This window comes from Nocardioides sp. URHA0032 (genome assembly GCF_000620645.1).
Lineage (GTDB): Bacteria > Actinomycetota > Actinomycetes > Propionibacteriales > Nocardioidaceae > Nocardioides.
Genome location: NZ_JIAV01000018.1, coordinates 170469 through 283215 on the forward strand (window position 1 = coordinate 170469; position 112747 = coordinate 283215).

Genomic DNA, 112747 nt, shown 5'->3' on the forward strand with positions numbered 1-112747 from the left:
GTTCAACAACTTCATGGTCTCGATGGATCTCACCGGAGCCCAGATCAAGGCGATCCTCAACCAGCAGTGGAACGGCGCCAACGAGTCGACCCGCAAGATCCTGCAGGTCTCCGGCCTGACCTACACCTGGGACGCCTCGGACGCCGCCCTGCCCGACACCGACGCCCTGGTGCCGGGAACGGTCATGGTGGACGCCGACGCCGACCCGGCCATCGCCATGGTGCCGCTGGAGGACGGGACGACGTACCGCGTCGTCTCCAACAACTTCGTCTCCGACGGCGGCGACGGCTTCACCGTGTTCCGGGACGGGACCAACAAGTACTTCGGCGGGCTCGACATCGACTCGCTGCGGATGTACCTGGAGGCCCACGACCCGGTGACCACCCCGGTGACCGACCGGATCACCCGCCAGGACTGAAGCCGGACCCACTCACATCGACCCGCTCGGCGCGTGCCGGGCGGGTCGATGTCGTGAGCGCTGCGCCCCGGGGCGGCCCGGTCCCCCACGGTCGGGTCAGCCGCTGCGGAGCGCCGCCCGCTGCTTCCACACGTCGCGGTAGAACTCCCACCCCGACCACATCGTCAACGCCACGGCCACCGCGAGGCAGACCTGCGCGGCGTAGAAGAGCACCTCGCCGGGGACCTCCATCCAGCCCGGCAGGTCCGGGTCGCGCAGCGGCAGGCACAGGAACCCGAGCGCGATCGCCTGGAACGTGGTCTTGATCTTGCCCAGGTCGGCCGCCGCGATCACGACCCTGCTCAGCACCGACAGCCGGAGCAGCGTCACGCTCCACTCGCGGACCAGGACCACGATCGTGACCCACCACCAGACGTCGCCGACGATCGAGAGGCCGATGAAGGCCATCCCGGTGATCGCCTTGTCCGCGATCGGGTCCGCGATCTTGCCGAAGTTCGTGACCAGGTCGTGCTTGCGGGCCAGGTCGCCGTCGACCTTGTCGGTGATCATCGCGACCACGAAGATCGCCCAGGCCACGCAGCGCCAGGTGATGTCGTCGCCGCCGTCGACGAGCAGTGCCCAGGCGAAGAACGGGACCAGGACGATCCGGAGCGTCGTGAGGACGTTCGGGACGTTCCAGTTGCTGGGCTGGGTCTTCGCGACGTCGGCCATCACAGTTCCCGAGCGTAGAGGTCGACGCCTTCGGAGCCCACGACCTGCGCGCGCACGAGGTCGCCGACGCGGGCGTCGCTGTCCACGAGGTACGTCGAGCCGTCGACCTCGGGACCCTGGTGGGCGGCGCGTCCCTCGACGCTCCCGTCGGCGACCAGCTCGACCAGCACCTCGACGGCCTCGCCGACCCGGTCGGCGGCGCGCTGGGAGGTGAGCTCCTCGACCAGCGCGCCCACGTGCTCGGCTCGGGCCCGCACCTCGTCCTCGTCGAGCTTGCCGTCGTACGTCGCGGCCTCGGTGCCGTCCTCGTCGGAGTAGCCGAACACGCCGGTGACGTCCATCCTGGCCGCGACCAGGAACTCGCAGAGCGTCTCGAGGTCGTCCTCCGTCTCGCCGGGGAAGCCGACGATCACGTTGCAGCGCACGCCTGCCTCGGGCGCCAGCGAGCGCACCTGCTCCAGCAGGCCGAGGAAGCTCTCCGGGTCGCCGAAGCGACGCATCCGGCGCAGCACGCTCGCGCTCGCGTGCTGGAAGGACAGGTCGAAGTACGGCGTGACGCCGGGCGTGGTCGCGATCGCCTCGACCAGCCCCGGCCGGGTCTCGGCGGGCTGGAGGTACGACACCCGGACCCGGTCCACGCCGTCGACCGCGGCGAGCTCGGGCAGCAGCGTCTCGAGGAGGCGGAGGTCGCCGAGATCCTTGCCGTACGACGTCGAGTTCTCGCTCACGAGGAACAGCTCGCGGGCGCCCTGCTCGCCGAGCCAGCGCGCCTCCTGGAGCACGTCGCTGGGGCGCCGGCTGACGAACGAGCCGCGGAAGGCCGGGATCGCGCAGAAGGAGCAGCGCCGGTCACAGCCGCTGGCGAGCTTGAGCGCCGCGGTCGGGCCGGGGTCCAGGCGCCGGCGTACCGACGCCGGACCGGAGGCGTGCCCGGGCACCGGCGTGGTGGACAGCGCCCGCTCGACGGGCGTGATCGGCAGCAGCAGCCGGCGGTCCTGCGGGGTGTGGGCCTGGTGGGTCTCCCCCGCGACGATCGACCGGAGCCGGTCTGCGATGTCGGGGTAGTCGTCGAAGCCGAGGACAGCGTCCGCCTCGGGCAGCGAGTCGGCGAGCTCCTTGCCGTACCGCTCGGCCATGCAGCCGACGGCGACGACGGCCTGCGTGCGGCCGGTGGCCTTGAGGTCGGCCGCCTCGAGCAGGGTGTCGACCGAGTCCTTCTTGGCGGACTCGACGAAGCCGCAGGTGTTGACCACGACGGTGTCCGCGTCGGCCGGGTCCTCGACGAGCAGGAACCCGCCCGCCTCGAGCCGGCCGGCCAGCTCCTCGGAGTCGACCTCGTTGCGGGCGCACCCGAGGGTCACCATCGCCACCGAGAGCAGGTCGCGCGTGTCAGTCGTCATGATCGACCGAGTATCTCAACCCGGTCCGCGCTGGGCCTATTCGGCGGCGGCGAAGGTGTTCTGCGCGGGCTGCCCGTCCGCCCCGAGCGGACCCCGGTCCTGGCCGTCCACCGTCACCTGCAGCGCGCCGTCCGAGGACTGCACCCGCACCGGCGGGGCGGCCTTGACCGTGCGGCTGTCGCCGAACGCCAGGTCGCCGTTGAAGACGACGTCGCCGGCGCCGTCGCGGACCACGACGTGCGCGCCGCCCGCGGAGGCGTCGAGCAGGACGGGTACGGCGGGGCCGAGCTTGGTCGAGCTGGACGGGGACCCGTTCAGCACCGGCTTGGAGTGCAGCTCGACCGGGCTGTCCATGATCAGCCGGGCGATCGACCAGGCGAGCACGATCGCCATCACGGCGGCGACGAGGACCGACCAGTTCGGGCCGCCGCGGGTGCTGCGGATCGGGCCGCCCTGGCTGGTGGCGAGCTCCGCCTCGAACACGCGGCGCGCGTCGATGGGCGCGTCGGCGTACCGCTCGTCGTAGGACGTCAGGAGGGGCGCGGCGTCGATGCCGAGCACCCGGGCCAGCGTGCGCAGGTGCCCGCGGGCGTAGAAGTCGCCACCGCACGGCGCGAAGTCGTCGACCTCGATGGACTCGATCACGTGCGGGCGGATCCGGGTGCGGTCGGCCAGCTGGTCGACGCTCAGCGCGAGCCGCGTACGGGCCGCGGCGATCTCGGGGCCGACGACCGGGTCGGGCGCCGGGGCCGGGTCGTCGACGACCAGCGCGTCGAACCGGTGCTGCAGCTCACCGACCTCCGGGAGGTCGAGCTGGGTCGCGTCGGCGTCGTCCAGCGGGTCGATCCGGAGCGCCGCGGCGCCCTCGAAGCGGACCTCGGCACGTACGCCGGTCACCGCGTCCCGCAGCGGGAGCGGGGTCGCGCTCGCCACCATCGGCGGCAGGGACACGGTCGGCTCGGGCTCGACGCCGCCGTCGATGAGGTCGTCAGCGGGCCGGTGCAGCGGCAGGCGGTCGGCGAGGAAGCCGATGCCTCGGGCGATCGCCGGCCGCGGGTCGTGGAGCACCGGCGGGTGCGGGTCGTCCTCGACGTCCTCGACGTATTCGACGTCCTCGACCGGAGCGTCGACCTCGTCGACCTCGTCGACCTCGTCGACCTCGTCGACCTCGTCGACCTCGTCGGGGACGATCTCGACCACCTGCCCGGGATCCGCGGCGAGCAGCTCGAGCGCCCCGGTCAGGTCACCGTGGGCGCCGACCACGCGCGTCGACAGCGACAGCGTCACCGACTGCTCGCCGGCGTCCGCGTCGCGCGGGACCAGCACCAGCCGGCCGTCGTGGAACAGCCTGTGCCGCGGTTCGTGCTCGACGTACTCGATCTCGTCCCACGGCAGGCCGCGCCAGGTGCGGCCGCGGCGGAACCGGACGCCGTGCTGGTCCACGACCAGCAGCGGCACGCGGGCGTCCAGGAGGGACTGCAGGTGGACGACCGCGATCGCGCCGGTGACGAGCACCAGCGCCCAGTCCAGCCAGCCGGCGCCACTGACCACGCGGGTCAGGTAGGCGATCGACATGGCGGCCGCGACCGCGCCGACGGCGCCGGTGACGCGGGCATCGGTGCGGACCTCGACGGGTCCTTCGACAACGGGCTCGGTGACGGGCTCTGCCATCAGGTTGCTCACATCTCCCCCTGGAGGGTCGCGATCACGGCATCGATCTCGTCGGGCTTGACCAGCACGTCGCGCGCCTTGGACCCCTCGCTGGGTCCGACCACGCCACGGCTCTCGAGGATGTCCATCAGCCGGCCCGCCTTCGCGAAGCCGACGCGGAGCTTGCGCTGCAGCATCGAGGTGGACCCGAACTGGGTGGAGACGACCAGCTCGATCGCCTGGATCACCAGGTCCATGTCGTCGCCGATGTCGTCGTCGAGCTCGCGCTTGCTGGCTGCGGGGGCGGTGACGTCCTCGCGGTAGGTGGGCTGCAGCTGGGTCTTGCAGTGCTGGACGACCTGGTGGATCTCGGCCTCGGTGACCCAGGAGCCCTGGATCCGTGCGGCCTTCGAGGCACCCATCGGCAGGAACAGGCCGTCACCCTGGCCGACCAGCTTCTCCGCGCCCGGCTGGTCGAGGATGACCCGGCTGTCGGCGAGGCTGGAGGTGGCGAACGCCAGTCGCGACGGCACGTTCGCCTTGATCAGGCCGGTCACGACGTCGACGGACGGACGCTGGGTCGCGAGCACCAGGTGGATGCCGGCGGCGCGCGCCAGCTGGGTGATCCGGACGATCGCGTCCTCGACGTCGCGCGGGGCGACCATCATCAGGTCCGCGAGCTCGTCGACGATCACCAGCAGGTACGGGTACGGCGTGAGCTCGCGCTCGCTGCCCGGCGGCACCGTCACCTTGCCGGCCCGGACCGCCTTGTTGAAGTCGTCGATGTGGCGGAAGCCGAAGTTCGCAAGGTCGTCGTACCGCAGGTCCATCTCGCGGACGACCCACGCCAGCGCCTCGGCGGCCTTCTTGGGGTTCGTGATGATCGGCGTGATCAGGTGCGGGACGCCCTCGTAGGCGTTCAGCTCGACCCGCTTCGGGTCGACCATGATCATCCGCACCTCGTCCGGGGTGGAGCGCATCAGGATCGAGGTGATCATCGAGTTGATGAACGACGACTTGCCCGAGCCGGTGGCGCCGGCGACCAGGAGGTGCGGCATCTTCGCGAGGTTCGCGACGACGAACCCGCCCTCCACGTCCTTGCCGAGCCCGGCGACCATCGGGTGGTGGTCGCTGCGCGCGGTGGTCGAGCGGAGCACGTCGCCGAGGGAGACGATCTCCTTGTCCAGGTTGGGGATCTCGACGCCGACCGCGGACTTCCCCGGGATCGGGCTCAGGATCCGCACGTCGGCCGAGGCGACGGCGTACGCGATGTTCTTCTGGATGTTCGTGATCTTCTCGACCTTCACGCCCGGACCGAGCTCGACCTCGTAGCGGGTCACGGTCGGGCCGCGCGTGTAGCCGGTGACCTGGGCGTCGATCGCGAACTCCTCGATCACCTGGGTCAGCCGGTCCACCACCGCGTCGCTGGCCTTGGAGCGTGCCTTGTGCGGCGAGCCCGGCTTCAGCACGTCGTTGGCGGGCAGCGAGTAGGCGACGTCGCCGGACAGCGCGAGCTGCTCGACGCGCGGCGGCAGCGGCGTGTGAAATGGTGCAGGGAGCTCGGTGTTGTCGCCATCTGTGGTTACGACCGTAGGTACGTCACCGTCCGTCGGCGCGAAGATGTCCAGCCCCTCGTCGGTGGTCTCGAGGTTCTTCTTCCGCTTGCGGAGCTCGCGGTCGGTGAGGACCGGGCTGTCGTACGCCGGGTCGCCGAGGTCCGGGTCGATCTCGTCGACCTCGGCGGGCTTGCGCCGGCGGGAGCGGGTCGCCGGGATCGCCTGGGTGGCGTCCGGGTCCTCGGCGTGGGCAGGCTCGCGGCCGAGCAGCCGGTCGCGGGTCTCCGCGAGCCTGGTCGGGACCTGGTAGAGCGGCGTCGCGGTGATGATGAGGACGCCGAAGAAGGCCAGCATCGCGAGCAGCGGCACGACGACGAGCTCCGAGCGGAGCAGGTCGAGCAGCAGGCTGGACACGACATACCCGATCGCGCCGCCGGCGCTGCGCAGGTCGGAGGTGTCACCCATCTCGGGCTGGGGGTTGCCCCCGGCGATCTGGACGATCCCGAGCAGGCCGAAGGCGAACGCCGACCAGCCGACCACCTGGCGCCCGACCGGTCCGTTGTGCTCGGGGTCGCGCATGGTGCGCCAGCCGACGTAGAGCAGCGCGAGCGGGACGAGGAAGCCGACCTTGCCGACCGAGCCCTCGACGACCGTGCGCGCGGCATCCATGATCGAGCCGGGCAGCTGCCACCAGACCGCGGCGGCGACGACGACCGCGCCGGCGAACAGGAACAGGCCCACGCCGTCGCGCCGGTGCTCGGGCTCGAGGTCGCGGGCGGTGTGCCCGATGCTCCGGGCGATCGCGCCGATGCCGTGCGCGACGGCCAGCCAGACGGCGGCGACCCCTCGGAAGACCACGGTGAACACCCGGGCGACCGGTCCCGGACCGCTGCGGACGGCACGCGGTGCCGGGCGGCGGGCCGCGGGCTTCAGGGCAGCCGGCTTCCGCTTCGGGGCAGGCTTGCGCTTCGGGCTGGTACTCCGGGTTCGGGTGCTCGAGCCGCTCCGCGAGGAGGACGTGCTCTTGCTCCGCGACCCCGGCGGGGAAGACGTACGGGTCGCCATGGTTGACACCCTACGCAGGGGTCACTCCAGTCACATGGATCACAGGAGTGCGTGTCGGGGTCCACCGTGTCTCGATACGCACCCACCCGCCTTTCGCAGGCTCAGGCGGGGGTGCTACTCGACCCCTTCGGCCGACGCCGAGACCTCGTTCCTCGGCTCACCAGTGTCTCGATACGCACCCACCCGCCTTCGCAGGCTCAGGCGGGGGTGCTACTCGACCCCTTCGGCCGACGCCGAGACCTCGTTCCTCGGTCTCGGCTGGCCTCAGGCCTCGATGACGACGGGGATGATCATCGGCCGGCGCCGGTGGGTGTTGCTGACCCACCGTCCGACGACGCGGCGCACGGTCTGCTGGAGCTGGTAGGAGTCGGTGTTGCCCTCGCGGATCTGGGCGTCCAGCGCATCGATGATCGGCTGCTTGACGTCGTCGAAGGTCGCGTCGTCCTCGGCGAAGCCGCGGGCGTGGATCTCGGGGCCGGCGGAGACCTTCCCGCTGACCGAGTCGACCACGACGATCACCGAGATGAAGCCCTCCTCGCCGAGGATCCGGCGGTCCTTGAGGTCGGACTCGGTGATGTCGCCGACCGACGAGCCGTCCACGAAGACGTACCCGCAGTCGACCTTGCCCGCGACCGAGGCGACGCCGTCGACCAGGTCGACGACCACGCCGTCCTCGGCGATGACGACGTTCTCGATGCCGGTCGCCCGGGCCAGCGCGGCGTTGGCCAGCATGTGCCGGATCTCGCCGTGCACGGGCAGCACGTTGCGCGGCCTGACGATGTTGTAGCAGTAGAGGAGCTCGCCGGCACTGGCGTGGCCGGACACATGGACGAGCGCGTTGCCCTTGTGCACGACCCGGGCGCCCCAGCGGGCCAGGCCGTTGATGACCCGGTAGACGGCGTTCTCGTTGCCGGGGATCAGGCTGGACGCGAGCAGGACGGTGTCGCCCTCCTCGATGTGCACGAAGTTGTGGTTGCGCTGGGCGATCCGGCTCAGCGCGCTCATCGGCTCGCCCTGCGAGCCGGTGGAGATCAGCACCTGGCGCTCCGGGGGCAGGTCGGCGAGGTCCTTGGCGTCGACGAGCACGTCCGGCGGGACGTGCAGGTAGCCGAGGTCGCGGGCGATCGCCATGTTGCGGACCATCGAGCGGCCGACGTACGCGATCTTGCGGTCGTGGGCGACGGCTGCGTCGATGACCTGCTGGACACGATGGACGTGCGAGGCGAAGCAGGCGACGATGACCCGCTGCGCCGAGTCGCGGAAGACCTGGTCGATGACGGGGGTGATCGACTTCTCGGCCGGCGTGAAGCCGGGGGTCTCGGCGTTCGTGGAGTCGGTGAGGAAGAGGTCGACACCCTCCTCCCCCAGCCGGGCGAACGAGCGCAGGTCGGTGATCCGGCCGTCCAGCGGGAGCTGGTCCATCTTGAAGTCGCCGGTGTGCAGCACCATGCCGGCGCCGGTCCGGATCGCGACCGCGAGCGCGTCGGGGATCGAGTGGTTGACCGCGACGAACTCGAGGTCGAAGGGGCCGATCGTGAGCCGGTCGCCCTCGCGGACCTTGTGGTGCACGGTCTCGCGGAGCCGGTGCTCGCGGAGCTTGGAGTCCAGCAGCGCCAGGGTCAGCTCCGAGCCGACGAGCGGGATGTCCCGCCGTTCGCGCAGCAGGTACGGCGTCGCGCCGATGTGGTCCTCGTGCCCGTGGGTGAGGACCAGCGCCTCGACCGCGTCGAGCCGGTCCCGGATCGAGGACCAGTCCGGGAGGATCAGGTCGACGCCCGGCTGGTGGTCCTCGGGGAAGAGCACGCCGCAGTCGACGATCAGCAGGCGGCCGTCGTACTCGAAGACGGTCATGTTGCGGCCGACCTCGCCGAGGCCGCCCATGGGGATGACCCGCAGGCCCCCCATCGGCAGTGCGGCCGGTTCGGAGAGCTCGGGATGCGGGTGACTCAATGTGTGTCCTTTAGAGGAGGCCGGAGGCTTCGAGCCCCACGCGGAGCGCGGCGACCTCGTCGTCGTCGAGCGCCACCAGGGGGCCGCGCACGTTGCGGTTGTCGAGGACGCCGAGCAGCTGGAGGCTTGCCTTGGCGGTGGTCGCTCCGTAGTTGGGGACGCCCATGATGGCGTCGATCGCGGGGAGCAGCCGCGTGAAGATCTGGAGGGCCTCGGCGTGGTCGCCGGCCCAGAACGCCTCGGCCATCGCCTTCGTCTCGTTGCCGGCGGCGTGGCCGACGACCGAGACGAAGCCGACCGCGCCGTGCGCGAGCCAGCCGAGGTTGCTCGCGTCGTCGCCGGAGTAGACGGCGTACCCGAGCTCGGTGAGCCTGACCCCGCGCACGAAGTCGTTGACGGCGTCCTTGACCGCGACGACGTTCTGCATCCGGACCGCCTGCTCGTAGGTCTCGAGGGCGATCTGGGTGCCGGTGCGGCCGGGGACGTCGTAGAGCATCACGGGCAGGTCGGTGGCCTCGGCGACCGAGCGGAAGTGGTGGAGCACACCGGCCTGGCCGGGCTTGTTGTAGTACGGCGTCACCAGCAGCACGCCGTCCGCACCGACCTTGGCGGCCTGCTCGGCCAGCTCGATCGAGTGCGCCGTGGAGTTGGTGCCGACGCCCGCGACGACGCTCGCGCGGGCGCCGACGGCGTCCTTGACCGCGGCGAGGATCGCGCCGTCCTCCTCGGTGGTGGTCGTGGGCGACTCGCCCGTCGTGCCCGACACCACGACGCCGTCGTGACCGTGGTCGACGAGGTGGGCGGCGATCCGGGCGGTGCCCTCGAGGTCGACCGAGCCGTCGCCGTGGAACGCGGTGGCCATCGCCGTCAGGACGTGGCCGAACGGTGCAACGGGCGCGGACGTCATGTGCTCAAGGCTATCGTCCCGGCCACCGCTCACACGTGCGGCATGACGTCGCGTGCCACGAGTCGCAGGTGGTCGAGGTCGGAGAGGTCCAGGAACTGCAGGTAGATCCGCTGCGCGCCGAGGTCGGCGTACCGGCGGATCGTGTCGGCCGCCTCTTCGGGCGTACCGGCGACGCCGTTCTCCCGCAGCTCGTCCTTGTCGCGGCCGATCGCAGCGGCGCGGCGCTCGACCTCGGCCTCGTCGGCGCCGACGCAGACGACCAGCGCGTTGGACCAGGTCAGCCCGTCCGGGTCGCGGTCGTGCCGCTCGCAGGCCTCGCGGACCCGTGCGAACTGGGTGCGCGTGTCGTCCTCGCCCGCGAACGGGACGTTGAACTCGTCGGCGTACCGAGCCGCCAGGTCCGGCGTACGCCGCGCGCCGTGGCCGCCGATCAGGACAGGCACCTTCGCCTGCGCCGGCTTGGGCAGCGCCGGGTTGTCGGTCACCCGGTAGTGCGTGCCCTCGTGGGCGAACCGCTCCCCCGGCGGCGTCGCCCACAGCCCGGTGATGATCGCCAGCTGCTCCTCGAACCGGTCGAACCGCTCGCCGGTGCCGGGGAACGGGATGCCGTACGCCTCGTGCTCCTGCGCGAACCAGCCGGCGCCGATCCCGAGCTCGACCCGCCCGCCGCTCATCTGGTCGACGGTCGCCACGCTGATCGCCAGCGGTCCGGGCAGCCGGAAGGTCGCGCTCGTCATCAGCGTCCCGAGCCGGATCGTGCTGGTCTCGCGGGCGATCCCGGCCAGCGTGATCCACGCGTCGCTCGGCCCGGGAAGCCCCTCGGTGCCCATCCCGAGGTAGTGGTCGGAGCGGAAGAACGCCCCGAACCCGAGCGCCTCCGCCTCCTTGGCCACCGCCACCAGGTCGTCGTACGTCGCCCCCTGCTGAGGCTCGGTGAACACGCGCAGCTCCATGCCGTCACCCTGTCAGGCCGCGCAAGCTCGCAGGTGGCGCGTCACATCCGCTCGCGCCGCAGCCAGGTGACCCGCTCGTACCCCTCGCGCGGCTCCCGCTCGACGACCTCCCAGGCGGCAGGGTCGATCTCGGGGTAGAAGGCGTCTCCGGGCGGCGAGACCGGCACCTCGCTGATGATCTGCTCGCTCGCGAACGGCATCGCCTCGGCGTACACCTGCGCCCCGCCGGCGACGACCACCTCGCCGGGCAGGAGCGCAGCCCGGGACAGGGCGTCGAAGAACGAGTGGGTGACCAGGACGCCGTCGGCGGACCAGGTCGGCGAGCGGGTGAGCACGATCGTGGTCCGGCCCGGTAGCGGCCGGCCGATGGACTCGTAGGTCGTCCGGCCTATCACCAGCGTGTGGCCCGTCGTCAGCCGCTTGAACTCGGCCTGTTCGCCGGGGATCTTCCACGGGATGTCGGGCCCGTTGCCGATCACCCGGTTGCGGGCCACGGCCGCCACCATCACGATGCGCTTGCTCATACGGCGATGGGCGCCTTGATCCCGGGATGCGGGTCGTAGCCCTCCACGCTGATGTGCTCGAGGTCGAACGCGTCCAGCTCGGAGACCGCCGGGTCCAGCACGAGCCGCGGGAGCGGGCGCGGCGAGCGGGTCAGCTGGAGCCGGGCCTGCTCGAGGTGGTTGAGGTAGAGGTGCGCGTCGCCGAGCGTGTGCACGAAGTCGCCGACCTCGAGACCGGTCACCTGGGCGACCATGTGGGTGAGCAGGGCGTACGACGCGATGTTGAACGGGACGCCGAGGAACACGTCGGCCGAGCGCTGGTAGAGCTGGCAGGAGAGCCGGCCGTCGGCCACGTAGAACTGGAACATCGTGTGGCAGGGCGCGAGCGCCATGTCGGGGATGTCGGCGACGTTCCACGCCGAGACGATGTGGCGTCGCGAGTCCGGGTTGTCCCGGATCTGCGACACCACGGCCGCGATCTGGTCGACGTGGCCGCCGTCCGGTGTGGGCCAGGACCGCCACTGGTAGCCGTAGACCGGCCCGAGGTCGCCGTTCTCGTCGGCCCACTCGTCCCAGATCGTGATGCCGCGGTCCTGGAGCCACTTCACGTTGGTGTCGCCCCGCAGGAACCACAGCAGCTCGCCGAACACCGAGCGGGTGTGGATCTTCTTCGTGGTGACCAGCGGGAAGCCGGCACGGAGGTCGAAGCGCATCTGGTGGCCGAAGACCGAGCGGGTGCCGGTGCCGGTGCGGTCGCCCTTCTCGACACCATCGTCGAGGACCCGCTGGAGGAGATCGAGGTACTGCTGCACGGTCCCGACCCTAGTCGAGCGACACGGTTCCGGTGATCGTCGTTCGCGTGTCGCCACCGACCCAGACCTGGCCGTCGACGGTGTCCACGTGCACCCGGCCGGCCCGGCCGAGCGCGGTGCCCTGGGAGGCGACGTACGACGACGGCAGCCGGGTGCCGGCGAGCCACTGCCCGACGCCCGCGTTGAGCGAGCCGGTCACCGGGTCCTCCGGCATCCCGTAGCCGGGGCAGAACGCGCGCAGCTCGGCGGCGAGCGGGCCGTCGGCGTACGGCCCGACGACGCCGATCTTCAGGTCGCCGAACGCCGTCCAGTCCGGCTCGACGGCGAGCACCGCGGCGGCGTCCTCCAGCAGGACGCCCACCCAGCCCGGACCGTTGTCGATCCAGGCCGTCTCGAGGATCGCCGACTCCGGCAGCCGCAGCGCCCGGCAGATCCCCGCCAGGTCGGAGGCGTCCACCGGACCGGAGCGCATCAGCGGCGGCGCGGCGAACGACAGCCGATCGGCGCGCCGGATCCGCACCAGCCCGGCACCGCACTCCTGGACGACGGAGTCCGGGGAGCCGTCGCCCGCGGGCACCCCGCCGGCCTCGAGCCACGCGTGCGCGCTCCCGAGCGTCGGGTGGCCGGCGAACGGCAGCTCGCCTCCGGGCGTCCAGATCCGCAGCCGGTAGTCGGCGGCCGGGTCCGTTGGCGGTAGCAGGAACGTCGTCTCCGACAGGTTCGTCCACCGGGCGAACGCCGCCATCTGGTCGTCGGTGACGCCGTCGGCGTCGTGCACGACCGCGACCGGGTTGCCGCGCAGCGGCTGGGCGGAGAACACGTCGACCTGGCTGAATCGCATGCGATCCAAAATAGGGGCCAGGCTAGGGAGCGAACATCGCCCGGTCCGCGGCGGAGCGCACCGGCACCACGTCGCTGCAGGTGCTCCTCTCCAGCGCGCAGGTCCGGAGCACGAAGAGCCGCGACCGGGCGCCGTCCAGGTCGACGCCCTCGAGGTCGCTCACGTTCGCGACCAGGTAGTTGATCTCGTGGTTGTTGCCGAACGCCGCGTCCACCACCCGCTCGTCGGGTGCCACCCCCGACGGCAGCAGGTCGCCGGTGCGGGCGTCGTAGACCAGGGGTGTGAACGGCGATCCGGGCACCCACGGCCCCGGGATGCGACTGAGCACGAAGGTCCCACCGGGCGACACGGCCGCCCCCTCGCCGCGCCGGGTGAACGTGACGTCGTAGAACGGCTGCACCACCGTGATGGCCCGGTGCCGCTGGTAGACCCGCGTCGAGGAGCCGACGTCGAGGAGCCCCGGCTCGTCGAGCCGGACCGGCCTGCCGTGCGCCGGCCGCCACTCGAACGCGCCGGCGTCGCCGGTGGCGTAGACCCGGTCCTGGTCGATCGCGACCAGCCGGGTCCCGGGAGCGACCACGAGGCTGTCGACCTCCTCGTGGTTCCCGACGGACCAGACCACGATCCGGCTGGCGGGGTCGCCGGGCTCCACCCAGGCGGCCCAGCCGTTCTCGGCGGAGCCGAGCACCCGCGACCCCGGCGCCGACCGGCCGACCAGGGCGACCTCGCCGGCCGGCTGCACGACACCGACCGCGCCGTCGGTGTCGATGAAGGCCGCGCTCTCGCCGACCCCGGCCACCGACGTCAGGCCCGGGAGGTGCACCGCGACCCGGCGCAGGTGCAGGCGCCCGTCGTACCAGGAGATGTCGACCGGGTTCGGGGACGCCACCACGCGCGTCGTCTCCGGCTCGGCCGGCTTCTCGGGCCGCGTCGTCAGCCAGGTCGTGCCGCCGGCGACGACCAGAATGGCCGCGGCGGCCCCAGCGACGATGCGCCACCGCCTGCGCCGCTGCTCGCGGGCCCGGGCCACGACACCGTCGTACGGCGCGGTCGGCACCTCGATCGAGCCGGCCGCCGTGCGGAACGCCTCCTCGGCCCGCAGCGCGGGCGGCTCGATGCGCGCCAGGCCCTGCGCGACGCGGCTGCCCACGGTCGCGACCGGGACGTCCAGGGTGTCGGCCACCTGTACCTCGTCGAGGCCGCCCACGAAGCGCAGCACGACGGCCTCGCGCTCCTCCGGCGCAAGCCGGGTGAGCTGCTGCTCGAGCTCTTGTCGCAGCAGCTCCGCCTCGGACGGGTCGTCGAGCGGCGCGCCCGGACGCGACGGCGGCGCGTGCGGACGCGCCTCGAGGACGGTGCCGAACACCTCCGCGTCGACGTCGTCGACCTCGCGCATCCGCCCCCAGGCGCTGCGGCAGCGCGCGAGCCCGGTGAGCGCGATGTCCTCGGCCTCGACCGGGGACCAGCCGATCAGGACCAGCGAGCGGACGAGGAACGGCCAGCGCGCCGCCAGGTAGGCAGCGAAGTCGGCGTCGTTCCCGGCCATCTGGTCATCCCGCTAGGCATGCAGTGACATGGGGCCGTACACCTGCCGGTCGTGCTCGAACAGCGTGACCGCGTCGACCCCCTCGGCCGCGAGGTCCGACCAGATCTCGCCGACCCAGGACTCGGCGTCGGCCTGCGAGGCGAACCGCTGGCCGGCGAGGTCGCCGGTCAGCGTGACCTCGCCACCCGCGCTGTCCTCGAGCCGCCACCACCACGGCCGGTCGGCTGCCGGTGGCTGGCGGAACGTCGGCGGGTGCTCGGGAAGGTTCATGTCAGGTCTCCCGGACGGACGGGTCGAGGAACGGCGGCTTGGTGAGCTGGAAGATCTCTCGACGCCCGCGCACGTCGACGCCGACCTCGGCGTCCGGGTTCACGAACGACGGCAGCAGCGCCAGCCCGATGCCCTTGCGCAGGGTCGGCGAGAACGTGCCGGAGGTGACCTCGCCGAGCAGCACGTCCGGGGTGAGGCTCACCGTCATGTGCGGGCGCGGGATGCCGCGACCGGTCGCGACCAGGCCGCGCAGCACCCGCTTCGGGCCCTCGGCCCGCTCGGCGGTCAGCACGTCCCGGCCCCAGAAGGCGTCCTTCTGCCAGCCGACCGCCCAACCCAGCCGCGCCTCGTTCGGGGTGACGTGGAGGGAGATGTCCTGGCCGTGCAGTGGGTAGCCCATCTCGGTCCGCAGCGTGTCCCGGGCGCCGAGGCCGCACGCGAGGACGCCGTACTGCTCCCCCGCCGCCATCACCGCGTCCCAGAGCGCCCCGGCAACGGCGTTCGGTGCGACCAGCTCGTAGCCGCGCTCGCCCGTGTAGCCGGTGCGGCAGACCACGACGGTCTCGCCCTCGTACGGCGCCTCCGCGAACGACATGTAGTCGTGCCCGACCGGGAGCCCCACCGCCGCGAGGACCTCGTCGGACTTCGTCCCCTGGACCGCGAGCACCGCGAAGTCGCGGTGCCGGTCGGTGACGGTGACGCCCTCGGGCGCCTCCGCGGCGAGCCGCCGGACGACCTCGGCGGTGTTGGCGGCGTTCGGGATGAGGAAGACCCGGTCGTCGGCGTAGAGGTAGGCGATGAGGTCGTCGACCACGCCGCCGGTGGCGTCGTCGCAGCACAGCGTGTACTGCGCCCGGCCCGGACCGATCCGGCCGAGGTCGTTGGTGAGCGTGCGGTTCACGAACTCGGCGGCGCCCGGCCCCTCGACGACGGCCTTGCCGAGGTGGCTGACGTCGAAGACCCCGACCGACTCCCGGACGGCCGTGTGCTCCTTGACGACGCCGGCGGGGTACTCCAGCGGCATCGACCAGCCACCGAACTCCGCGAACTTCGCGCCGAGGGCCTCGTGCCGGTCGTTCAAGGGGGAGAGCAGGAGGTCCGCCATGGCGGCGAACCTACCGCAGGGCCGTGCTCGCCCCGGCGTCTATCCTGCCCCGGTGACGTCGTACACCCTGCGCAGCGCCAGCCCCGCCAAGACCCGATGCGACGCCGTCGTCGTGGGGGTGGTCCAGGGCGCGAAGGGCCCGGAGCTGGACGGCGCGGCCGGCGACGTCGCCTCGGCGTACGGCCGCAAGCTCCGCCCGCTCATGTCCGGCCTCGGTGTGACCGGCAAGTCCGGCGAGGTCGTGAAGGTGCCGACCGCCGGGGCCATCCCCTCCCCCCTGCTCGTGCTCGTCGGCCTGGGGCGCAACCAGGACGCGACCGCGGTACGCCGGGCCGCGGGCGTCGCCGCCCGCGCGGTCACCAATGCGGCGTCGGTCGCCGTGGCGCTGCCGGCGGACTCCGCGGAGCTCGTGCGCGCGGTCACCGAGGGATGGGAGCTCGGCGGGTACGCGTTCACGGCGTACAAGAAGGACGAGAAGAAGGACGGCCCCGGGGAGGTGGTGGTGCTCAGCGCCGCCGCGCGCCGCAAGGAGGTCATCACTGCGTTCGAGGAGAGCCGGGTCGTGACCCGCGCGGTCGCCGCGACCCGCGACTGGGTGAACACCCCGCCGGGCGACCTGACGCCGCCGAAGTTCGCCGACGCCGTCGTGGCGGCGACCAAGGAGGTCACGAGGGGCCGGGGTGCCCCGAAGATCGGCATCCGGGTGCTGGACGAGGAGGAGCTGGCGGAGCTCGGCTGCGGCGGCATCCTCGGCGTCGGCATGGGCTCGTCGGCGGCGCCGCGGCTGGTCGAGCTGACCTACGCCCCGAAGGGCGCCCGGCACCACCTCGCGCTCGTCGGCAAGGGCATCACCTTCGACTCAGGCGGCCTCACGATCAAGCCCGCGGCGAGCATGAACGACATGAAGTCGGACATGGCGGGTGCCGCGGCGATCGTCCAGGCGACGTACGCGATCGCGACCCTCGGGCTGCCGGTGCGGATCTCCGCGTTCGCGCCGATGGCGGAGAACATGGTCTCCGGCTCGTCCATGCGGCCCGGTGACGTGCTGACGATGTACGGCGGCACCACGGTCGAGGTGCTCAACACCGACGCCGAGGGCCGGCTGATCCTGGCCGACGCGCTCATGCGCGCGACCGAGCAGCAGCCCGACGTGATCCTGGACGTGGCCACGCTCACTGGCCACATGGTGGTGGCCCTCGGTGACCGGATCTCCGGCGTGATGGGGTCCGACGACGTCGTCGCGGACGTCCTCGTCGCCGCGGCGACCGCCGGCGAGGAGATGTGGCCGATGCCGATCCCCGAGGCGATGTCGGAGCGGATCACCAGCAGCAAGGTCGCCGACCTGTCGCAGCACGACTGGATCCGGTGGGGCGGTGGCCTGTTCGCGGCCGCGTTCCTGCGCGAGTTCACGGCCGGGCTGCCGTGGGCGCACCTCGACATCGCCGGGCCGTCGTTCAACTCCGGCAGCGCGTGGGGGCACCAGACCCCGGGCGGCACCGGCGTCGCCGTGGCGACGCTGGTCGACTTCGCGCGGGCGCTCGCTACTCGCCCATGAGCTTCTTGCGGCGGTTGTAGTCGCGCATCCGCTGGGGGATGCCGACGACGGCGGCGTCGTACGACGGGATCTGGTTGCGGTTGCAGAAGTCGTGCGCCCACTTCACCGAGGGCACCCGGCGCCGGGTCCACTCCCCGTCGTGCGCGACGAGCAGCAGCGTCACGTCGCTGACCGCCGTGCGCGGCTCGACGAAGCCCTCGACGCCGCGGCGCTCCGCGGTCCAGGCCTGCAGGTGGTCGAGGTCCATGCCGTCGGCGGCGCGCACCCGCGTCGAGCCGGTGCGTTGAGCGTCGCGTGCCGGCCGGCTCATCTTCGTCGAGCCGCGGCGGAAGCGGTTCATCCATGACATGCGCCCAAGTGTGCCCTGACGGGCTACCGGAGCGTAGGAACCTCGGTGTGGACACGTTGCACGGAAGTGCAAGGATGGCCCCGTGGCCGATCCCGACTTCGACGTTCTCATCCTCGGCGCCGGCTCCGGTGGCTACGCGTGTGCCCTCCGGGCCGCGCAGCTGGGCCTCTCGGTGGGCCTGGTCGAGAAGGGCAACCTCGGGGGCACCTGCCTCCACGTCGGCTGCATCCCGACCAAGGCGCTGCTGCACGCCGCCGAGGTCGCCGACCAGGCCCGCGAGTCCGAGCAGTTCGGCGTGCGGGCGACCCTCGAGGGCATCGACATGCCGGGCGTGAACGCCTACAAGGACGGCGTCGTCTCCCGGCTCTACAAGGGCCTCGCGGGCCTGATCAAGAGCCGCGGCATCACCGTCATCGAGGGCACCGGCCGGCTCACCGGCCCGCGCGAGGTCACCGTCGACGGGACGGCGTACACCGGCAGGAACGTCGTGCTCGCCTCTGGCTCCTACGCCCGCACCCTGCCCGGCCTGGACGTCGACGGGGAGCGGGTGATCACCTCCGAGCACGCGCTGCGGCTCGAGAACGTGCCGGCCTCCGTGGTCGTGCTCGGTGGCGGCGTGATCGGCTGCGAGTTCGCGAGCGTGTGGCGCTCCTTCGGCGCCGAGGTCACCATCGTCGAGGCGCTCCCCCGGCTGGTCGCCGCCGAGGACGAGGCGTCCTCGAAGGCCCTGGAGCGGGCGTTCCGCAAGCGCGGCATCGCGTTCCGCACCGGCACGCCGTTCCAGAGCGTCAAGCACACCGACACCGGCGTCGCGGTCACCGTCGAGGGCGGCGACGTGATCGAGGCCGACCTGCTGCTGGTCGCGGTCGGCCGCGGGCCGGTCACCGAGGGCCTCGGGTACGACGAGCAGGGCGTCTCGATGGACCGCGGCTTCGTGCTGGCCGACGACCGCTGCCGCACGAACCTCGAGGGCGTGTACGCCGTGGGCGACATCGTCCCGGGACTGCAGCTCGCGCACCGCGGGTTCCAGCAGGGGGTCTTCGTCGCCGAGGACATCGCCGGGCTCGACCCGCGGCCGGTCGACGAGGCAGGCATCCCGCGGGTGACGTACTCCCACCCGGAGGTCGCGTCCGTCGGCCTCGACGAGGCGAAGGCCGCGTCGACGTACGGCGCGGACGGCATCGAGACCTTCACCTTCGACCTCGGCGGCAACGGCAAGAGCCAGATCCTCAAGACGCAGGGCTTCGTGAAGCTGGTGCGCCGCAAGGACGGGCCGGTCATCGGCGTGCACCTGGTCGGCGACCGGGTCGGCGAGCTCATCGGCGAGGCGCAGCTCATCTACAACTGGGAGGGGTACCCCGAGGACGTGGCCCCCCTGGTCCACGCGCACCCCACGCAGAACGAGGCGCTCGGCGAGGCGCACCTGGCCCTCGCCGGCAAGCCGTTCCACGCACACTCCTGACAGACGAGAACCGAAGCGAAGGAAGTCCATGGCCACCGAAGTCAACCTGCCGGCACTCGGCGAGTCCGTCACCGAAGGCACCGTCACCCGCTGGCTCAAGCAGGTCGGTGACTCGGTGGCGGTGGACGAGCCGTTGCTCGAGGTCTCGACCGACAAGGTCGACACCGAGATCCCCTCGCCGATCGCCGGCACGCTGCTGGAGATCAAGGCGAACGAGGACGACACGGTCGAGGTCGGCGCCGTCCTCGCGGTGATCGGCGACGAGGGTGAGTCGTCCGGCTCGTCGGACTCGTCCGGGCAGGAGTCCCAGCCGGAGCCCGAGCCGGAGCCCGAGCCGGAGCCGGAGCGGGAGAAGGCCCAGGAGCCCGAGGCCGCCGAGGAGCCCGCCCCCGCGGGCGAGGAGGCCGAGAAGCCCGCCGCGCAGGCCAAGCCGTCCGGCGGCGGCGGTACGACGGTGTCGCTGCCCGCGCTGGGTGAGTCGGTCACCGAGGGCACCGTGACGCGCTGGCTGAAGCAGGTCGGCGACGGCGTGGCGGTCGACGAGCCGCTGCTCGAGGTCTCCACCGACAAGGTCGACACCGAGATCCCCTCACCGGTCGCCGGCACGCTGCTGGAGATCAAGGTCCAGGAGGACGAGACCGTCGAGGTCGGCGCCGAGCTGGCCGTGATCGGTGACGCGGACGCCGCTCCCGCGAAGCAGGAGGAGAAGGCCGAGGAGAGGCAGCCGGAGCCCGAGCCGGAGCCCGAGCCGGAGCCCGAGCCGGAGCCCGAGCCGGAGCCCGAGCCGGAGCCCGAGCCCGCGCCCCAGGAGACGAAGCAGCCCGAGCCCGCGCGGGCGGCCGAGCCCGAGCCCGCCCCGGCGGCCGGAACGGCCGAGGCGTCCGGTGACGGCCCCGGCTACGTGACGCCGCTGGTCCGCAAGATGGCCGCGCAGCACAACGTGGACCTGGCCTCGATCGCCGGCACCGGCGTCGGCGGCCGGATCCGGAAGCAGGACGTCCTGGACGCCGCCGCCAAGGCCCAGCAGCCGGCCGCAGCCGCCCCGGCTCCGGCCGCGGCCGCCGCCTCGGCGCCCGCGCCGGCGACGACCCCGTCCCCGCTGCGCGGCCAGACCGAGAAGCTGTCGCGACTGCGCAAGATCATCGCGTCCCGGATGGTCGAGTCGCTGCAGCACTCGGCCCAGCTGACCCAGGTCATGGAGGTCGACGTCACGAACGTCGCCCGGTTGCGCGAGGCCGCCAAGGAGGACTTCCTGGCGCGCGAGGGCGTGAAGCTGACGTACCTGCCGTTCTTCGCGAAGGCCGCGATCGACGCGCTCAAGGTGCACCCCGCCCTCAACGCGACGATCGACACCGAGGCGGGCGAGGTCACCTACTTCGACCGCGAGCACCTGGCCATCGCGGTCGACACCGAGAAGGGCTTGCTCACCCCGGTGATCAAGGACGCCGGCGACCTGTCGGTGGCCGGGCTGGCGAAGAAGATCGCCGACGTGGCGGGCCGCACCCGGTCCAACAAGATCGGCCCGGACGAGCTGTCCGGCGGCACGTTCACGATCACGAACCTCGGCAGCTTCGGAGCCCTGTTCGACACCCCGATCATCAACAAGCCGCAGGTCGCGATCCTCGGCCCCGGCGCGGTCGTCAAGCGCCCGGTGGTCATCGACGACCCGAACCTCGGCGAGACGATCGCGGTGCGGCACATGGTCTACCTGTCGCTCACCTACGACCACCAGCTGGTCGACGGCGCCGACGCGGGCCGGTTCCTCCGGGACGTCAAGCAGCGGCTCGAGGCCGGCCAGTTCGAGATCTGACGCCTCGGTGTCACCATGAGACCGGGACTTGCGGCCACATGACAGGCTGACCGCATGCCGAAGTCCGTCGTGATCGCCGGGGCATCGGGGTTCCTCGGCACCCACCTCGCCGAGGGGCTCACCGGCCGCGGCCACTCCGTGGTGGCGCTGGTGCGGCGGCCCGCGTCGGGACCCGGCGAGTCGACCTGGGACCCGTACGCCGGTGAGCTCGACCGCGACGTCATCGAGGCCGCCGACGTGGTGGTCAACCTGGCCGGCGCCCCGACCGTCGGCAACCCGCACTCCAGGACCTGGGCCCGCGAGCTCCGGGAGAGCCGGATCACGACCACGACCGTGCTCGCGGAAGCGGTGGCGGCGAGCGCCGGCAAGCCGGCGTTCCTGGCCGGCAACGCGGTCGCCTGGTACGGCGACCACGGCGACGAGGTCGTCACCGAGGAGTCCGACAGCCGCGGGGACGGCTTCCTCACCCGGGTCACCCGCGAGTGGCAGGACGTCGCGGCCCCGGCCGCCGAGGCCGGCGCCCGGGTCTGCTTCCTCCGCACCGCGCCGGTCATCGACCGGGAGAGCGCACCGCTGAAACAGCTGCGGATCCTGACCAGGCTCGGCCTCGGCGCCCGGCTCGGCAGTGGCCGGCAGCACATGGCGATGATCAGCCTGCGCGACTGGGTCGGCGGCGTCACGCACCTCGTCGAGCACGACGACGTCAGCGGACCGGTCAACCTCTGCAGCCCGGAGACGCCGACGAACCGGGAGTTCACCGACGCGCTCGCGCGGGCGCTCGGCCGTCGGGCGCGGGTGGGAGTCCCGACCTTCGCGATCGAGCGGGGGGCCGGCCGGCTGGCACCCGAGGCGCTGGGGTCGCTGAACCTGCGGCCGGCGGTCCTCGAGGCTGCGGGCTACCGGTTCCGGGACCGCACCGTCCACGAGGTCATCCGGACCGGGCTGGGCTGAGGACCGAGCAGACCCGCCACTCCCCCTCGAGCTGCCGGAGCGTCACGACGTGCCGGGTCGGGAGGTCCCGGGGCAGCGTCAGCAGACCGGGTACGGCGATCCCGCCGGCCACCCGGTCGGTCACCTCGAGCACCAGCGCGGCCGGCGTACGCGCCCGGACGTGCACGCGGAGCAGCTGCATCCGCAGCCCGCTCACCCGCATCCCCCGCGCCGACCAGGCCCGCAGCATCGTCGCGTCGCGGCGGCCGGCGACCGACCCCGGCGCGTACAGCGACCGCAGGCCGGCCACGTCGCCCCTCGCCCAGGCGGCCGCCCGCCGCTCGTCCCACGCGTGCAGGACGTCGGCGGGCGCCGGCCCGAGAGCGAGCACGGTCGGCAGCAGCAGGGCGGGGAGCACGGGGACCACCTACCCGTTCCGCGGGTCGTGCCCGGGTTCCTCCACAGGGAGTGCCACACTCGACCCGTGCTGAGCCGTCGCACGCTCCTGCTCGGGGGCACCACTGCCGGGGCCGTCCTCGTGGCCGGTGCCGCCGCCGGCGTCGAGCAGGGCGTCCTGCCGGGGAGACCGTGGCTGCAGTCCACCCTGCACCTCAACGGCGCCGCCGGGACGATCCCGGACGTCGAGCCGGGGCAGGTCGAGCACGGCACGTTCGTCTCCAGCGCTCGCCTCGGGGCCGAGACCGGCTGGGTCCTGATCCATCCCCCGGGCCACCACGAGCACGTCCCGCTGGTGGTCGCGCTGCACGGCCTCGGCGAGGACTCCGGCTCGCTGACCGGGCCGTCCTTCGGACTGCCCCAGTACCTCGCCGCGGCCGTGGCGGACGGCGTCCCGCCGTTCGCGATCGCGGCGGCGGACGGCGGCGCGTCGTACTGGCACCTGCGTCCCGACGGGGAGGACGCGTCCGCGATGGTCACCGACGAGCTGCTGCCGCTGCTGCGGCGCGGGCACGGCGTGCGCACCGACCGGATCGGCCTGATCGGCTGGTCGATGGGCGGGTACGGCGCCCTGCGCCTGGCCGGCGACCTCGGCAAGCAGCGCGTCGCCGCGGTCGTCGCGGCCAGTCCCGCGATCTGGAGCGACGCGGGCAGCGCGTCGAAGTCCGGCTTCGTCGATGCCGAGGAGTACGACAAGTACTCGGTATTGGGCCACCAGGAGGACCTGGACGGCATCCCGGTGCGCATCGACGTCGGCACCGGTGACCCGTTCTACCGCGACGTCCAGGACTACGTGCACGCCTTCCCCGACGACGCCGACGTGACGAGCAGCTTCCAGCCCGGCGCCCACGACCCGGCGTACTGGCGGCGGATGCTGCCCGCCGAGCTGGCCTTCCTCGGGTCGGCAGTAGGCTCGAGGGCGTGAAGTTCGAGGACGTCGGGACCGTCGACTACCTCGCCGCCTGGGAGCTCCAGCGCGAGGTCCACGCCCGGGTCGCCGACGGCGCGCAGGACGACACCGTGCTGCTGCTCGAGCACCCGCCGGTGTTCACCGCCGGCAAGCGCACCGAGCCGCACGAACGCCCGCTCGACCCCGGGGGTGCGCCGATCATCGACGTCGACCGCGGCGGCAAGATCACCTTCCACGGCCCCGGCCAGCTGGTCGGCTACCCCATCGTCACGCTCCCCGACCACGTCAAGGTCGTCGACTACGTCCGCCGGGTCGAGGAGGCGCTGATCCGGGTCTGCGCCGACCTGGGCGTGGTGACCGCCCGGGTGCCCGGCCGCAGCGGCGTCTGGCTCCGGGCGGACGAGCGCGGCCCGGAGCGCAAGGTCGCCGCCCTCGGCATCCGGGTCAGCCGCGGCGTGACCATGCACGGCTTCGCGCTCAACTGCGACGTCGACCTGGGCTGGTACGACCGGTTCGTGCCGTGCGGCATCGCCGACGCCGGCGTCACCTCGCTGAGCCGCGAGCTGGGGCGCGACGTGACGGTCGCCGCGGTCACGCCGTACGTCGAACGGCACCTGCGCGAGTACCTCTCCTGGGCGCCGTACGACGCGACCCCGGACTACGAGGCGCGGCCCGACCCCGCGCGCCAGCCCCGGATCGAGCTGATCACGCCGTAGCCTCTCGCCGGTGACTGACCTCGTCATCGAGACCTCCGGACTGCGCAAGGAGTTCGCCGGCCGCCGCGGCCGCCGCGTCGCGGTCGACCGGCTCGACCTGGCCGTGCCGGCCGGGGGCGTGCACGGCTTCCTCGGGCCCAACGGGTCCGGCAAGACCACCACGATCCGGATGCTGCTCGGGCTGGCCCGGGCCACGGCGGGCGAGATGCGGCTGTTCGGCCAGCCGGTGCCGTCCGGGCTCCCTCGCGTCATCGGCCGGATCGGCGCCGTCGTCGAGAGCCCCAAGTTCTCCCCGAACCTCACCGGCCGCCAGAACCTCCTCCTCCTGGCCCGGTCGATCGGCGCCCCTGCGACGATGGTGGACACGGCGGTCGAGACGGTCGGGCTCACCGGCCGCGAGCGGGACCGCTACAAGGCCTACTCGCTCGGCATGAAGCAGCGGCTGGCGATCGCGGCGACCCTGCTCAAGCAGCCGGACCTGCTCATCCTCGACGAGCCCACGAACGGCCTCGACCCGGCCGGCATCCGCGAGATCCGCGAGACGATCCGCGGGCTGGGCGAGTCCGGCGTCACCGTCCTGCTCAGCTCGCACATCCTCGCCGAGGTGCAGCAGGTGTGCACCTCGGCCACGATCATCGGCCAGGGTCGGCTGCTCGCGTCGGGCCGGGTCGACGAGCTCGTCGGCGCGAGCACGGCGTACCGGGTCGGCGCGCCCGATCCCGGGGCGGCCGTCCTGGCGCTGCGGGACGCGGGCTTCACGGTGTCCGACGACCTCGTCGTCGAGACCGACCGGCCCGCCGAGCTCACGCGGACCCTCGGGGCCGCCGGGATCTGGCTGACCGAGCTCACGCCGGTACGCCGCGACCTGGAGTCGGTGTTCCTGGAGCTCACCGCCGGCACCGAGCTGGGGGCCGGACAGTGACCCGGCTGGTCGGCGTGGAGCTGACCCGGCTGCGCTGGCGGCGCGCGGTGCTCGTGCTGCTCCTGCTCGCCGTGGTGATCCCCGCGCTCATCGCCGCCGCCCGGGTCTGGTCCACCCGTCCGGTGTCCGAGGGCGAGATCGCCTCCGTCGTGCACGGCAACGCCGGCCAGATCTCCATGTGCGCGGAGCACCCGCGCCGCTTCGGGCTGCCCCCGAGCGCCGACGAGCAGGCGTGCACCGACCAGATCGTCGAGTGGAACACGGGCCGCGAGAAGCTGAGCCTGGCCCGCGAGCGCACCGGCGGCTCCGGCATGGGCGTGGTCGCCGTCCTCACCACCCTGGTGTTGCTGGCCGCGACGACGTTCGTCGGTCACGACTGGAACAGCGGCTCGATGAGCAACCAGCTGCTCTTCGAGCCACGCCGGACCCGGATCTGGACGGCCAAGGCGATCGCGGTGACCCTGGTCGCGCTCGTCGCCTCGGCGCTGGTGAGCACGGCGTACTGGCTGACGATCTGGGCCACGGTGAAGGCGCGCGACCTGCCCGTCGTCGACGGAGCGCTCCGGGACTCGATGGCCTACGGCTGGCGGGGCGCGGCGTACGCGACCGCCGCGGCGCTCGGCGGCTACGCGTTGACGATGCTGTTCCGGAGCACGGTGGCGACCATCGGCGTCCTGTTCGGGGTCGCGGTCGCCGGCGGGATCGTGATCGCCACCCTCGGGATCGGCGAGCAGTGGCAGCCCCAGAAGAACGTCTCCGCGATCGTGAAGAACGGGACGACGTACTGGGTGGAGGTGCCCCAGTCCTGCTACCAGAGCCGGCCCGGGCAGGACACGGCCGCCGACGGGTGCGACCCCACCCGGCACCTCTCGCTGGCCCGGGGCGCCGGCTACTACGGGACGGCGCTGGTGCTCACCATCGGCGCGTCGGTGGTGTCGTTCCGGCGGCGCGACGTGCCGTAGGGGCCGTTCGGGCCGCCGCGTACAGTTGGTCCACGTGACGCAAGCTCCCTCATCCGAAGGACGCAAGCTGCTTCGACTCGAAGTGCGCAACGCGGAGACCCCGATCGAGCGCAAGCCGGAGTGGATCAAGACCCGGGCCAGGATGGGCCCCGAGTACCAGCACCTGCAGAGCCTGGTGAAGTCCGAAGGGCTGCACACGGTCTGCCAGGAGGCGGGCTGCCCCAACATCTTCGAGTGCTGGGAGGACCGCGAGGCGACGTTCCTCATCGGTGGCGACCAGTGCACGCGGCGCTGCGACTTCTGCCAGATCGACACCGGCAGGCCGCAGCCCCTCGACCGCGACGAGCCCCGTCGGGTCGCGGAGTCGGTGCAGACGATGGGCCTGAAGTACGCCACGATCACCGGCGTCGCCCGCGACGACCTCGAGGACGGCGGGGCGTGGCTGTACGCCGAGACCGTGCGGGTCATCCACGAGCTCAACCCCGGCACCGGCGTCGAGAACCTGATCCCCGACTTCAACGGCAAGTCCGACCTGCTCCGCGAGGTCTTCGAGTCGCGCCCCGAGGTGCTCGCGCACAACGTCGAGACCGTGCCGCGGATCTTCAAGCGGATCCGCCCGGCGTTCCGCTACGAGCGCTCCCTCGACGTGATCACCCAGGCCCGCGACTTCGGGCTGGTCACCAAGTCCAACCTGATCCTCGGCATGGGCGAGACCCGCGAGGAGGTCTCGCAGGCGCTGCGCGACCTGCACGCCGCGGGCTGCGAGCTGATCACGATCACCCAGTACCTCCGCCCCTCGGTGCGGCACCACCCGGTCGAGCGCTGGGTGAAGCCCGAGGAGTTCGTCGAGCTCAAGGACGAGGCCGACCAGATCGGCTTCTCCGGCGTGATGTCCGGGCCGCTCGTGCGTTCGTCGTACCGCGCCGGTCGGCTGTACCGTCAGGCCATGGACGCCCGCGCGGGCGTCGCCACCGCCTGACCGCCCATTCCTGACCCAGAACGAGGCACCACACACGATGGCCAAGGACCCGAAGCCCGTCGACCCGGAGAAGATGAGCCGGCGCGCCCAGTTCGTCGAGACCTACCGGATGGCCCGGCGCTCCGACCCGCGCCTCGGCGTGTGGCTGATCGGCTCGTTCCTGGTCGGCGCCGTGGTCGGCTTCGCGGTGTTCTGGTTCCTGCCCGGCGAGGGCGTGCTCGGCACCATCCTCTCGATCGTCTGTGCGCTGCTCCTCGGCTCGCTGCTGGCGATGATCGTGTTCGGCCGGCGCGCCCAGCGCGCGGCGTACGCCCAGATGGAGGGCCAGCCCGGCGCCGCCGCGGCCGCGCTCCGGACCCTGCGCCGGGGCTGGAAGTCCGAGCCGGTGATCGCGTTCAACAAGCAGCAGGACGTCGTGCACCGGGTGGTGGGCCCTCCGGGCATCGTCCTGGTCGGCGAGGGCAACCCGCACCGGCTGCGCGGCCTGATGACCGCCGAGCGCCGCAAGCACGAGCGGGTCGCCACCGACACCCCGATCCACGAGGTCGTGTGCGGGAACGGCGAGGGCGAGGTGCCGCTGCCGAAGCTGGTGAAGCACCTCCAGAAGCTCGGGCGTCGGGTCAAGCCGGCCGAGATGACCGACATCCTCAACCGGCTCAAGGCGCTGGACGCCAACCGGTCGAACATCCCGCTGCCGAAGGGCCCGGTGCCGACCAGCATGAAGGGCATGCGCCAGAACATGCGGGGCCGGTAGGTCTCGATACGCTCGCTGGCGCTCGCTACTCGACCCGCGAGTGGTCTCGGTATCGAGACCCGGTCAGGCGTTGCCCGACCCGCTGGTCAGGCCCTGCATCATCGAGCCGAGGTCGGGCATCTTGATGACCTGGTCGGCCGGCGGGGCCTGGATGTCGACGGCCTTGCCCCAGTCGGAGACGGTCATCTCCATGGAGGCGTCGCTGCCGCCCATCGGCAGGTTGTCCATGCTCATCTTCGTGAACCGGTTCTGGTCGTCGAGCCACAGGTCGTAGGTCACGGAGTCCGGCAGCTGGGACTGCGCGGCCTCGGGGAGGTCCGCGCCCATCGACGCCATCATCTTCTTCATGTCGATGGTGAGCGCGTAGTGGTCGAGGCCGTCCTCGGCGCCGACGTACGTGACCTTCGAGATGCCGCCCTTCATCAGCTCGAGCGCCTTGCCCGGGTCCATCTGGTCCATCATCTTGTCCATGCCCATCGCGGCCAGCGGGCCGTTCGGGTCGGACGGGTCGATCTTCCAGAACTTGCCCTGCGTGAGCTGGCCGATCGACAGGTACATCACGCCGTCGACCATCCGGATGTCCATGTCGCCGGCCGCGGCCGCGGCCGCGGGCAGCGTCATCGTCATCGCCATGCTCGGCGGGGTCGAGGTGTAGTCCACGTCGCCCTCGGCGGTGATCTTCCCGGCTGCGCCGGCGGAGATGTCCATCGTCATGTGGGCGGTGGTGCTGGCCTTGACCCCGTCCTCGACGGTCTGCACGAACTCCGCAGGGTCGACGGTGTCGCCCTCGGAGAGGCTGCTCGCCAGCGCCGCCCCGGTCGAGGAGTCCGAGGCGGACGGGTCGGTGGCGGTCGTCTTGTCGTCGCTGTTGCAGGCCGCGAGCCCTCCGAGGGCGAGAACGGCGATCGTCGCGGCTGCCGTACGGCGTACGGCTCGAGTTCCTGTGGTCCGGCGCATGTCACTCAGGGTAGACGGCCACCCCCAGCACCGGACGTGGCCCGTTCGGGCTATCCGGCTGCCCTCATGACCTGGAGGGTGACCGTCGCGGAGCCGGCCGCGATGTCGTGCAGGCCCCGGCGGTCCGGGCGGAACACCAGCGGCGGGATGACGAGCGCCACCAGGATCTCGCGAGCCAGCGAGCGCAACGGGTCCAGCCGCCCGCCGGTCTCGACGTTGATCACGCGCAGCCGGGTGGCGAGCTTGCCGAACGAGCCGCCCGCGGTGCAGGTCAGCGCCGCCGACTCGAGCACGAAGACGATGAGCACGTAGACGCTGCCGGGGCCGCCGGTCCTGGAGTAGTCCGACCAGCCCATGAACAGCACGACCACGAACGTGCTGGCGATCCAGTCGACGATCAGCGCCAGCGCCCGGCGGCCCCAGGACGCGGTCTCGTAGGGCAGTGTCTGAGGGCTCGGCACGCCGGCCAGCGTAGGACGCTCCCCCGCGGGTCCGGTCACCGACCACCTGTTACATGCCGGAAACAAACCGGATACGGTCGAGAAACTGCCCGTGCATACGGTGCGGACACCGGTTGGTGCAGTGCCGCACCGGCCGCTGGTTCGCAGAGGCTTTTTTCACGGCTGGACCCCCGCGTCCAGCCAAGGAGGACGAATGTTCCAGAACAGCGACGAGCTGCTCAAGTTCATCAAGGACGAGGGCGTCGAGATGGTCGACGTGCGCTTCGTCGACCTGCCCGGGATCGAGCAGCACTTCACCGTCCCGGTCTCGTCGTTCGGCCAGGACGTCTTCGACAACGGCCTCGCGTTCGACGGCTCCTCGATCCGGGGCTTCCAGGCGATCAACGAGTCCGACATGGCGCTGTTCCCGGACCCGTCCACGGCGTACGTCGACCCGTTCCGTACCGCCAAGACGCTGAACCTGAGCTTCTTCATCCACGACCCGATCACCGGCGAGGCGTACTCGCGCGACCCGCGCAACATCGCGCGCAAGGCGCTGGCGTACCTGAACACCACCGGCATCGCGGACACGGCCTTCTTCGCTCCCGAGGCGGAGTTCTACATCTTCGACAACGTCCGCTACTCCACCACCGCCAACGAGGGCTACTACCACATCGACTCCGTCGAGGGCTGGTGGAACTCCGGCAAGGAGGGCGACAACCGGGGCTACAAGACCCGCTTCAAGGGCGGCTACTTCCCGGTCTCGCCGTACGACCACTACGGCGACCTGCGCGACGAGATGGTCAAGAACCTCGAGGCCTGCGGCCTGCTGGTCGAGCGGGCCCACCACGAGGTCGGCACCGCCGGCCAGGCCGAGATCAACTACCGCTTCGACACGCTGCTCAAGGCCGCCGACGACGTGATGAAGTTCAAGTACCTCATCAAGAACACCGCCTGGGAGGCCGGCAAGACGGTCACCTTCATGCCGAAGCCGATCTTCGGCGACAACGGCTCGGGCATGCACGTCCACCAGTCGCTCTGGAAGGACGGCGACCCGCTATTCTACGACGAGACCGGGTACGGCGGCCTCTCGGACGTCGCGCGCTGGTACATCGGCGGCATCCTCAAGCACGCGCCGTCGCTGCTGGCGTTCACCAACCCGACCGTGAACTCCTACCACCGCCTGGTGCCGGGCTTCGAGGCACCGATCTCGCTGGTGTACTCCTCGCGGAACCGCTCCGCGTCGGTGCGCATCCCGATCACCGGCTCGAACCCGAAGGCCAAGCGCATCGAGACCCGGTTCCCCGACCCGTCGGCGAACCCCTACCTCGCGTTCTCCGCGCTGATGCTCGCCGGTGTCGACGGCATCAAGAACAAGATCGAGCCGGCCGCCCCGATCGACAAGGACATCTACGAGCTCCCGCCGGACGAGATGGCCGAGATCGACCAGGTCCCGACCTCGCTCGGCGCGGTCCTCGACGCCCTCGAGGCCGACCACGAGTTCCTGACCGTCGGCAACGTGTTCACGCCCGACCTGATCGAGACGTGGATCGACTACAAGCGCACCCACGAGATCGCACCCGTCCAGCTGCGTCCGCACCCGCACGAGTTCGAGCTCTACTACGACATCTGACCCCGGCGGCTCAACTGCCGCTGACCTGCATGGACGCGCGGCCCCGCTGAGGACTCCCCCAGGTCTCCCCAGCGGGGCCGGACCGTCACCGGCCAAGGACTCGGGGCGCGGCTGGGAGGAGGAGCCGCATCGTGGCGCCGCGGTCGGCGGCGATGAGGTCGAGGTGGCCGCCGTTGCGCTCCGCGAGGCCGCGAGCGATGGCAAGGCCGAGTCCGCTTCCGCCGTTGCGGGTGCGTGACGTCTCGGCGCGGTAGAACCGGTCGAAGATGCGGTCCCGGGAGTCGGCCGGCACGCCGGGTCCGTCATCGGCGACCAGCAACCACGCCCAGCGGGTGCACGTGGGCTCCTCGGGAGTTCCGGCTGCCGGACGAGGAGCTCGAGGAGGAGGAGCGGGGTCCGCGCCGTCCTCGTGGTCGTCCTCGCAAGCGTCGACGGCGATCACGACTGTGGACCTTGCGTGCGCCACGGCGTTGTCCAGCAGGTTGCGGACCGCCCGGCGGACGTCATCGGCGTTCGCGTACGCCGGCGCGGCCGACACCGCGGAGGTGTCGACCTCTACCCGTCCGTTGACCCGGGCGCGCGCGGCCTCCTCAAGAACGAGGCTGTCGAGATCGATCATGGCGGGCGCCGGGGGTCCGTTGGCTTCCATCGACGCGATCACCAGCAGGTCGCCGACGAGGTGCTCCATGTCCGTCGTGGCGCCGAGCACATCGGCACGGAGCCGACCTGCGTCGATCTCGTTCGGTCTCGCCAGCGCCACCTCGAGTGCGACCCGCTGGGCGGCCAGTGGGCTCTGGAGGTCGTGGGAGACGTCCGCCACGAAGTCCCGCTGCCGCTGGGCCGCGGCGTCGAGCCGTTCCAGCATCGCATTCATCGTCGCGGCCAGTCGTCCGACCTCGTCGTCGACACCATCGCCAGCGACCCGTGTGTGCAGGTACTCCTCGGAGATCCGATCGACCTCGGCCCGGATCCGGTCCAGCCGTCCGATGACCCGGCCCAGCAGCAGCCAGATGACGACACCGAGGAGAACGACGACCACAGGGATCCCCAGCCAGAGCGACCGCCTCAGCGCTGCGGACGCCTCGGAGACCGTCTCCAGGCTGTCTCCGACATAGACGGTGACGGTGCCCTCCGGGCTGGGGCCGGAGGCGTACCAGAAGCGGTACGTCTCGGTCTCGCTGTCGTCGGGCGCCCGGAACGTGGCGGTCTGGAGAGACGCACCCGGCCGGAGATCGGCTACGGCCGGTCGCCCTTTGATGTTCGGCGACGCTGCCAGCACATGACCGTCGGCGTCGACCACCTGGGCGACGCCGTTGCCGTCGACGTTCCGGAGCGCCGTAGGCAGGTCCCCCGTCGACGCGAGGGTCAGCAGGTCGTCGACTCGCGATCGGGACAGCTGGTCGGAGGCATCGGTCAGCCGGCCCTCCAACGTCGCGACCAACAACGCAGACCCGAGCGCCAGGAGTGCCGCGAAGGCGAGGGCGCCGAACAAGGTGGCTCGTGCTCGCAGGCTCAGCCGACGCCTCATGCGCTGAGCTCCCCTGGCTCGGCCCGCTCCGGCTTCGCCGGCCCTTGAGGTGCCCGGTCGTCAGTGACCCGGTAGCCGACCAGCCGGACCGTCTGGAGCGAGGTCCGCCCGAACGGTTCGTCGATGCGCTGGCGCAGCTGGCGCACGTACACCTCGACGATGTTCGGGTGCCCGTCGTAGGCGAAGTCCCACACGTGCTCCAGGATCGTCGCCTTCGACTGGACCTGGTCCGGGTGCCGCATCAAGAACTCCAGCAGGGAGAACTGTCGCGGGGTGAGGTCGATGCCGGCCGTACCGCGCCAGACACGGTGGATCGCTGGATCCAGTCGCAGATCGCCGACCTCGAGCACGGTCGGCCGTTCGCGGCTGCCGCGTCGTACCAGCGCCCGCAGCCGCGCGGTGAGCACCATGAACGAGAACGGCTTCGACAAGAAGTCGTCGGCCCCCGCGTCGAGGGCCTTTGCTTCCTGCTCGGGCCCGCTCCTCGCGGTCAGCATCAGGATCGGCGTCCAGTCTCCGGAGTCGCGACGCCGCGCGCACAAGATGTCGCCCGGGACACCGGGCAGCATCAGGTCGACGACCATGGCGTCGTAGGCGTTCTCGGCGGCGAACCACTCGCCATCGGTGCCGGTCGAAGCGACATCGACCGCATACCCTTCGCCCTCCAGACCACGACGCAGCGCCGCCGCGAGCTGCTTGTCGTCCTCGACCACCAAGATCCGCACGCGATCACGATCGCACCCTGCACCTGAACGCGCGCTGACGAGCCGCTGACCGAGCCGGGACCGAGCCGGGTCCACGCCACCGGTTCCCACTCGCCGCGCACGGGCGATTCAGGGTGGCTTCAGCAGCTACGTCGCAGGCTGGAGCCAGGCCGGTGAAGACCCGGGAGGAGTCGGGAAAGGACAGTCATGCGCAAGCGGGTGGTCATCGCCGCCGCAGGAGCTGGGGCGGCACTGGCCGTCACCGCCGGAGGCGTCGCCGTCGCGACGAGCGGGGACGACGGATCCTCCAGCCACCAGTACACCCAGGAGCAGGCGGACGCTGCGACGAGAGCCGCGCTCGAGGCGACCGGCGGAGGGACCGCGAACAGCGTCGAGACCGACAACGAGAACGGCGCGACCTACGAGGTCGAGGTCACCGAGCCCGACGGCACCACCGTCGACGTGCGTCTCGACGAGGAATACAAGGTCGTGGTCATCGAGGGTGACGGCCAACCCCCCGGCAGCTGACTCAACGGCGTGGACGGCGGGCCGCAGAGGACGTTCTACGTCCCTGCTCCTCCCGCGCCGAACCGCCGCGCTCGGCCTCCGGTCGTCCCCGCAGGTCATTCGAGGCAGGCCGCGAACCAGGTTACGAGGCAAGGAGCAGACCCATGAGGACCAGAGTCGCAATCTCGGCGGCAGCCGTGCTGGCCGCCGCAGCGGCGGGAACCGTGGCGACGGTCGCCACCTCCGCCGACGCATCCCACGGCACCCTCGCCGGGTCCACCGCCCGAGCGATGGAGCCGGCGAACTTCCGGCACCCGGCACCGAACAGCTACTTCCCGCTCCGTCCGGGCACGGTGTTCCGCTACCGCGGCCGTGACGGCAGGCAGCACCTCACCGAGAGGGTCGGGGTCACTCACCGTACGAGGATCATCCAGGGCGTTCGCACTCGGGTGCTTTCTGACGTGCTCCGACGCTCCGATGGCAGCGTCGCGGAGAAGACCTCGGACTGGTACGCCGCGGACGACCGTGGCAACGTCTGGTACTTCGGCGAGCGGACCGCGACCTACGACCGGCACGGAGACGTGCAGAGCCGTGAGGGCTCCTGGCAGGCCGGCGTCGCGGGCGCGGTGGCTGGGACGATCATGCCCCGCAGCCCCCGGCCCACCGACGCGTACCGCCAGGAGTTCGAGCGCGGGTCCGCCGAGGACCAAGCCTGGATCGTGCAGCGCGGCTTCGCAGCCGAGGTCGCCTATGGCACCGTGCACCACGTTGTCCGATCCCTGGAATGGAGCCGGCTCGAACCGGGCGTCGTCTCGGTCAAGCTCTACGGCCCCCACCTCGGCGTCATCCGGGAGTCCGACATGGCCGGCGGCGAGGAGAGGTTCCAACTCGTCTCGGTCCGCCGTCCCTGACGCCGGGCCGACCTCGCGGGCGCTGCTGTCATTGCCTTCCTGCAGCCGGGGCCGAAGGGCTACGGATCTGACGCCTCCCGACCTTCACGAGCACGGATGACGGCCCGGGCGAGGTCGACCGCGTCGACCCCGGCGCGTTGGGCAGCGTCTCGGAGGTGGGCTTCCGCGGCATCGATGCCGAGGCCGAGCTCAGCGGCGAGGATGCCGGTTGCAACATCGATCAGGATGTGTTCGCGGAGTCGGCCAGGGCTTGCTTGCGCTTCGCGACGCGTGGCGAAGGAGAGATCCGCATTGGTGACAGCGCCGGCGGCCCACGCGCCGAACACGTCCGCCAGCTGTTCGTGGTGACCCACGAACGCGCGCCGCGATGCGGCGTAGAGGTTGACCGTGCCCACTGCCCGACTGGCCGTGATGATCGGCAGGGTCAGGGTGCTGCGCACCGTGTGCGCCGCGGTCGCTTGGGCAAAGAGCTGCCACCGCTCCTCGCTGAGGAGGTCATCGTCCCTGAACTCCCGAACCTGGGTGTTCAGGGCGCCGTCCACACATGGCCCGTCAGCGGCGTACTGGATGGCATCGAGAACCGCTATCTCCTTGGAGGTGGCCACCAGGGTGAAGGTGACGTCCTCGTCAAGGCGAGCGATGCTCACTCCCACCAGGTCGGGGACGATGTCCTGCGCCTGGTTCGCCAACCCGCGCAGCCGGGCCAGCAGGGCGCCGTCATCTGCTGACGGGTCGAGCTCGTTCACTGCCTCGACCGTCTCCGGTGTCGGCTCCAGGGGCGTCATCGCTGCCCACTCTCCACGACGCGGAGGTTCGCCAGGCTCTCGTCGGCTGCACCTTCGATCATGATGTTCCGTTCACGGCGGCGATCGACGTCCACGAGTCCTCCAAGGTCGGTCCGGTATGGCGGGCATCGGCCCGCCGGTACCCTCCGGCGCGCCGAGCAACCCGTACGTCGTCCTCCGCCCGACGGCAGCTCACCGGTGCCCAGCGGGATGCTCAGCCGAGGCGCGGTGTCCGGGGCGGTGGCGTGCGGCGGGTGCGCGTGGCTTCGAAGGCGCTCGCGAGCCGAAGGAGCAGGTCGTCGCTGTAACTCCGTCCGGCGAAGGTCAGGCCCACTGGCATGCCGATGTCGCTCATGGTGCCCATGGGGACGGTGACAGTGGGGATCCCGAGGTGTCGGATGACCAGGTTGCCGTTCGCGACCCACACACCGTTGCGCCACCCGAGGTCGGCCGCGTACGGGTCGCGGTCCATGTCCGCAGGTCCCACGTCGGCGACCGCTGGGAAGACGATGGCGTCCAGGCCGTGGGTCGCCATCCAGTCCTCGAGGTCGATCCGGCGGGTCTCCTCGAGTCCCCGCAAGCCGTCCTCCATGGTCGGGATCCGGGACCACGGGGTGATGCCGCGCTCGGCGATGTCCACGCTGTCGGCCAGATCGGCGCCCAGGTCGTCGCCCTCCCGCCCGGGAAGCGTGCCCGGCTCGTCCGGTTGGATGAGCGACGGGTCGACGTCCACCAGGCGGTGCAGCCGTGGGTCGCCTTTGGACCGCAGGAAGTCGTCGAGGGCCCATGCCGTGAGCTCGGTGTCCTCGTGCTCGCGGTAGGCGGACGGGACCAGACCGCGCGTGTCGATCATCGCACCGCCCGGACGATCGCTTTCGTAGTTGGCAACCACGGGGAAGTCGACGTCAGCGACGACGGCACCGGCCGCCTCGAGGTCGCGGCGTGCCTCGCGCCACAGGTCGATGATGCTGTCGCGGGTGCGGATGGGCTTGCCCGTCGGTCCTCCCAAGGAAGGTCCGGTGCCGGTCCCGGCGTCCAGGTCGGCGTTGACGTACATGCGCGGCACCCCGAGCCGGAAACCGGTGAGGGAGTCGGGCCCCTCTTGCAGGGAGAGGTAGGAGGCAGGCCTGACGTCCCGGGGGGCCGGAAGCGGGATCCAGTTCTGAAGACGCCACAGATCGCCACTGGGGTCAGGGTCGTCCGCGACGAGGACATCGAGAACCTCTAGGAGGTCCGCCATCGTCCGCGCGTAGGGAACCGCGACATCCATCGAAGGTGTCAGCGGCCAGATGCCGCGCACCGAGATGAGGCCACGCGACGGGGTGTAGGCGCACAAGGCGTTGTTGGAGGCCGGACCTCGCCCGCTCGACCACGTCTCCTCGGCCATCGCGAAGGTCGCGAAGCTCGAGGTGAGCGCCACGGCCGATCCGTGCGAGGAACCGGAGGCGTACGGCGCGGCCAGGAAGTCGGGGTTGTACGGACTCTCCGAACGGCCGTACAGCCCGCGTTGCATGCCTCCGTTGGCCATCGGGGGCATGTTGGTCTTGCCCAGGCAGATCGCTCCCGCGCCCCGCAGTCGGCTGATGGTGAACGCGTCGTGCTGTGCGACCACGTCCGCGAACGCGGGACTGCCCGCCGCGGCGGTCATCCCAGCCACCAGGTAGCTGTCCTTGGCGACGTACGGGATCCCGTCCAAGGGTCCCAGGACGGCTCCGGCCTTGCGGCGAGCGTCGGACGCTGCTGCCTGGGCAAGCGCATCAGGAGCGCGCACGACGACGGAGTTGAGTGCGGTGGCCGTACCCGCGCCGTCGTAGCGGTCGATGCGGGCCAGGTAGCTTCCGACCACCTCGACGGCCGTCGCGGCTCCGGACTCGAGCGCCGCACGGACCTCCGCGATCGAGGCTTCGACAACGTCGATCATGACCCTCCTTGGTCGCCGACTCCGGCATGGGGCCCCCTCGAGCCCGGGGAACGGAAAAGCACACTAACCGGGCCGTCCCTGTGAGGCAGCCTGGCGGGAGCAGGGCGACGGGGAGCATCATCGCGAGACCGGACTCGTCGACGCTGAGCATCGCCCCAGCATCGCCCCTCTGGGTGTGGATCCCGCGCCCAGTTTGGGGTACTGCACGGGCAACGTCGAGCAGGGGCGTTGCACCGAAGAAGGGTGATCGCGTGCGACACAAGAACCAGATTCCTCTCGCCGGACTGGACGACCACTGCGCCGTCCACCAGTTCATCCGGGTGTTCGGCCGACGTCCGACGCCCGAGGAGCTGGCCCGCTGTCGTCAGGCCCGTGCCGGGTCCTGGCCATCAGTGCCGGACCGTTCCACCGCAGACCCGATGCCCGGGATGACGGGCCCGGTACGGCGCGGCGTCGCCCGATTCCTCAACCGCATCTGATTCGACCTGACCGAGATCCGGAGGCTCTGAACGAGATGACCCAGCATCCCGTTCCTGCGATCCTCGCCGTCAGGCGGCGTTCGTCGGGTGTTCGGTCCATCCGACGACGTGTGCCACGGCGACGGCGGAGAGCTGCGAGCTCACCTCCAGCTTGGCGAGCACTCCCTTGACCTGCGTGCGCACGGTCGCGACCGCGACGCGGTGTGCCGTGGCGATCTCGGGCACGGCATGACCGGCCATCAGCTCGCGCAGCACGGCACCTTCCTGCGCGGACAGCCGCTCGATCCGACCAGCGGCTGCCCGGACCTCCGCGTTCCGGCGGCGCCCCAGGGCGATCAGCCGGTCCCGCTCGGCACGGTCGAGCACCGGCTCGCCCCGACCAAGTCTCCGGACAGCGGAGATCACTGACGCGAGCGAACCGCTCATGGGTGCCACTGCCCGCGCGCCTGCAGCCAGGTACTGGCCCCACCGCACCTCGTCGTCGACATCGACGAGTACGACGACAGCGACACCTCCTCGAGACACCTCCCCGATCAATGCTCCGACTCGGCGGGCCACTCCGAGGTTCGCGTTGACGAGCGCGACGTCGGGCCGCACCTCCAGCAGCCGCGACCGGACCAGGTCATCCTGGTCGGTACCGGCAGGGATCGGCACCCGGTGGTAGGCGAAACCGCGCGTTTCGAGCACGGCACGGAGGCAGTCGCTGAACAGGTCGTGCCTGTCGACGAGCGCGACCCGGGTAGGTCCTGAGCGCACCATCGTTTCCCCACCGAAACTGAGATCACGCCACCCCGAGAAGACAAGGCCTCCACATCCCCGAGGCCCGCGTGCCGCTGGTTGGACCGAACCCCGCTGCTGGAGCCGGCTGGTCGAGCAACACCGCTCCCGAGCAGACCACCCGCCCGGCCCGGCGTCTACTACCCAATGGTCCTAGTACCCCCGCCGGACCAGCGCGAGGGCGGGCCGGTCAGGACACGGCGGCGCGCACCCGGTCGACCATCTCCTTCTCGCCCTTGCTGACCTGCTCGGCGTGGAACCCCAGGAAGCCACCCTCCTTGGCGGCGTTCGCGGCAGCCTGCGCCGCGGAGACCAGCCAGTCCGCGAAGGCCGCGATCTCTTCCGGGGTGGCCGTCGCGGCCACGATGGCGTGCACGGCCGCCAGCTCGACGAGCACCTGGTCTCCGGTGGGTGCCGTGCCCTCCGAGGTCGGCCGGTAGCCCTTGAGCGGGTTCCTCTTCTGCTGGATCTCGGCCTGGACGTCGAGCGCCAGCTGGGTGACCAGCTCCTCCCGGCTCGAGGGGTTCGTGGCCGCCCTGAGCGTCGCCATCGACTCCTTCGCCGCCTCGATCGGGCCCCCTGGATCGGCCAGCGAGATCGCCAGTCCGGCCACGAACGGCGACCGCACGAGCCGGCTCCAGTCGTCCTCCGAGAAGTCACTTCGTGTGGTCACCACAGTTCCTTTCGCTCGGACGAGCCGGCTGATCGCGGCGCGGAGCACCAGTCTCCGTGGTCAGGCGAGGCACTGTCACGACCTGGGGACGACAACGTTCGCCATCGAGCTCGGTACGACGCCGCCCGAGGCTGGCCAGTGGCGGATGCGACCGGAGCGCGGTTCGGCCCACCGTGGGGTGGAGGGTGAGCCCGGGGACACCGGACCACCGACCACACCAGGAGAACGAGTCCCATGCCCCACGACGAACCCCCCCACACCACGACGGATGCCGGCATCGCGGCGGGGAGCGACGAGCACTCCCTGACGGTCGGTGCCGACGGACCGATCCTGCTGCACGACCACTACGCCATCGAGCAGATGGCGCAGTGGAACCGGGAGCGGACCCCCGAGCGACAGCCCCACGCCAAGGGAAGTGGCGCCTTCGGCCGGTTCGAGGTCACCGGCGACGTCAGCGCCTACACCAGGGCAGCCGTCTTCCAGCCGGCGACGAGGACGGACCTGGTGGCGAGGTTCTCCACCGTGGCCGGGGAGCGCGGCAGCCCGGACACCTGGCGCGATCCGCGGGGCTTCGCGGTGAAGTTCTACAGCAGCGAGGGCAACTACGACATGGTCGGCAACAACACGCCCGTGTTCTTCATCCGGGACCCCCTCAAGTTCCAGCACTTCATCCGGTCGCAGAAGCGCCGTGCCGACAGCAACCTGCGCGACCACGACATGCAATGGGACTTCTGGACACTCTCGCCGGAGTCCGCGCACCAGGTGACCTACCTGATGGGAGACCGCGGCATCCCGCGCACCTGGCGGCACATGAACGGGTACAGCTCCCACACCTACCTGTGGATCAGCGCCTCCGGCGAGAAGACCTGGGTGAAGTACCACTTCATCTCCGACCAGGGGGTCGAGTGCCTCACCCAGGACGAGGCCGACGCCCTGGCTTCCGCCGACAGCGACTACCACACGCGAGACCTGTTCGAGGCGATCGCTCGGGGCGAGCATCCTTCGTGGACCCTCAAGGTGCAGCTGATGGCCTTCGAGGAAGCGGCCGGCTACCGGTTCAACTCCTTCGACGTCACGAAGGTGTGGCCGCACGCCGACTACCCGCTCGTCGAGGTCGGCCGGATGACGCTCGACCGCAACCCCACGGACCACCACGCCGAGATCGAGCAGCTCGCCGTCGAGCCCAGCAACATGGTGCCGGGCATCGGCCCCAGCCCCGACAAGATGCTGCTCGGCCGGATGTTCTCCTACCCCGACGCCCACCGCGCCCGCATCGGGACGAACTACAACCAGCTGCCGGTGAACGCGCCGCGTTCCCCGGTGCACAGCTACAGCAAGGACGGCGCCATGCGGTACCGGAAGGTGTCGGACCCGGTCTACGCGCCGAACTCCAAGGGCGGCCCGCGGGCGGACACCGTGCGCTTCGGGGAGCCGGACGGGTGGCACACCGCGGGCGACCTGGTACGCCAGGCGGCCACGCTGCATGCGGACGACGACGACTGGGGCCAGGCGGGCGCCCTGGTGCGTGACGTGATGGACGCCGCAGAGCGCGACCGGCTGGTGTCCAACATCGTCGGTCACCTGCTGGCCGGTGTCACCGCCCCAGTCCTCGAACGGGCGTTCGCCTACTGGCGGTGCGTGGATGCCGACGTCGGGCAGCAAGTCGAGGCCGGGGTCCGTCACGCGAACGAGAGCGCTTGACCGCGGAGAGGGTCCGACGGGAGAGGAGTTGACGTGCTGGCTCGGCGTGGTTCGCGGAAACCCATGGCTGTCGTGCTGGTCCACGGCGCATTCGTGGACGGATCAGGGTGGCGTCCGGTCCACGACCTGCTCACCCAGGACGGCTACCAGGTCGCGGTCGTGCAGAATCCGACGGTCTCCCTACGGGACGACGTCGCCGCGACGCGGCTGGTCATCGATGCGCAGGACGGGCCGGTCGTGCTCGTCGGCCACTCCTACGGCGGCGCCGTCATCACCGAGGCCGGAACCCATCCGAAGGTCGGAGCCCTCGTCTACGTGGCAGCATTCGCACCGGATGCCGATGAGTCGGTCAACACCCTCATCGACACGTTCCCGTCCGGTGCGCCCCAGATGCCGGGACTGCCACCTCGGGGCGGCTTCATCCATCAGGACCCGAAGAAGTTCCATGAGTCGTTCGGCGCAGACCTCCCCGACGACCTCGCGGCCTTCATGTCCGATGCGGAGGTGCCGTGGGGGACGGACGCCGCAACCGGCACGGTCACGGATCCCGCCTGGCGCACCAGGCCCAGCTGGTACCTGGTCGCCACCCAGGACCGCGAGCTCCCGCCGGCCACCCAGCGCACCATGGCCCGCCGAGCCCGATCGACCGTGGTGGAGCTGCCGGCGACCCACGCCGTCTACATCACCCGACCGGCGCCCGTGGCCGACCTGATCGAACGGGCCGCAAGAGGCGACGGCCCACGGCAGGCGGGGGTGCGACCTGTCCGTCGACCCGCTAGCGTGAAACCGGAGGCGGACGACATGGTGGACGAGGAACCGCGTGCTGAGCTTGCACGTCTCGAGGCACAGATCGCAGAGCTGAGGCAGACCGCCCGCGAGCTGCGGGATGGTCTCAACGACGCCGGACCGACCGACATCGAGGATCGCTCGCAGGTCATCTACGAGGCCGAGCAGCAGGAAGCGATCGTCGGTGAGCTCGAAAGGCGTCGCGACGAACTGCGCGCACAGCTGGGGTGAACTGCTCGACAAGGTGACCGACCGACCGAGGGGCCGAGGCCGGCGTCCTGCCTGCACCAGCGCTGCCACTCGTTACTGGACCGTCTCGACCAGCTGCCGCAACCCGTGGGCGCACCGAGCACGACGGCGCTCCTGACCGCCTGGTGAGACCCGGATCTGCTCGCCGTTGCCCGCGCCTCGACCCGGACCGCCCCGGACGAGGCCGACAGACCCTGGCTCCTGCCACGTCACGACTTGCGTGGTCGCCGCGGTCAACAATGCAGGAATCTCGAGGAGGACCGCCATGCATGTCGTCGACGGCAGTATCGCGTTGCTCGGCCCCCGCATCGCACGCCGGCACCGCGACCACGGAGTCAGGGTCCTCTCCGGCTCCCGACGGACCGGTGTCGATCCCACAGCGAGCAAGCCCCTGCCCAGATGCTCGCCGGAGCCGAGAACCGCCTGGAAGGAGGCGCGCCATGTGGGACACGCCCGAACCTGAACCTGAACCTGGACACGAACACGTCCGACTCTCGCACGATCGGTTGTGTGGAAAGTGTCGACATCCGATGCACACCTATCTCCCCTGCAGCAACGACTGCGCCTGCGTTCCCCCGCCGGCGCCGGGATGGTCGGCCCTGGCAGCCTGAGCGATCCACCCTGGCCCCTCGAGGGGTCGTGCAGGGAGTGTGGTGGCGGGTGATACTGGTGCGAGCCGTCGAGGAAGAGGGAACGCGATGGACCGACGAGCGTCCGGACCGGCATCCGAGCAGCTGCGGTACGAGTGGCCGGCGCTGCCGGTTCGCTCGTGGGAGTCGACTCGCGACACCCTGCACCTCTGGACGCAGATGGTCGGCAAGACCCGCCTTGCCCTGACGCCCCTGCTGAACCACTGGTGGAACGTCCCCCTGTACGTGAACTCCGTCGGCCTGACCACGTCGTTGATGCCGGTGGGCTCCCACGACAGCCTGGAGGTCACCTTCGACTTCGTCGCTCACCAGCTGGTGCTGCGTACGGTCTCCGGCGGGGTACGTGCGCTGCCGTTGGCGCCGCGTACGGTGGCCGACTTCTACGGTGACTACCTGCAGTGCCTGGTGGATCTCGACGTGGGCGTGGAACTGAATCCCATGCCGACCGAGATCCCGGCCGCGGTCCCGTTCCCTGCGGACACGGCGCACCACAGCTATGATTCGTCGGCGGTGAACGCCTTCTGGCGATCGCTGACGTCCGCACATCGCGTCCTGACCCAGTTCCGTGCCGAGTTCGCCGGCAAGGCCAGCCCGGTGCACTTCTTCTGGGGGGCGTTCGACCTCGCGGTCACCCGATTCTCAGGGCGGCCCGCTCCCCCTCACCCGGGCGGTGTTCCCCACTGCCCGGACTGGGTCATGCGGGAGGCCTACCGGTCAGAGGTGTCGTCCTGCGGCTACTGGCCGGGGGGAGCGGAGGAGGGCGTGTTCTACGCCTACGCCTATCCCGAACCAGATGGCTATCGCGATCAGCGGCCGCGGCATGAAGCGAGCTACTACGACCAGGAGCTGCGCGAGTTCGTGCTGCCGTACGAGGTGGTGCGCCAGGCGGACGATCCCGACGGCATCCTGCTCGAGTTCCTCCGGGACACGCACGCCTTCGCCTCGGCCCAGTGGCCGCCGGCGGCGGACATCTCCTGAGCCGCTCGCAGCCGCCTCCGTGACCTGACGCACCGGGACTTCGTTGACCTGCCGTGCCCGCCCCCAGACTCCGCGCCGTAGCCGCTCTTCTCGCCACGTTCTCCCTCGTGCTCCTCGGCCTGGCCGTCGTGGACGGACCGCCGGCGGTCGCGTCGGGCGGCGGGTTCAGCGCGCACGGCAGCGCGCGGCAGGTGTACGCCGTCGGCCTCGAGGGCGGCACGACGGCCACGCTGATCGACTCCCACGGCGACACCGTCAAGCAGCAGGAGGCGGACTCGCTGGGCGGGGTGCTGTTCCGCGACGTCAAGCCCGGGACCGGCTACCGGGTGAAGGCCGGTGGCCACACGTCCGGGCCCGTGACGGTGCACGGCACCAGCCCGCACCAGTGGAACAAGAGCATCTACAGCCAGACGATCCCCGACGACGGGTACGGCTACCTGACGACGCGGGACGGCACGAAGCTCGCCTACTCGGTGCACCCGCCCACCGACCCGGCCGGGATCGGCGGTGCGCCGCTGCCGGTGCCGACCGGGACCGACTACGCGCCGCCGTACCCGACGCTGATCGAGTACTCCGGCTACGGCTACGCCAACCCCGACGGCCCCACCAACGGCATCGCGGCGGTCGCGAACGTGATGGGCTTCGCGGTCGTCGACATCCAGATGCGCGGGACCGGCTGCTCGGGCGGCGCCTTCGACTTCTTCGAGCCGCTGCAGTCGATCGACGGCTACGACATCGTCGAGACCATCGCCCGCCAGTCCTGGGTCAAGGGCGGCAAGGTCGGGATGATGGGCATCTCGTACGGCGGCATCAGCCAGCTGTTCACCGCGCAGACCCGGCCTCCGCACCTGGCGGCGATCTCGCCGCTCTCGGTCATCGACGCGACCGCCACCACGCTGTACCCCGGCGGCAACCTCAACACCGGCTTCGCGGTGGCCTGGGCCAAGGAGCGGCAGCAGGAGGCCCAACCGGCCGGCACCGGTGCGCAGGGCACGCAGCCGTACGCCGAGCAGCGGGTCGCCGACGGCGACACGGTGTGCCAGGACAACCAGGTCCTCCACGGCGAGGCGGCGTCGCTGATGTCCAAGATCCACGCGAACAGCCACTACCGGCCGAAGGTGGCGGACCCGCTCGACCCGGTGTCGTTCGTGCACGAGATCGATGTGCCGACGTTCATGGCGTGCCAGTTCGAGGACGAGCAGACCGGCGGCCACTGCCCGTCTCTGGTGCGCCACTTCACGGGCACGAAGAAGAAGTGGTTCACCTTCACCAACGGCGCGCACATCGACTCGCTCGACCCCGAGACGCTGAACCGCTGGTACGACTTCCTCTCGCTCTACGTGGCCGACCAGGCTCCGGCGATGAACGCCGCCGTCGTGCGCGCGGCCGCCCCGGTGATCTACCAGGAGGCGATGGGCATCCCGGCGAGCGACCCGATCACGCTGCCGACCGACCCCATCCAGCTCCAGCCGACGTACGACGGTGCGCTGGCGGCGTTCGAGCAGCTCCAGCCGGTGCGGGTGCTGTTCGACAACGGCGCGGGGACCGGGCCGCTCGGGACCAACCAGCCCGGCGACCCCTACCCGGGCTACGAGCACTCCTTCGACTCCCTGCCCGTGCCCGGCACGAAGGCCGAGTCGTGGTACCTCGGCGGCGCCGGTGCGCTGGCCGACAACGCGCCCGGGAAGCAGCACGTCGACCGTTACCGCTCGGACCCGAGCCTGCTGCCCGGCACCGACTTCGCCGGCGGCACCGGCACCGGCGCGCTGTGGGGCAACGCCTCCCAGTGGAGCTGGGACTGGAAGCAGCGGAGGGCGGGGACCGCCGTCTCGTACGTCTCGGCGCCACTGGAGAAGGACGTCACCACGGTGGGCGCGGGCGCGGTGCAGCTGTGGGTGAAGTCGTCGGCGCGTGACCTCGACTTCCAGGCGACGGTCAGTGAGGTCCGGGACGGCCACGAGACGTTCGTCCAGAGCGGCTGGCTGCGCGGCAGCGAGCGGAAGCTCGCGACCTCGGCCGACAACATCATGAAGCAGCAGCCCAGCCTCCTGGAGCCGATCCCGACCCTCCGGGCCGCCGACGTCAGCCCGATGCCGAGCGGCCGGTACACGAAGGTGGTGATCCCGCTCTACTTCCAGGGCCACGCCTACCGCGCCGGCTCGCAGATCCGGGTCACGATCTCGGCGCCGGGTGGCGAGCAGCCGATCTGGGCGTTCGCCGACGCGCGGCCGGCGGGCAAGGCGGCCGTCGTGGACGTGGCCTCGTCGCCGCAGCACCCCTCCCGACTGGTCCTCCCGGTGATCCCCGGGCTCAGCGTCGACGCTGCCGCTCCCCCGTGCCCGAGCCTGCGCAACGAGCCCTGCCGGGACGCCCCGTAGTCAGCCCACCGGTCACGCAGCCTCGCCCATCAGGTCCCGCAGCTGGTCGAGGTAGCGGGTCAGCAGGCGTGACACGTGGTACTGGGTGATGCCCAGCTCGTCCGCGATCTGCTGCTGGGTCCGGTCCTCCACGAACCGCAGGTGCAGCACCCGCTGGGCCCGCTCCGGCAGCGCGCGCAGGTGCGGCCACAGCAGCAGGCGGGCCTCGGCCCGCTCCCAGGTCCGGTCCTCCTCGTCGGCGAGAGTTACGCCGATCGGGACGTCCTCGCCGAGCCGCGGGAGGTCCAGGCTGCGCGGCCGGAACAGTGACGCCACGACGACGCCCGACACCACGTGGTCCGAGAGGCCCTCGGTCCGGAGGTGCCGGTCCTGCACCCGCCGCGACGGCCGGATCGTCCAGGCCGAGTCACGGAAGAAGTGCTTGACCGCTCCGGTCATGCACGGGATCGCGTATGCGAGGAACTCGCCGCGCGCCGGGTCGAACTCCCGCGCCGCACGGACCAGTGCCAGGCACGCGACCTGGGTGAGGTCCGGACCGAGCTGCGAGCGCCCGACGTACCTCCTGGCGACCGAACGGGCAACGTCGATGTTGGCCAGCACGAGCGACTCGATCGCAGCCTCGCGCCGGTCCCCCGCCGCGTCGGCGAGCCGGGCGACCAGCTGAGCGTTCTGACGACGCAGCGCCTCCCCCGTCATCGCCTCTCGCCTTCCTCGACGGCGACGACGGCGTCGTGCAGGCTCCGCAGCCGGGTCTCGTACGGCGTCCGCTCGGGCTCGTCGGCGTCGGCGGGGTCGGCACTCGACGCGACGTGCCGGAGCTCGGCGTCGATCTCTGCCTCCAGGCGGCTGAGCTCGCTCATGGTCGTCCCTTTCGTCACGGGCCGGGCGGGCTCCCGGTCACCCGTGATGACCGCGTCACCGACCGGTTCGTGACCACGAGAGGACCACCATGAGCCCGCTGGAGCACGTCCGTACGGACGTCCTGGACGTCGCCTACCTCGAGACCGGACCGCCGGACGGGCCGGCGGCCGTCCTGCTGCACGGGTACCGCGTCATCGTCCCGTACCTCCGCGGCCACTGGCCGACCCGTTTCCTCGACGGCGGCACGACCGCGCCACGCTGGACCGGACGGCCGAGTCGTTCGACAACCCCGATCACGTCGACTGGTGCTGCACTCGTACCGGCACCGGCTCGGACAGGCTCGGGGAGCACCGGAGTACACCGTCCTGGAGCGGATCCTGGCGAGCCGGCCGCGGGGCACAACCTGCCCCAGGAGGCTCCCGATGCCTTCGTCGCCGCAGTCCTCGACGTCACCCGTCTCGCGGCCTAGACACTCTCGGCCAGGGCCGCACCGATGTCCTTCCGGGATCGCACTCCCAGCTTGGTGAACACCTTCCGCAGGTGCCACTCGACCGTGTGTGCGCTGATGAAGAGCTGGGCGCCGATCTCGGGGTTCGTGAGGCCGGCGGCGGCGAGCCGGGCGATCTGGGACTCCTGCGCCGTGAGCTCGGCGCTGGTCTGCGGCGTCGGACGTTCGGTGGCCACGCCGGCCGCGGCGAGCTCGCGCCGGGCACGCTCGGCGTACGCCCGCGCGCCGATCCGGCTGAGCTGTCGATGCGCGGCGACCAGCTGGTCGCGGGCCTCGGCGCGACGGCCGGCGGCACGCAGCCACTCGCCGTACGCGAGCCGCGCTCGCGCTGCCATCAACCGGCCCTCGGTGCGCTCGAGCCGCTCGACGGCCTCGCGGTGGAGCGCATCCGCGTCGGGACCGGAGGCCTGCAACGCCGCGACGTACGCCCCCGTCCCGAGCGCCCAGTCGCCGCCGCACACGGCTGTCAGGTGCGCCAACCGCCGGGCCGCTTCCGCGGCCTCCGGCTCATCGAGCCGCCCGATCCGGGCGGCCGCCTCGACCAGCTCGATCATCGAGGAGATCGCCAGCCCCATCTCCTGGGGATGAGCCGAACCGCGAACGGCCGCGGCGTACGCCTCCTCGTGGCGGCCCAGTCCGTTGTCGAGCACCGCCGCCGCCCACTCGGTCGCCGTCAGGACCTTCCCCTCGGTTCGCAGCATCGGGTCCTCGACGACGACGGCGATGGCGGCGCGAGTCCGGTCCTCGTCGCCCAGCCACGCCTCGAGCACCAGCGCGCCGTAGTGGCCGAAGAACGCACTGCCGGTCACCTCGCCGATGATCTCGGACTCCTCGACGAGGGTGCGGGCGGCCACGAGGTCGCCGGCGTGCACCCGGCTGGAGAGCTCGAGGAGCAGCGCCGACGGGAGCAGTGAGAGCGCCCCGACCTCGCGCGCGAGCTCGACCATCGCCGCCGGCAGCTCCGCCCAGGCCCGATCCTCGAAGACGTTGTGGGCCATCCGGCAGGCCAGCGGCAGCCAGGCGAGGTCGACGGCGGAGATGCCGCCGGTGCAGTAGGCGGTGAGCGCCTTCCGGATCAGGGGTACGCCGGCGGCGTACCCGTCGGCGTACAGGCGGGCCACGCCCTCGAGCAGCTGGTCGGACCGCGTCGGGTGCCGCGGCGGCCTCATCGCCAGCACGGCCGCGGCCACCTCGTCGATGCTCTCGCCGCCAGGCAGCTGGCCGGCGGTGTACCCCGCGTAGAAGGCGTCGCGGTACGTCTCTCTCGCCTGGCCGGGAGCGAGCCTCTCGAACTGCTGCGCAGCCTCCAGCAGCAGGGGAAGTCCGGCGCTCGGGCTGCGGGAGGCGGACAGTACCTGCCCTCGCACCAGCGTGGCCTCGGCCGCCTCCCGGTCGTCCAGCGGGCGGAAGCGGATCTCGTCGAGCAGCTCCAGTGCCTCGTCGAACTCGCCCGCACGGCCCTTGGCGCGTGCTGCGGCCAGGGCGCGCGACCCCCGCCGCACCGGGTCCGGCGTGAGCTGAGCGGCCCGGTCCAGGAAGGCGGCCGCCGCGCGCTCGCCACCGCGCGCGCGGGCCCGCGCCGCCGCCCGCTCCAGCCCTGCGGCGACCGCTTCGTCGGGCTGCGTCGTGGCGCTGGCCAGGTGCCAGGCCAGCCGGTCCGGCTCCCGGTCCGGGTCGGTGACCTCGGCGAGCGCTCGGTGGACCTCGCGCCGGTCCTCGGGCGCCGCGGAGCGGTAGACCGCCGCCCGCACCAGCGGGTGCCGGAACCGCACCATCGTGCGGACAGTGAGCAGGCCGGACTCCTCGGCCTCGGCGACGGCGGCGTCCACGTCGAGGTCGAGCCGGCGCGAGGCGTCCCTCAGGAGAGCGATGTCCCCCACGGGCTCGGCCGCGGCCACCAGCAGCAGGCGCTGGGTGGCTGGCGTCAGGGCACGCACGCGCGACCGGAAGGTCCTCTCGAGCTGGCTGGTCAGCGTCGTCCGCTCCGGGTCGTCCGGACGGCTGCCGAGCTCGGCGCTGGTCAGGGCGCCGGGCAGCTCGATCAGCGCGAGCGGGTTCCCCCGGGCCTCGGCGAGGATCCGGTCGCGCACCCGGCGATCGAAGCGACTGGGGGCCACGGTCGACAGGAGCGCCCGCGCGGCGCGGTCGTCCAGGCCCCGCACCTCGAGCCGCGGGAGACCGTCGAGCGGGTGCCCGCGCACGGGGTCGCGCATGGCGAACACCAGCAGCACCCGCTCGGCGTGCAGCCGCCGCGCGACGAAGGCGAGCGTCTGCGCCGACACCTGGTCGAGCCACTGGGCATCGTCGACCAGGCAGACGAGCGGCTGCTCCTCGGCGACGCCGGCCAGCACGGTGAGCACCGCGAGCCCGACCAGGAACCGGTCGGGCGGGGTGCCGGCACTGAGGCCGAACGCCGTCTCCAGTGCCATCCGCTGCGGTCCCGGCAGTCGGTCGAACCGGTCCAGGAACGGCGCGCACAGCTGGTGCAGGCCGCCGAAGGCCAGCTCGACCTCGGCCTCGACGCCCGAAGCCCGCGCCACCCGGCAACCATCGGCGGTGTCGCGCACGTGGTCGAGAAGCGCGGACTTGCCGATCCCGGCATCACCGTGCAGGACGACGGCCGCGCTCGCACCGCCCTTGACGCCCGTCACGAGGTCGTCGAGGGCTGCGCACTCTCGTCGCCGGCCGAGCAGTGCCCCCGGCCCTCCGCTAGCTCGCTCCATGGCTCCCGGGACGAGCCTAGCCAACCTAGGCGGCGCGCGAGCGATCAGTCCGTTGGCGTGGACGCACGGTCCGCGAGCAGGTCGCCGGCTCCACGTCCCGGGTCAGGACCTGTTCGAGTGCCTCGAGGTGACCGCTCCGGGACGCGGTGAGGAACGCCGTCACCAGGTGCTGGTGCAGATCCGGGTCCACCGGTCGGTCGCGGTCACCGTCGATGCGGGTCTGCGCACGACGCACCAGCTGCCGGGCGTTGGGGATGCTGGTGCGGAGCAGGCGCGCCACGTCGCCGTACGCGTAGTCGAAGCCTTTGCGGAGCAGGTACGCCGCGAGCTCGCCGGACGTCAACCGCGACATGAGCAGGGCAAGGGTCTCCTCGACCTCCGCGGTCTGCTCGGCGCGGCGCGTCGGGTCGAACGCGGGGTCCACCAGGTCGGCCAGCGGCGCCTCGGCCGGGGTCTCGTGTCGATGCCGTGCGGACTGGATGACGTTGATCGCGAGGCGCGTGGTCGCCGTGGTGAGGAACGCCGCGGGGTTCTTGACCGTCGACCGGTCGGTGCGCTGCCAGCGGAGCCAGGCCTCCTGGACCACGTCCTCGGCGCTCGAGACGTCACCGGTGACCCGGTAGGCGACGCGGAACAGACGGGTACGGTGCGCGAGGAAGACCTCGACGGCGATGTCCAGCTCCGTCCCCGTGCGGGTCGTCGTCTCCAGGCCTGGCGCGGACATCGCGGGCTCCTCTGCGGTGGGTGGTGGGGATGCCTCCACCCTCGTTCCGCAGGGACCACGCTCGCGCCCCGGAAGTCCGTGGTCGGGTCCGTGGGCAACCCCGGTGGATGCCCTCCCACGGAGCGCCGCGGACCGTCCCACGGGCCTCCGCCGACTATGGAGTGCGGGGGGTCACGCCCCCGGGGCCGGGGTCACCAGGGCGGCCCCGAGATCGCGCCGGGAGCTGATCCCGAGTTTCGTGTACACCTTGCGCAGGTGCCACTCGACCGTGTGCGGGCTGAGGAACAGCTCCGCGCCGATCCTCGGGTTGGTCATGCCGTCCGCGGCCAGGGTGGCGATCTGTGCCTCCTGGGGCGTCAGGGCGGTGACCGGCTCCGCGTCGCGCACCCGGACGTGCTCGCCGGTGGCGAGCAGCTCCCGGCGCGCGCGCTCCGCGAAGGCCGTGGCCCGCATCCCGCCGAACATGTCGTGGGCGGTACGCAGGTGCTCGCGAGCCGCGGCCCGCTGCCGGTGGCGGCGCAACCACTCGCCGTACAGGAGGTGCGTGCGCGCGACCTCGACCTCGACGCGGTCGCGGGCGAACTCGCGGACCGCGGTGCGGTAGAGCTCGTCTGCCTCGTCCCCGTCGGCCACGAGCGCCCGGCACCGGGCCGCGGCGCCGCCGGCCCACCCGGAGCCGGCCGGACCGGTCAGGGCGAGCAGCCGTTTGACCGACTCCCGGGCCTGCGCGAGCTCGCCGCAGCGTACGGCGGCCTCGACGTGCTCCACGAGGGAGAGCCCGGTGAAGTTGTAGCCATCGTGGTCGACACCCTGGCGGGCGGCGACCACGGCATCGTCGTACCGCCCGAGACCGTTGTAGATGACGGCCTGGACGAAGCCGGTGACCCCGAGGAGCGAGACCTCGCCGTGCTCCGTCGCGGCGGTGCGCGCATCCTCGAGGATGCCGGCAGCGGCGTCCAGCTCTCCGCGCCAGGCAGCGAGGACCAGGGCTGCATAGGTGTGGGGAGCGTTGCCGGTGGCCTCGGTGATGGCGTTCGCCTCGTCGATGAGCCGGCCGGCGACCGCGAAGTCGCCGTGATGGATGTCGACCCCGCCCGAGTAGATGAGCGCCGGTGGCAGCATGCCGAGCGCGCCGATGTCGCGGGCGACCCGGACCGCCCGGCGGGCCAGCCGGTCCCAGGCCGGCAGGTCCCAGGCGTGGTGGATGTAGGACTCGAGGGCGACGGGCACGAGCAGGAGCCAGCGCATGGCGGCGTCCCGGGTGGCGAGCTCCTCCTCCGCGAAGGGGTCGAGTGCCCGACGCAGCGCGGGGACGCCCGTCTCCGGGCCCTCTGCGAGAAGCGTCGCCACGCCGTCGAGCAACAGGTCGGCGGCGTGCGAGGCGGATGGGGGTGCGCCCGACGCCCGTGCGGCGACAGCGGCCGCGCGCGCGCCGGAGGGACCGTGCACGACGCCGGCGAAGACGTTGGCGCTGATCGCCTCCAGGTAGGTCTCCCGCGCCAGGGGCGATCCGGCGGCCGTGAACTGCGCGGCGGCCTCGAGCAGGAGGGGCGCGGCCTCGTCGCTGCGGCTGCGGGCGAACAGGATGCGTGCGCGCAGGCGGGCGAGGCGGGCGCGGTCCAGCGGGCTCAGCGGGTTCAGGTCGGCAAGCGAGGCGAGCTCGGTCGCGCGGTCCGGTGCCGCGGCTGAGAAGTGTGCCTCAGCCGCCGCGAGTGCCCGCCGGCCGCGCCGCCGCGGGTCCGGCGTCAGGTCCGCGGCTCGCTCCAGCAGCACCGCCTCGGCGGCCATCCCACCGCGCTGCCGGGCCCGGTCCGCGGCCTCCTCGAGGAGCGCCGCCACCTCCTCGTCCGGACCGTCGCTCGCCTGCGCCGCGTGCCACGCGCGCCGGTCCGGCTCGAGCACGGGGTCGGTCGCCTCCGCCAGCGCGCGGTGCACGGCTCGCCGTTCCTCGGCGTCGGCCTCGCGGTACACGGCCGACCGGGCGAGCGGGTGCCGGAACCGCACGGACTCGCCGAACTCGATGAGGCCGGCCGCCTTCGCCGGTGCGGCGTCGGGCGTCACCTCGAGCAGCTCGGCGGCACGCAGCAGCAGCCGGGCGTCGCCCACCGGCTCCGCGGCCGCGATCAGCAGCAGCGCGCGCGTCTGCGACGGCAGCGCGGCCAGCCGCCGCATGAAGTCCTGCTCGACGCGGTTGGACACCGAGCCGGCGTCCGCCGAGTCCAGCCCGTACGCCAGCTCGGCGACGCTCCGACCACGGGACAGCTCCAGCAGCGCAAGCGGGTTGCCGCGGGTCTCGGCGACCACGCGCTCGCGCACACCGTCCTCGAGCCGGCCGTCGACGGACGCCTCGAGGAGCTGTCCGGCGGCGAGCGGGTCGAGCCCACCCAGCCTCACCTCCGGCAGTCCCTGCAGCGCCGCCTCGCCCTCCGGTTCGCGGACCGCGAACACCATCGCGACGGCTTCGGCGAGGAGCCGCCGGGCCACGAACTCGAGCGTCTGCAGCGAGACCTGATCGAGCCACTGGGCGTCGTCCACCACGACGAGGACCGGCCGGGTCTCCGAGGCCCGGGTGAGCAGCGTCAGCATGGCCAGACCGACGAGGAACCGGTCCGGCGGGTCACCGACCGCCATCCCGAAGGCCACCTGGAGGGCGTCGCGCTGAGGGTCCGGAAGCGCGCCGAGGTCAGCCAGGAACGGGGCACACAGCTGGTGGAGGCTCGCGTAGGCGAGCTCCATGTCCGCCTCGATGCCCTGGGCACGCGTGACCGTGGTGCCGGAGGCCTGCGCCGCGACGTACTCGAGCAGCACCGACTTCCCGATACCCGCCTCGCCCCTGACCACGCAGACACCGGAGGCACCCGACCGGAGGCCGGCCAGCAGGTCGTCGAGCACAGCACGCTCCGGACCCCGGCCGACGAGGCTGGGCAGCGGTGTCGCACTCACCTGGGCTCCTCGGGACGGTTCCGGGCAAACGCTACCCGGGCTCGTCACATCCGGCGCGCCTGCTCGGTCAAGCCGGACGAGGACACGTCTGCGTCGAGGAGGCCCCATGCATCGTGAGCACCAGCTCGCGACGTCCGTGCTCGTGATCGGCACCGGTGGTGCCGGGCTGCGAGCGGCGATCGAGCTCGCCGAGGCCGGCGTCGCCGTCCTGGCCGTGGGCAAGCGCGCCCCCGACGACCCGCACACGGTGCTGGCCGCCGGCGGCATCAACGCGGCCCTCGCCACCACCGACGCCGCGGACACGTGGGAGCAGCACGCCGCGGACACGCTGCAGGAGAGCGCCCTGCTGGCCGACCCGCGCACGGTCCAGGTCGTCGCCAGGAACGCCGCCCGGGCGATCCACGACCTCGAGCGCTACGGCATGCGCTTCGACCGGCAGCCGGACGGGCGGATCCAGCAGCGCTGGTTCGGCCCGCACACGCATCGGCGGACCGCGTTCGCCGGGGACCACACCGGCCTGGAGGTGCTGCGGGTGCTCCGCGAGCGCATCGCGAGCCTCGAGGTCCCGGTGATCTCCACGCTCTACGTGACCCGACTGCTGGTCGACGAGGGGTCGGTGTTCGGCGCCTACGGGTTCGACCTGGTCGACGGTTCCCGCTACCTGGTCCACGCCGACGCGGTCATCCTGGCCACGGGTGGCCACACGCGCATCTGGCGGCGGACGTCGTCGCGCCGGGACGAGAACACCGGCGACTCCCTGCGTCTCGTCGTCGAGGCCGGGGGCCGAGTTCGAGCTGCCGAGCTGGTGCAGTTCCACCCGTCCGGGCTGCTCGAGCCCGAGCACGCCGCCGGCACGCTGGTCAGCGAGTCCGCGCGCGGCGAGGGAGGCGTGCTGTTGAACAACCTCGGCGAGCGATTCATGGCGCGCTACGACCCCGAGCGGATGGAGCTCTCGACGCGGGATCGGGTCGCGCGAGCGTCGTACACCGAGATCCGGGAGGGCCGCGGCTCGCGGGCCGGCGGCGTCTGGCTGGACCTCTCCCACCTGCCGCGGGAGACGATCCTGACCAGGCTGCCCGCTGTCTACCGCACCCTCCTCGACGTGCAGATGCTCGACGTCACCCGCGACCCCGTCGAGGTCGCGCCGACGGCGCACTACTCGATGGGCGGCGCCTGGGTGCGCCCGGACGACCACAGCACCGACGTCCCCGGGTTGTTCGTGATCGGCGAGGCAGCGAGCGGCCTGCACGGCGCCAACCGGCTCGGCGGGAACTCCCTGGCCGAGCTGCTCGTCTACGGCAGGCTGACCGGCCGTGCCGCGGCCGACTACTCCGCCGGCCTGAGCTCGCAGCACCGCTCGCTCGGTGCCGTCCAGGACGCGGAGGCGGAGGTCGACCGGTCGCTCGCCGCCGAGGGCGGGCAGAACGTCCGCGCCCTGCAACGTGCGATCCGCGACCTGATGACCGAGCACGCGGGTGTCGTCCGCGACGAGACCGGACTGCTCGAGGGACTAGCGGGGGTGGCCGAGATCGAGGAAAGGATGGCCGACGTCGCGGTGCACACCGACATCAGCGGCTACCAGGACCTCGCCCACGCCTTCGACCTGCGCTCGGCGGCACTGGCCGCACGGGCCACGCTGGAGTGCGCCCTGGAACGCCGCGAGACCCGAGGAGCTCACCAGCGCTCGGACTTCCCCCGGGAGGACCCGCAGCTGCAGGTGAACCTCGTCTGGTCGCCGAGCACCGGAGTCCGACGTGAGCCGGTCGCCTCGATCCCGACGCACCTCGCCGAGCTGATGCACCCGGTCCCGACCGAGGGCCGGCTGCTCGAGTAGGGAACCCACGCGAGGACGTCCCGCGCATGTGACTGTCACGGCGCGGCATCCGGTCCGGTCGGGGGTTCAGACGAGGAGGTGACCCGTGACCGAGGTACTGATGACCTGCACGCGCTGCGACGACGAGATCGCCGTCGCCATGGACGTCGCGATCCTCCGCATGGACGTCGAGCCACGTGCCCACGCCGAGCTGCTGTTCTGCTGCCCGACGTGCGGCGCGCCGAGCGTGCGCCAGGTGGTCGGCGAGCTGCTCACCCTCCTGCTCTTCGTGGGCGTGGAGCCGCTCTGCCTGAGCGAGCCGACGCTGCCGCGCGAGGACCGCGCGCCCGCGCACCGGCAGTTGACTCCGGACGACCTGCTCGCGTGGCACGAGCAGCTCGACGGCGTCAGCTTCGTCACTCCCTGGGAGTGACGAGCGGTGTCACGGGCGGCGAGGGTGCCCCGTCGATCCCGCTGCGGTCGCTGTCGGGCGGGCCCGGCTCGGCGCTGTCGGTGAGCGATCCGACCACGATCTTCGGCTTCGTGCCGGCGACGCTGCCGCCCACCGCGACCAGCGACGTCTACCTGAAGAAGACGACGTTCCTGACGTCGTTCGCCACCGGCCTCAGCAAGCACACCGCGGCCGCCCTCAGGGCCACGCAGCGACCGGTGACGCTCGGCGCGCTGAACGAGCCGTCCGGCATCCCGGCGTGGGACACCATCCCGAGCTGGTACCTGATCGGCACCCAGGACAAGGTCATCCCGGCCAGTGCGCAGCGCGCGATGGCCGTGAAGGCGGGCTCGACGACCGAGCGGTTCAAGGCCGGCCACCTCGGTCTCATCACGGACCCCGGTGCCGTCGTCCGCGTGATCACCGATGCGGCGCTCGCCACTCGCTGACCCGTCACAAGTCCGACGGCTGCGCTGTCGGATTGACGTACGTCCCATCTGAAAGGACAACCATGAGCAACCACCACCTCGAGACCGAGGCGCAGGCCCTGACGGACGCCACCGCGCAGCCGCCGTACTTCTACGAGATGACCCCCGAGCAGGCGCGCAAGGTGCTCGACGACGTGCAGGCGGCCCCGATCGCCATGCCCGACGTCGACGAGAAGTGGATCACCGTCCCGGCCGCGGTCGGCGACGTGCGGGTCCGGATCGTCAAGCCGCTCGGCACGACCGAGGCGCTGCCGGTGGTGCTCTACATCCACGGCGGCGGCTGGGTCCTCGGCAACGCCGGCACCCACGACCGGTTGGTCCGCGACCTCGCGACCGGTGCCGACGCGGCCGTCGTGTTCGTCGAGTACGACCGGTCCCCCGAGGCCCGGTACCCCGTCGCCATCGAGCAGGCCTACGCCACCGCGCAATGGGTGGTCGCGAACGGTGCGGCCGAGGGCCTCGACGCCTCCCGCCTCGCCGTCGCCGGCGACTCCGTCGGCGGGAACATGGCGGCCGCCGTGGCCATCATGGCCAAGCAGCGCGGTGACGTGACGTTCTGCCACCAGTCGATGTACTACCCCGTCACCGACGCCGCGCAGGACACCGACAGCTACCTCGAGTTCGCCGAAGGGCCGTTCCTCCTGGCCAAGTCGATGGCCTGGTTCTGGGACGCCTACCTCCCCGACGAGGAGAGGCGCAACGAGATCACTGCGTCCCCGCTGCGGGCCACGACCGCGGAGCTGTCCGGCCTGCCCGAGGCGTTTCTCATCGTGGACGAGAACGACGTGCTCCGCGACGAGGGCGAGGCCTACGCCCGCAAGCTCATCGAAGCCGGCGTCCGCACGACCACGGTCCGCTACAACGCCACGATCCACGACTTCATGATGCTCAACCCCTTGCGGAGCTCGGCCGCGTCCACGGGCGCCGTGGAGCAGGCAGTACACGTCCTCCGCAAGGCATTCGCGGCCTGAGCCTCCCCCTCCCCCCGAAACGAAGGAGCACCACCATGTCCGAGAAGTCCCCTGTCGTCGTCCTGGTGCACGGCGCGTTCGCCGAGTCCTCCAGCTGGTACGGCGTGATCGAGCAGCTGCAGGCTCGAGGCGTCGACGCCGTGGCCGTCGCCAACCCGCTGCGCAGCGTGCGCGGCGACGCGACGTACCTGCGTGACGTGATCGCCGGGCTCGACCGGCCCGTCCTGCTGGTCGGCCACTCGTACGCCGGCATCGTGATCACCGGCGCCGCCGGAGCCGCGAACCCGGCCGTCGTGGGCCTGGTGTACGTCGCGGGATTCGCGCCCGACGAGAACGAGAGCGCCTTCGAGCTGTCGGCGCGACACCCGGGCAGCACGTTGGGCGACGCGCTCACGGCCTACCCGGTCACGACCGGTGGCGACGAGCTCGCCATCCGTGCGGAGTCCTTCCACCAGCAGTTCTGCGCCGACGTCCCCGCGTCGGTCGCCGCGCTGATGGCGAGCACGCAGCGACCCATCACCCAGCAGGCGCTCACCGACGGCCTGCCGACCGACCAGCCCGGCTGGAAGTCCCTGCCGAGCTGGTTCGTCATCGGCGAGGACGACCGCAACATCCCGGCGGCCGAGCTGCGCGCGGAGGCAGAGCGGGCCGGCGCACGGGCCGTGGTCGAGGTGAAGGGTGCCTCGCACGCGGTCGCGGTCTCGCACCCCGAGGTGGTCGCCGAGACGATCCTCGACGCACTCGCAGCCGTGACGTCGGACCAGGCGGCCTGAGCCATGACCACGCCGAGGAGGTCCCTCCTGACCCGCGCCGTTCCGTTGCACTGGTCGTCTCTCCTCGGCGTCGTCTCCGTGGCATGCCTGGCGGTCCTGACCGTCACCGGCGTCGTGCTGATGTTCTTCTACGATCCGTCGTCCGACACCGTCCGGTACGACGGGTCGTACACGCCCCTCCAGGGTGTCGAGATGTCGAAGGCGCTGGCCAGCACCCTCCACCTCTCCCTGGACGTGCCGGGCGGCCTGCTCGTCCGGCAGACCCATCACTGGGCCGCGCTCGTGCTGCCCGCCTCCTTGGTGCTGCAGCTCCTCACCACCTTCTTCACCGGCGCCTTCCGCCGGCCACGCCAGTGGAGCTGGGTGCTCCTGGCGCTGACCTTCGTCCTCGTCCTCGCGGCCGGCTGGAGCGGTTACGCCCTCCCCGACGACCTGCTCGCGGGCACGGGGCTCCGCATCGCTGAGGGAATCGCGGTCGCCATCCCGTACGTCGGCACCCGCGCCGCGTTCCTCCTCCTGGGGGGCGAGTTCCCCGCGAGCGTGGTGACCCGCATGTACTGGCTCCACGTCGCGATCGTGCCGGCGCTGCTCACCGGCGTGCTCGCACTCCGGCTGCGCCTGGTCCTGCGTCGGCAGCCGGCCCAGTTCCCGGGACCTGGTCGCACCGAGTCCGACGTCGTCGGGCTGCCGCTGCGCGCGGTCGCCGTGCGGGCGGCCGGGCTGTTCCTCGTGACCACGGGCGTCCTGGTCCTGCTCGCCGGAACCGTGACCATCGACCCGGTCTGGCTCCACGGCCCTTCCTCGACCGGTCAGGCGTCGTCGGGCAGTCAGCCCGACTGGTACACGAGCTTCCTCGACGGCGCGCTGCGCCTGGTCCCGCCCGGCTGGGAGGTGACCGGCCTCGGCGGCACCTGGTCCCTGACCGTGCTGGTTCCGCAGGCGGTCGTCGCGGTGTTCCTGGCCGCGATCATCGGCTGGCCGTTCCTGGAAGCTCGCCTGACCGGCGATCGGCGCGACCACCACCTGCTCGACCGCCCGCGCGAGCACCCGACCCGCACCGGCCTCGGCGCCGCGGGCGTCACGTTCTTCCTCGTCCTCTGGCTCTCCGGCAGCACGGACGTGGTCGCCACCCAGCTGCACATCTCGTTCGAGTCCCAGGTGGCGGCGCTGCGCGTCGTCCTGTTCGCCGGCCCCCTCATTGCCTTCTGGACGACGCGCTGGCTCTGCCGGTCGCTCGCCGGCCACGAGCGCGAGGAGCGGCTCGAGGGCTACGAGACGGGCCGCATCCTCCGCAGCCCCGAGGGCGGCTACACCGAGGTGCACCGCCCGCTCCCCAGCCTGCGCGGGTGAGCGTCGTGGACCTGACGTCCTGCCCCGAGTGCGGCGGCGCCGCCGAGGTCGAGTGGCGCACTGTCCTCGAGAGCACCGACGGCCCGGTCGAGCACGCCCGGATCAGGTGCGTGCGACGGCACTGGTTCCTGCTGCCGCTCGAGCGGCTGGCCATCGCCCCGGCCTACCGGCCGCCTCGAGGCCACTGACGTCCGGGACGAGTCACCGGGTCAGGTGCGGCTCGGGCCGCTCGATCCGAGGAATCGGCGCCACCACTGCCTCGTGGGCCTCGGCCCTCGTCGAGCCTGTTCCCACTCCGCCTTCGTGAGCAGGTGTCCGTCCCTTCGCTGTCGCGCCACACATGCGGTGTGCGCGTGCCGGCGACGCTCGCGATCGCCCTCCGGAGACAACAGGGTGTTGGGCACCATCGCCATGAAGAGGCCGCCGCAGATCGGGCATGTGTACGTCTTCGCCTGTCCGCCCTGTGCAGGGCGGATGTCCCACCAGCGCACTTCTTCTGCCACCGAGCAAGGCTAATCCGATCGAGGCGCACCGCGTCGGTCCGGGTCCGGTGCCGGGGCGGCCCGCGGGGTCGGCCGTGGCGTGCTGAGTAGCCTTGCCCCGATGAACGAGCCGGACCTCGAGCACCGCTACGGCGGCCAGAACGTCCCCTTGAAGATCCTGTGGTCGCTGGTCGCGCTGGCGATGATCGTCCTCGGGGCGATCTGGGCCTTCACGGCTTCGGGCACCGCCCAGACGCTCGGTCCGATCGTGGCAGGTCTGGGTGTCGCCCTGGGCTACGTCGTCCTGATCCAGAAGCGGCCCCGGTGAGTCCGGGCGCGGCGGTGTGTCGCCCGCCCGCCCCGTGGGGCGACGGGGCCGAACGGGCGGACACCGTCATCGCGCTGCTCCTCGGCTTCTACGTCGCGTACTCGCTCGCGCTCTGGCCGCTCGTCCCGGCGCTGATCGGGTCGCACCCGTTGCTGCTCGAGGTCGTCGGCGGCTCGACCCTGGCCGAGGTGACGGTCGGGGCCCAGAGCCGGCTGGGCGAGCTGCCCCTGTGGGTCGCGGTGGCGGCCGGCGTACCGGGCATGATGATGTTCGACTGGGTCTTCTGGTGGGCGGGTCGGCGGTGGGGTGACCGGGCGCTGCACCTGGCCCTGGGCCGCAGCTCGTCGCCCCGTGGCGTGGCGACGCGCGAAGCCCGTTCCGCGCGGCTCGAGCGAACGGCCGAGCGGCTCGGTCCCGCGGCCGTCGTGCTGGCCTACTACCTGCCGGTGCCGTCGGTGCTGATCTATGTCGTCGCCGGTCTGTCGGGGATGCGCCTGCGCACCTTCCTGGTCCTGGACGTGGTCGGCACGCTCCTGTGGGTCGGCCCGGTCGTCGGCCTGGGATACGCCGTCGGCAAGCCGGCCGTCGACGTGGTCCACGGCGTCGACCGCTACTCCACGCTCCTGGCCGTCGCGGTGCTCCTGGTGGTGATCGGTGTCCAGGTCCGGAGACGACGAGCCGTCGCCTGACGCGGACCGCCTCATTCGGCCCGGCGGGCTTCGGCGTCCTCCCGGAAGGCGGCGCGCGGGCGCTGGACGGTCTGCAGCGTCGCGATGTCGCGGCCGAGGACGAATCCCCCGAGCCAGCCGCCGGCCACGCGCAGCTTGCGCTCCCAGGTCGGCATCGCCAGCACGTGGTACCCGCGGTGCACCAGCCACGCCGTGGGCCCGGTGAGGGTGACCGGCCCGGACTGGAAGATCCCCTGGCCGAGACCGAGGGTGGCGATGGTGCCCAGGCTGCGGTGGCGGTACGGCTTCGGCTCGCGGCCACGCAGGACGGCCACGAGGTTCTTCGCGAGCCGCTTGCCCTGGCGGACGGCGTGCTGGGCGTTGGGGACGGTGTAGGCGCCGGGACCGGCCGCGAGGTCGGGTACGGCGGCGTCGTCGCCGGCGGCCCACGCGTGCTCGATCGGGTGGTCCGGCGTGCCGACGCGCAGGTCGGCGCGGACGACGACGAGCCCGCGCTCGTTGACGGGCAGGTCGGTGTGCCTGGCGGAGACCGGGTTGGCAGCGATGCCGGCCGTCCAGACGACCAGCCCGCTGTCGAACGACTCCCCCGTCGACAGCTCGACGCGGCCGTCGAGCACGGACGTCACGGTCGTGCGGAGGTGGACCTTCGCCCCGCGGCTCTCCAGGTGCCGGCGCACCCACTCCCGGGCTCGCGGCGTCACCTCCGGGAGGAGGTGGTCGGAGGCCTCGACCAGCCGGAAGTCGAGCTCGTCCGCCCGGATCCCCGGATGCCGGCGCACGAGCGCCCGGGCCAGGCTGAACACCTCGCCGAAGCCCTCGACCCCGTTGAAGCCGCCGCCGATGAACGTCACACCGAGGCGGCGCTGCCGCTCGGGGCCGGGCGGCAGGCTGGCCGCCTGGTCGAACGCGGTCAGCAGCGCGTCGCGGATGGCGACCGCCTCCTCGATGTGCTTGAGGCCGATGGCGGCCTCGCGCACGCCCGGGACCGGGAACACCCGCGTCACCGCACCCGCGGTGACCACGACCTCGTCGTACCCGAACGACGTCATGGAGCCGTCGGGGAGACGCACGTGCACGACGCGCTCGGCGTGGTCGATCCGCGTCGCCCGGCCGCTGACCAGCCGGGTCCGGCGCAGGTGCCGCCGCAACGGCACGATCGCGTGCCGGGCCTCGATGGAGCCGGCGGCGACCTCGGGGAGGAACGGCTGGTAGGTCATGTACGGCGTGTGGTCGACGACGGTCACCTCCGCCTCACCGCGGCGCAGCCGCTTCTCCAGGCGCCACGCGGTGTAGAAGCCGGCGTAGCCTCCGCCGACGATCACGATCCTCTTCATGTCAGCTCCTCGACGGCCTCGCGGTCCGCGACGGCGAGCACCGTCGCGGACCAGCGTGCTGGTGGTCACGCGGTTGCGCGGCGCTCTGCCCATTCACGGTAACCGACCGCACCGAGCTCGGCCCCGGGTCCGGGGACCAGGCTGTCGTCGTCGAGCTCGGTGCCGAAGTACCTCGCGTGCTCGTCGACCACGACGTCACGCTCGTCGCCGTTCTCCTTCAGGACGGCCGGGATGAACTCGTCCATCCGCAGCGGCTCGGGGCCGCCGATCTCCAGCACGCCGTTGCGCGGGGTGCCGGCCGCGGCCCGGGCGACGGCTGCGGCGACGTCGTCGGACGCCATCGGCTGGTAGTGCACCGGGGCGAGATGGACCTTGCCGTCGATGGTCGAGCCGTCCGCGATGGACTTCGTGAACTCGAAGAACTGGGTGGCGCGCACGATCGAGTACGGCCGCCCGGACTCACGGATCAGCATCTCCTGGGCGACCTTGGCGCGCAGGTACCCGCTGTCCGGCAGCCGGTCGCACCCGACGATCGAGACCGCGACGTGGTGCTGCACGCCGGCGCGCTCCTCGGCCTCCAGGAGGTTGGCGGTCGAGGTGGTGAAGAAGCTCAGCACGTCGTCGTCCGCGAACGACGGTGAGTTGGAGACATCGACCACCACGTCAGCGCCGGCGAGCGCCTCGTCGACGCCCTCGCCCGTCACGGTGTTGCACCCGGACTGGGGCGACGCTGGCACGGCCTCGTGCCCGTGGGCGTTGAGCCGTTCGACGACCTTCGACCCGACCAGGCCGGTTCCACCGATGACGACGACCTTCATGTCTGCACCTCTGTTTCGTTTCGTATGGGTACGCGTTCGCCGGAGGGGGGTGACGAGGGGGTCCAGTCGCTCTCTGCTTCCGGCCCGGCGGCCGTCGGCCACCCCGGTGAAACCCGGTGAGTCCCGTCCTTACCTGCGACTCGACCCCGCTCCGACACCAGTAGGACCGGACAGCCCGCCGCGACGTGACATGTCACAGCCATGCCGGGCACGCGGTCTCTCAAGCGTGCACATCACTGTCGTCGGAGGGACCGGACTGATCGGGTCCCGAGTGGTCAACCGTCTCCGCGACCACGGAGCGGAGGTCCGGATCGCCTCGCTGCGCACGGGCGTGGACGCCTACAGCGGCCGCGGACTCGCCGACTCGTTCGCAGGGAGCCAGATGGTGGTCGACGCGACCAACATGAACCGACCCTCGTACGACTACGAGCAGGCGGTCGACTTCTTCGAGACCTGCACGCAGAACATCCTCGCGGCGGAGCAACAGGCCGGCGTCCAGCACCACGTCGGGCTCTCGGTCATCGGCGGGGAGCGGATCGACAGCAACTACTTCCGGGGCAAGGCCCTGCAGGAGCGCCTCGTCAGGAGCTCCGCGACGCCCCACACGCTGCTGCGGACGACGGTCCTGTACGAGTTCCTCCCCCGGCTCGTCGACCATGCCGCCACGACCCACCTCGTGCGGCTGCCTCCCGTACGCGTGCAGCCCGTCGCCGCCGAAGACGTCGTCGCGGAGGTGACTCGACTGGCGCTCGGCGCACCGCTGAACGGCAGCTTCGAGATCGCCGGTCCCGAGGTGCACTTCCTCGACGAGCTGGCGCGCCAGGTGCTGGCCGCGAGCGGTGACCGGCGGATGGTCCTGCCGGACACCACCGCGTACTACCTCGGCGCCCGGCTGGAGCCGGACGCCGACTGTCTGCTGCCGTCCTGGCGTCCGACCGAGCAGTCATTCAAGGACTGGCTGTACACCCGACCATGAAAGAAGCCCCATGCGACTCACCATCGGCTCGACCGTTCCCGACTACGAGCTGCCCGATCACACCAACACCACCCGGCGCCTCAGCGAGATCCAGGGCCAGGACCCCATGATCCTGATGCTCGCTCGCGGCCACTACTGCCCCAAGGAGAACCAGCAGCAGCTCGAGGTCGCTGCGCTCCAGCCCAAGATCCGGGTGGCGTACACCCAGGTCGTCACGATCACGACCGACGAGCCGCGCGGTGCCCAGGAGTTCCGCGATGCCGTCGGGGCTCGGTGGCCGTTCCTCGCGGACCCGGGACGTCTGGTGCAGCGCGACCTGGACATCCAGGAGTACACCGACCCCTACAACGACCCGATGGTCCCGCACACCCTCGTCCTCGAGCCGGGCCTGGTCGTGCACTCGGTCTACAACGGCTACTGGTTCTGGGGACGGCCGTCGGCAGCGGACCTGTGGCGCGACCTGCGCGAGGTGACCCGCGCGATCCGGCCGGACTGGGACCTCTCGTCGCCCGGTTTGCGCGACGCCTGGGAGAGCGGCGACCGCACCGCGTTCTTCGGGTGGGGGCCGGGGCGATGACCCGCCCCATCACGTCCGTCGACGACCTTCGGACCCACCTGCAGTGGGCGATCGAGCTCGAGCACGCGACCATCCCGCCGTACCTCTGCGCGCTGTACTCGATCGATCCCGCTCGCAACCCGCAGGCCGTGCAGGTCGTCCAGAGCATCTTCGTGGAGGAGATGCTGCACCTCACCCTCGCCGCGAACCTGCTCAACGCCGTAGGCGGACGCCCGGTCCTCGACTCCCCGAGCCTGCTGCCGGGGTACCCGCGCACTCTTCCCCACGGAGACCGGTCGCTCGCGGTCGGCCTCGTGCCCTTCGACAGGTCCGCGCTCGAGACCTTCCTGAGGATCGAGCAGCCGGCGTCCCCCAGTGCGGTGGCCGAGGCCGACCGGTACGAGACGATCGGCCAGTTCTACGCGGCGATCGAGGCCGGGCTGAGGCTGCTGTCCGAGGAGCTCGGCGAGGCGCGGCTGTTCGGCGGCGACCAGGGGCGCCAGGTCGGTGCCGGGTTCCCGTACGCCGGCTCGGGCCAGATCGTGCAGGTCCGCGACCTGGCCAGCGCCCTCGCGGCACTGGCGGAGATCGTCGACCAGGGTGAGGGCACCTCGCGAACCGAGATCTGGGACGGCGACCACCAGATGTTCGATCCCGGACGCGAGGAGGTCGCCCACTACTTCCGCCTGGAGGAGCTGCGGCTCGGCCGGCGCTACCAGGCCGGGGACACGCGCACGTCCGGCCCCACCGGCGAGGCGTTCGACGTCGACTGGGAGGCGATCCACCCGATGCGACCCAACCAGCGGATCGCGGAGGCCGAGCAGGACGCGCTCCGGGTCGCGCAGCAGGCTTTCAACGAGACCTACTGCACCCTGCTCCAGCTGCTGGACCAGGCGTTCGACGGGCAGCCGGCCATGCTCGGCACGTCGATGGGCGCCATGTTCGGGCTGAAGGCACAGGCGCAAGAGCTCCTGGCCATGCCGCTGCCAGGCGGCCAGGTGGCCGGGCCGACCTTCGAGTACGTCGCTCCGGCGGACCGGTGTGAACGCCTCCGATCGGGCGATGGCAGCATCGAGGGATGACCACCACCAGCTCCCGCGAGATCCACCTGGCCTCCCGCCCGCACGGCTGGCCGACCTCGGAGAACTTCCGGACCGTCCAGGTGGATCTGCCGGATCCCGGACAGGGAGAGGTGCTGGTGCGCAACACGTTCATGTCGGTCGACCCCTACATGCGCGGTCGGATGAACGACGTGAAGTCGTACGTGCCACCGTTCGCCCTCGACGCGCCGCTCGACGGCGGCGCGGTGGGCGAGGTGGTTGCGTCCGGGTCCGACGACCTCGCGGTGGGCGACACCGTCCTCCACCAGGCGGGCTGGCGGACCCACGCGCTGCTGCCCGGCACGGCGGTGCGCCGGATCGACGTGTCGCACGTGCCCCCATCGGCGTACCTCGGTGCGCTGGGCATGCCGGGCCTGACGGCGTACGTCGGGCTGACCCGGATCGCCGAGCTCAGGGAGGGCGACACCGTCTTCGTGTCCGGGGCGGCCGGCGCCGTCGGGTCGGCGGTCGGCCAGATCGCACGGCTGCTCGGCGCGTCCCGGGTGATCGGGTCGGCCGGATCGGCGGAGAAGTGCGCGTGGCTGACCGACGAGCTCGGCTTCGACGTGGCGCTGAACTACAAGGACGCGCCGATCGGCCGCCAGCTGCGCGAGCAGCCGCCGGTCGACGTCTACTTCGACAACGTGGGCGGCGACCATCTCGAGGCGGCGATCTTCGCGATGGCGGACTTCGGGCGGATCGCCGCCTGCGGTGCGATCGCCGACTACAACGCCGACGCGCCGGTCCCGGGTCCGCGCAACCTGATGATGCTCGTGAGCAAGCGGCTCACGCTCCGGGGCTTCATCGTCACGGACCACGCGGACGCAGCGGCGGAGTTCTATCGCCGCGCCGGTGCCTGGCTCGCCGACGGCTCGCTGAAGTACCGCGAGACCGTCGTGGACGGCCTCGACCACGCGGTCGACGCGTTCCTGGGCCTGCACCGCGGAGACAACACCGGGAAGATGCTGGTCCGCCTCTGACTGGGTGTCCCATTTCGCGTCGACTGCGCCAGCTGGGCCGGGAGGCACCGTCTCGGACGTGTCGTACTCGACTGACTGACCGACGATCAGTGGGCGCTGCTGGAGCCGGTGTTCGACGCGCCTGGCAAGCGGAGGCCCACGCATGCGCCGGACCTGCGCAGGCTGGCGGACTGCGGCTCCTGTGTCCGTGGCTTTCTGGCCGCGGGTGGTGGCGACCGATAGGCAGCTACGGGAGCGGTGGGTGGGTGGTCGTCGCCGGTTCCCGGCTTGCGGGTCCCGGGGGCCGCGCCGGCTGTGGAAAGCGGCTCGGAATCGTGACCTGTTCGTTACCCAGAGCCCTGTGGAACAAGGGGTTCTGGGCCTCTCAGTGTCGGTGGCCGGTGCTTGAGTAGAGCCATGACAGCGATGGCCACACCCCGGCACCGGGTCTCGGTCGCGGTCGCGCAGATGCGCGACCTGGCCGGCTCGGTGACCGACGCGTCGGTGTGGTCCATGGAGCCCGCGGAGACCACCGCGACCCTCGTGGAGATCAGCCGGCTGAAGGCCCGGGTGGCCGAGCTCGAGGCCCGCGTCGCCGAGCACGCCGACGACGAACAGGTCGATGCGTGGGCGCACCGGACCCGGCAGACCAAGCCCGTGGTGCTCGGCCAGGTGAAGCTCGGCCAGGCGCTCGTCACCCGGGGCCATGTCCGCGACGCGCTCGCGGCCGGTGACCTGGTGGTCGAGCAGGCCCGGGTGATCGTCGCCGCGCTGGACCAACTGCCCGGCGACCTCGACACCGCCTTGGTGGAGAAGGCCGAGCGGCACCTGGTCGCCGCCGGCCGCGAGCACACCGCCCCCACCTTGCGGATCCTGGGCAAGCGGCTGATGGACGTGGTCGCCCCCGGGCTGGCGGACGAGTTCGAGGCGCGGCAGCTCGCTCGCGAGGAGGCCGAGGCGCTGCTGGCCACCACGTTCACGATGGTCGATGACGGGCACGGCAAGTGCCACGGGAAGTTCACCGTCCCGTCCTTGCACGGTGCCGCGCTGAAGAAGATGCTGCTCGCCATCGCCGCCCCCAAGCACCGCACCGCCACCGACGGCCCCGCCGCACCCGGCGCCGGTGTCGTGCCCCGGCCCGGCCGGGAACGGCTGGGGCGGGCGTTCTGCGAGCTGATCGAGCGCTACCCCGCGCACCGGCTCCCGCAGACCGGCGGGGTGTCGGCGACCGTGGTGGTCACCATGACGCTCGACAGCCTCCTCGGGAAGCTCGAGCAGGCCGCGCTGCTGGACACCGGGGAGAAGATCACCCCCGCCACCGCCCGCCGGCTCGCGTGCGAGGCCGGGATCATCCCCGCGGTGCTCGGCGGCAACTCCGAGGTCCTCGACCTCGGCCGCACCCGCCGGTTCCACACCAAGGCCCAGCGGGTCGCGATCGGGATCCGGGACAAGGGCTGCACCGAACCCGGCTGTGATTGGCCGCCGGCAATGTGTCACGTCCATCACGACATCCCGTGGAGCCGCGGCGGACCAACGGACCTCGAGCACGGCAGGCTCCTCTGCCCCCGACACCACACCAGGTTCCACCGACGCAGCTAGGCCGACCAGTCCGACGAAGCCCCACCACCGGCCGATGCACGCGGTCCTGCCTTCGAGCATCCAACGCCACGAACCGCGCGAAGTACGGCTGTTCGGATGCGGGATCGCGGCCGTGCGTCCGGGCGAACCGGCAAAGTCAGTCCGAGGCGGGTCGCGCACCGGGAGGAGACCGGCGTGACCACGCTGCTCCTCAGCTGCCGGTCGGCCGACGAGATCCGGTCGGTGGCGGCGCTGCTCACCTGAGTTGCCGGGTTGGGGCGCTGTCCGATCGCAGTCGGTCAGGCGGGTCGACCTCGGTGAGCGGCTCAGGGCACGAGGGCGTGCATCACCGTGTCGCGCACGTACCTCGAGTACCGCTCGATCGACCAGCCGCGACGAGTCACCAGCAGCTCGTACACCTCCGGTGACGACACGGTGAACAGCACGTCCCCCGCCTCCTCGACCGAGATGCCGTCGCGGATGCCACCGATCGCGTCCAGCGCTCGCGCGTTGTCCTGCATCCGGCGCAGGCGCTGGGTGTCCATCTCGTCGTACAGCTCGGCCAACCGCGGGTCGGAGGACGCCGCGGCCCGGACCAGCACCATCACCGCAGTGCCCCGGGGCGCCACCTCGGCGGCGAGCCGGGCCCAGCCGGACACCAGGGTCGCCGGATCGGTGTCCCGCAGGGCGTCTGACCGGGTCTCCGCGGGGATCGGGCCGGCGCCCTCCAGCGCCTGCTCGAAGAGGGCGCGAACCAGCCCGGGTTTGCCGCCGAACGACTTGTAGATGGTCTCCGCAGAGACACCGGCCTCCGCCGCGATCGCCGCCACCGTCGTCGCGGTGTAGCCGTCTCGCTCCATCAGGCTGCCCGCCACGTCGACGATGCGTTGCCGTCTGGTCCGGGCGGCGGCGCGGCGCCCGGAGCCGTCGTAGCCGCGGCTCTTGACGGGAGAGGTCATCGAGGATCAGACTCCTATTCGTTACAGGCAAGTGTAACGAATCTTGAGGGCGGATGACCGCATGACGCGTCCCGATTTCCTGACCCGGCTCCTGGCGGCGACCAACGACCACGACGTGGAAGGCATCGTCGCGTGCTTCTCCGACGAGTACGTCAACGTCGTGCCCTGTCATCCGGCTCGAGGCTTCGCAGGGCGGGAGCAGGTCCGACGCAACTGGACGACGATCCTCGCAGCGGTTCCTGACCTCGTCGCGGAGGTCGTCGACTCCGTGAGGGACGGCGACCGGATCTGGTCGGAGTGGGAGATGCGAGGAACGCGACGCGACGGCGTTGCTCACCTGATGCGCGGCGTCCTGGTGTTCACCCTCCACGACGACGTCGCCGCCGGCCTGCGCTTCTTCATGGAGCCCGTCGACGAGGCACCCGTGGACGTTGACCGCGCGGTCGCCGGACTCATCGGGGGAGATGCTCCGTGATCGTCGTTGCCGGCGGCACGGGAAGGCTCGGCTCGACCGTCGTGCAACGACTTCGTCAGCAGGACCACGAGGTCCGCGTCTTCTCCCGGGGGATGACCGGAGAGGTTCCCCCCGGCGTCGACGTCGTCCACGGCGACGTACGGTCAGCGGTCGACCTGGAGCGAGCAGTCGCCGGCGCCGCCGTCGTGATCTCAGCGGTCCAGGGCTTCGCCGGGCCAGGCCGGGGCGACCCGCGCTCGGTCGACCGGCAGGGCAACCTGAACCTGGTCCGGGCCGCCGGACGGGTCGGGGCCGACGTCGTCCTCGTGTCCGTCACCCACGCCGCACCCGACAGCCCCCTCGAGATCGCCCGGGAGAAGTACGCCGCCGAACAGGGTCTGCGGGACTCGCCGATCGGCTGGACGGTGGTGCGATCCGCCGCCTTCGCCGAGCTCTGGATCGAGCTTCTGGAGCAGACCGCGCGACGCTCCCACCGCCCCCTGGTCTTCGGCCGCGGCCAGACCCCCCTGTGGTGGGTCAGCGTCGAAGACGTCGCCACCGAGGTGGTCCGGGTGACCCTGGACCGCTCGACGCGGGGCCGCACGGTCGATGTCGTCGGCCCCGAGGGCCTCGGTCTCGAGGGGCTCGCACGAAGGGTGATGGTCGCCCACGGATGGACGGGCAGCCCCCGACGTGTGCCTCCGGCCCTGCTCCACCTGGGCGCGGCCACGATCGGCCGTGCGGTCCCGACCGTCGGACGCCAGTTGCGTGCAGCGCTCGCCATGGATGCGCTGTCGGCCGAAGATCCCGCCGCAGCCCACGCGGCGGCTGGCCGCCGAAGCGTCGACGAGCTGCTCGCGGCCCCTCGGCCAGCGGGATGAGCGAGGGCCGCGACCAGCCGCATCACAGGTGCAGGTAGCCGAAGCGAGCGGTCTGCAGGGCGGCGACGTACCCCTCGCGGGTGTACTCCTGGGGGTCGACGTCCCAGGGCACGGCCAGCCCGCCGCGGACTTCGTCGACGGATCGGAACCCGTGCTCGTTGCCCCACGCGTCGAGGCCGTCGAGGAGGACCGTGGCGTACTGGATGCCATGGCGCAAGAACGCCGAGGCGCACTCCACGACGTCCGCGCCGGCGAGCAGGTAGGCGGCCAGGTCGGATGCGGACTCGACGCCGCTGGTGCCGGCGAGCGAGACAGTGAGCTGCTCGCGCAGCAGGGCGATCCAGGTCTGCGGAAGCCGGGCGTCAGCGGAGTGCGAGAGACCGATCACGGGGGCGACCGTGAGGGTCTGTACGTCGATCTCGGGTTGGAGGAACCGGTTGAACAGGACAAGCCCGTCCGCGCCGGTCTCCACGAGTCGTAGTGCGAGCTCGCCGAACGAGGAGAAGTAGGGCGTGAGCTTGACCGCCACGGGCACGTCGAGCTCCTGTTTGAGCGCATGTACCACCTCGGTGCATCGCGCCTCGACGTCGCGACCGGGCCCTTGCATGCGCTGGGGCACGTTGTAGAAGTTGCACTCGACGGCGGCGGCGCCGGCCTCCTGCATCTGGCGGGCGAACGACGTCCAGCCGAGCCGGGAGGTGCCGTTGATGCTCGCGATCACGGGGACGTCCACGGACTTCACGCACTCCTCGATCAGGTCGAGGTAGCGCCTCGGTGCACCCGGCCCGGCCGGGTGGTCGAAGAAGTGCGGCAGGTCCGCGTCCGGCGTCGGGTGCTCGATCTGTTCCTCGAACAGGGAGTGCAGCACCACGGCAGACACACCGGCCTCGACCAGCTCGATGACCCGGTGCGCGGACTGGGACAGCGGGGACGCCGACGCGACCAGGGGGTTGCGCAGCGACAGCCCGAGATAGGTGGTAGCCAGGTCCATGCCGTGCCTCCTCCCTCGACCATATTCGCCAGGACGGCCATTCGACCCTCTTCGCCACCTGGCCACCGCTCAGGTTCCACTCTGACGATCGATGCCGTCGCACCGAAATGCTGCCACCATGAGACGTGAGCAGGTGCGGCTCATCCGATTCCAGGGAGGGCGCCGCCATGAGCGATCCCCCAGATGAGGAGAGCGCTGACCCGGGTGCGCGGTTGCCGTGGTACGTCTACGACCGACATGCGAATCTGCTCCACATCGCCGCCGGCCTCTCGGAGGCCGAGGAGTGGGCGTTCGCCCACTGGGAGGTCGTCGAGGTCGCGGATCGTGAAGAAGTGGCCGAGAACGACTACTTCTACCTGCTCTACGCGAGAAAGCCTCAAGAGGGCGACTTCCACGCACGCGACTTCCAGGCCCGCATCGCACGCCAGGACCGGGTCATCGAGCTGGGGAGGGACCCGGAGGCCCTCCCGCGTCACCCCGATCGCCAGTAGCGGCCCGTGCGGGCAGCACACCCGTTGGCCGGGCGCTCGGCCGGCCGTCAGGCGGCGTAGTCGAGCTAGATGTGCATCGGGCTGTGCCAGAGCTCGATGACCGGAGGTGCTGCTCGCCGGATCTGCCATCCGCCGTGGCGCACCTCGCCTGCCCGGGGGTCAGAGAGAGGTGACGTCCGGGACCGTGTCCGGGTCGTCGTCCGGCGTCGGCACGGGATCGCCGGAGGGCACGACCTCCGGCTCGGGCAGGGGCTCCTGGGGTGTCGTGGTCATGAACCCCCGTACCCACCATCCGGCCGCTCGATCACCTGCCACCTCAGGATCACGAGGAACACCCACCGCACGAGACGACCACGACCTGTGTCGACTCCTCCGCTGCAAGACCTGCAGCAGGACCACCTGGGCGCTCGGCCGGCTGCTCGGCGGGTCCGGCTCGACCGAGCGATGACGAGCAGGGACCTTCGTCCCGCGCACCGTTGGCCCAGGACCCTGACTGCAGCGCCGCGCGGCCGGGGACGATGGGACCGAGTCCACTGGAGGCGTGCGATGAACCAAGACCTGGTTAGCTCAGCAGCCCCGGCCGGCACGATCGTCGTCGGCCTCGACACCGGCAGCCCGTCATGACCGCCGTACCCGCGGTCCTCCCGGCCTACGACTGCTGGACGCTCCTCGAGACCGAGGACATCGCCCGGATCGCCTGGGGCGGGCCGGACGGCGTGTCCGTCGTGCCCGTGAGCTACACCATCACCGACGGCGCGCTGTGGTTCCGCACCCAGCCCGCCTCGGCGCTGGGCCGGCAGTGCGCCGGCGGTCGCGTCGTCGTCGAGGTCGACCACGTCGACCGGGACGCGCACACCGCGTGGAGTGTCCTCGTGGCCGGTACGGCGGAGCCGGTCGACGTCGCCGACGTCCCGGACGACGTCATGCAGATGCGGGTCTGGCCGGTCGGATCGCCGGGCATGTTCGTCCGGGTGGAGCCTGCCGAGGTCAGCGGGCGCCGGCTGTCGGCTGCGACCTGACCTGTGCGGACGCGTCCGCCTCCCTGCTCGCCGCTGACGGGTCACGAGCGGTCGACCAGCAGGACCGGGCACTCGGCGTGGTGCAGGACGGCCCGGGTGACCGGTCCCAGATCCGCACCGACCAGGCCGCGGCCGGTGCGCCGGGAGAGCACGAGGACGGACGACCGCCGGGTGGCGCCGACGAGCGCCTCGACGGGGCGGACCCATCGCACCTCTCGGGTCACGGCCGGCGCACTCACCACGTCGAGCTCGTCGAGGACCTGGCGCAGCTCGCGGTCGGCCTCCTCGGTCCACTTCCGGCGCGCGTGATTCACGAAGAAGGTGTCCTGGTAGGCCTCGGCGAGCCACATCGCGTGCAGCACCCTCAGCGGGCGCCCGCACTCGGCGGCGTACGCGGCGGCCGGCTCGACCTGGCCGGCGGCCTCGATCGGGTGGTCCACCCCCACGGTCACGGCCGGGTCGTGCGTGCCGGGCGCCCAGCCGTGCGGGACCACCGCCACCGGCACCTGGGCACGGGCGGCGAGCCTGGTCGACACCGACATGGTCAGGAGGCGTTCGCCGCCGGGCTCGCGCCGCTCCAGGACGAGCAGGTCACGGGTGGCGGCCCGGGCCGCGATGGTCGCGGCGACCGGCCCGAAGAGGACCTCCGTGCCCACCGGGACCCTGCCGCGCAGGCGTGGCCGGAGCCGTTCCGCGACAGCGGTCAGGACGGCCCGCCCGACCTCGAGCAGCGCGTTGTCCAGCGACCGGATCTGGTCGGCGGCCGAGGGCACCGCGACGAACGAGTGCACGACGTGCACCAGCTCGACCCCGGTGCCCCGGCGCAACGCCTCGGCGGCGGCGAAGTCCAGCACGCCGTCCTGCACGCCGTCAGGGCCGACCGCGACGACCACCCCGAACTCGGTCCCGGTCATGATCGCCCCTCTCCACGCGTCCCACGTCCAGCGTCTGCCCCCACCGGTCGGAGCGTCAGAGGCCTTGGTCCCGCCGGTGATGGCGGGTTCCGTCACCTCCATGCTCGGACCGGTCCGACCTCGCCCGTAGGGACGAAAGACCCGGTCCGACGAGCCCGATGGCGCTGGAGACGGGTGGTCCGACCGGCGAGGCTGGGGGTGAAGCGGAGGTCAGCGATGAACGACGGCGCACGGGTGCTGGTGGTCTACGAATCGATGTTCGGCTGCACCGAGAGCGTGGCGCGCGCGGTGGCCGAGGGGCTGGCCGAGGGCGGCTTCACCGTCGACCTCGAGAACGTCCGGGACGCCGAGGGCCCCGGCGGCCGGAGCTTCGACCTGCTCGTCCTCGGGGCGCCGACCCACGCCTTCTCGCTGAGCAGGCCGAGCACCCGTCTGGACGCGGTCCGCCAGGGCGCGCCGGCAGAGGCAGCCACCACGGGAGTCCGTGAGTGGCTGGCCGGCACCAAGGGCCGCGACGGCCGGCCCGCGGCCGCGTTCGACACCCGCGTGACGAAGACGCGTCGCCTGCCCAAGGCGGCGTCGACCCGCGCGGCCCGCCTGCTGAGGCGACGCGGCTTCCGGATCGTCGAGCGGCCGACGGCGTTCCTCGTCGCGGACGTCCAGGGTCCCCTGGTCGACGGCGAGCTGGAACGCGCGCGGGGCTGGGGCATCCGGCTCGCGCACGACCACGCACCCGGACTGCCCGGCGCCGCTGCCGGCTGACCGGTCCCGGAGCGGGAGCTCAGCCCAGCACGTTCGATCCGGAGCCGGGATCGCGGAGCCGGGAGTACGTCGCGAGGTCGAGCACGTTGCCGGTCCGCGGCGCCCGCCAGGTCAGCGGGTCGGTGTCGTGGTCGTGGCCGCCCTCGACCGCGGCGACGAGGTGGGCCATCAGCTGGCCGACGACCGGGGCGTTCTTGAACTGGTTGCCGCTGGTGCCCATGGCGACGTAGACGCCGGGCAGCGCGGTGCGGTCATAGATCGGCGTCCAGTCCGGCGTCACGTCGTACACGCCGGTGAGCCCCCGCGGTTGCGAGGGCACGGCGAGGTCAGGCAGCCGCCTCGCTGCCCGCAGCGCCTGGGCCTCGAAGACGCGCAGCGTCGGTCGCGGGTCGGCGTCCTCGGGGCGCTCCAGCCACTCGAGGGGGTCGCACTCGGGCTCCAGGCCGCCCACGATCAGCTGGCCGCCGGCCTGGGGCCGCAGGTACACGCCGAGGTCGGGATCGGCCACGACGACGGCCGGATCGGCGGACGCGAGCTGGTGCACCTCCTGGCGGAGCGGCCGCGAGGTCAGCCGGAAGTCGGCGCCGATGCCGAGCAGGCCGTTCAGCGCGCTCGACCACGGGCCTGCGGCGTTCACCATGACGTCCGTGTCGACGTCCCCCTCGCTGGTGCGCACCCGCCAGCGCCGCGGCCCGGCGCCGTCGATGCCGGTCACCTCACGGCGCAGCAGGAACCTCGCGCCGTGGTGGCGTGCGGCGGCGGCCAGGTTGGCGGCGGCGAGCCGGGGGTCGTCGACGTACCCGGCGTCCGGGGTGAAGGAGCCCCCGAGCCGGCCGGTCGCCTCGTCGAAGAAGGCAGGGTCGTCGACCGGCCGGGGCGGGCCGTAGCGCCCGGGATCCAGGCCGGGCAGCCGCCGCGCGACCTCGTCGGCGTCCCAGAGCTCCCAGGGCACCCCCACGTCGTCGAGGTACGGCGGCGTCGCGCCGCCGTCCAGCACCAGCATCCCGGTCCGGTGGAAGGTCGCGAGACCCTCCGGGTCGGCGTACCCCAGGTGGCCGGCCCAATCGGCCCAGAGCTGGCGTGCCTCCCAGGCGGCCGCGACGCCGGTGAACGTCGAGTAGTGGAACCGGACGATCGCGCTCGACGCACTCGTCGACCCGAAGCCCACGCCGGGACCCTTGTCGAGGACGACGACCTGGTGACCGGCACGCGCGAGCTCGAGGGCGATCGCGGAGCCGATCACACCGGCGCCCACCACGACTGTGTCGACCGTCATGCCGGGAGCGTAGGCCTCTGCTGCATATTTCAACCGGATCCGGGGAACGACGGGCGCATGGAAGAGACCCCCATCTGCGCTTCCGTGGAGCGCGACCTCCAGCTGTCCGTGGACGAGCTCGTCGCCTCCACCGCGCCGGCAGCCGCCGCCCCCGAGACGGCCGCTGCCCCGACGAAGCCGGCGACACGTCGTCCGGGACGACGCTGATCACGACGCCCTGGACGACCGAGCGACAGCGTCAGAAGGAGCCGGAGCGGGTGCCCGAGGCGGGGCAGACGATCGACTTGGAGCCGACGTCGCTCGTCCAACGGTTCAGGTTGCCCTGGATCCCGACCGTCCAGGTGGTGCTCGCGCCGTCGTCGGTCGCCGAGCCGCCGAGGGTCGCGGACCTCGACGTGCCGGACGCGGTGTCCTTGACCGTGCTGCCGAGCCCGAGGCTGAAGCCGTACGACGAGCCGGCGGGCCCGGTGTCGGTGAAGGTGGTGACCGTGACCGCGATGCTCTCGGTGTGGCCCGAGCGGGTGCACCGGTAGGTGCCGGTGATGCCGGAGGGCGTCTCCATCCGGTCCGTGGTCGTCACCACGGCGGCGGCCCTGCTCGAGCCGAACGTGGCGCTCGCGACCGCCGGGACGGCGAGGAGGGCGACCGCGACGGCCGACACCACGAGGAGGACCGCGGCCGCGCGGCGGCGGTGGTCGATCCAGGTCATGGCGGGCTCCCGAGGGGTGTACGGCGGTTCGGGACACCACTCTGCGGCGCGCACTTCAGGCCGCCCACGAGCAAAACTCAAGAAATCCGCAAGAAGTGGCATCATCTGCAGGTATGGAGAGCATGGGGACCGACTCCGGGGTCGAGAGACGTGCCCTCGTCGTCGAGGACGACGAGGACATCCGGGCGCTGATCGAGTTCACCCTGCAGACGCAGGGCTTCGTCGTGACCGCGGTGGACTCCGGCCTGGCCGCCGTGGAGGCGGTTCGGGAGACGCGACCGGACCTGGTCACGCTCGACCTGGGCCTGCCCGGGATCGACGGCATCGAGGCGTGCCGCCGGATCCGGGAGATCAGCGACGCGTACGTCGTGATGATCACCGCCCGCGACGACGAGATCGACCGGCTGTTGGGGCTCGAGACCGGCGCCGACGACTTCATCGCCAAGCCGTTCAGCGCCCGCGAGCTCAAGGCTCGTGTGAACGCGATGTTCCGGCGTCCCCGCACCGGCTCTCCCGCGGTCGCACCGCTGCCCGAGGACGACCACGAGGTGCTCGTGCACGGTGCGCTCAAGGTGGACGTGGACGGGCGCCGGGCGTTCCGCGAGGGCGAGGAGCTGGAGCTCACCCGCACGGAGTTCGACCTGCTCACCGAGCTGATGCGCACGCCGGCGCGGGTGTGGACCCGCGAGGCGCTGCTGCGGTCGGTGTGGGGCACCGAGTGGGCGTTGGACACCCACCTGGTCGAGGTGCACATCGGCAACCTGCGCCGCAAGGTCGGCGAGGAGAAGAATGGCGCGCGCTTCATCCGCACCGTGCGGGGCGTGGGCTACCGGATGGAGCTGGCCGAGTAGGTCAGTCGCCCAGGAACGCGCCGAGCGCGTGGTCGACACGCGCGACGGCGGCGACGAGCGCGGTCTGCAGGACCACGGCCTGGGCGAGGTCGCCGCGCCTCACCAGCCGCTCGAGGCGCCCCGCGATGCCCGCGAGCTCGTGGGCACCGACGGTGGTCGAGGCGACCTTGAGGCTGAGGACGGCGTCCATCGCGTCCGCCCTGTCGCCGGCCTCGCCGACGGCGAGGGTCTGCGCGATCCGGCGGACCCGCTCGGGCAGCAGCCGCCGGTAGCGGGTGACGAAGACGACCGCGAAGGCGTGGTCGCCGGGGTGGCCGGTCAGGCCGCTGACCGCCTCCGCGTCGAAGACGGCGGGCGGGTCGATCGTGTCCGCGATCATTCCTCCTCCTTCGTCCCCCAGATGGTGCTGAGGCCGAGCAGGATGAGGCCGCCGAAGCCGACCCACAGGATGCCGTGCTGGACGACGGGCGCGCGCAGCGCGCGGACCGCGGTGCCGAGGTGCGGGACCACGGCCTTCATCTCCCAGACGGTGTCGTCCTGGAGGGTGGCGGTCCACGGGTCGTCGTCCTGGTTGGCGTCGCCCTTGGTCCTGATCACGATCTGGCCGTCGTGGTGGCGGATCTGGGTGACCCGGTGCGTCTCGACCCGGTGGTCCTCGACGGGGATCTGGTAGGTGATCACGTCGCCGACCTCCAGCTCCGACGCGGGCTCGGGCACGGTGACCACGACGTCGCCGGGCATGATGCCCGGCTCCATGCTGCCGGTGAGCATCGTCGAGGTGCGGTAGCCGAGCAGGTGCGGGCCGACCGCCAGGAAGAGGAAGCCGAGAAGGCCGACGGCGAGCAGCAGGCTGGTGACGACGTTGAGGAGCCGGCGCAGCCTCGACGGCTTGTCCGGCCGGGACGCGACGTGCGTGCCGGCAGGGCGTACGGCGTTGGTGGTGCTCATCGGCTCGGACCCTCTCTTCCTGGATGAGGTCGGGTGGCCGGCCCCCCATGAGGCCGGCCACCCGATCGTGGTCAGAGCGACTGTGCGGCGCGCTGGGTGGCGTCGAAGGTGAAGCTGACGGTGTTCGACAGGCCCTGGAACGTGTTGTCCGCGGAGGTCGGGAGCGACAGCGTGACGCGGAGGTTGGAGGCCGCGGCCGCGGTGTTCAGGGTGGTGGTCGCGGCACCGAGGTCCAGCGTCGAGCCGATCACGGCGCGCTGGGCGATCACCGGCGTCGTCGTACCGGAGCAGGTGAGGACGTTGCCGCCCGCGGGCTGGACCCAGGCGACCGAGCACTGGTCGACCTTCATCTGCAGACCGTTGGTGGCGTCGGTGGTCAGCACGTTGTTGGTGGTGGCGGCGGTGGTGAGCTTCACCGAGCCGAACGACTCCGTGTCGCTGGAGCGGGTCAGGGTGACGGTGCGCTCGACGGTGTCACCGGGGACCAGGTTGGTCGCGCTGACGTCCAGGCCGCGGACGCTCGCGCCGGTGGCGAGGACGACCTTGCCGGTGCCGGTGGCGGCGCTGGCGGAGGTGGTCGAGGTGAACGAGCCGAAGGTGCCGAGGCCGGCGACGGAGGCGGCGCCGCCGACGAGGACGACGGAGGCGAAGATCTTGACGGCGGTCTTGCGGGTACCGAGACGCATGGCTGGGCTCCTTCTGGTGGGACCAGCGGGCTTGGTTTCGGCTGGTCGGTTCCTTGCTGACCAGAACTCTGCCGCGCCCTCTTCAAGCCTCCCCGCGGCGAATCCCCGAGGTTTCCTCAAGGACTGCTCAAGCATCTGCGGGGTTCGCCGTTGGTGACCGACCCGCAGGGACTTCAGCCGAGCACGATCTCCCGCCACCAGCCCGCGACGACGGCCGGCTCGAAGTCGAGGGAGGCGGCCTGCACGGCGACCTCGGTGGTGGCGAAGCCGGGGACGGGCGCGTCCCACCAGGACCCGGACGGTACGACGGACTCGCGCTCCAGGAACGCCAGCAGCCGCTCGTTGATCGCCTCGGCCGGACCGGGGGCGTGCACGAGGAACGTGTTCGTGTGCGGCGGATCCGGGTCGACGGTGAGCCCCGCGTCGGCCAGCAGCGCGGCGAGCGAGCGCGCCCAGGCGGCGTACTCCCCCATCCGCGGCAGCAGATCGCGCAGCCCGACCAGCGCACCGACGGCGTACGGCGTGAGGCGGAACAGCGTGCCGCCCATCCGGCGCCGCCACAGCCGGAGCTCGTCGGCCAGGTCCGCGGGGCCGGCCACCGCGGCGCCGGCCGGGCCGCCGAGCCCCTTGTAGAACGAGACGTACATCGAGTCCGCGAGCGCGGCGATCTCCGCCAGCGGCCGATCGTAGAACGGCTGCGACTCCCAGATCCGGGCGCCGTCGGCGTGGAGGGGTACGCCGAGCTCCCGCGCCGCCTCGGAGAGCGCGACCAGCTCCTCCCACGACGGCAGCCGGCACCCGGCGTCCCGCAGCGGCAGCTCGACGAGCGCGGCGCCGAGGCCGCGCGGCAGCCCGCGCAGGTCCGCCGCGGTCGCGGTACGCCGGCCGATCGTGAGGTGCTCGAACCGGAAGCCGTGGAGCAGGCGCGGACCGTCGTCCTCGTGCACCAGCAGGTGGGAGCGGTCCGGGATCGCCACCCGCGTCGACCCGGTCCGCTCGCACCACGCGCGCAGCGCGGCCTGCTGGCCCATCACACCGCTCGGGAAGAACACCGCCGCCGGCTTGCCGAGCAGGTCCGCGACCTCGGCCTCGACCCGGGCGACCGCCCCGCCGTCGCCGTACACGTCCCACTCGTCGATGCCGAGCTCCTCGCACGCCGAGGCGAGGGCGGCGAACGCCGCGCCGGGCGGCACCCGCGGGCTGCGGATCGCGGTGCGGGTGCAGGCGTCCGCGGCGGCCTTGAGCCGCTCGTCGAGATCCATCAGTTGAGGATCCGCATGGTGCTCGGCACGCCGCCGCCGCCGTGCACGTCCTCGACGAGCTGCTGGAGGGCGGTCAGCGCGACGTTCTGCGACATCGGGCCGTACGACACCCGCGCCACCCCGAGCTCCTCGAGGCGGGCCAGCGGCGGGGTGCCGGGGATGCCGATCAGGGTCAGCTTCTGCGGGCCCCACGCGTCCACGATGGCGGCGATCTGCTCCTCGTCCAGCCGGCCGGGCACGAACACGACGGGCGCCCCTGCGTCCAGGTAGGCGCGGCCGCGCTCGATCGCGTCGGCCAGCACCTCGCCCTGGTCGCGGTCGCGACCCTGCGCGAACGCGTCGGTGCGCGCGTTGAGCACGAAGTCGACGCCTTCCTGCTCTGCGACCTTCATGATCGCGGCGACGTTCGCTGCGGCCTCGGACAGCGGCCGCATCTGGTCCTCGATGTTGGCACCGACCACGCCGATGCCGATCGCCCGCCGGACGGTGCCGGCCGGGTCGCCGTACCCACCCTCGAGGTCGGCGGTCACCGGCAGGTCCGTCACGTCGACGATCCGGCGGACCATCTCCAGCATCAGGTCGAGCGGGATGTTCTCGCCGTCCTCGTAGCCGTACGTCGCCGCGATCGAGTGGCTCGCGGTGGCGAGTGCGCGGGTGCGCCCGACGGCCGCGACGGTGCGCGCGCTCACGACGTCCCAGACGTTGACGACGGTGAGGAGCTCGGGGGCGCGGTGGAGGTCCAGGAGGGTCGTCGCCCGGGAGGCGGTCTCAGTCATGCTCGCCAGCCTAGTCAGCCGTGGCCCCACCACTACTCCCAGAACACCCGCTCGACGACGCCGCGGGCGAGCCGGGTGTAGCGGAGCTGGTCGTTGACCATGGCGTCCGAGGAGCCGGGCGGGTAGCCGAGCACGGCGGCGACCGCCGCGCGCTCCCGGATGTCGCGCGGGAGCTCGTCGCTCGCCTTGCCCCGCACCAGCGTCACGGCGTTGCGCACCCGGCTGACCCGGCGCCAGGCCTGCTGCAGCACGGCGGCGTCGTCCTCGTCGACGAGGCCGGCCTCCCGGGCGGCGGCCAGCGCCTCCAGGGTGCGCGCGGTGCGCAGGCCGGGTACGTCGCCGGCGTACCGCATCTGCAGCAGCTGGACGGTCCACTCGATGTCGGCGAGGCCACCGCGGCCGAGCTTGAGGTGCGTGTGCGGGTCGGCGCCGCGAGGCAGCCGCTCCTGGTCGACCCGCGCCTTGATGCGGCGCACCTCGAACGCGGCCTTCTCCGAGATCCCGCCGGCCGGGTAGCGCAGAGGATCGACCAGGGCGCGGAACCGGTCGAGCAGGTCCCGGTCGCCGACGACCGGGTCGGCACGGAGCAGCGCCTGGGCCTCCCAGACCTCGGACCACTTCGCGTAGTACGCCGCGTAGGAGTCGAGTGTGCGCACGAGCGGGCCGTTCTTGCCCTCCGGCCGGAGGTCGGCGTCCACCTCGAGCGCCGGGTCCGGACCGGGCCGGGCGAGCAGCCGGCGCACCTCGTTCGCCACGGCCTGGGCGTACGACGCCGCCGCCTGCGCGTCCGCGCCCGGCTCGGGGTCGTGCACGAACATCACGTCGGCGTCGCTCCCGTAGGACAGCTCGAACCCGCCGTAGCGCCCCATCGCGACGATCGCGATCCGGGTCGGTGCCATCGCCAGGCCGCGCTGGGCGCGGACGGACCGGCCGGCGACCTCGAGCGTGGCCTCCAGGGTGGCGTCGGTCAGCCGGGACAGCCCGGCGCCGACATCCGCGACGTCGGTGAGGCCGAGCAGGTCGCCTGCTGCGATGCGCAGCAGCTCGCGCCGGCGCACACCCCTGATCGCGAGCACGGCGTCCTCGGCGACGTCGTGGCGACGTCCGGACGCCAGCATCTCCTCGGTGAGCGCCTCGGCCGGCAGCGGGGTGAGGTCCCCGTTCAGCATCCGCACGCCCTGCGGCTCCCGCTCGAGGAGGTCGGTGGCGTACCGCGAGGTGGCCAGGATCCGGGCCAGCCGCTCGGCGACCTGGCCCTCGTCGCGGAGCGTGGAGAGGTACCACGGGGTCGACCCGAGCGACTCGCTGATCCGGCGGAACCCGAACAGCCCGGCGTCCGGGTCCGGCGCGTCCGCGAACCACCCGAGCAGCACCGGCAGCAGTGTGCGCTGGATCTGCGCGGCCCGGGTGACGCCCGAGGTGAGCGCCTCGAGGTGCCGCAGCGCGGCCTGCGGGTCGAGGTAGCCGAGCGCAGCCAGCCGCTTCTCGGCCGCCTCCGGCGAGAGCCGGGCCTCCTCGCCGGGGATCTTCGCGACCGCGGTGAGCAGCGGCCGGTAGAAGAGCTTCTCGTGCAGCCGCCGCACCTCGCGCCGGTGGTGCTGCCAGGTCTTGTCCAGGATCCCCACCGGGTCCTTGAGGTAGCCCATGCCCCGGCCGAGGCGGCGCAACGCCGCCTCGTCGTCGGGTACGACGTGGATGCGCCGCAGCCCGTGCAGCTGCATGCGGTGCTCGAGCGTGCGGAGGAACGCGTACGCCTCGTGCAGCGCCTCGCCGTCCTGGCGCCCGACGTACCCGCCGTCGGTCAGCTCGACCAGCGCGCTGAGCGTCGCCTGGGCCCGGACCCGCCCGTCGGTGCGGCCGTGCACGAGCTGGAGCAGCTGCACCGCGAACTCCACGTCGCGCAGGCCGCCCTCCCCCAGCTTGAGCTGCCGCTCCGCCTCCTTGGCCGGGATGTGGTCGACCACCCGGCGGCGCATCGCCTGGGTGTCCTCGACGAACCCCTCCCGCTCGGCGGCGGACCACACCAGCGGCCGGGTCAGCTCGACGAAGCCGTGCGCGAGCGCCACGTCGCCGGCGACGGCGCGCGCCTTCAGCAGGGCCTGGTACTCCCAGGTCTTGGCCCAGCGCTCGTAGTAGCCCTGGTGGCTGGCGAGCGTGCGCACCAGCGGCCCGGCCTTGCCCTCGGGACGCAGCGCGGCGTCCACGGGCCAGATGGTGCCCTCGCCGGTGTGGTCGGAGCAGACCCGCATCAGGTTGCTGGCGAGCTGGGTCGCGACGCGCAGCGCGTCGTTCTCGTCGGCCCCGTCGGCGGCGGCGTGCACGAAGATCACGTCGACGTCGGAGACGTAGTTGAGCTCGTGGCCGCCGCACTTGCCCATCGCCACGACGCCGAGCCGCGCCAGCGCCGCGTCGGGCACCCGGGCCCGCGCGACGGCGAGCGCCGCGTCGAGCGTCCCGGCCGCGAGGTCGGAGAGCTCGGCGGCGGCGTCGTCGACGCCGAGGTGGTGCGCGAGGTCCCGGGCGGCGAGCCGGAGCAGCAGCCGCCGGTACTCCACCCGCAGCGCGTCCACCGCCTCCGCGTCGGGCCGGGTCGCGGTCGGCGCCGGCTCGTCCGGATCCGCCCCGACGGCTGCGAGCAGGCAGGCGCGCACGGCCCAGGCGGCCGGGCGGGTGGCGCCCAGCCGGGAGTCGGCGAGCTCCTGCCAGTGGTCGGGGTGCCGGACCAGGTGGTCGGAGAGGGCCGGGCTGGCGCCGAGCACGCAGAGCAGCCGCATCGCGGTGCCTTCGTCCTCGACGAGCGCGGCGAGCAGCGCGTCCGGGTCCGCGACGACGTCGAGCAGCCGCACCAGCGCCGCGGCCGCCTCGTCGGGGTCGGCGGTCCGGGCGATCAGCGCGACGAGCGGGTCGGCCGCGTCGCCGAGGCGGTCCAGCGCGGCCAGCGACGCGTCGGGGTCGAGGAACCCCAGGCGCAGCAGGTGCCCCTTGCCGGTGGCCGCCCGGCTCATCGGACCGCGTGCTCCCGGACCAGCGCCGCGAAGCCCGCCGCGAGGGGTCGCCACGCGTCGTCGAGCTCGGCCCGCGCGGCGTCGATGTCGCGGAGCAGCGCGTCGGTGTCGATGCCGCGCGTCTCGTGGGAGCCGCGGTCCTCCTCGGCCCAGGGACGCAGCACGGGTACGTCGACCTCGGGGTGGAGCTGCACGCCCCACAGCTGCGGCGCGTAGCGCGCCACCTGCACCTCGTCGCGGGAGGTGCCCGCCAGCACCGTGGCCCCCGGCGGCAGCGCGGCGACGACGTCGTCGTTCCAGTGCACGCCCCGGCGAGGGGTCGCGAGCGGCGCGAACAGCCGGTCCTCCTCCGCCGCCCCGGTCCAGCCGACGCCGAGCAGGCCCACCTGCTGGCCGAGCGGGTTGCGGGTCACCGAGCCGCCGAGCGCCACCGCGATCAGCTGGTGGCCCAGGCAGATCCCCAGCGTGGGCAGCCGCGCGGCCCGCGCCTCGCGGACCAGTTCCTTCACCGGCGCCAGCCAGGCGTGCTTCTCATCGTCCTCCGCACCCATCGGACCGCCGAGGACGACGAGGCCGTCGTGCCCCGCCAGCGGGGGCAGCTCGTCACCGGCGTACGGCCGGCAGACGTCGAGGTCGACGCCGGCGTCCTCGAGCCAGGTGCCGAACAGCGCGGGCGGGCACTCGGCGTCGTGCTCGACGACGAGCACGGCGGGACGGCTCACGGGGCCTCCCGCTCGGGCGCCAGCAGGACGACCAGCAGGCCGATGCCGGCCACGATCGTGATCAGGCCGATCCAGATCGGCATCAGGGGGACGGACAGCACGCACGTCGCCAGGCCGGTCCGGAAGGTCAGCTTGCGGGCACCGGGCCGGCGCTGCTGCACCGCGCGCAGCGAGAGGACGCCGAGGGTCCCGAGCGCACCCGCGATGCCGAGCACGAGGCAGCCGTAGACCAGGTAGTCGCCGAGCAGCAGCGGGATCGACACCACCACCAGGACGATGGCCAGGAAGAGCACCACCAGCAGCAGCCGGCGGATGCCCCGGGCCCGGTCGTCCGTCAGGACCTCGGACGTCATCACACCACCGGGAGCATGCGGTCGCGCTCGAACGCCGAGACCTGGCCGCGGTACTCCTCCCACTCCGCGCGCTTGTTGCGCAGGAAGTAGTCGAAGACGTGCTCGCCGAGGGTCTCCGCGAGCAGCTCGGAGTGCTCGGCGACCACGATCGCCTCGGACAGGCTCTTGGGCAGCGGCTCGATCCCGAGGCTCTTGCGCTCGCGCTCGGTCAGCGCCCACACGTCGTCCTCGGCCTCGAGCGGCAGGTCGTAGTCCTGCTCGATGCCCTTCATGCCGGCCGCGAGCACGGTCGCGAACGCGAGGTAGGGGTTGCAGGCAGCGTCGATCGTGCGCAGCTCGATGCGCGTCGACTGGCCCTTGTTGGGCTTGTACATCGGCACCCGGATCATCGCCGAGCGGTTGTTGTGGCCCCAGCAGACGTACGACGGCGCCTCGCCGCCGAACATCAGCCGCTTGTAGCTGTTCACCCACTGGTTGGTGATCACGCTGATCTCGGGGGCGTGCCGGAGCACCCCGGCGATGAACTGCCGGCCGGTCTTGGAGAGCTGGTACTCCGCGCCCGCCTCGAAGAACGCGTTGCGGTCGCCCTCGAACAGCGACACGTGGGTGTGCATCCCCGACCCCGGGTGGGTGGTGAACGGCTTGGGCATGAATGTCGCCCAGACGCCCTGACTCAGCGCCACCTCACGGATCACCGTGCGGAAGGTCATGATGTTGTCGGCGGTCGACAGCGCGTCGGCGTACCGCAGGTCGATCTCCTGCTGGCCGGGCCCGCCCTCGTGGTGGCTGAACTCCACGGAGATGCCCATCGACTCGAGCATGGTGATCGCCTCGCGCCGGAAGTCGGCGCCCATCGACTGCGCGGTGTGGTCGAAGTAGCCGCTGCGGTCCACCGGGACCGGCTCGGCCCCCGGCTCCGGGGCGTTCTTGAACAGGTAGAACTCGATCTCGGGGTGCGTGTAGAACGTGAAGCCCTGCTCGGCGGCCTTGGACAGGGTCCGCTTGAGGACGTAGCGCGGGTCGGCGTACGACGCGGAGCCGTCCGGCATCACGATGTCGCAGAACATCCGCGCCGTCGACGGGCCCTCGCCGCGCCAGGGCAGGATCTGGAACGTCGCCGGGTCGGGCATCGCGAGCATGTCGGCCTCGTAGACGCGCGCGAAGCCCTCGATCGCCGAGCCGTCGAACCCGATGCCCTCGGAGAACGCGCCCTCGAGCTCGGCGGGCGCCACGGCCACCGACTTCAGGAACCCCAGGACGTCGGTGAACCACAGCCGCACGAACCGGACGTCACGCTCCTCGAGCGCGCGGAGAACGAAGTCTTCCTGCTTTCCCATGGGCGTGAGCCTATCGGCGCAGGACCACGCGCCGTCGCCCGTGTCAGCGGCGGTGTCAGGAGGGGCGCTCCCCGCAGACGTTGACGTCCTGTGAGCCCATCACGCCGTCCCACACGTCGCGCATCGGGACCATCCAGTCCTGGGTGACCGCGGCGTACGCGATCGAGCCGCGGACGCGGTGCCGCACGCCCTCGACCCAGACCTTGCGGACGGTGAGCGGGATGGTCACCTCGTCGGCGCTCGTGCCGGCCCAGCAGGCCGATGCCTTGGACTTCGAGCGAGCCTCGGCGAAGCCGACCTCGTCACCGACCTGCTCCCCGCCGTACCGGAACGCGACCGTCGTGACGTAGCCGGTGTGGCCCTCCCACGGCGCGGTCAGGGTCATCGACATGCCTCGCGTGTGCTTGGTCGGGACCGTGAAGGAGACGGTGCCGTCGGAGACGGTCTTCTGGCCGGTGTCCCAGTACCTCACGCCGTACTGTGCGTGCTTGTCCCAGCGGGCCTGCATCAGCCCGACCTCGCAGCCGTCGCAGCCGGACATCTCGAAGGTGATCGTGGTCTTGGCGACGGCGGCGCGCGCCGGGGTGGAGGCATCGGCGGCCGGGCTGCCGGCGGCGACGGCGCCGGTGAGGCCGGCGACGAGCGCGGCCACGGCGGCGGTGCCGCGTCGGAGGGTGTAGGTGCTCATGCCGGGGAGACGCACGGGGCGGACCTCCGGTTGCATCACTTCTCGGGAATGTTGGCCTCGAGCTCGGCGAGCCAGGCCGCCGGGCTGGCGTCCGAGGGCATCCGCCAGTCGCCACGCGGCGACATGGTGCCGCCGTGGCTGACCTTGGGGCCGTTCGGGAGCGCCGAGCGCTTGAACTGGCTGGCGAAGAACCGCCGCACGAACACCTCGAGCCACCGGCGGATCGTGGCCAGGTCGAAGGCGAGCCGCCGGTCGTCGGGGTAGTTCGGCGGCCACTCCCCCGCGTCGGCGTCGTGCCACGCGTGCCAGGCGAGGAACGCGATCTTGCTGGGCCGGTAGCCGTACCGCAGCACGTGGAACAGCGTGAAGTCCTGGAGGGAGTACGGCCCGACGGAGTCCTCGGTCGACTGCGGCAGGTGGTCCTCGCGGGTCGGGATGAGCTCCGGGGTGATCTCCTGCCCGACGATCTCGGCGAGGACCTCGTTGGTCTCCTCGTCGAACTGCCCGGTGCTGATCACCCAGCGGATCAGGTGCTGGATCAGCGTCTTCGGCACGCCGGCGTTCACGTTGTAGTGGGACATCTGGTCGCCCACGCCGTACGTGCACCAGCCGAGCGCGAGCTCCGACAGGTCGCCGGTGCCGAGCACGATGCCGCCCCGGTGGTTGGCGAGGCGGAAGAGGTAGTCGGTGCGCAGCCCCGCCTGGACGTTCTCGAACGTGACGTCGTAGAGCTCCTCACCCGCCGCGAACGGGTGCTGGAGGTCCGCGAGCATCTGCTGGGCCGCGGGCCGGATGTCGAGCTCCTCGAACGAGATGCCGAGGGAGGTGGCCAGCCGGGTGGCGTACGACTTGGTCGCGTCCCCGGTGGCGAAGCCCGGCATCGTGAAGCCGAGGACCTCGCTGCGGTCGCGGCCGAGCCGGTCCATCGCCTTCGCGGCGACGATCAACGCGTGGGTCGAGTCGAGGCCGCCGCTGATCCCGATCACCACCTTGGGCTGGCCGATCGAGCAGAGACGCTGCTCGAGGCCCGAGACCTGGATGTTGTACGCCTCGTAGCAGTCCTGGGCGAGCCGCTCCGGGTCGTCGGGCACGAACGGGAAGCGGTCCACCTTGCGGCGCAGCCCGATGTCCGCGGTCGGCGGCGCGAGCTCGAACTCGACGGTCCTGAACTCGGGCGCCAGCGTCCTCCGGTTGTCGTCGAACGTCCCGGTGCGCAGCCGGTCCAGGCGGATCCGGTCGAGGTCGACGTCGGCGACCGCGGCGCGCGGCCCGTCGGGGAACCGCTCGGACTCGGCGAGCAGCTCGCCGTGCTCGTAGATCATCGTCTGCCCGTCCCACGACAGGTCGGTGCTCGACTCCCCCTGGCCCGCGGCGGCATAGGCGTACGCCGCCAGGCAGCGGCTCGACGCCGACCGGACCAGGAGCCGGCGGTCCTCGGCGCGGCCGATGGTGATCGGGCTGCCGGAGAGGTTCGCGAGCACCGTGGCACCCGCGAGCGCGGCCTCGGCGCTCGGCGGGATCGGGACCCACATGTCCTCGCACACCTCGACGTGCAGGACCAGCCCGCGCACGTCGGCCGCCTCGAAGAGCAGGTCCGGCCCGATCGGCACCTCCTGGCCCGCGAGCACGATGGTGCCCCGGACGTCGTCGCCGGGGGCGAACCAGCGGCGCTCGTAGAACTCGCGGTACGTCGGGAGGTAGGACTTCGGCGCGACGCCGAGGATCTGGCCGCGGTGGATCACGACCGCGCAGTTGAGCACCCGGTTGCCGTGGGCGATCGGCGCGCCGACCACCAGCACCGGCAGCAGGTCCTCGGAGGCGCGCAAAATCTCGGCGACCGCGTCGGTCACGGCGTCGAGCAGCGGGTCCTGCAGGAGCAGGTCGTCGACGGCGTACCCGCTCAGGCAGAGCTCGGGGAAGATCGCGACCGCGACGCCCTCCTCGGAGCACGCGCGGGCGCTGTCGAGCACGGCGCGGGCGTTCGTCGCGGGGTCGGCGACGCGGACCGGCAGGGTGCAGGCCGCGACCCGGGCGAACCCGTGGGCGTAGGCGGAGTAGAAGTCCACGTCGGGAAGTTTCCCATGCGGAGCACCGCTATCCCCGCGCGATCACCGTCCACGCGGTCGCGTCGACGGTGAACGCGCCCTGCGGCAGCAGCTCCGCGCAGTGGTCGCGCACGGCGGTGCGGGTCGCGTCGTCGAGCCGGGTGACGTAGGCACCGGCCGGCCCGACGCCCAGGGTGTACGGCTCCCACCACTCCTCGAAGCCGGTGTAGGGCACGGTCACGGTGAGCGTCCCCTCGACGACGTCTCGGAGCCCGGCGTCCCGCGCGATCGCACCGAGGTCGCCCTCGCCGGTGCCCGGCAGCGCGGACTCGTCGGCGGCAGCGGGGTCGAGGTCCTTGACCGCGCGCCAGAACGTCGAGAGCGGCCCGGTCGCCGTGGCGTGGTTCCAGACTGTCGCGCCGACCATCCCGCGGTCCCCGACCACGCGGCCCATCTCGGCCAGGCCGCCCGCGGGGTCGCTCATGAAGTGCACGACCAGGTTCGCGAGCGCGATGTCGAAGGCGCCGTCGGCGTCGGGCAGCTGCTCGGCCGTCCCCTGCCGTACGTCGACGCCCGGACAGCGCTCCCGTGCGGCCGCGACGAAGGACGGTGACGGGTCGAGGGCGACCACGTGCTCGGCACCGAGCCGGTCGACGAGCCGGCTGGTCAGGATGCCGGGGCCGCAGCCGACGTCCAGCGCGCGCATGCCGGGGCGCACCCCGGCGAGCTCGACGAACTGGTCGGCGAGCGGTTCGGAGTAGCGCCCCATGAAGCGGGCGTACGCATCAGCGGCGACGTCGAAGGTCACCAGCAGACTGTAGGCCGATGAGTTCGAGCCGGATAGCCGGTCGGTAGTGCCATGCCCGAGATCAGCACCTGCCTGTGGTTCGACGACAACCTGATGGAGGCCGTGGAGTTCTACACGACGGTCTTCCCGAGCTCCGAGATCCGTGCGGTCTCGCACTACGACGACGGTCGCGTCCTCGCCGCGGAGTGGACCCTCGACGGCCAGCCCTTCCGCGGCATCAACGGGGGGCCGGTGCACGCCGGTTTCACGGAGACGATCTCGCTGAGCGTCAACTGCGCCGACCAGTCGGAGGTCGACTACTACTGGGACACCCTCGTCGCCGGTGGGCAGCCCGACCAGTGCGCCTGGCTCAAGGACAGGTTCGGGCTGTCCTGGCAGATCGTGCCGGTGCGCCTCTACGAGCTGATCTCCGACCCGGATCCCGCCCGGGCGCAGGCGGCGATCGCGGCGATGATGAAGCAGCAGAAGATCGTCATCGCCGACATCGAGGCCGCCGCCGACGCGGCCGGGTGACCAGCGACACAGGCTCGGCCGGCCGGAGCCGGGACTAGCCTGCCCTCATGACCGAGGAGACCGCGCCGTACGGCACCGGTCCGGCGAAGCCGGACGCACCCGCGATCAAGCGGATCCGCACGCACCACCTGCGGGAGATGAAGCAGCGCGGCGAGAGGTTCGCGATGCTCACGGCCTACGAGCAGTACGCCGCGCAGACCTTCGACGAGGCCGGCATCGAGGTGCTGCTCGTCGGTGACAGCGCGTCCAACAACGTCTACGCCAACGAGACGTCGCTCCCGGTCACGGTCGACGAGCTGATCCCGCTGGCGCGCGCGGTCACCCGTTCGGTGCGCCGCGCGCTCGTCGTCGCCGACCTGCCCTTCGGGTCCTACCAGGCCTCGCCCGAGCAGGCCTACCTCACCGCCGTCCGCTTCATGAAGGAGGCGAACGCCCACGCGGTGAAGCTCGAGGGCGGGATCGAGATGGTGCCCCAGGTCCGCAAGCTCACCGAGGGCGGCATCCCGGTGATGGCGCACATCGGCTTCACCCCGCAGTCCGAGCACAACCTCGGCGGCTACCGCGTCCAGGGCCGGGGCGAGGCCGCGAAGAAGGTCGTGGAGGAGGCCCAGGCGATGGAGGAGGCCGGCGCCTTCGCCGTGGTCATGGAGATGGTCCCGGGCGACGTCGCCACCGAGGTCACCGCGAGCGTCGGCATCCCCACGATCGGCATCGGCGCCGGCCCCAACTGCGACGGCCAGGTGCTCGTCTGGGGCGACGCGTTCGGCTTCCGCACCGGCAGGATGCCGCGGTTCGTCAAGCAGTACGCCGACCTCCACGGCGTACTCCTGAAGGCGGCGCAGGAGTACGCCGCCGACGTCAAGGCGGGCACGTTCCCCGCCGAGGAGCACACCTTTTAAGAACGCATGACAACTGTCACGGGCGAGTCGTGACGCCGGTGTGAGGCGGCGAGCACCGGGAGCCGACAGAGTGCTGCCATGACCTCCTCCAGCGCCCTCACCGAGGGCTCCCCGACGGCCGGCACCCACCCGGTCCCGGCGGTCCGGCTCCGCGGGGTGACGAAGGACTTCGGCCCCGTGCACGCCGTGCGCGGGATCGACCTCGAGCTCCAGCAGGGCGAGATCGTCGCGTTCCTCGGCCCGAACGGCGCCGGCAAGACCACCACCATCGACATGGTCCTCGGCCTCTCGCGGCCGACCACCGGCACGGCGCAGGTGCTCGGCCTCGAGCCGCGCCAGGCCGTGGCCCGCGGGCTCGTGTCCGCGGTCATGCAGACCGGCGGGCTGCTCAAGGACCTCACGGTCCGCGAGACCGTCGAGTACACCGCGAGCCTCTTCGCCGACACCCGTCCCGTCGACGAGGTGCTCGAGAACGCCGGCATCTCGGGGCTCGGCGACCGGAAGGTCGCGAAGTGCTCGGGCGGCGAGCAGCAGCGGCTGCGGTTCGCGATGGCGCTCCTCTCGGATCCGGCGCTGCTGCTGCTCGATGAGCCGACGACCGGCATGGACGTCGAGGGCCGGCGCACCTTCTGGTCGGCGATCCGTGCCGACGCCGAGCGCGGCCGCACGGTCATGTTCGCGACGCACTACCTCGAGGAGGCGGACGCGTACGCCGACCGGATCGTGCTGATCAGCCACGGCCGGATCGTCGCCGACGGCACCGGCGCGCAGATCAAGGCGCTCGCCTCGGGCCGGACGATCCGCGCCACCCTGCCCGGCGCCGACACCAGCGCGCTGGCCGCGATGCCGGGCGTCACCGGCGTCGAGGTGCGCGGTGACACCGTGCTCGTGCACAGCAAGGACAGCGACGCGGTCGCGCGCCACCTGCTCACCCACACCCACGCCCGGGACCTGGAGATCACCTCCCAGGGCCTCGAGGACGCGTTCCTGAGCCTGACCGGAGAGGACTCCTGATGAGCACGACGACGATCGACCCGACCGCGCGCAGGGTGCCGCCGCTGGGCGGCTTCAACCTCACGATCCTGCGGATCGAGCTGAAGCGGATGCTGCGCAACCGCCGCACGGTGATCTTCACGCTGATCTTCCCGGCCGCGCTGTTCCTGAGCTTCGGCTCCACCGAGGACTGGAACGACGGCGTCGGGCACGGCAACGTCGCCGCGTACGTCATGGTCTCGATGGCCCTGTACGGCGCCGCGCTGACCGCCGCCGCGGCCGGCACCCAGGTCGCCCTGGAGCGGGCGATGGGCTGGTCACGCCAGCTGCGGCTCACGCCGCTGAACCCGGCGGTGTACATCGTCATCAAGGCGATGCTCGCGCTGGTGCTCGGCGCCCTCGCGATCGCGGTCGTCAACCTGGTCGGCTACCTCCAGGGCAAGCCGGACATGGCGTCCGGCGTCTGGATCGAGTGCGCCTTGCTGACGCTGGCCTGCACGTCAGTCTTCGCGGCGCTCGGCCTGTTCGTCGGCTACCTGGTCCCCGGGGAGAACGCCATGCAGATCCTCGGCCCCGGCCTGGCCCTGCTCTCCTTCCTCGGCAACGTCTTCATCCCGATCGACGAGGGCACCTGGATCTACGCGATCGCCCAGTGGACCCCGATGTACGGCGTCGCCGAGATCAGCCGCTACCCGCTCACCGGCGACCTGAGCTGGATCGCCTGCGTGAACGCCGCGCTGTGGCTGGCGGTCTTCGTCGGCGGTGCGGCCTGGCGGATGGCGAAGGACACGGCTCGCGTGTGACTACCCTTCCGGCCATGAGCGAGCAGCGGACGCCGCCGAACCAGATGGCTCGGTTCGGTCCGATGTTCGCCGCCGTCTGGCTGTTCTTCCTCATCGACCCGCTGCTGACCGGCTGGCACCACCGCGACGAGGTCAGCGGCATCGTCGGGATGCTCGCGACCGTCGCGTTCGCGGTCGTCTACATGGCGCTCTGGGTGCGGATGCGCGAGGACCGGGTGCGGCTGATCGAGCACTCCCCGCTGCGGTTCACCGCGCCGTACCTGGGCGGACTCGCGGCGCTCGCCCTCGTGATGATCCTCAGCCTCGGCGAGACCGGCCTGGCCAGCGTCGTCTACATCGCGGTCGCCTGCATGATGGTGCTGCCGCTACGGGTCGCGGCCGCCGTCGTCGTGGTCCTGACCATCGGCTCGGTCGCGCTCAGCGGCGTGGAGGGCTGGGGAAGCCAGCTCGGTCTCGCGTTCGGGATCGTCGCGGCCTCGGTCGCGATCTTCGGCATGCGGATGGTGATCCGCCGCAACCTCGACCTGCTCCGCGCCGAGCAGGAGAACGCCAACCTCGCGATCGAGAACGAGCGCAGCCGCTTCGCCCGCGACCTGCACGACATCCTCGGCCACTCGCTCACGGTCATCACCGTGAAGGCCGAGCTCGCCCAGCGGCTCTTCGACGTCGACCCGGAGCGGGCCCGCGCGGAGATCGCCGACCTGGAGCGGCTCAGCCGCGACGCGCTCGCCGACGTACGCCGGGCGGTCGAGGGCTACCGCGAGCTCACGCTGCCGGGCGAGCTGGCCCGGGCGCGCACCGCGCTGGCCGCGGCCGAGATCGAGGCGCACCTGCCGAACTCCACCGACGACGTGCCGACCGACCTGCGCGAGCTGTTCGCGTGGACGGTCCGCGAGGGCGTCACCAACGTGATCCGGCACTCCGGCGCCCGGGTCTGCGAGGTCCGGCTCTCCCCCACCTGCGCCGAGGTCCTCGACGACGGCCGCGGCCCGGACGGCACCGGCCGGGGCTCCGGCCTGAACGGCCTCCGCGAGCGGGCCGACGTCGTCGGCGCCACGGTCGTGACCCGTCGCCTCGAGCCGGGCTTCAGCCTCCAGGTCGTGCGCGCCCCATGAGCGACCGAGCGATCCGACTGCTGCTCGCCGACGACCAGGCCCTGGTGCGCGGCGCGCTGTCCGCGCTGCTCGGCCTCGAGCCCGACCTCGAGGTGGTCGCGGAGGTGGGCGCGGGCGACCAGGTCGTCCCGGCCGCCCTCGAGCACCATCCCGACGTCGCGCTCCTGGACGTCGAGATGCCCGGCATGGACGGCATCGCCGCGACGGCCGCGCTGCGCGCCTCGGTGCCGGACGTCCGGGTGCTCATCGTGACCACGTTCGGGCGGCCCGGCTACCTCCGCCGTGCGATGCAGGCCGGTGCGTCCGGGTTCGTCGTCAAGGACACGCCGGCGGCGCAGCTGGCCGACGCGGTACGCCGGGTGCACGCCGGGCTGCGCGTCGTCGATCCCGCGCTCGCGACCGACAGCCTGGTCGCCGGCGAGTCCCCGCTCACCGCTCGGGAGACCGAGGTGCTGCAGGCGGCGCGGGATGGCTCGTCGGTCGCGGCGATCGCCGCGAAGCTCTTCCTCTCCGAGGGCACGGTGCGCAACCACCTGTCGTCGGCGATCGGCAAGACCGGCGCCACCAACCGCGCGGAGGCGGTGCTCACCGCCGACGGCAACGGTTGGCTCTGACCCGGCTGGGTAGGTTGGCCGCATGCGCAGGATCGTGCTCGGAGCCCTCGTCGCCCTTACCGCCTCGCTGCTCCCGCCGCCCGCGCACGCGCAGGCACCCACGCCCGAACGCGCGCCGCACTTCCCCGCGCTCCGCGTGCACCGGCTCGTCACGGGGCTCGACCATCCCTGGGACGTGCGCCCGATCGGCGACGGGAGGCTGCTGTTCACCCAGCGCGACCGGGCGACCGTGTCGCTGTGGGACGGGCAGCAGGCCCACCCGATCCAGGGGTTCCCGACCGACTCGGTCTGGGTGTCCGGCGAGACCGGGCTGATGGGGCTGGAGACGGATCCCCACTTCGCCACCAACCGGCGCTTCTACACCTGCCAGGGCGGGACGACCGAGACCGGCCACGACGTCCGGGTCATGTCCTGGACGCTCACCGAGGACCTCACGACCATCGCGACCAGCAAGGAGCTACTGCACGGGCTCCCCGCGACCAGCGGGCGGCACGGCGGCTGCCGGCTGCTCGCGCTCGACGACGGCTCGCTCTACGTCGGCACCGGCGACGCCGCGACCGGCACCAACCCGGAGAACAAGAAGTCGCTCGGTGGCAAGACGCTCCGTCTCGACGCCTCCACCGGCAGGCCGTGGCCGGACAACCCGTTCCACAACTCCGACAACCGCCGGAAGCGCTACGTGCAGACCTACGGGCACCGCAACGTCCAGGGCCTGACCCTCCGCAAGGACGCCTCGGGAGGCGTCTGGTCGATCGAGCAGGGCACCTACCGCGACGACGAGGTCAACGTCCTCGAGAACGGCGGGGACTACGGCTACAACCCGGTCCCCGGCTACAACGAGAGCGTGCCGATGACCGACCACTCGCTCCCCGGCCAGCAGATCGGTGCGGTGTGGCGCTCCGGCGACCCGACCGTCGCGACCTCCGGCGGCGACTTCGTCTACGGCAAGCGCTGGGGCGCGTACGACGGCACCCTCGCGGTCGCCGCGCTCAAGGGCGAGCGGGTGCTGTTCCTGCGGCTGAAGCCGACCGCGGACCTCGCCGGTGTCCGGGTGCCGCCGGCGCTGCGGAAGTACGGCCGGATCCGCACCGTCGTCGACGGCCCGGGGTCGGTCGTCTACGTGACCACCGACAACGGCGCGGGCAACGACGTGATCCTGGCGGTGCGGCCGCGCCGCTGATGCGGGCGAAAGGGTCAAGCGACCGGCCCGGGTCGCCGATGATCCATCCGTGCTCTCTCGGATGATCCTTCCTGCCCTGCTCCTGCTCGCCGCCCCGCTCGCGCCGACCCCGGCGCACGCCGCCGACGGCCCGCGCCACCTGGTGGTCGCCTCGTTCAACGTGCTCGGCGCCGACCACACCGACGGCAAGCACGGCCGGCGTGGGTTCGACGACTCCCCGGCCCGCCTGGACCGGGCGATCAAGCTGCTCCGGCGTACCCACGTCGACCTGGTCGGCTTCCAGGAGCTCCAGGACCCGCAGTACGACCGGTTCCTCGCCAGGGTCGGCGACCGGTGGGGCGTCTACGCCGGCGCGGCGTGGGACACCGACAACTCGATCGGCTGGCGGCTGGACCGGTTCTCGCTCGTGCAGGGCTGGTCCGTCGCGGTGCCGTACTTCCACGGGAACACCCGCTACATGCCGGTCGTCGAGCTGCGCGTGCTCCACACGCGGCGGCACGTGTTCGTGATGAACACCCACAACCCGGCCGACACGCGCGGAGACGCCTCGGCCTGGCGCGCGCAGGCGGTGCGCACCGAGCGGGCGGTCACCCGGAAGCTGTCGAACCAGCAGCACGCCCCGGTGATCATGACCGGGGACATGAACGACCGCGCCGCGTTCTTCTGCCCGTTCACCCAGAGCGGTGTCATGCACTCGTTCATCGGCGGCGGGCACGCCAAGGGAGCCGACTGCCGGCCGCCCGACGCGATGGGCGTCGACTGGATCCTCGGCAACCGGTACGTCGAGTTCGGCGCGCCGCGGGTCGACCGCTCGGCCCTGGTCGCGGCGACCACCGACCACCCGCTGGTCAGCGCACCGGTCACCCTGCGCTGAGCAGCGCCACCCCGCCGGCCCACAGCAGGAGCGCGACCACCGCCACCGCCGGCACCCAGCGGGGGTGCAGCGTCCACCAGGCGCAGGCGACGACGAACAGCGCCGCCCACGCCAGCAGCAGCAGGAGCACGACCCACCACGGCGCGAACAGCAGGCTCGCGGCGTACAGGAAGAACGCGCACGCCATCCCGGCCATGCCGACGAACGGCCAGGGCGAGACCTCGGCGCGCTCGATCACTCAGTCGTTCCAGCTCGGGTCGTCGTCCCAGTCCTGGTTGCGCTGCTCGGCCTTCTCGAGGGCGTGCTCGGCCTCTTCCCGGGTGGGGTACGGCCCGAGCCGGTCGATGGGCGGGCACACGTCCTCGCCCTGCTCGACCCGGTGGTGCTTGACGCAGAACCAGAAGTCGCTCATGCGGCGACCCTAGTCCGCGAGCAGCTGCTCCACGCGCAGCGCGGCGAGCCCGTGGTCGGGGTCACCGCTCATCACGGCGGCCAGCCGCAGGTGCGGCAGCGCGTCGGCGTACCGGCTCTGGCGCTCCAGGCAGCGGCCGAGCGCGTGCTGCGCCCAGTCGTCGGACGGGTTCTCCTCGACCAGCTTCTCGAGCTCCGCCTCCGCGCGCTGGAGCTGGACGCGCATCAGGTAGGCCCAGGCCCGCAGCGTGCGCAGGCCGGTGTTGTCCGGCTCCTGCTCCAGCGCGGGCTCCAGTACCTCGAGCGCCTCCTTGGGCGCCCGGCGGGCGAGGAGGTCGAAGGCAGTGCGGTACGCCGACTCGGGGGACGCCTGGCCGCCCGGGAAGACGACCGGCGGCGCCTGCAGCTCGTGGTTCTCAGTCATGCCTGCTCAACGTCGTTGCCGGCCCGCGGATTCCCGGGCGGCTCGTCGTGGAGGATGCGCTGGAAGAGCACGTGGTCCTGCCACTCGCCGCCGATGTAGAGGAACCGTCGCGCCAGGCCGTACTCCTCGAAACCGGCCCTGCGCAGGACGCCCTGGCTCCTGGTGTTGTGCACGAGCGTGCCGGCCTCCAGCCGGTGCAGCCCGAGCCGTCGTGCCTCGACGGCCGCGTGCTCCACCATCGCGGTCGCGAGGCCCCGCCCGAGGTGGTCGCCGTCGACCCAGTAGCCCACGGTCGCGCTCTGCAGCATCCCGCGCACGACGTTGTCGATCGCGACCTGCCCGGCGATCGCGCCGTCGTCCCAGAGCAGGAACGGGTGCCGCTTGCCCGCGTCGCGGTCGGCGGACTGGCGTGCGATGTCCTCGCGCTGGCCCTCGACGGTGAAGAAACGCTCGGGGCGGACCGGGTCCCACGGCGCGAGGTGCTCGCGGTTGCGGTCGTACGCCGCCGCCCGCGCCTCCGCGTCCTCGATCCTCAGTGGCCGGAGCTCGTAGCCGTCGGGAAGCACTCGCTCAGGTTAGTGGGGGCTCGCGGGGTCGCCCCGAAAGAATTTCGACGAGTTGTCTCACATCCCGGTCAGAACCAGGGTTCTGGGCCCTCGAATGTCGGTGGCCGGTGGTGGGGTGGAGCTGTGATCGTGACCGACAGCAGCCACCAGCCTCTCGTGGTCGAGGACCTCGACGACGACTGGCTGCTGGCGCTGTGCGAGGACACCGAGGTCGAGTCCCGGCGTCTGGACCGCACCAAGCTGCGGCTCGCACTGGAGTGGGCACACCGGCACCCCGCGGCCCCCGAGGACGTCGTCAAGGGCCACGTCGACCCGGTCAGCAATCCCGGGACCCCCGAGGTGGAGGAGTTCACCGCGGAGTCCCTCGGCGCCGCGTTCGGGATCACCACCCACGCCGCCCTCCAGCTGATGGCCGACGCCCTGGCCCTGCACCACCGTCTCCCGCGCACCTGGGCGCGCGTCGAGGCTTTGGAGGTGCCCGCCTGGCGGGGCCGCCGGATCGCGCAGGCCACCGGCCCGCTCACCGCCGAGCAGGCCGCGGCGGTCGACGCCGTCCTCGCCCCCCGGGCCGACAGGTGCGGGGTCCGGGCCATCGACCAGGCCGTGGCCGAGGCCACCGACACCGTCGTGCAGGAGCAGACCGAGCGGCTGGACCGGAGCAACTGGAACGTCGAGCTCTTCCACGGCCCGATGGCCGGGGCCGGACGCTGGGCCGGCACGTCGGTGCTGGTGGTCACCGGTGACACCGCCGACCTGACCCACCACTACGAGCAGATCAACGCCCACCTCGAGCCGGGACCGGAGCCGATCGAGGTACGCCGCGCGATCGCGTTCGGTGTCCTGGCCCGCAAGCTCGGCGGCGGGAAGCCGCCCCGGCTCAGGCTCTACGTGCACGCCGACCTCACCGACCTCGACGACGAGACGATCGGCACCGGATCGGTCGAGCGGCTCGGTCCGCTGACGATGGGCCGGATCAAGGAGTGGGTCGGCCACGCCCAGGTGACCGTGCTGCCGGTGCTGCGGATGGACCGGTCGGACTCCGTCGACCGGCACGACCCGCCGCCGTGGATGCGGGAGCTCGTCATCCTGCGCGACCAGCACTGCGTGTTCCCGCACTGCCAGACCGACGCCCGGTCCTGCGACCTCGACCACGTCATCGCCTACCGAGACGGCGGTCCGACCTGCCCGTCGAACCTCGCACCGCTGTGCCGACGCCACCACCGCGCCAAGACCCGACGACGATGGCGCTACCGACGCGACCCCGACGGCACCTACACCTGGACCGGACCCCACGACCGCCGCTTCACCGTCTCGTCCGACGGCACGGCGTCGCTGCCGCCTGCTTCACTCGGCCCATGACGTCGTTCCGCGCCCTCCACCACGCCGGGCTGCCCCTGCTGCTGCCGAACGCGTGGGACGTGCCGTCGGCGATCGCGTTCGTGGAGGCGGGGTTCCCCGCGGTGGGGACCACGAGCTTCGGGGTCGCGACGTCGGCGGGGCACCCGGACGGGGACGGCACGACCCGTGACGCCAACCTGGTGCTCGCGCGGCGGCTGAAGCGCCTTCCGGTGCCGGTCTCGGTCGACGTCGAGGACGGGTATTCCGAGGATCCCGCACAGGTCGCGGAGTACGTCGCCGAGCTGGGCGTCGACGGCGTCAACATCGAGGACAGCGCCGCGGCACTGCTGGTCGACCCCGCGCGGCACGCCGCCAAGGTGGCGGCCGTCAAGGAGCGCAGCCCCGACGTGTTCGTGAACGCGCGCGTCGACACCTACTGGTTCGGCCAGGACGCGACCGTCGAGGCGACCGTCGCGCGGGCGATGGCGTACGTCGCCGCGGGGGCCGACGGCGTCTTCGTGCCGGGCCTCACGGACCCGGCCGCGATCCGCGAGATCGCCGCCGCCGTCCCGGCTCCCCTCAACCTCCTCCCGGTGCCCGGGATGACGCTCGCCGAGCTCGCCGGCCTCGGCGTACGCCGGGTCAGCACCGGCTCGCTGCCCTACCGCGCGGCCGTCGACGCGGCCGTGGCGGTCGCGACGACCATCCGCGACGGAGGTCCCCCGCCGGCCGCCACGCCGTACGACGAGGCGCAGGCCCGGCTGCGCCGCTATCCTTGAGCCGCGGATGGGCTGGCCGGGCGACCGCGTGGAGGCAACTCCCCGAGGAAGGTCCGGGCTCCACAGGGCAAGGTGGTGGGTAACACCCACCCGGGGCAACCCGCGGGAAAGTGCCACAGAGAACAGACCGCCCCTCCCGTCTCGACGAGAGGGGTAAGGGTGAAACGGTGGAGTAAGAGCCCACCAGCGACCGGGGCGACCCGGCCGGCTCGGCAAACCCCACCTGGAGCAAGGTCAAGAAGTTCGGTGCTCGCACCGGACGCGCGCACGTTCGAGGGCGGCCCGCCCGAGTGCGCGGGTAGACCGCTGGAGGGCGTCGGCAACGGCGCTCGTAGATGGATGGTCGCCACGCTTCGGCGTACAGAACCCGGCCTACAGGCCAGCCCGTCCGCACAACTACCGTCTTCCGCTCGCTGGTCGAGTAGCCGAGCGAGGAACGAGCGAGGCGTATCGAGACCCCCGCAGCGAACCCGGGACGTAGGCCTCGGTCCGTAGCTAGGGTCCGAATATGTCCGCCGACGAGAAGCAGATGAAGCTCCGTTACGCCGGCGTCTGCCGTCGCTGCGGAGCCGAGCTGACGGCCCGCACAGAGGCGATCTACGAGCGCTCGACGAAGACCGTCCGCTGCCTCGACTGCTCCCCTGCTGAGCCAGCGCCGCTGGACGAGCTTGTCGAGTCCCCGGAGCCGATCGACATCGGCACCCCCGGTGCCTCCGCAAGACGCGAGTACGAGCGTCGCCAGGCCAAGCGCGAGACGCGCGTCCGCGAGAAGCACCCCAAGCTCGGCGGCCTGATCCTCGCGCTGAGCGACGACCCGCAGTCCACGATGGTCTGGGACCAAGGCGCCAACGGCGAGGAGACCCTCGGCCAAGGTCTCAACAAGCTCGCCTCCGACACACTGCGCGTCCTCCACGACCGCCGCATCCCCGGCACCCGCGCCAACATCGACCACATCGCCGTCACGCCGACCGGCATCTACGTCATCGACGCCAAGAAGTACAAGGGCCGACCATCGCTCAAGGTCGAGGGCGGCATCCTCCGCCCCCGCGTCGAGAAGCTCCTGGTCGGCACTCGCGACCAGACCAAACTTGTGGACGGCGTCCTCAAGCAGGTCGACGTCGTCCGCGCGATCATCGGCAACGACATCCCCGTCACCGGCGTCCTCTGCTTCATCGAAGCGGACTGGCCGCTCGTCGGCGGCGCCTTCAGCACCCGCGGGGTCGAGGTCCTTTGGCCAAAAAAGCTCTACCCGCGGCTCACCACCGACGGCTCGATTGCCTCTGACGTCGAGGATTTGCACCGCAGGTTGGTGTCAGCGCTGCCGCCCGCATGAATGTGACGTGAACCGACGCCCCGCTGCACAGCGCACAGAATGGCGCGCCTGCGTATGCCTCGATCGGCGTCACAACCTCCCGCGCAGTGAGGAAGTCACCGATCCGGCGAGCAGTCTTCGCGTCCTGCACCCGACGCTCGTTCGCGGCCTTCACCTGCGGAGCAGCTGCCCCTTGCCGGCGAGCGCACACTTCGAGCAGTCCTTCAAAGGTTCCAGCGGCACCTCACGCGCCATAGGTCACGCCACGACCCGAAACCGGCCGTGGCTCAGACGCGTCAACGACGACTCCCCAGAGACACCGTCAGCATCCGCACCGGTGTACCCGAGATTGCGCTGCCACCGCGCGTACGCCTGCCGGGTGTCGGGACCGAACACGCCGTCGACGGTGAGCTTGGTCCCGAGTTCCGTGTTGAGCGCGGCTGGATCCCCCTCACGCCCGGGAGCGCCATGACGACCTCCGCCTGGTGGGTGACGTTCGACAGGTCGACCGCAGGCAGCGCCGGCTTCGGGGCGTCTTCGGGCCCTTGTGTGAACCAGGCTTTCGCCCGGGCGTCCCAGCGGCTGCGGCGGCGATGTCGGCACGGAACTTGTCCAGGTCGAGCATGCCCCGGGTCCCACTCGCCGGTCGTCGACGTCTCCTTGTGTGCGCGCTGCTCTGGACGGACGTGCCGAGGAGGCGCTCGAGGACGACGCCGGTGGTGACCATCGCGTCGTACTAGGCGGGCTTCCAGCCTTCGGATCCGGTGTTCTGGACCTCGACGCCGATGTAGAGGACGTTGCCGTCTCCGCCTGCGACGCTCGGGGAGGGGCGTGCGACGCCGGCGTGGTTGGCGCGCCCGGCTGAGCACACGTACACGGCTCCGTCGCGGCCGATCGACAGGTGGGAGAGCGGTGCGGGGAGGTCGGACCGGCCGTCGCAGGCGAGCCACTTCGCGTACGCGAGGCCGCCGGGCGCGCCGCCGGTGTCGTGCCAGAGGACGCCGACGGGGTCGAACCCGCCGGTGTAGCTGGGGCGGCCGCGCCTCTGCCAGCCGTCGATCTCGACGACGGTGAGTCCTGCTGTGCGGGGCAGCTTCGGGAGGGTGGGTGGCAGGTAGCGGTACGTCATGCCTGGGACGGTCCGATTCGTCGGCCCCAGGGCAGGGGTCAGATCAGCGCTGTCGTGACGACAACCCCACGGCCTGGTGAGCCATGACGGCCAGCACGAACGCAGCGATCCAGCCGATGAGGGTCCACCCGAGGAACAGGTTCAGCCAGAAGATCGCCCACGCGTTCGACTTCCCGCGCAGGGCCGCGATCATCCACGGGAGGAAGTACCCGACGGTGAGGACGGTCAGGACGACGCTGATGGTGGCGCTGATCGGCCGGGCGCGCCGGTCGGTGATGACCCTGGCCATGGTCACTTCCGGAACTCGGTGGAGACCGGCTCGAGGAAGAACAGGCACGTCTGCGGGTTGTACTCGTCGACGTCGGCAACGACGTGGATGAGGTCCCCGGTCCCGAACCGGTTGGGCACGTCCCCGGTGAAGTTCAGATCGCCGGTGTTGACGTCCTCGAACTTGAAGTACGGCCCGATGGCGGCGTTGGGTCCCTTGTCGCCCGGGGTGATGAGGATGTCGTAGCGGGTGTCGTAGCTGCCGTGCGGGGCCATGTCGGCGATGCCGCCGTCGAACTCGATGGTCCGGTCCGCGTTGTCTGTTGCGAACGTCTTGACTGCCTTGTCGCATTCGCCACCGACGAGGAGGGCTGCGAAGTCGTCGTTGTTCTTGGCCGTGATGACCTCGTCGGCGTCGTCGGTTTCCGTGGGGGTCTCTCCGGGCTCCTCGGTGGGGGTCTCGGCGGCCGTCTCTGACGGGGTGTCGGACGGGGTGGGCGTGCTGGTAGCCGCGGCCGTCGCCGGGGTGTCATTGTCGTCCCCCTGGAACAGGCTGGCGATGCCGACGATGGCGAGGATAAGGACGCCGACACCAAGCAGCGCGGCAATCGGGAGCCACGGGACCTTCGGTGCGAGCTTGCGGAAGTTCAGCGTGGTGCGAAGCTTGCCCGGGGTCTGGTCGATGAGCTCCCAGCCCTGACCTTCCCATTTCGCGATCGAGCGTGCCTCGGTGCCGCGGATCGCCTGGACGGTCTTGTGCTGGTATTTCACGTTGTCGTCAGCCATGTGGCTTCGAGCCCCCGGTTTCATTCTCATCGGCTACGGAACTCACGGGAGCATACGGGCCATCCGGACGGTGAGCGTCAACGACGAGAGAACCTACTAGCAGGGGGTGAACCCATGAGGAACCGATGAACCCAAAGAGAGTCAGAATCGGTTTCTTCTTTCCCTAACTACTACTACTTCTACTCGATCTCCTGTTGTTCTGTGTTAGCGCGCTGATGGGCTCCACGGGTTCTTTTCGCAGGTCATCCCGTGAAGGGGCGGGGCAGATCGTCCGGTTCCGCGCTGGGTTCCGACGGGTTCCTGAATGGGTTCACCCGAAGCTGTGTCAGTGGTGCAATGGCAACCACCTGTCTCCTGGGCGGAGACGGGTCTGCCGGGGTCGTGCTTGGTCAGAACGGGTTGGGTCCTGTGGAGGCGTCTACCCTTAGTCCGACGCCGAACCAGTGGTACCGGCGCTCGGGTCCCTGCTTCTTCCACTCGAGGCGGTCCGTCCACCGCGGTGAACCCCCGCTCCGCAGACCACGTGCGCCGCGATGGTGACGGCGTCGGCCATGAGTAGCAGCGACCAGGCCTCGTGATCGTGCCCCAACGGAGAGCGACGTGCCAAGAGGAGCGTTCAGGAGACCACGTGAGCGTCGTCGAGCCAGGCAATCGTGTGGTACCCGAAGTTCATGCATGCCTCCCGCGGCGAGGTCGCCGGATCACGCTCAGCACGCAGCACGATCTCACCCTCCACCTGGTAGAGGGTGACCGCCGCCAACGCCACGGCGGCAGGAGCCGGTTCCAGGGGGACGTCGATCCGCGAGCCGGCTTGCGTGGAGATCAGCAGCGCTCCCGCCCAGGTCACGGCGGTGCCCGAGCTTGAGTACAGCACGAAAACTGCTCTCGCCAGGGATCGGACCTGCCGCAGGTCGATGCTGAGGCGAGGGAATCGGTCCTGCCCGGCGGTCAGCAGGGGAAGCCGCGCCTCAGGCGGTCCTGTCCGCTGTCCGCTATGGGGATTCAGGAACGAAGTCTGGCCCGAGTCCAACGCATAGGCGCAGCCGAGGGCGACGTCGCCAGCCCCGGAGGTGACCGCGGCCTGCACGCTCAAGGTGCCGATCCCGCTCGCGAGACGCGTGAGCGCCACCGCTGGCGCGATGGGTGAGAGCAGCAGCCGGCCACTTGCGGGCATGCTCGCAAGCCGCCGCCGCGCGGGCGAAGGATCCGTTCGTCCGGTCGTGGGCGCGGGGCTCGCCCGAGGCGTCGTCTCCGGCACCGCGGCGAACGGCTCGGTCGAATTGTCGTCCAGGTCGAGCGATGAGCTTGGGGACGGCCTCGTGGCAGCGCGCGCCTCCGCGGGTGATGGCGGTGGCACCGGAGGAGGGACCGGAGTCAACGATCGCGACGACCGCACGGAGAGGAAGGTGAGGTCCGCACGTGGGCGAGCGCCGGTCGGGTCCAGTCTCACAGGGGAAGCCCGAAGTCACGAGCGAGTGCCGTAATGCCCTCGGCGTACCCCTCACCGAGGACCTTGAACTTCCAGCCGCTCTCGTGCCGGTACATCTCGCCGAGGGTCAGGGCCGTCTCGAAGCTCAGTGCCGGTGCGAGATTCTCGGAGGTGACCAGCTCGGCGTTGTCTGCCCGGTTCAGCACCCGGACTGTGCAGGACCGCAGCTGGCCCAGGGTCCGCCGGGGCACAGGACCGTCATTGACGTAGACCGCGACCGCAATCCGGGTCACCTCCGCAGGAACAGAACCGAGATCGATCTCGACCTGCTCCTTGTCGCCGGCCAGCGCGGTCTCGAGCTGCTTGACCGAAAGATCCGGCGAGCTCAACTGGTTGAAGAACACGAAGTGCTCGTCGGACAGTGCATGGTTCGGTCGGTCGCACAACAACGTCGCCATCACTAGGTTGGCTTCGAGGACATGCTCCCGGCCTGTGTCCCAGCGCACGCCGACCACCACTCCCGTCAACGACGGAATCTCGCGGGTGAGCGCCACGTTGGCGCCACGCTTCATCGGCGGCATCTACAGGTCCAGATCTGATCGTGTGAACTTCGTGCGGAGGAAGTTGCCCTGCGTGACTAGTTTGTCGGCATCGCGGGCGCGTGTCGCGACAAGTACGTCGGTGGCGGCCGACCACAGGTTGTCCAGCTGTTCCCTGATCTGCGCACGGGGATCATGAGACGTCGACAAGGATGCCTCAGCCGTCGCGAGATCGAGGGCCAGAAAGCCGCGAAGTGTTGTCGGCAGGTAGTCACGCACGATCCCGCGCACCGAGAGGATTGCCTGGATGTCTGGCACGTCGTCATCCGAGAGGCAGTCCAGGATCTCCCGGACCACATCGGTGACACCGCGGGCGGCCACCACCGCACCGACGGGCAGCCGCCCCGCGTTGCGGTTGATCATGCGGATCAGCTCAACCAGGTCGGCGGCGAGGACCTCCGGGGTGTCCGGATCCCGCTCCGTCGGCTCGGGGCTGCGGGCGCGACGGAACCAGGACGTCATGGGCGCCAGTATCCCAAGGCTCTACTCGCGGTCGGGCGCAGCCCGTCAGGAGGTGATCTGGCCAGCGCTTCCCGCCTGGGTCCGCTCCAGGTATGGCTTGGCGCGCTCGATCTGACCCTCCAGCGCGGTGACGGTCTGCGCCATGCTGTCGACCGCCTGCGCCCGGAAGGTGTCCAGAGCGTCCATTGTTGCGAACACGTTGTCGAAGGCCGCCTGCAGCTTCTGCACGTCGAGGGTGGCCGAGGCGGCCTGCTCGTTGATCTGAGCGCCCTGGACCCGCAGCTGCTGGGACGTCGACTCGATGAGGTTGGAGGTTGTCGTGTTGAGAGCGCTGATCTGGTCGAGCACTAGCTTCTGGCGGCTGAGCGCCTGAGAGACAATGACCGCCGTACGGAGTGCGGTCACGGTGGTCGTCTGGGCTCGGTCGACGCCCTTGATCAGCTCAATGTTGTTCTTCCGGACCAGGTCCAGAGCCAGGTAGCCCTGCGCTGCCACCGCCATCTGCGTCATGATGTCTTGCCGCCGCTGACGGATCGCGAAGAGAACGTCCGAGCGCATGGTGTTGGCGTCCTCCGAGCGTCCCGCCGCCTCGAGCTCGGCGATCTTGGACTCCACGGCGGTGTCCAGCGCGGTGGCCAGTGCGTTGTACTCGTTGAGCGTGCCCATCGCCAACCACATGTTCGCCTTCTCGGTCTCGATCGCGGCGTTGTCCTTCCGCAGCTCGTCCTGGCCGGAGTCCAACGCCTTGATGATGGCGTTGAGGTGGTTCTGCGCGGACTGGTACTTGGCGAAGTACCGCGACATCTTGTCGCCACCAGGTATCCACTTAAGGACGCGCTTCACGCCTGTCAGGTCGGCCCGGTTGGGATCGAGCTCCGTCACGGTGACCCGCAGGTCGACGAGCGCGTTCGCGACCCGGGTCTGGGCGTCTCCCGCATCCCCGCCCTTGCTTCCCTTCACAATCGCGGCAGGCCGCTCGAGCATGCGATTGGACACGCTTGCCGACGCTCGCATGTCCTTATCGCCCATCGACGTGATCGAGTCGACCTTCTTGGTGAACTCGGGAGAACGAGCGTCCAAACTCGCGAGCTCGTCGGCGAACGCCTGGGCGCGGCTCTGGAGCTCGGTCTGCTTGGCCGGATCGATCGGCACGGAACCGGCAGCCTGCTCCGGCGCCACCACAGTGACCGGGGCAGGAGGCTCAAGCACGAGGGAACCGCTCGTCGCGGGGATCGCCTGGGACGCCCCAGGGGTGGCGGTGGTGCCGCTGAGGTCGAGCTCGGACATGAAGACTCCTTCGTAAGCCTGTTGGCGCCTTAAGCTACCTGCCCGGCTTTGGGGAGGCGGTGGCATCGGCGGCTGCCGTCCCGCCGCCGCGCTCCACGGGCTCGTTGGTCGGTGAGCTGGGGTCTGCCTCAGAGGTGCGGCGTAATCGCAGGCAGCAAGTCCTTGAACGTCCGGCCGTTGGCGATCGCGCCCAGGGCGGTCATCGCCCAACCGTCACCAGTTCGAGCGACCTTCGCCATCACCTGCGCGGTGTGTGGCCCGGAACCGGTCAGCTCGTATCGGGCGATCTCGTCACCCGTCTGCTCGTCGACGAGGCGGCAGAAGGCGTTCTCGATCTGGCTGAAGTTCTGACCGGTGAACGAGTTCACCAAGAAGACGATCGAGTGGACCTGGGCCGGCAGGCGGTCGAGTCGTACGGCGATCGACTCGTCGTCACCATCCCCGTCACCGGTCAGATTGTCCCCACTGTGCTCGATGGCGCCGTCCTTGCTTGTCAACTGCTGGAACCAGACCTGGTCCAGGACATTGCCACGGGCGTCGTACACGACCGCCGAGGCGTCAAGATCGATCGACTGCGACTTCAGCCCGCCGAAAAGTCCGCGCTTCTTGACCGCGTCCCATCCCAACCCCATCCGCACGTGCGTCAGCGTCGCGCCACCCTTCTTGACGAGCGAAACGGCTTGACCCTTGCTGAGAGATACCGACACCCGAATCTGCCTTTCAAGCTGCTCGCGCAGCGACCTCTGGACGGGCCGCGGCAGGCTGCCGTCGACCGGAGACTTCCATCGCGACTCTAACCGCCAACTGGGACGTCGTCCGGCGAACTGAAGCGGGTGCGACGTCTCGGTACCGGACCTCCGCGGAGTAATGGTCATCCTCGACAGCCGCGAGGAGACAGCGCCCCGATTGACGCCGACATCAGCGTGCTGCTGCTCGACGGGAGCGGTCGGCTGGTCCTCGGACGTGATCACACTCCACCTCGACGACGTCACGGACGAGATGGGCGAAACGTGTGTTCGCCACCATCGACCCGCCCGCGGGCGTGACCTTCGGTGAAACGCTGCTGATTAGGAAGAACCGGGATGACCGCCCCTCATCACGAACCACCCGCCAACAACGGCGATGGAAGTTGAGTTTGGATTCCCTGCGGTGCCCCGCGTGAGGCTGACGTCCGGGTCTAGAGCTACTCGCAAGCAACGCCGTCCCCGTCGCCGTCCAAATGCGAGTCGTAGCCGGGGTCGCCACGGTAGATCGGGGCCGCGCCCGCGGCCCGAACGGCATCGCAGTTCTCGTAGTAGACGGTCGCACTGCTCAAGCTGCTGCTATCGCTGCTCGAGTCGACCGAGCCGCTGCCGGAGCTGCCGATGTCGTCAGCTCCGGGGTCGGTAATGTTGAGCGGGACCTCGACGGGATACCCGGAGTCCGCCAGCGTGGCCTGGCCTGGGCACCCGGCAAGGACTTGCTCCATCACGGCCTTCTCCGGAGAGGTGACCCACAGTCCGAACTTCGCCTTCACCGCAATCTGGCGGGCCACGTACTGGCAGCGGTAAGACTTGTTCGACGGCAGCCAGGTAGCGGCGTCGCCGTCGCCCTTCTGCCGGTTCGCAGACGCGTCGACCGGCAGCAGGTTCAGCGGGTCGGTCGCGATCGCGGCACGCTTCTTGATCGGCCAGTTGAACGCACCGGTGACCCAAGCGTTCCCGAGCGCGACGACGTGGTCTATGTCGACCAGGGTGCCGTCGCCCTTGACGAAGTGGATGGTGGTGCCGGTGTACGGGTCGGCGAGGTCGCCAGACGTCACGACACAGTCGTGGGTGCCAAGCTCGTAGACGACCGCGGTCAGGTCGCGGGTGAGCATGTCGTTGCGCTGATCGCAACCATTGCGGTCCGCGTCGAGCCAGGCAGCTCCGAACCGGTCCCGGTCGTACCCGGTCATGGGAGCACGGCCCTTGACCGAGAGCGCGGCGAGCACCGCGAGCGCGGAGTCCGCGCCGACGGGCGCCTCGATGGCCGACTCGGTCTCCGACGCGATGACAGTGGGTGCGGCCGGGGCGGTGGTGGTCTCGGGGGCCGGCGGCTGCGTGGCCGCGGCCGCGGTCTCGGCCAGAGACGGCTTCGGTTCCGCAGGAGCGGCGCTTGAGGTCGCGCCGCAGGCGGCGAACGTGAGAGCGCAGGCTGCCGCGGCAACCGCGGCGGACAGGCGGCCCAGAGTTTGGTTGGTCATGCCACGTACCGTGCTTTCCCCCATATCGACCGCGATGGTTTGCTGCGCGCAGCAGCGAGCAGCACACCACTGCCTGAGACGCAGGAGCGCTCGGGCCGTGGAAGAATCTACCCAACTTGGGGCGCTAGCGGATCATTTCCGCGACCAGGTCGACGCACCCGTTAGATCCCCGCGCTAGGCATCTGGCCATTCAAGGTTCGCCTACCTCAGGTACCGACGGCTACGGCGACCCAAGCCACAACGCCCGGTTCGACTGCGGTGTCGGGCGCATCCGGCAAGATGTCCGCCATGCAGGAGTTAACTAAGGGGGCGAACGCCCCCGTGCCGGCCGACGCAGTCCTGATCCGGGTCCGCTGGTCGACTGGACCGGCCGTCCCCGACGTGGACGTGTCCGCGCTGCTGTGTGGCACCACCGGCAAGGTCAGCAGCGATCACGACTTCATCTTCTACAACCAGCCGACCCATCCGTCCGGCAGTGTTCGCCACCTCGGCAAGTCCTCCGCCGGCACGATCGCCACCGACCTGCTCGGGGTCAACCTCACGCAAGTTCCAACACCGGTCGACAAGGTCGTCATCGCCACGTCCGCGGACGGCACTTTCGGGCAGGTTCCCGGCCTGAGTGTCGAGGTGCTCGACGCTCGCGGCGACGAGCCACTGCTGCGGTTCCCGATGACCGCTACCTCCGAGGCTGGGCTCATCGTGGGCGAGCTCTACCGCCACGCCGGCCGTTGGAAGTTCCGCGCCGTCGGACAGGGATACAACGACGGCCTTGCCGGCCTGGCCCGCGACTTCGGGATCACCGTGGACGACGCCCCCACGCAATCCGCCACCCCCGTCCCAGGCCCTGCGTCAGCCCCATCTGACGTGGGAGCCCCGGCACCGGTCACGGCGCCCGGCCTATCGGGTGGCTCTGGCGGCATCGACTGGCTTAACCCTCCGGTCCCAGTCGGTTACGACAACTAACGGAGCAAGCCCACTGTGGGATTCAGGTACAGCAAGTCGATCAAGGTGCTTCCGGGCGTCCGCATGAACGTCTCCAAGTCCGGGATCGGCTACTCCGCCGGCGTCCGCGGCGCGCGCATCACCCGATCCGCCACCGGACGCACCTACCGGACGCTATCGCTGCCCGGCACCGGCCTGTCCCATGTCCAGATGATCGGCGGTGGCAGGAGCCAATCCGGTTCGAACTCACGAACGCGCACGACCGCCAGCCCATCCCAGCCGCCGTTGCCGCCGGCCCCGCAGCCCGGGCTGCTCGCCCCCGCTGCGGAGAAGGCGCTGTTCAAGGCCGTCCTCTCTGGGTCCCCGAACCCTGACGCGTTGTCCAAGGTCGGGCGTGAGCACGGCGACTACCGAGTCCTGGCCGCGGCGCTCGAGGGCTTCCTCCGGTTCCAGATCGGTGACTACGCCAGGGCCCGCGAGCTCCTCGCCTGGGTGTTCGCGCAGCGGCAGGAGATTGCCGCGCATCCGTTCGCCCGCAAGTACTTGGCCGGGTCTACCATCACCGTCGAGATCGCCGACGGCGTCTCGGTGACGCTCCCGATGGACACCTCGACCGCAGGGCTCGCCGTCGCCGAGCTCCACCAGTCCGCCGGCGACCTCGCCGTAGCGATCGCCACCGTCGAGAACGTCGACCCACCTACGACCATCGCCGCGCTCTCCCTCGCCGAGCTCTACATCGAAGCGGGCCGGCATGTGGACGTCGTCGACCTCACCAATGGCGTCACAAACGTCGACGATCCCACCGCACTGCTGTGCGTGTTTCGCGGCATCGGTCTGCGTGAACAGGGCTACCACGACGCCGCCCGCGACGCGTTCAAAGAGGCGCTGAAGTCCCGCTCTCGGGGAACCGAGATCCGACATCGCGGCTATATCGAACGTTCGCTGACGTATCTGGCGCAGAACAAGAACGCGATGGCCCGTAAGGACCTCGAGCGGGTCCTGGCTGAGGACGCGAACGCGCCCGGTCTGCGTGAGGCTCTCGCCCAACTGCCGAACTGAGCGGGCACGCCACTGTGGGCGGCATGTGGCGATCGATCCCAGATGCGCGATCCGGGGGGCCCGCCAAGAGCGAAGAAGAACGCTGCCCCTGACATGAAGACAGGGGGCACGCTAAACGTGCACGAGAACCGACCGAGCTCGGTGCCGAGCCCCAGGGCGCCGTCCTCGTCGAGGAGGGAAGGCCGAGGACCTGTGTCTCCTCGGGCGGGGTGCCCCGCTACGGCGAGGCCCGGGCCGTCCCGTCGGCTGCTGGCCGTTGAGCACCCGGCACGGCCGACCGGCGGCCACGGCAGTGTCGTACAGCAGCGTCAGCATCCACGAGCCCATCTCCGCAGTTCCGGACGATCAGGCGCCGCCATACGGCTCCAAGTCGGCGGGCGAGCAGCCGAAGGTCTCAGTGTCGGCGGTTACCAGGACGGTTTTCGTATCCCGGCCTGCGTCGCTTCCTGAGGTGCCTCGGTAGTCATGGAGTTCACGGTGTCTGTTCGCCGTCGAGGCACAACCGGGCGGCCCCAGGGCAGCCGGGACGGACAGGCCGCCCAGCTCGTTCCGCGGGTCGCGACGGTCGCCGTATCGGCGCCAAGCAGGGTTCAGGTGCAGGCGCTCGCGGCGAGCAGGTCGACGAACCCAACTTCGGGGGCAGCCACCCCGAACGCCGCTGCGCGGCGCACGGTCCGCTCCGCCCACGATCGGTGGGGCCTCGCCTCATTCATCTTGTTCCGGTACGCAGACGCGCGCACCCCGCCGCTCGTCATCTGCTCCCCCAGGATGTCGCACGCGTCGGCGTACTCCTCGTGGGTCACAACGGAGAGGGCATGCACGGCCGCAACG

113 protein-coding genes and 1 other RNA gene (2 of these 114 only partly in view) are annotated in these 112747 nt (G+C 71.5%); 53 read left to right on the forward strand and 61 right to left on the reverse strand.

The features are described from left to right. Positions 1–418 carry the end of a bifunctional metallophosphatase/5'-nucleotidase gene (locus tag N538_RS0107685; RefSeq protein ID WP_028636833.1) on the forward strand. Its footprint begins 1481 nt before the window's first position, so 418 of the gene's 1899 nt are visible here — the last part of the coding sequence; its start codon lies beyond the left edge, outside the window; the stop codon is at positions 416–418. Between the two features lie 96 nt (positions 419–514). Here the strand turns inward: N538_RS0107685 and pgsA are convergent, their stop codons facing one another. From pgsA to gcvT, 13 genes are all read right to left on the reverse strand, one after another. Then, the gene (gene pgsA / locus N538_RS0107690) at positions 515–1129 is read right to left on the reverse strand and encodes a CDP-diacylglycerol--glycerol-3-phosphate 3-phosphatidyltransferase (RefSeq protein WP_028636834.1); all 615 of its coding nucleotides are present in this window, start codon (positions 1127–1129) and stop codon (positions 515–517) included. Next, the gene (rimO, locus tag N538_RS0107695) at positions 1129–2529 is read right to left on the reverse strand and encodes a 30S ribosomal protein S12 methylthiotransferase RimO (RefSeq protein WP_028636835.1); all 1401 of its coding nucleotides are present in this window, start codon (positions 2527–2529) and stop codon (positions 1129–1131) included. The genes pgsA and rimO overlap by 1 nt, the downstream gene beginning before the upstream one ends. Positions 2530–2565: 36 nt before the next feature. After that, positions 2566–4200: a helix-turn-helix domain-containing protein gene (locus N538_RS0107700; RefSeq protein ID WP_155991999.1), complete on the reverse strand. Its 1635-nt coding sequence runs from the start codon at positions 4198–4200 to the stop codon at positions 2566–2568. A gap of 8 nt (positions 4201–4208) precedes the next feature. Further along, positions 4209–6800: an FtsK/SpoIIIE family DNA translocase gene (locus tag N538_RS0107705; protein WP_028636837.1), complete on the reverse strand. Its 2592-nt coding sequence runs from the start codon at positions 6798–6800 to the stop codon at positions 4209–4211. Positions 6801–7064: 264 nt separating this feature from the next. Then, complete coding sequence (locus N538_RS0107710; protein ID WP_028636838.1) at positions 7065–8750, reverse strand: ribonuclease J; 1686 nt, start codon at positions 8748–8750, stop codon at positions 7065–7067. Positions 8751–8760: 10 nt separating this feature from the next. Continuing rightward, positions 8761–9657: a 4-hydroxy-tetrahydrodipicolinate synthase gene (gene dapA / locus N538_RS0107715; protein WP_028636839.1), complete on the reverse strand. Its 897-nt coding sequence runs from the start codon at positions 9655–9657 to the stop codon at positions 8761–8763. 29 nt (positions 9658–9686) lie between these two features. After that, positions 9687–10610 (reverse strand): LLM class F420-dependent oxidoreductase, encoded by a 924-nt coding sequence (locus N538_RS0107720; protein ID WP_028636840.1) that lies wholly within the window; start codon positions 10608–10610, stop codon positions 9687–9689. 41 nt (positions 10611–10651) lie between these two features. Then, a complete protein-coding gene (locus N538_RS0107725; protein WP_036569821.1) occupies positions 10652–11134 on the reverse strand; it encodes a dihydrofolate reductase in 483 nt (160 codons plus the stop codon). Continuing rightward, on the reverse strand, positions 11131–11925 hold the full coding sequence (locus tag N538_RS0107730; protein ID WP_028636842.1) for a thymidylate synthase: 795 nt from the start codon (positions 11923–11925) through the stop codon (positions 11131–11133). Before N538_RS0107730 ends, N538_RS0107725 begins: the two co-directional genes overlap by 4 nt. 10 nt (positions 11926–11935) lie before the next feature. Next, entirely contained in the window at positions 11936–12766 is an 831-nt protein-coding gene (locus N538_RS0107735) for a PhzF family phenazine biosynthesis protein (RefSeq protein ID WP_028636843.1), read from the reverse strand. Positions 12767–12788: 22 nt separating this feature from the next. Then, complete coding sequence (locus tag N538_RS0107740; RefSeq protein ID WP_028636844.1) at positions 12789–14312, reverse strand: sigma factor-like helix-turn-helix DNA-binding protein; 1524 nt, start codon at positions 14310–14312, stop codon at positions 12789–12791. Between the two features lie 12 nt (positions 14313–14324). Beyond that, complete coding sequence (locus N538_RS24300; RefSeq protein ID WP_051548951.1) at positions 14325–14582, reverse strand: hypothetical protein; 258 nt, start codon at positions 14580–14582, stop codon at positions 14325–14327. A 1-nt stretch (position 14583) separates the two neighbouring features. Then, complete coding sequence (gene gcvT, locus N538_RS0107750) at positions 14584–15687, reverse strand: glycine cleavage system aminomethyltransferase GcvT (protein WP_028636845.1); 1104 nt, start codon at positions 15685–15687, stop codon at positions 14584–14586. A 52-nt stretch (positions 15688–15739) separates the two neighbouring features. Between gcvT and N538_RS0107755 the strand changes: the two genes are divergently transcribed. Further along, positions 15740–17242 carry a leucyl aminopeptidase gene (locus N538_RS0107755; protein WP_028636846.1) on the forward strand — a complete coding sequence of 501 codons (1503 nt, stop codon included), beginning with the start codon at positions 15740–15742 and terminating at the stop codon, positions 17240–17242. Here the strand turns inward: N538_RS0107755 and N538_RS0107760 are convergent. Next, positions 17229–17591: a hypothetical protein gene (locus N538_RS0107760; protein ID WP_231496161.1), complete on the reverse strand. Its 363-nt coding sequence runs from the start codon at positions 17589–17591 to the stop codon at positions 17229–17231. The genes N538_RS0107755 and N538_RS0107760 overlap by 14 nt on opposite strands. An 82-nt stretch (positions 17592–17673) precedes the next feature. Here N538_RS0107760 and lpdA point away from each other — a divergent pair, with 82 nt between their 5' ends. From lpdA to N538_RS0107775, 3 genes are read left to right on the forward strand one after another with little or no spacing between them, the layout of a single operon-like run. Next, the gene (gene lpdA, locus N538_RS0107765; RefSeq protein WP_028636848.1) at positions 17674–19053 is read left to right on the forward strand and encodes a dihydrolipoyl dehydrogenase; all 1380 of its coding nucleotides are present in this window, start codon (positions 17674–17676) and stop codon (positions 19051–19053) included. A 28-nt stretch (positions 19054–19081) separates the two neighbouring features. Then, entirely contained in the window at positions 19082–20863 is a 1782-nt protein-coding gene (gene sucB, locus N538_RS0107770; RefSeq protein WP_028636849.1) for a 2-oxoglutarate dehydrogenase, E2 component, dihydrolipoamide succinyltransferase, read from the forward strand. 54 nt (positions 20864–20917) lie between these two features. Next, a complete protein-coding gene (locus tag N538_RS0107775; protein WP_028636850.1) occupies positions 20918–21814 on the forward strand; it encodes a TIGR01777 family oxidoreductase in 897 nt (298 codons plus the stop codon). Here the strand turns inward: N538_RS0107775 and N538_RS28920 are convergent. After that, positions 21792–22211 carry a hypothetical protein gene (locus N538_RS28920; protein WP_197025268.1) on the reverse strand — a complete coding sequence of 140 codons (420 nt, stop codon included), beginning with the start codon at positions 22209–22211 and terminating at the stop codon, positions 21792–21794. The genes N538_RS0107775 and N538_RS28920 overlap by 23 nt on opposite strands. A 66-nt stretch (positions 22212–22277) precedes the next feature. On the opposite strand from N538_RS28920, the gene N538_RS28925 reads away from it, so the two are divergent. Genes N538_RS28925 through N538_RS0107810 form a run of 6 tightly spaced genes read left to right on the forward strand, consistent with a single transcriptional unit; the run spans position 22278 to position 27492 of the window. Further along, positions 22278–23174 carry an alpha/beta hydrolase gene (locus N538_RS28925; RefSeq protein WP_028636852.1) on the forward strand — a complete coding sequence of 299 codons (897 nt, stop codon included), beginning with the start codon at positions 22278–22280 and terminating at the stop codon, positions 23172–23174. Next, entirely contained in the window at positions 23171–23875 is a 705-nt protein-coding gene (gene lipB, locus N538_RS24305) for a lipoyl(octanoyl) transferase LipB (RefSeq protein WP_036569824.1), read from the forward strand. Before N538_RS28925 ends, lipB begins: the two co-directional genes overlap by 4 nt. Before the next feature lie 10 nt (positions 23876–23885). Continuing rightward, the gene (locus N538_RS0107795; protein ID WP_028636853.1) at positions 23886–24797 is read left to right on the forward strand and encodes an ABC transporter ATP-binding protein; all 912 of its coding nucleotides are present in this window, start codon (positions 23886–23888) and stop codon (positions 24795–24797) included. Then, complete coding sequence (locus N538_RS0107800; protein WP_028636854.1) at positions 24794–25759, forward strand: ABC transporter permease; 966 nt, start codon at positions 24794–24796, stop codon at positions 25757–25759. Before N538_RS0107795 ends, N538_RS0107800 begins: the two co-directional genes overlap by 4 nt. A 34-nt stretch (positions 25760–25793) precedes the next feature. Beyond that, on the forward strand, positions 25794–26738 hold the full coding sequence (gene lipA / locus N538_RS0107805; RefSeq protein WP_028636855.1) for a lipoyl synthase: 945 nt from the start codon (positions 25794–25796) through the stop codon (positions 26736–26738). A 37-nt stretch (positions 26739–26775) separates the two neighbouring features. Next, positions 26776–27492, forward strand: coding sequence for a DUF4191 domain-containing protein (locus N538_RS0107810; RefSeq protein ID WP_028636856.1), 717 nt, complete (start codon positions 26776–26778; stop codon positions 27490–27492). Positions 27493–27555: 63 nt separating this feature from the next. Here the strand turns inward: N538_RS0107810 and N538_RS0107815 are convergent, their stop codons facing one another. Both N538_RS0107815 and N538_RS0107820 read right to left on the reverse strand, forming a co-directional pair. Next, positions 27556–28449: an LppX_LprAFG lipoprotein gene (locus N538_RS0107815; protein ID WP_028636857.1), complete on the reverse strand. Its 894-nt coding sequence runs from the start codon at positions 28447–28449 to the stop codon at positions 27556–27558. Between the two features lie 50 nt (positions 28450–28499). Continuing rightward, positions 28500–28910: an RDD family protein gene (locus N538_RS0107820; protein ID WP_231496162.1), complete on the reverse strand. Its 411-nt coding sequence runs from the start codon at positions 28908–28910 to the stop codon at positions 28500–28502. A 193-nt stretch (positions 28911–29103) separates the two neighbouring features. Here N538_RS0107820 and glnA point away from each other — a divergent pair, with 193 nt between their 5' ends. After that, the gene (glnA, locus tag N538_RS0107825; protein WP_028636859.1) at positions 29104–30522 is read left to right on the forward strand and encodes a type I glutamate--ammonia ligase; all 1419 of its coding nucleotides are present in this window, start codon (positions 29104–29106) and stop codon (positions 30520–30522) included. Positions 30523–30607: 85 nt separating this feature from the next. Here glnA and N538_RS0107830 read toward each other — a convergent pair whose 3' ends face one another. After that, the gene (locus N538_RS0107830; RefSeq protein WP_081790350.1) at positions 30608–32050 is read right to left on the reverse strand and encodes a HAMP domain-containing sensor histidine kinase; all 1443 of its coding nucleotides are present in this window, start codon (positions 32048–32050) and stop codon (positions 30608–30610) included. After that, entirely contained in the window at positions 32047–32775 is a 729-nt protein-coding gene (locus tag N538_RS24310; RefSeq protein WP_051548960.1) for a response regulator transcription factor, read from the reverse strand. The genes N538_RS0107830 and N538_RS24310 overlap by 4 nt, the downstream gene beginning before the upstream one ends. Before the next feature lie 186 nt (positions 32776–32961). On the opposite strand from N538_RS24310, the gene N538_RS24315 reads away from it, so the two are divergent. After that, positions 32962–33282, forward strand: a complete 321-nt coding sequence (locus N538_RS24315) for a PepSY domain-containing protein (protein ID WP_051548962.1) — start codon at positions 32962–32964, stop codon at positions 33280–33282. 143 nt (positions 33283–33425) lie between these two features. Further along, positions 33426–34172 carry a hypothetical protein gene (locus N538_RS0107845; RefSeq protein WP_155992001.1) on the forward strand — a complete coding sequence of 249 codons (747 nt, stop codon included), beginning with the start codon at positions 33426–33428 and terminating at the stop codon, positions 34170–34172. Positions 34173–34231: 59 nt separating this feature from the next. Here the strand turns inward: N538_RS0107845 and N538_RS0107850 are convergent, their stop codons facing one another. The 4 genes from N538_RS0107850 to N538_RS0107865 all read right to left on the reverse strand — a co-directional run bounded on the left by N538_RS0107850 (position 34232) and on the right by N538_RS0107865 (position 38807). Continuing rightward, on the reverse strand, positions 34232–34957 hold the full coding sequence (locus N538_RS0107850) for an ANTAR domain-containing protein (RefSeq protein WP_028636862.1): 726 nt from the start codon (positions 34955–34957) through the stop codon (positions 34232–34234). A 214-nt stretch (positions 34958–35171) separates the two neighbouring features. Then, on the reverse strand, positions 35172–36878 hold the full coding sequence (locus N538_RS0107855; protein WP_028636863.1) for an amidase: 1707 nt from the start codon (positions 36876–36878) through the stop codon (positions 35172–35174). Between the two features lie 548 nt (positions 36879–37426). Continuing rightward, positions 37427–38044 carry a helix-turn-helix transcriptional regulator gene (locus N538_RS0107860; protein WP_197025269.1) on the reverse strand — a complete coding sequence of 206 codons (618 nt, stop codon included), beginning with the start codon at positions 38042–38044 and terminating at the stop codon, positions 37427–37429. Positions 38045–38324: 280 nt separating this feature from the next. Beyond that, entirely contained in the window at positions 38325–38807 is a 483-nt protein-coding gene (locus N538_RS0107865) for a hypothetical protein (RefSeq protein WP_028636865.1), read from the reverse strand. A gap of 234 nt (positions 38808–39041) precedes the next feature. Between N538_RS0107865 and N538_RS24320 the strand changes: the two genes are divergently transcribed. The 4 genes from N538_RS24320 (at position 39042) to N538_RS0107890 (ending at position 45549) form a co-directional block, all read left to right on the forward strand. After that, entirely contained in the window at positions 39042–40508 is a 1467-nt protein-coding gene (locus N538_RS24320) for a catalase (RefSeq protein ID WP_036569826.1), read from the forward strand. A gap of 33 nt (positions 40509–40541) precedes the next feature. Continuing rightward, positions 40542–41525: an alpha/beta fold hydrolase gene (locus N538_RS24325; RefSeq protein WP_231496163.1), complete on the forward strand. Its 984-nt coding sequence runs from the start codon at positions 40542–40544 to the stop codon at positions 41523–41525. Positions 41526–42241: 716 nt separating this feature from the next. Continuing rightward, positions 42242–43171 (forward strand): DUF5996 family protein, encoded by a 930-nt coding sequence (locus N538_RS0107885; protein ID WP_036569828.1) that lies wholly within the window; start codon positions 42242–42244, stop codon positions 43169–43171. A gap of 53 nt (positions 43172–43224) precedes the next feature. Continuing rightward, positions 43225–45549 (forward strand): CocE/NonD family hydrolase, encoded by a 2325-nt coding sequence (locus N538_RS0107890; protein ID WP_081790353.1) that lies wholly within the window; start codon positions 43225–43227, stop codon positions 45547–45549. A 12-nt stretch (positions 45550–45561) separates the two neighbouring features. Here N538_RS0107890 and N538_RS0107895 read toward each other — a convergent pair whose 3' ends face one another. From N538_RS0107895 to N538_RS0107920, 5 genes are all read right to left on the reverse strand, one after another. After that, positions 45562–46245, reverse strand: a complete 684-nt coding sequence (locus tag N538_RS0107895) for a sigma-70 family RNA polymerase sigma factor (RefSeq protein WP_028636869.1) — start codon at positions 46243–46245, stop codon at positions 45562–45564. Continuing rightward, positions 46242–46409 (reverse strand): hypothetical protein, encoded by a 168-nt coding sequence (locus N538_RS28340; protein ID WP_155992002.1) that lies wholly within the window; start codon positions 46407–46409, stop codon positions 46242–46244. The genes N538_RS0107895 and N538_RS28340 overlap by 4 nt, the downstream gene beginning before the upstream one ends. Positions 46410–46875: 466 nt before the next feature. Continuing rightward, complete coding sequence (locus N538_RS0107910; RefSeq protein ID WP_028636871.1) at positions 46876–49641, reverse strand: ATP-binding protein; 2766 nt, start codon at positions 49639–49641, stop codon at positions 46876–46878. Between the two features lie 25 nt (positions 49642–49666). Then, entirely contained in the window at positions 49667–50365 is a 699-nt protein-coding gene (locus tag N538_RS24330; RefSeq protein ID WP_081790354.1) for a sigma factor, read from the reverse strand. A 171-nt stretch (positions 50366–50536) separates the two neighbouring features. Next, positions 50537–53308: an ATP-binding protein gene (locus tag N538_RS0107920; protein ID WP_028636872.1), complete on the reverse strand. Its 2772-nt coding sequence runs from the start codon at positions 53306–53308 to the stop codon at positions 50537–50539. A gap of 106 nt (positions 53309–53414) precedes the next feature. Between N538_RS0107920 and N538_RS0107925 the strand changes: the two genes are divergently transcribed. The 9 genes from N538_RS0107925 (at position 53415) to N538_RS24345 (ending at position 60653) form a co-directional block, all read left to right on the forward strand. Next, a complete protein-coding gene (locus tag N538_RS0107925) occupies positions 53415–55142 on the forward strand; it encodes an FAD-binding protein (RefSeq protein WP_028636873.1) in 1728 nt (575 codons plus the stop codon). 85 nt (positions 55143–55227) lie between these two features. Further along, positions 55228–55554 (forward strand): hypothetical protein, encoded by a 327-nt coding sequence (locus tag N538_RS0107930; protein ID WP_028636874.1) that lies wholly within the window; start codon positions 55228–55230, stop codon positions 55552–55554. Further along, on the forward strand, positions 55551–56021 hold the full coding sequence (locus N538_RS24335) for an alpha/beta fold hydrolase (protein WP_051548964.1): 471 nt from the start codon (positions 55551–55553) through the stop codon (positions 56019–56021). The genes N538_RS0107930 and N538_RS24335 overlap by 4 nt, the downstream gene beginning before the upstream one ends. Before the next feature lie 62 nt (positions 56022–56083). Next, the gene (locus N538_RS0107940) at positions 56084–57031 is read left to right on the forward strand and encodes an alpha/beta hydrolase (protein ID WP_028636875.1); all 948 of its coding nucleotides are present in this window, start codon (positions 56084–56086) and stop codon (positions 57029–57031) included. Positions 57032–57066: 35 nt separating this feature from the next. After that, positions 57067–57804: an alpha/beta fold hydrolase gene (locus tag N538_RS0107945; protein ID WP_036569831.1), complete on the forward strand. Its 738-nt coding sequence runs from the start codon at positions 57067–57069 to the stop codon at positions 57802–57804. 3 nt (positions 57805–57807) lie between these two features. Further along, positions 57808–59154: a cytochrome bc1 complex cytochrome b subunit gene (qcrB, locus tag N538_RS24340; protein ID WP_081790355.1), complete on the forward strand. Its 1347-nt coding sequence runs from the start codon at positions 57808–57810 to the stop codon at positions 59152–59154. Then, a complete protein-coding gene (locus N538_RS0107955) occupies positions 59151–59342 on the forward strand; it encodes a hypothetical protein (protein ID WP_028636877.1) in 192 nt (63 codons plus the stop codon). The genes qcrB and N538_RS0107955 overlap by 4 nt, the downstream gene beginning before the upstream one ends. A gap of 415 nt (positions 59343–59757) precedes the next feature. Beyond that, a complete protein-coding gene (locus N538_RS28345) occupies positions 59758–59964 on the forward strand; it encodes a hypothetical protein (protein WP_028636878.1) in 207 nt (68 codons plus the stop codon). Then, on the forward strand, positions 59961–60653 hold the full coding sequence (locus N538_RS24345; RefSeq protein WP_155992003.1) for a DedA family protein: 693 nt from the start codon (positions 59961–59963) through the stop codon (positions 60651–60653). The genes N538_RS28345 and N538_RS24345 overlap by 4 nt, the downstream gene beginning before the upstream one ends. Before the next feature lie 11 nt (positions 60654–60664). Here the strand turns inward: N538_RS24345 and N538_RS0107970 are convergent, their stop codons facing one another. Together N538_RS0107970 and N538_RS0107975 are read right to left on the reverse strand one after the other, a co-directional pair. Then, complete coding sequence (locus N538_RS0107970; RefSeq protein WP_028636879.1) at positions 60665–61987, reverse strand: NAD(P)/FAD-dependent oxidoreductase; 1323 nt, start codon at positions 61985–61987, stop codon at positions 60665–60667. A gap of 65 nt (positions 61988–62052) precedes the next feature. Then, the gene (locus tag N538_RS0107975) at positions 62053–62805 is read right to left on the reverse strand and encodes an SDR family oxidoreductase (protein ID WP_028636880.1); all 753 of its coding nucleotides are present in this window, start codon (positions 62803–62805) and stop codon (positions 62053–62055) included. Positions 62806–63076: 271 nt separating this feature from the next. On the opposite strand from N538_RS0107975, the gene N538_RS0107980 reads away from it, so the two are divergent. The 5 genes from N538_RS0107980 to N538_RS27285 all read left to right on the forward strand — a co-directional run bounded on the left by N538_RS0107980 (position 63077) and on the right by N538_RS27285 (position 67995). Continuing rightward, positions 63077–63781 (forward strand): SDR family oxidoreductase, encoded by a 705-nt coding sequence (locus tag N538_RS0107980; protein WP_051548973.1) that lies wholly within the window; start codon positions 63077–63079, stop codon positions 63779–63781. A 10-nt stretch (positions 63782–63791) separates the two neighbouring features. Continuing rightward, positions 63792–64358, forward strand: coding sequence for a redoxin domain-containing protein (locus N538_RS0107985; RefSeq protein WP_028636882.1), 567 nt, complete (start codon positions 63792–63794; stop codon positions 64356–64358). After that, complete coding sequence (locus N538_RS24350) at positions 64355–65419, forward strand: ferritin-like domain-containing protein (protein ID WP_051549036.1); 1065 nt, start codon at positions 64355–64357, stop codon at positions 65417–65419. The genes N538_RS0107985 and N538_RS24350 overlap by 4 nt, the downstream gene beginning before the upstream one ends. Beyond that, entirely contained in the window at positions 65416–66417 is a 1002-nt protein-coding gene (locus N538_RS0107995; RefSeq protein ID WP_028636883.1) for an NADP-dependent oxidoreductase, read from the forward strand. The genes N538_RS24350 and N538_RS0107995 overlap by 4 nt, the downstream gene beginning before the upstream one ends. A gap of 396 nt (positions 66418–66813) precedes the next feature. Next, a complete protein-coding gene (locus N538_RS27285; RefSeq protein WP_081790357.1) occupies positions 66814–67995 on the forward strand; it encodes an HNH endonuclease signature motif containing protein in 1182 nt (393 codons plus the stop codon). A 305-nt stretch (positions 67996–68300) separates the two neighbouring features. Here N538_RS27285 and N538_RS0108010 read toward each other — a convergent pair whose 3' ends face one another. Continuing rightward, positions 68301–68933: a TetR/AcrR family transcriptional regulator gene (locus N538_RS0108010; RefSeq protein WP_028636885.1), complete on the reverse strand. Its 633-nt coding sequence runs from the start codon at positions 68931–68933 to the stop codon at positions 68301–68303. Between the two features lie 61 nt (positions 68934–68994). Between N538_RS0108010 and N538_RS0108015 the strand changes: the two genes are divergently transcribed. Then, positions 68995–69408: a nuclear transport factor 2 family protein gene (locus N538_RS0108015; protein ID WP_028636886.1), complete on the forward strand. Its 414-nt coding sequence runs from the start codon at positions 68995–68997 to the stop codon at positions 69406–69408. Continuing rightward, positions 69405–70268, forward strand: a complete 864-nt coding sequence (locus N538_RS24360) for an SDR family oxidoreductase (RefSeq protein ID WP_051548975.1) — start codon at positions 69405–69407, stop codon at positions 70266–70268. Before N538_RS0108015 ends, N538_RS24360 begins: the two co-directional genes overlap by 4 nt. 22 nt (positions 70269–70290) lie before the next feature. On the opposite strand, the gene N538_RS0108025 is transcribed toward N538_RS24360, so the two are convergent. Beyond that, complete coding sequence (locus N538_RS0108025; RefSeq protein WP_028636887.1) at positions 70291–71259, reverse strand: dihydroorotate dehydrogenase-like protein; 969 nt, start codon at positions 71257–71259, stop codon at positions 70291–70293. Positions 71260–71426: 167 nt separating this feature from the next. On the opposite strand from N538_RS0108025, the gene N538_RS0108030 reads away from it, so the two are divergent. Then, entirely contained in the window at positions 71427–71750 is a 324-nt protein-coding gene (locus N538_RS0108030) for a hypothetical protein (protein WP_155992004.1), read from the forward strand. A 620-nt stretch (positions 71751–72370) separates the two neighbouring features. Further along, a complete protein-coding gene (locus tag N538_RS24365; protein WP_051548976.1) occupies positions 72371–72769 on the forward strand; it encodes a pyridoxamine 5'-phosphate oxidase family protein in 399 nt (132 codons plus the stop codon). A gap of 41 nt (positions 72770–72810) precedes the next feature. Here the strand turns inward: N538_RS24365 and N538_RS0108045 are convergent, their stop codons facing one another. Beyond that, positions 72811–73683 (reverse strand): universal stress protein, encoded by an 873-nt coding sequence (locus N538_RS0108045; RefSeq protein WP_028636889.1) that lies wholly within the window; start codon positions 73681–73683, stop codon positions 72811–72813. Between the two features lie 216 nt (positions 73684–73899). Between N538_RS0108045 and N538_RS0108050 the strand changes: the two genes are divergently transcribed. Beyond that, the gene (locus tag N538_RS0108050) at positions 73900–74445 is read left to right on the forward strand and encodes a flavodoxin family protein (RefSeq protein WP_028636890.1); all 546 of its coding nucleotides are present in this window, start codon (positions 73900–73902) and stop codon (positions 74443–74445) included. 19 nt (positions 74446–74464) lie between these two features. Here the strand turns inward: N538_RS0108050 and N538_RS0108055 are convergent, their stop codons facing one another. Beyond that, entirely contained in the window at positions 74465–75721 is a 1257-nt protein-coding gene (locus tag N538_RS0108055; RefSeq protein WP_028636891.1) for an NAD(P)/FAD-dependent oxidoreductase, read from the reverse strand. A 57-nt stretch (positions 75722–75778) separates the two neighbouring features. Between N538_RS0108055 and N538_RS28350 the strand changes: the two genes are divergently transcribed. After that, a complete protein-coding gene (locus tag N538_RS28350; RefSeq protein WP_155992005.1) occupies positions 75779–75928 on the forward strand; it encodes a hypothetical protein in 150 nt (49 codons plus the stop codon). A gap of 31 nt (positions 75929–75959) precedes the next feature. Here N538_RS28350 and N538_RS28355 read toward each other — a convergent pair whose 3' ends face one another. After that, positions 75960–76430 carry a hypothetical protein gene (locus N538_RS28355; protein ID WP_028636892.1) on the reverse strand — a complete coding sequence of 157 codons (471 nt, stop codon included), beginning with the start codon at positions 76428–76430 and terminating at the stop codon, positions 75960–75962. Positions 76431–76543: 113 nt separating this feature from the next. Between N538_RS28355 and N538_RS0108065 the strand changes: the two genes are divergently transcribed. Continuing rightward, positions 76544–77281 (forward strand): response regulator transcription factor, encoded by a 738-nt coding sequence (locus N538_RS0108065; RefSeq protein WP_197025272.1) that lies wholly within the window; start codon positions 76544–76546, stop codon positions 77279–77281. Between the two features lies 1 nt (position 77282). Here N538_RS0108065 and N538_RS27290 read toward each other — a convergent pair whose 3' ends face one another. From N538_RS27290 to N538_RS0108125, 12 genes are all read right to left on the reverse strand, one after another. Then, entirely contained in the window at positions 77283–77660 is a 378-nt protein-coding gene (locus N538_RS27290) for an Hpt domain-containing protein (protein ID WP_051548978.1), read from the reverse strand. After that, positions 77657–78229 (reverse strand): signal peptidase I, encoded by a 573-nt coding sequence (locus tag N538_RS24375; protein ID WP_081790361.1) that lies wholly within the window; start codon positions 78227–78229, stop codon positions 77657–77659. The genes N538_RS27290 and N538_RS24375 overlap by 4 nt, the downstream gene beginning before the upstream one ends. Before the next feature lie 71 nt (positions 78230–78300). Beyond that, the gene (locus tag N538_RS0108080; protein ID WP_028636894.1) at positions 78301–78915 is read right to left on the reverse strand and encodes a TasA family protein; all 615 of its coding nucleotides are present in this window, start codon (positions 78913–78915) and stop codon (positions 78301–78303) included. A 173-nt stretch (positions 78916–79088) separates the two neighbouring features. Further along, complete coding sequence (locus tag N538_RS0108085) at positions 79089–80177, reverse strand: threonine aldolase family protein (RefSeq protein ID WP_036569833.1); 1089 nt, start codon at positions 80175–80177, stop codon at positions 79089–79091. After that, positions 80177–80953 (reverse strand): isocitrate lyase/PEP mutase family protein, encoded by a 777-nt coding sequence (locus N538_RS0108090; protein WP_028636896.1) that lies wholly within the window; start codon positions 80951–80953, stop codon positions 80177–80179. Before N538_RS0108090 ends, N538_RS0108085 begins: the two co-directional genes overlap by 1 nt. Before the next feature lie 32 nt (positions 80954–80985). Further along, positions 80986–83958: a bifunctional [glutamine synthetase] adenylyltransferase/[glutamine synthetase]-adenylyl-L-tyrosine phosphorylase gene (locus N538_RS0108095; RefSeq protein ID WP_028636897.1), complete on the reverse strand. Its 2973-nt coding sequence runs from the start codon at positions 83956–83958 to the stop codon at positions 80986–80988. Continuing rightward, positions 83955–84680, reverse strand: a complete 726-nt coding sequence (locus N538_RS24380) for a type 1 glutamine amidotransferase (RefSeq protein ID WP_036569835.1) — start codon at positions 84678–84680, stop codon at positions 83955–83957. Before N538_RS24380 ends, N538_RS0108095 begins: the two co-directional genes overlap by 4 nt. Continuing rightward, positions 84677–85033 carry a hypothetical protein gene (locus N538_RS28930; RefSeq protein WP_028636898.1) on the reverse strand — a complete coding sequence of 119 codons (357 nt, stop codon included), beginning with the start codon at positions 85031–85033 and terminating at the stop codon, positions 84677–84679. The genes N538_RS24380 and N538_RS28930 overlap by 4 nt, the downstream gene beginning before the upstream one ends. Then, positions 85033–86370, reverse strand: a complete 1338-nt coding sequence (locus N538_RS0108110) for a glutamine synthetase family protein (RefSeq protein WP_028636899.1) — start codon at positions 86368–86370, stop codon at positions 85033–85035. Before N538_RS0108110 ends, N538_RS28930 begins: the two co-directional genes overlap by 1 nt. Positions 86371–86425: 55 nt before the next feature. Then, the gene (locus N538_RS0108115) at positions 86426–87058 is read right to left on the reverse strand and encodes a hypothetical protein (protein ID WP_028636900.1); all 633 of its coding nucleotides are present in this window, start codon (positions 87056–87058) and stop codon (positions 86426–86428) included. A gap of 35 nt (positions 87059–87093) precedes the next feature. Beyond that, positions 87094–89124 (reverse strand): NAD(+) synthase, encoded by a 2031-nt coding sequence (locus N538_RS0108120; RefSeq protein WP_028636901.1) that lies wholly within the window; start codon positions 89122–89124, stop codon positions 87094–87096. A gap of 28 nt (positions 89125–89152) precedes the next feature. Beyond that, positions 89153–89911 carry a class I SAM-dependent methyltransferase gene (locus tag N538_RS0108125; RefSeq protein ID WP_028636902.1) on the reverse strand — a complete coding sequence of 253 codons (759 nt, stop codon included), beginning with the start codon at positions 89909–89911 and terminating at the stop codon, positions 89153–89155. A 51-nt stretch (positions 89912–89962) separates the two neighbouring features. On the opposite strand from N538_RS0108125, the gene N538_RS0108130 reads away from it, so the two are divergent. The 8 genes from N538_RS0108130 to N538_RS0108165 all read left to right on the forward strand — a co-directional run bounded on the left by N538_RS0108130 (position 89963) and on the right by N538_RS0108165 (position 96902). Then, positions 89963–90424 carry a VOC family protein gene (locus N538_RS0108130; RefSeq protein ID WP_028636903.1) on the forward strand — a complete coding sequence of 154 codons (462 nt, stop codon included), beginning with the start codon at positions 89963–89965 and terminating at the stop codon, positions 90422–90424. Between the two features lie 47 nt (positions 90425–90471). Then, positions 90472–91323, forward strand: a complete 852-nt coding sequence (gene panB / locus N538_RS0108135) for a 3-methyl-2-oxobutanoate hydroxymethyltransferase (protein ID WP_028636904.1) — start codon at positions 90472–90474, stop codon at positions 91321–91323. A gap of 78 nt (positions 91324–91401) precedes the next feature. Beyond that, positions 91402–92337 (forward strand): ABC transporter ATP-binding protein, encoded by a 936-nt coding sequence (locus N538_RS0108140; protein WP_028636905.1) that lies wholly within the window; start codon positions 91402–91404, stop codon positions 92335–92337. After that, complete coding sequence (locus N538_RS0108145) at positions 92337–93119, forward strand: ABC transporter permease (protein WP_028636906.1); 783 nt, start codon at positions 92337–92339, stop codon at positions 93117–93119. Before N538_RS0108140 ends, N538_RS0108145 begins: the two co-directional genes overlap by 1 nt. 14 nt (positions 93120–93133) lie before the next feature. Next, positions 93134–94234, forward strand: a complete 1101-nt coding sequence (locus N538_RS0108150) for a sensor histidine kinase (protein ID WP_028636907.1) — start codon at positions 93134–93136, stop codon at positions 94232–94234. After that, positions 94231–94848, forward strand: a complete 618-nt coding sequence (locus tag N538_RS0108155; RefSeq protein WP_028636908.1) for a response regulator transcription factor — start codon at positions 94231–94233, stop codon at positions 94846–94848. Before N538_RS0108150 ends, N538_RS0108155 begins: the two co-directional genes overlap by 4 nt. Before the next feature lie 22 nt (positions 94849–94870). Continuing rightward, positions 94871–96028, forward strand: coding sequence for a PQQ-dependent sugar dehydrogenase (locus tag N538_RS0108160; RefSeq protein ID WP_028636909.1), 1158 nt, complete (start codon positions 94871–94873; stop codon positions 96026–96028). Between the two features lie 49 nt (positions 96029–96077). Then, entirely contained in the window at positions 96078–96902 is an 825-nt protein-coding gene (locus N538_RS0108165; RefSeq protein ID WP_155992007.1) for an endonuclease/exonuclease/phosphatase family protein, read from the forward strand. Here N538_RS0108165 and N538_RS24385 read toward each other — a convergent pair. The 4 genes from N538_RS24385 to N538_RS0108185 are packed head-to-tail and all read right to left on the reverse strand — an operon-like array spanning position 96889 to position 98303. Continuing rightward, positions 96889–97140, reverse strand: a complete 252-nt coding sequence (locus N538_RS24385) for a hypothetical protein (RefSeq protein WP_036569839.1) — start codon at positions 97138–97140, stop codon at positions 96889–96891. The genes N538_RS0108165 and N538_RS24385 overlap by 14 nt on opposite strands. After that, positions 97141–97314: a hypothetical protein gene (locus N538_RS28935; RefSeq protein ID WP_197025273.1), complete on the reverse strand. Its 174-nt coding sequence runs from the start codon at positions 97312–97314 to the stop codon at positions 97141–97143. A 9-nt stretch (positions 97315–97323) separates the two neighbouring features. Continuing rightward, on the reverse strand, positions 97324–97737 hold the full coding sequence (locus N538_RS0108180; protein ID WP_028636911.1) for a tetratricopeptide repeat protein: 414 nt from the start codon (positions 97735–97737) through the stop codon (positions 97324–97326). Further along, positions 97734–98303, reverse strand: coding sequence for a GNAT family N-acetyltransferase (locus N538_RS0108185; protein ID WP_028636912.1), 570 nt, complete (start codon positions 98301–98303; stop codon positions 97734–97736). Before N538_RS0108185 ends, N538_RS0108180 begins: the two co-directional genes overlap by 4 nt. 129 nt (positions 98304–98432) lie before the next feature. Here N538_RS0108185 and N538_RS0108190 point away from each other — a divergent pair, with 129 nt between their 5' ends. The 4 genes from N538_RS0108190 (at position 98433) to N538_RS0108200 (ending at position 101753) form a co-directional block, all read left to right on the forward strand. After that, on the forward strand, positions 98433–99662 hold the full coding sequence (locus tag N538_RS0108190) for an HNH endonuclease signature motif containing protein (protein WP_155992008.1): 1230 nt from the start codon (positions 98433–98435) through the stop codon (positions 99660–99662). After that, a complete protein-coding gene (locus N538_RS0108195) occupies positions 99659–100420 on the forward strand; it encodes an isocitrate lyase/PEP mutase family protein (protein WP_028636914.1) in 762 nt (253 codons plus the stop codon). Before N538_RS0108190 ends, N538_RS0108195 begins: the two co-directional genes overlap by 4 nt. Positions 100421–100428: 8 nt before the next feature. After that, positions 100429–100811: RNase P RNA component class A (gene rnpB / locus N538_RS27310), an RNA gene on the forward strand. 117 nt (positions 100812–100928) lie between these two features. Then, positions 100929–101753: a nuclease-related domain-containing protein gene (locus tag N538_RS0108200; RefSeq protein WP_028636915.1), complete on the forward strand. Its 825-nt coding sequence runs from the start codon at positions 100929–100931 to the stop codon at positions 101751–101753. A gap of 715 nt (positions 101754–102468) precedes the next feature. Here the strand turns inward: N538_RS0108200 and N538_RS24390 are convergent. The 9 genes from N538_RS24390 to N538_RS29670 form a co-directional block, all read right to left on the reverse strand. Further along, complete coding sequence (locus N538_RS24390; RefSeq protein ID WP_051548980.1) at positions 102469–102861, reverse strand: peptidoglycan recognition protein family protein; 393 nt, start codon at positions 102859–102861, stop codon at positions 102469–102471. Positions 102862–102904: 43 nt separating this feature from the next. Further along, positions 102905–103150 carry a superinfection immunity protein gene (locus N538_RS0108210; RefSeq protein WP_036569842.1) on the reverse strand — a complete coding sequence of 82 codons (246 nt, stop codon included), beginning with the start codon at positions 103148–103150 and terminating at the stop codon, positions 102905–102907. Between the two features lie 2 nt (positions 103151–103152). After that, positions 103153–103914, reverse strand: coding sequence for a DUF4839 domain-containing protein (locus tag N538_RS0108215; protein WP_028636917.1), 762 nt, complete (start codon positions 103912–103914; stop codon positions 103153–103155). 616 nt (positions 103915–104530) lie between these two features. Beyond that, a complete protein-coding gene (locus N538_RS24395; protein ID WP_155992009.1) occupies positions 104531–105007 on the reverse strand; it encodes a hypothetical protein in 477 nt (158 codons plus the stop codon). A gap of 353 nt (positions 105008–105360) precedes the next feature. Further along, positions 105361–105915 (reverse strand): TerD family protein, encoded by a 555-nt coding sequence (locus N538_RS0108230; RefSeq protein WP_197025274.1) that lies wholly within the window; start codon positions 105913–105915, stop codon positions 105361–105363. A 9-nt stretch (positions 105916–105924) separates the two neighbouring features. Beyond that, the gene (locus N538_RS0108235) at positions 105925–106404 is read right to left on the reverse strand and encodes a hypothetical protein (protein ID WP_028636920.1); all 480 of its coding nucleotides are present in this window, start codon (positions 106402–106404) and stop codon (positions 105925–105927) included. 45 nt (positions 106405–106449) lie between these two features. Beyond that, positions 106450–107691 carry a toxic anion resistance protein gene (locus N538_RS0108240; RefSeq protein WP_028636921.1) on the reverse strand — a complete coding sequence of 414 codons (1242 nt, stop codon included), beginning with the start codon at positions 107689–107691 and terminating at the stop codon, positions 106450–106452. Between the two features lie 128 nt (positions 107692–107819). Then, a complete protein-coding gene (locus N538_RS0108245; protein ID WP_231496164.1) occupies positions 107820–108662 on the reverse strand; it encodes a TerD family protein in 843 nt (280 codons plus the stop codon). A 212-nt stretch (positions 108663–108874) separates the two neighbouring features. After that, positions 108875–109939: an excalibur calcium-binding domain-containing protein gene (locus N538_RS29670; protein ID WP_442937148.1), complete on the reverse strand. Its 1065-nt coding sequence runs from the start codon at positions 109937–109939 to the stop codon at positions 108875–108877. 264 nt (positions 109940–110203) lie between these two features. Between N538_RS29670 and N538_RS24400 the strand changes: the two genes are divergently transcribed. After that, on the forward strand, positions 110204–110878 hold the full coding sequence (locus N538_RS24400) for a TerD family protein (protein WP_081790372.1): 675 nt from the start codon (positions 110204–110206) through the stop codon (positions 110876–110878). Between the two features lie 15 nt (positions 110879–110893). After that, positions 110894–111916 carry a DUF4236 domain-containing protein gene (locus tag N538_RS28940; RefSeq protein WP_028636924.1) on the forward strand — a complete coding sequence of 341 codons (1023 nt, stop codon included), beginning with the start codon at positions 110894–110896 and terminating at the stop codon, positions 111914–111916. A 590-nt stretch (positions 111917–112506) separates the two neighbouring features. Here the strand turns inward: N538_RS28940 and N538_RS0108265 are convergent. Then, positions 112507–112747, reverse strand: partial view of an HpcH/HpaI aldolase/citrate lyase family protein gene (locus N538_RS0108265; protein WP_028636925.1) — the 3' portion only. The gene runs 941 nt beyond the window's last position; only the last 241 of its 1182 coding nucleotides appear in the window; the start codon falls outside the window, past its right edge — the gene reads right to left on this strand; its stop codon occupies positions 112507–112509.

Bases quoted from the DNA above. Each gene is read 5' to 3' on its own strand.
- N538_RS0108130 (WP_028636903.1), top strand. From the start codon at position 89,963: ATGCCCGAGATCAGCACCTGCCTGTGGTTCGACGACAACCTGATGGAG.
- N538_RS0108110 (WP_028636899.1), bottom strand. From the start codon at position 86,370: ATGGGAAAGCAGGAAGACTTCGTTCTCCGCGCGCTCGAGGAGCGTGAC.
- N538_RS24365 (WP_051548976.1), top strand. From the start codon at position 72,371: ATGACCGCCGTACCCGCGGTCCTCCCGGCCTACGACTGCTGGACGCTC.
- N538_RS0107940 (WP_028636875.1), top strand. From the start codon at position 56,084: ATGAGCAACCACCACCTCGAGACCGAGGCGCAGGCCCTGACGGACGCC.
- N538_RS24350 (WP_051549036.1), top strand. From the start codon at position 64,355: ATGACCCGCCCCATCACGTCCGTCGACGACCTTCGGACCCACCTGCAG.
- N538_RS0107720 (WP_028636840.1), bottom strand. From the start codon at position 10,610: ATGGAGCTGCGCGTGTTCACCGAGCCTCAGCAGGGGGCGACGTACGAC.
- sucB (WP_028636849.1), top strand. From the start codon at position 19,082: ATGGCCACCGAAGTCAACCTGCCGGCACTCGGCGAGTCCGTCACCGAA.
- N538_RS0107845 (WP_155992001.1), top strand. From the start codon at position 33,426: ATGAGGACCAGAGTCGCAATCTCGGCGGCAGCCGTGCTGGCCGCCGCA.
- N538_RS0108160 (WP_028636909.1), top strand. From the start codon at position 94,871: ATGCGCAGGATCGTGCTCGGAGCCCTCGTCGCCCTTACCGCCTCGCTG.
- N538_RS0108195 (WP_028636914.1), top strand. From the start codon at position 99,659: ATGACGTCGTTCCGCGCCCTCCACCACGCCGGGCTGCCCCTGCTGCTG.
- glnA (WP_028636859.1), top strand. From the start codon at position 29,104: ATGTTCCAGAACAGCGACGAGCTGCTCAAGTTCATCAAGGACGAGGGC.
- N538_RS0107810 (WP_028636856.1), top strand. From the start codon at position 26,776: ATGGCCAAGGACCCGAAGCCCGTCGACCCGGAGAAGATGAGCCGGCGC.
- N538_RS0107995 (WP_028636883.1), top strand. From the start codon at position 65,416: ATGACCACCACCAGCTCCCGCGAGATCCACCTGGCCTCCCGCCCGCAC.
- N538_RS0108235 (WP_028636920.1), bottom strand. From the start codon at position 106,404: ATGACGTCCTGGTTCCGTCGCGCCCGCAGCCCCGAGCCGACGGAGCGG.
- N538_RS0107830 (WP_081790350.1), bottom strand. From the start codon at position 32,050: ATGAGGCGTCGGCTGAGCCTGCGAGCACGAGCCACCTTGTTCGGCGCC.
- N538_RS0108215 (WP_028636917.1), bottom strand. From the start codon at position 103,914: ATGGCTGACGACAACGTGAAATACCAGCACAAGACCGTCCAGGCGATC.
- N538_RS0108095 (WP_028636897.1), bottom strand. From the start codon at position 83,958: ATGAGCCGGGCGGCCACCGGCAAGGGGCACCTGCTGCGCCTGGGGTTC.
- dapA (WP_028636839.1), bottom strand. From the start codon at position 9,657: ATGACGTCCGCGCCCGTTGCACCGTTCGGCCACGTCCTGACGGCGATG.
- N538_RS0108055 (WP_028636891.1), bottom strand. From the start codon at position 75,721: ATGACGGTCGACACAGTCGTGGTGGGCGCCGGTGTGATCGGCTCCGCG.
- N538_RS0108155 (WP_028636908.1), top strand. From the start codon at position 94,231: ATGAGCGACCGAGCGATCCGACTGCTGCTCGCCGACGACCAGGCCCTG.
- N538_RS0108230 (WP_197025274.1), bottom strand. From the start codon at position 105,915: ATGAAGCGTGGCGCCAACGTGGCGCTCACCCGCGAGATTCCGTCGTTG.
- N538_RS0107700 (WP_155991999.1), bottom strand. From the start codon at position 4,200: ATGGCAGAGCCCGTCACCGAGCCCGTTGTCGAAGGACCCGTCGAGGTC.
- N538_RS0108140 (WP_028636905.1), top strand. From the start codon at position 91,402: ATGACCTCCTCCAGCGCCCTCACCGAGGGCTCCCCGACGGCCGGCACC.
- N538_RS0107850 (WP_028636862.1), bottom strand. From the start codon at position 34,957: ATGACGCCCCTGGAGCCGACACCGGAGACGGTCGAGGCAGTGAACGAG.
- N538_RS0107885 (WP_036569828.1), top strand. From the start codon at position 42,242: ATGGACCGACGAGCGTCCGGACCGGCATCCGAGCAGCTGCGGTACGAG.
- N538_RS0108085 (WP_036569833.1), bottom strand. From the start codon at position 80,177: ATGGATCTCGACGAGCGGCTCAAGGCCGCCGCGGACGCCTGCACCCGC.
- N538_RS0107725 (WP_036569821.1), bottom strand. From the start codon at position 11,134: ATGAGCAAGCGCATCGTGATGGTGGCGGCCGTGGCCCGCAACCGGGTG.
- N538_RS28340 (WP_155992002.1), bottom strand. From the start codon at position 46,409: ATGAGCGAGCTCAGCCGCCTGGAGGCAGAGATCGACGCCGAGCTCCGG.
- N538_RS0108115 (WP_028636900.1), bottom strand. From the start codon at position 87,058: ATGAGCACCTACACCCTCCGACGCGGCACCGCCGCCGTGGCCGCGCTC.
- N538_RS28355 (WP_028636892.1), bottom strand. From the start codon at position 76,430: ATGACCTGGATCGACCACCGCCGCCGCGCGGCCGCGGTCCTCCTCGTG.
- N538_RS24330 (WP_081790354.1), bottom strand. From the start codon at position 50,365: ATGTCCGCGCCAGGCCTGGAGACGACGACCCGCACGGGGACGGAGCTG.
- N538_RS24320 (WP_036569826.1), top strand. From the start codon at position 39,042: ATGCCCCACGACGAACCCCCCCACACCACGACGGATGCCGGCATCGCG.
- N538_RS0107705 (WP_028636837.1), bottom strand. From the start codon at position 6,800: ATGGCGACCCGTACGTCTTCCCCGCCGGGGTCGCGGAGCAAGAGCACG.
- N538_RS28935 (WP_197025273.1), bottom strand. From the start codon at position 97,314: ATGAGCGACTTCTGGTTCTGCGTCAAGCACCACCGGGTCGAGCAGGGC.
- N538_RS28930 (WP_028636898.1), bottom strand. From the start codon at position 85,033: ATGACGTCCGAGGTCCTGACGGACGACCGGGCCCGGGGCATCCGCCGG.
- N538_RS0108200 (WP_028636915.1), top strand. From the start codon at position 100,929: ATGTCCGCCGACGAGAAGCAGATGAAGCTCCGTTACGCCGGCGTCTGC.
- N538_RS28345 (WP_028636878.1), top strand. From the start codon at position 59,758: ATGAACGAGCCGGACCTCGAGCACCGCTACGGCGGCCAGAACGTCCCC.
- N538_RS0107815 (WP_028636857.1), bottom strand. From the start codon at position 28,449: ATGCGCCGGACCACAGGAACTCGAGCCGTACGCCGTACGGCAGCCGCG.
- N538_RS27285 (WP_081790357.1), top strand. From the start codon at position 66,814: ATGACAGCGATGGCCACACCCCGGCACCGGGTCTCGGTCGCGGTCGCG.
- gcvT (WP_028636845.1), bottom strand. From the start codon at position 15,687: ATGGCGGACCTCCTGCTCTCCCCCTTGAACGACCGGCACGAGGCCCTC.
- N538_RS0108025 (WP_028636887.1), bottom strand. From the start codon at position 71,259: ATGGACCTGGCTACCACCTATCTCGGGCTGTCGCTGCGCAACCCCCTG.
- N538_RS0107895 (WP_028636869.1), bottom strand. From the start codon at position 46,245: ATGACGGGGGAGGCGCTGCGTCGTCAGAACGCTCAGCTGGTCGCCCGG.
- N538_RS0108090 (WP_028636896.1), bottom strand. From the start codon at position 80,953: ATGACTGAGACCGCCTCCCGGGCGACGACCCTCCTGGACCTCCACCGC.
- N538_RS0107735 (WP_028636843.1), bottom strand. From the start codon at position 12,766: ATGCGATTCAGCCAGGTCGACGTGTTCTCCGCCCAGCCGCTGCGCGGC.
- N538_RS0107970 (WP_028636879.1), bottom strand. From the start codon at position 61,987: ATGAAGAGGATCGTGATCGTCGGCGGAGGCTACGCCGGCTTCTACACC.
- N538_RS24300 (WP_051548951.1), bottom strand. From the start codon at position 14,582: ATGAACCTTCCCGAGCACCCGCCGACGTTCCGCCAGCCACCGGCAGCC.
- N538_RS0107855 (WP_028636863.1), bottom strand. From the start codon at position 36,878: ATGATCGACGTTGTCGAAGCCTCGATCGCGGAGGTCCGTGCGGCGCTC.
- N538_RS0108150 (WP_028636907.1), top strand. From the start codon at position 93,134: ATGAGCGAGCAGCGGACGCCGCCGAACCAGATGGCTCGGTTCGGTCCG.
- pgsA (WP_028636834.1), bottom strand. From the start codon at position 1,129: ATGGCCGACGTCGCGAAGACCCAGCCCAGCAACTGGAACGTCCCGAAC.
- N538_RS0108145 (WP_028636906.1), top strand. From the start codon at position 92,337: ATGAGCACGACGACGATCGACCCGACCGCGCGCAGGGTGCCGCCGCTG.
- N538_RS0108030 (WP_155992004.1), top strand. From the start codon at position 71,427: ATGAGCGATCCCCCAGATGAGGAGAGCGCTGACCCGGGTGCGCGGTTG.
- N538_RS0107975 (WP_028636880.1), bottom strand. From the start codon at position 62,805: ATGAAGGTCGTCGTCATCGGTGGAACCGGCCTGGTCGGGTCGAAGGTC.
- N538_RS29670 (WP_442937148.1), bottom strand. From the start codon at position 109,939: ATGGGGGAAAGCACGGTACGTGGCATGACCAACCAAACTCTGGGCCGC.
- N538_RS0107945 (WP_036569831.1), top strand. From the start codon at position 57,067: ATGTCCGAGAAGTCCCCTGTCGTCGTCCTGGTGCACGGCGCGTTCGCC.
- N538_RS27290 (WP_051548978.1), bottom strand. From the start codon at position 77,660: ATGATCGCGGACACGATCGACCCGCCCGCCGTCTTCGACGCGGAGGCG.
- N538_RS0107910 (WP_028636871.1), bottom strand. From the start codon at position 49,641: ATGGAGCGAGCTAGCGGAGGGCCGGGGGCACTGCTCGGCCGGCGACGA.
- N538_RS0107925 (WP_028636873.1), top strand. From the start codon at position 53,415: ATGCATCGTGAGCACCAGCTCGCGACGTCCGTGCTCGTGATCGGCACC.
- N538_RS0108180 (WP_028636911.1), bottom strand. From the start codon at position 97,737: ATGACTGAGAACCACGAGCTGCAGGCGCCGCCGGTCGTCTTCCCGGGC.
- N538_RS24375 (WP_081790361.1), bottom strand. From the start codon at position 78,229: ATGAGCACCACCAACGCCGTACGCCCTGCCGGCACGCACGTCGCGTCC.
- N538_RS0108210 (WP_036569842.1), bottom strand. From the start codon at position 103,150: ATGGCCAGGGTCATCACCGACCGGCGCGCCCGGCCGATCAGCGCCACC.
- N538_RS24400 (WP_081790372.1), top strand. From the start codon at position 110,204: ATGCAGGAGTTAACTAAGGGGGCGAACGCCCCCGTGCCGGCCGACGCA.
- qcrB (WP_081790355.1), top strand. From the start codon at position 57,808: ATGACCACGCCGAGGAGGTCCCTCCTGACCCGCGCCGTTCCGTTGCAC.
- N538_RS0107760 (WP_231496161.1), bottom strand. From the start codon at position 17,591: ATGTCATGGATGAACCGCTTCCGCCGCGGCTCGACGAAGATGAGCCGG.
- N538_RS0107775 (WP_028636850.1), top strand. From the start codon at position 20,918: ATGCCGAAGTCCGTCGTGATCGCCGGGGCATCGGGGTTCCTCGGCACC.
- N538_RS0108080 (WP_028636894.1), bottom strand. From the start codon at position 78,915: ATGCGTCTCGGTACCCGCAAGACCGCCGTCAAGATCTTCGCCTCCGTC.
- N538_RS0108015 (WP_028636886.1), top strand. From the start codon at position 68,995: ATGACGCGTCCCGATTTCCTGACCCGGCTCCTGGCGGCGACCAACGAC.
- N538_RS0108045 (WP_028636889.1), bottom strand. From the start codon at position 73,683: ATGACCGGGACCGAGTTCGGGGTGGTCGTCGCGGTCGGCCCTGACGGC.
- rimO (WP_028636835.1), bottom strand. From the start codon at position 2,529: ATGACGACTGACACGCGCGACCTGCTCTCGGTGGCGATGGTGACCCTC.
- N538_RS0108240 (WP_028636921.1), bottom strand. From the start codon at position 107,691: ATGTCCGAGCTCGACCTCAGCGGCACCACCGCCACCCCTGGGGCGTCC.
- N538_RS0107985 (WP_028636882.1), top strand. From the start codon at position 63,792: ATGCGACTCACCATCGGCTCGACCGTTCCCGACTACGAGCTGCCCGAT.
- N538_RS0108010 (WP_028636885.1), bottom strand. From the start codon at position 68,933: ATGACCTCTCCCGTCAAGAGCCGCGGCTACGACGGCTCCGGGCGCCGC.
- N538_RS0107740 (WP_028636844.1), bottom strand. From the start codon at position 14,312: ATGGCCGGGAACGACGCCGACTTCGCTGCCTACCTGGCGGCGCGCTGG.
- panB (WP_028636904.1), top strand. From the start codon at position 90,472: ATGACCGAGGAGACCGCGCCGTACGGCACCGGTCCGGCGAAGCCGGAC.
- N538_RS28350 (WP_155992005.1), top strand. From the start codon at position 75,779: ATGGAAGAGACCCCCATCTGCGCTTCCGTGGAGCGCGACCTCCAGCTG.
- N538_RS0108065 (WP_197025272.1), top strand. From the start codon at position 76,544: ATGGAGAGCATGGGGACCGACTCCGGGGTCGAGAGACGTGCCCTCGTC.
- N538_RS24315 (WP_051548962.1), top strand. From the start codon at position 32,962: ATGCGCAAGCGGGTGGTCATCGCCGCCGCAGGAGCTGGGGCGGCACTG.
- N538_RS0108050 (WP_028636890.1), top strand. From the start codon at position 73,900: ATGAACGACGGCGCACGGGTGCTGGTGGTCTACGAATCGATGTTCGGC.
- N538_RS24390 (WP_051548980.1), bottom strand. From the start codon at position 102,861: ATGACGTACCGCTACCTGCCACCCACCCTCCCGAAGCTGCCCCGCACA.